Below are 115,343 nucleotides of genomic sequence, written 5' to 3' on the forward strand. Positions count from 1 at the left end.
ATTAAAGGACGAACCAAAGTGAATCATATGGCAGATAAAAAGATGAAATCAATATTACAAATGTGTGCTTTAGTTGCCGTAAAACATGATCCGCAACTCAAAGAATATTATGAAAGAAAAAAAGGTGAAGGTAAGAACGCAATGCTGGTTTTAAACAATGTAAAATGTAAAATTATTGGTCGTGTTTTTTCTGTAATTAACAGACAAACTCCCTATATAAATACACATAAATTTGCCTGTTAAATTTTAAATATTTTCTTGTTTTTTACCATAGAATGCGCTAACGATTGTGGTATATCGGTGCGATCGGTTAACTTATAAAATAAAAAACATAATTATAAAATTGATTTCATTTTTTCAAAATCTCTTTTTAACTCAATGTATCGCATTTCGTCAACTATAATTGATTGTTTAAAAACAAGCATCAAATTAGATCCATTCCCTAGTATATATGAAATCCCAATAAATTCTGAATCCAATTCAATGTTATAATTATCATATAATATTTTTTTAAAGTTTATTTTCACTAATTGATCTTGCCTATTTTTATAATTATTGATCAGGTAATCATCCATTAAGATACTATACAAGCCTTCTACTTTTTCAATTCGAATATCTTCATTTTGGAACAATATTTCTACACTCTCAGAATTCTGTATTAACTTCATTAAATAAAATGAAGACTTGAAAATAAAAGTAAAAATAGAGCCCAATAATTCTTTTTGAATATAGTAATCAAATAATATTGTTGGTTCATAAGCATTGTGCAACTCTTTCCACGACTTAAAGGATTGAGGAAAATATCTTGCAAAAATTAAATTCATTTTTTCGTTTCCAACAATATGTCCCTCAATTTTTTTTTGATCGAATACAAGAAATTTTATCTTAAGATCATTTAATTTATTAAGCAAAGCTTGAGATGCAATTGTTGAGTAAAAACCAATAAAGCCATCACATCCAAAAGATTTTATCCTATCAGTAATGTCTATTTCTACATTATTAGACACAGAAGACCCTGAATTAGCATAGTGCTTACAACTCACTAACCATTTAATTTCTTCATATGGTCCCTCCAAACCGTTTAACGTTTCAGAAACAATTAAATCTTTACCGCCATCCGGGCCTCTACCTGGATCTTCAACTATTGTATACCCCAAAATCTCAAGAAAATCTCTTGCGAAAAGCTCAAAAGTATCTGACAAACCACCATCTTTATTATCGATCGGAATTTCTGTAAAATTAATAGGCATGTAAATAGAACGTTTATATTTTAGGTTGCCCAAATATAATCAATTTTTCTTACGATTTTTTTAAAAATAAACAACTGAAAACCGAGCTCGCGTAAGAGATAGCAGCGGAAATCCTTTGTATTTTTCTTTAAAAACACAAAGATTGTAGTGCATAGCCCGACCCAAAGTGACCAGGAGGAACGACGAAGCAACTTTGGCTAAAATGAATGGTGTTCCAGTGAGAGTGTTATACAGTTTACCAATAACGATACAATCTGGCAAGTCTTAATAAAAATAAAATCCGCTTCTTAGTGTAAAGAAGCGGATTTGTTCATTTAAAGTTTCGCAGCTACCCTAGCAAGGGCTCGGGTTTATAATTTGTAGACATTTGCTGTACTATTTGTATTGTTTGCTCATTATTGTGGGCACAGTTTACAAAACTGCGCTAACGATTGTGGTATATCGGTGCGATCGGGCTTAAATTGCTTATTTAATTTTTTCCATTTTTTTACAGAATTGGAATTCCTATCCAATGCATAATGAGCATTATTACAACAGTTATTCCAAAACTACACAAAGTAAGAATACGCCAATAAACAGATCTTCCGTTCCCAAATCTCCAAATTCGTTCACCAGCTTCTTCTCTATTTGATTTCAAAGTTAATTTCGACAATATATATGTTGAAACAATAAAAATAAAAATAGCAATTAACCAAAATTTTATCATAAGTTATATTTTTTTAAATATCATTAAATTCTCTCGTATTTCTTAAAATTACCGCCAAATGCTTTGTAAACTTTCTGACCAAAAATATTTCTACAAAATTGGATTTACCTGCGTAATTTCGGCACAACTAGCCAGTAAAATTGATATCCGCACTACAACATAGCGTGTATACACCCAAAATAAGGTAAATAGGCGCAACTACTTGTCTCTTTTTATATTTTCAAATATATTATAATTTTCTTATAATTTAGCAGAAAAAACGTCTTAAATATCGCGGGTTGCGTGAGGGATAGCAGTGGAAATCCTTTGTGTTTTTTCTTTAAAAACACAAAGATTGCAACGCATAGCCCGACCCAAAGTGGCTAGGAGGAACGACAAAGCCAACTGCAGGGTCACGCCCAAAAAATAAGTAATCAAAAGATGAAGTTCATAAAAAAATCCGCAACTCTAGACTTTTGTCACAAGAAGCGGATTGATCAAACTAAAAATCTAAAAAAAACTACTAACTAAACTCTTTATCCGGATTGTATCCTAAATACGACATGGATTGCTCTTTGAAAACTACGCCGTACTCTTCTAATTCTTTTAAAATGGGCTCATACACTTCCTTACGAATGGGCAATTGTACGCCCGGAGTCGTAATTTTACCATTTAGGATTAACAAAGTCGCCATGGCAACGGGTAAACCCACTGTTTTTGCCATCGCAGTATAGGTTTGATCGTCGCCAATGCACACCATTTTGGAATCTATTTGTTCTTTTTTGCCCTGTATTTCGTATCCAAATTTGTGGTACATGACAATCATATCTTTATCATCTTGCTGAAGCGTCCAACTATCAGTCAATATTTTCTCTAGAATTTGAGCGGGTGTAGCGTTTTTCAAACCCACAATTTTATCACGATTGAACAAATCGAGTTCCAATAATTTGTCCCACATGATATCATCTTGGTCAATTTTCAGAATCAAACGCGTCTTGATTTCCACTGAATCTGTGGGATGATACGGCAAAAACGAATTCACAAATTCTCTGTAACTCATGTTCACTGAATCCTCCATAACGTAACTGTCATCCGTCATTCCTAATTGCACAAACATATTCCATGCTTTAGAGAAACCCACTCTTCGGATCGTTCCTCTGTACAACGTGAGCACATTATCTAAACCATACACACTGCGGTATTTCAAGGAATCTCTATTCGAATACGCTTCAAAACGACCGTATCCTTCTACTTGTAAAAACTCGGTTCTGCGAAACAAATTACAGTACGGAATGTATTTATAAGTTCCTTCCTGAATAAATTTGGCAGCGCCACCTTGCCCTGCCAGAACCACATTCCGAGGTGCCCAAGTAAATTTATAATTCCAAAGATTCGTATCGGATTCGGGAGCGACAAGTCCACCACAAAAAGATTCAAAAAGAAGCATTTCTCCGCCTTTTTCCTTTATTTCATCAATCACTTTCATCGCGCTCATGTGATCAATTCCAGGATCCAGTCCGATTTCATTCATGAAAATCAGATTGTTTTCCTTTGCGGCAGCATCTAATTCTTGCATCGCATCACTCACGTAAGAGGCGGTAACCAGATGTTTTTTATAAATAATACAATCTTTGGCCACCTGAATATGCAAATGAGCCGGCAACATCGAAATGACAATATCAGCGATTTGTATGGCTTTCTTTCTTTGATCTTCATCAAAAATATTCAACGCAATTGCCGTAGCATTGGAGTGATTATTTGTCTTTTTTTGGGCCAAAGCCAAAGACAAATCACCAATAACAAGATGCAAATTCTCTTTCTCAGATTTATCTAAAAGATACTGAATCAATGAGGATGCTGATCTTCCTGCTCCAATGATTAAAATTGTTCTCATTTTTATATATTTATAACACAAACATACAAAAATGTTGTATTTATAACAAACCGACGTCGTTTATTTTGAAATAAATTGAAAAACACTTTTCAAATATTCCGCCTTACTGCATAAAACTATCGCCATAAATCCTTTTAAATTCATTCGAGATGAAATACTTTTGCAACAAAGACATTTAAAATGAACAAAAAGATACTTTCGACAGCCATTATTCTTGGAATGATTGCTATAATTTTAGGCGCTTTTGGCGCACATGCACTAAAAAAAGTACTCTCTGTAGAGCAACTAGTTACATTTGAAACTGGAGTGCGCTATCAAATATATCATGCACTATTTTTATTGTTTTTAGGACTCATGAATGATATTACTCAACGAATCAAAAAAACAATCTACTTTTTGGTCCTTTCAGGTGTAATTTTATTCTCAGGTTCCATCTACTTATTGGCGACAAACGACCTGACATCTTTTGATTTTAAGACAATTGGATTTGTAACACCGATCGGTGGACTCCTATTAATACTGGCTTGGGGCGTTTTATTAGTCTCTGTCATAAATAATAAATCACAAAATCAGAAGAATTAAAGGCTAACTGAAATATAATTTCTACTTTTGCAGTCTATAAAAAGTAACTACACAATAATAAATTTATGGACAATAACACGCTTTTCTCGCAATCGATTTCGTTAAAAGAATTAGGAATTGAAAATACCAAAATTCATTACCAGTTATCCCCTGAAGAATTACACGAAATAACTTTAAAAACAGGTCAAGGAATTGAGACTTCTACTGGAGCGTTAGCTGTCAATACAGGAGAATATACTGGACGATCGCCTCAAGACCGTTATATCGTAAAAGACAGTATTAGTGAAAATCAAGTTTGGTGGGGAAAAGTAAACATCCCTTTTGAACCAGCAGCATTTGATGCTTTATACAATAAGGTTACCGCTTATTTATCAGACAAAGAAATTTATGTTAGAGATTCGTACGTGTGCTCTGATCCAAATTATAGATTAAATGTTCGTGTTATTACAGAAACTCCTTGGGCAAATTTATTTTGTTACAATATGTTTTTGAGACCCGAAATGGAAGAATTAGCCAATTTCAACGCGGAATGGACTCTTTTGTGTGTACCAAGTTTTATGGCAGATCCAGCAGTAGACGGAACACGCCAAAGCAACTTCGCCATTCTTGACTTTACAAAAAAAGTAGTTTTAATAGGCGGAACTGGATATACTGGAGAAATGAAAAAAGGGATTTTCTCTGCTTTGAATTTCATTTTGCCGGTGTTCAAAAATACTTTGCCAATGCACTGTAGTGCCAATGTTGGGAAAGACGGTGATACAGCTATTTTCTTTGGATTATCAGGAACTGGAAAAACAACTTTATCAGCTGATCCTGACCGAAAATTAATTGGTGACGATGAACATGGTTGGACCAATGAAAATACAGTTTTCAACTTTGAAGGCGGTTGCTATGCAAAAGTGATCAATCTTTCCGAAGAAAACGAACCAGATATTTTTAGAGCCATTAAAAAAGGAGCAATCCTTGAAAATGTAATTATCAATGAGGACACTAATGAAGTGGATTTTGAAGATATTTCCATCACTCAAAACACCCGCGTAAGTTATCCTATTTTCCATATTGACAACATACAGCCCGGTTCTATTGGAAAAAATCCAAAAAATATATTTTTCTTAACGGCCGATTCATTCGGAATATTACCTCCAATTTCTAAACTTACTCCTGGACAAGCTGCATACCATTTTATTTCTGGATACACTGCAAAAGTGGCGGGTACCGAAGCTGGAATTACAGAACCTCAACCTAATTTTTCTGCTTGTTTTGGCGCACCATTTATGCCATTACACCCAACAAAATACGCTGAAATGTTGAGTAAAAAAATGAAAGACGCCAATGTAAAAGTTTGGTTAATCAACACAGGTTGGACAGGCGGACCTTACGGAATAGGTAGCCGAATGAAATTAAAATACACCCGTGCTATGATTACCGCTGCCTTAAACGGAGAATTGGATGATGTGGCGTATGAAAACCACCAAGTTTTTGGAATTGCAAAACCACAAACTTGTCCAAACGTTCCAAGCGAAATATTGAATCCTAGAAATACATGGGAAGACCCTGAACTATACGATCAAAAATCGGTAGAATTAGCTCAAAAATTCATAGCAAACTTTGCCAAATTTGAAGAATTTGCCAATGCCGAAATTATGGCTGGTGCTCCTTCAGCTTAAGTTAATTATAATTCAAAAGCAGTAGAGCCGTTCGTAAAGAGCGGCTCTATTTTTTTGGACTAAAATTAGTAAACAAAAACAAATCAACTATTTATACCAAGATTCGGTTTTTGGCGTTAATTTTGTAGTCAATCAAAAAATCATCAATCATGTTAAAACAATTTTTCATCCTTTGTTCCGGAGCCGACAGAGACTTACTTGAAGGCTGTTCCGAAGGCGAACAAACCAAATATGTAGGTATTGGCGCCACTGTCTTCTTTACTGCAGTAATGGCTTTTCTTGCCAGTTCGTATGCACTATTCACCGTTTTTGACAACATTTATCCTGCAATCGCTTTTGGTATCGTTTGGAGTTTACTTATTTTTAATTTGGATCGTTTTATTGTTTCCACTATTCGAAAGAGAGACAAAATAGGAAGTGAATTTCTACAGGCAACTCCCCGAATCATTTTGGCGGTAATTATTGCGATCGTAATTTCGAAACCATTGGAAATTAAAATCTTCGAAAAAGAAATCAATACCGTTTTATTGAAGGAGAAAAATGCAATGGCTTTAGCCAATAAAAAAGAAGTGGCGAATTATTTCAAATCGGATTTGGACAAAAATAAAGCAGCAATCGACAAATTAAAATTGGAAATCTCAAGCAAAGAGAAAGAAGTAAATACGCTTTATGAAACCTACATCACCGAAGCCGAAGGAACCGCAGGTACCAAAAAATTAGGAAAAGGCCCTGTTTTTAAAGAAAAAATTGCCAAACATGATTTGGCAAAACAAGAACTGGACACCTTACAAAAAACCAACTTGGCTAAAATTGCTGAAATGGAGAAAAATACGAAAACGTTACAAACTGATTTAGATAAGAAAATTACCGAAACACAGCCCATAATTGATGGATTTGACGGTTTAATGGCACGAATCAATGCCTTGGATAAATTACCGTGGTTGCCTTCGTTTTTCATAATGTTACTGTTTTTGGCTATTGAAACTTCTCCTATTATAGCTAAATTGCTATCTCCAAAAGGAGAATACGATTATAAACTGGAAGATCTGGAAACAGCATTAAAGGCAACAATTGAACAAGACAAATACCAACGTACTTTATTGGTAAAAACTAGTGCAACCATGCACGATAAAATCTACGGAGCTATTGTAGACGACAAACAGTTGTATGATTTACAACGAAAAAACGCTACCGATTTATTAGAATTACAATCTAATAATTTTGTAGAAAAGCAGAAAAGGACATTCTAACACAGATAAAGTTTAAATTAATTTTATCATTTTTAAGTTGACTTTATCAAACACTAAAATCTAGAAACAATCAGATATAGCTAACGCTAAAAAGCTCCCCTGTAAAAGGATAAAATTTATATTTTTACTTGATTTAAGTAAACTGATCGGTGTAAAACCATGAAATAATTTGAATGCTGCCGAAAAATGGGACACATCTTTATAACCGCATTTATAAGCCACTTCACCTACATTTGAAACTTTATTTTTTAATAAATTTATAGCATATTCCATTCTTAACTTTGTTACATACCCTTTGATTGTTGTTTCAAAACACGTTTTAAACCCTTTTTTGAGCTTAAATTCATTAAGCGCTACAGCTCTTGAAAGTTCAGGAATTGAAGGTGCATGCGTAAAATTAGTCTCTAAGATTATTTTGGCTTTTAACAACTTAAGATAATCCGCTTCGTTTACACTTTCTTTTTCTTGATTTAAATTTATTAAAGTATCAAATTGTAAAATCAAAAGTTCTTTTATTTTTGCTTCTAAATACATTTTTTTGATAAAACCTTCATATTTACAAGTTCTAATTTCATAAATAACCCATTGTATATTTTTATTAAAAGGGAGGTATTTTGGAGTTAAATAACTGGATTTTTTTTGTGTAATAGCGTTAGAAAATTTCTTGTGAAGTTCCCATTCATTATGAATTAATAAACGATAATAATTCAACGATAAGATAATTGAAAAACAATCTACCTCTTCATTAGCTGGAACTTTTAAAGTACCCTTAAAATTATCCGAATATAAAATATTATGTGTGTTTTTTATTTTATCCAAATCTGTATCTAATTGATCTACATCTATTTCTACATTGTTACAATATATAAAATTCATCATAACACATTCCCCATGTATTTGTAGTTGTAGCACTTGCTGGGTTGCAAAACGCATTTTTGAATCTAGAATCACTATTCCATCGCCAATCAAATTAGTAATGGTTAGTTGTTCTATACACCCGTTTTGAATGGTAATTTTATCTTCAACAAAATTACTTTTTTGATTATAGGAATTCCTAACTTCTGCATGTAGCAAAAGCGCTTCTTTCCCCACAATATTCAATTTAACTTCCATAGTAATAATCCGTTTTTGCAAAATAATAATCCGTTTTTCCCTAACTGGTTTGTGGGTTTAAAAACTAAATTTGCAGCAAAGTTATTTATAATAAGTCTAATTAAGAATAATTTTCATTAAAAATTTGTAAAAAAATGACCAAATATCAACTTGTCTTTCTCCTGTGCTTAGTACTACAATACTCTGTTTTAAGTCAAGAAAAGAAAACTGAGATAAAAAAAACACAAGAACACGAAATATTAAATAATGTAGTAGTAAAAGGAAAATCACAAAAGAAAAAAGTAGAAACAAGTGGTTTTGCAGTAAACATTATTCAAACTAAGGAAGCATCGTTAACAAACTTAACAACTAATGAATTGCTTGACAGATCAGTTGGTGTACGTGTCAGACAAAATGGAGGATTAGGTTCAAATGTAGAATATAATCTTAATGGAATGTCGGGTAGTACTATTGGGATATTTATTGATGGTATAGAAGTTTCTACTTATGGATCGTCCTTTAACTTGAATAACATACCGCCATCTATGATAGAACGTATAGAGGTTTACAAAGGTGTTTTGCCTTCTCATTTAACAGGCGATTATGTAGGTGGCGCCATCAATGTGGTCTTAAAGAAAGATGTCTCTCAAAATACTGCAAATGCGGCTATATCCTATGGATCTTTTAACACCTTTCAAGCTGACTTAAGCGCTACTTACAGGGATAAAAAATCGGGATTGTCTTTTAGAGGATCTGGTTTTTATACCTACACGGACAATAGTTTTGAAACTTGGGGCAGATCTACTACTTACGTGAATGAACTTCAACAAATCATTAGACCCTATCGTGCAAAAAGATTCAACAATACTTACAAAGGGGTTGGAGGGCGTTTTGAAGTTGGCTATACGGATACCAAATGGGCTGACCAATTTTTCATTGGATATAATGGATCCAGCAATTATACTGAAATTCCTCACGGAATAACAATGGCTGTTCCTTACGTAGGCCGATTTAATGAAACCGAATCTCATGCGCTTCTTTTGAATTACAATAAAAAAGATTTTCTAATTAAAGATTTGTCATTAACCGTAAATGCAGTTCGAAGTGAACGCAGCACCTACTTACAAGATACCGTTGGCTTCGCTTACAATTGGGATGGAACCATTCGAGAAATTATCGAATTTGGTGAAAGAGTACCATTACAAACAAACGGTGGACAACAAGGCCAAAAAACAATAACCAATACAGACAGAAAAATCACCAACGCACGCTCCAACTTAGGCTATATGATTGCTAGCGGACATCGGTTTTCCTTAAATCATAAATACGAAGCAACAGATAGAAAAGATGAGGATTTATTGAATCCATCCTCAGGGGATTTAGCCACTAAAAGTCTTGTGTCCAAACATATTATTTCTATGAACTATGAAGCCGAAACATTCAACAGGAAATTAAAAACGAATTTTTTAGGTAAATACACAACAAATCGTACCAATCAAACTAAATCAGAGATTGAAATAACAGACGGTACGAACACAATTGTAAAAAATAAGAGTACTACATCTAATTATAATTTTGGTTATGGTGCCACTATGTCGTATGCCGTAATGAAAAACCTTTTTATCATTGGCTCAACCGAAAACTCTTATATAATGCCTACTGAATCTCAATTATTTGGTGCTGCCGAAATTAATATTTTACCAAACCTTCTGTTAGAACCTGAAAAAAACATCAATTACAATTTAGGATTTCGCTATGAGGTAGTCGACTTTGGTTCGCACAAAGTGTCCTTTTATGCCAATGCTTTTTGGCGAAATGGTTTCGAAAAAATCACTCAACAAGCCGTTGATGTGTCAGAAATCCAAGAGGAATCCGACGCAGACATTCAAACGACAAGATATGTAAACCTAGGAAAAACACAAGCTCGTGGATTTGAAGCCGAAGTTACTTATATCTATAAGAATAGGCTGAATGCTTCCTTTAACATCTCTCAATTCAACAATGTCTTTAAACAAGAAATTGACACAAATGGTACGCAACATTCATTTTTTGGACAACAAGTACCTAATGAACCTTTCTTCACTATGAATGCTAATTTCCAGTACCGCTTTAATGATGTGTTTCAAAAAAAATCCATCCTAAATACCTACTATAATACAGGATATGTAGGCAAATATTACACTGTCTGGGGACAGCCAGAATGGTCTGTGACTCCCAGTCAATTTACTCACGACCTCGGCATAAGTTATCGTTTTCCTTCTGGAAAATTAGTGGCTAGTATGGATGTAAAAAACCTTACCAATGCAGAATTATACGACAATTTTAGAATCCAAAAGCCTGGCAGAGGCCTCTATTTCAAATTGAATTACACTTTTAATAAATTTTTATAATCAAATTAAATCAATATCATGAAAAAAAAAATGTTTAGAATAGCAGTACTTAGTACATTCATTACAGCCTTAACATTAGGAAGTTGTAGTAATGACGACAACAATGACACAGCAACGAATCCACCTACATCAGAAGCTATCCGTTGGATAACATTAACAGGATCTTTTCCTGATGCTACTGGAACTGCAGGAAATGGCGGTACTCGCGCTTTTGCAATTACACCCGAAAATGCTGCTAACCCCAATTATGAAGTGGATCTTTTTAAATTAAATGGTGCAGTTTACGTGGAAGGTTTTGCATTAAAATCCAGTCGTACTGCTCGAGTACAAGCCTCTGAAGACGGGAAATTTTTATACAACATTCAGTACACTGGCACAGAAGGTGGTGTATTCAACAAATACAGTGTTACTGAAGCTGGAAAATATGAAGAAGTAGGTTTTGAATTGAATACTGCTACGATCTTAGGAACTTCACCTCGTTGGGTCAAAGCAGCAGAAGGTATTGGAGTTGGAGTTGCTTTTGGTGACGCTTTAGACCCCTACACAGGTAGCGCACCTAATTATACATACCGCCATCCGAAGGGACAAATAAAAATTGCCAACATCGACTTAAATAATACTGCTATTACAAATACTGGAGTGATAAATGTAGCTCTTGGTAGTGAATTAGAGTCACAAGGATACCACGTTTGGAGAGCAGATGTTCCTGTTTTAAACCAAGCCAAAACGAAACTCTACATAGGTTTAGGTGTTAGAAGACATAATGTAAACGGAACAGTTACAACAAATGCAACAACAGGAGCTATTACTGGTTGGCAAACCACTACCGAAAGAAATATAGGCACACTTACCTATGTGGTAGATTACCCAAGTTTAAGAAATCCAAAAATCATATCTTCTGAAAAAAGTAAAATAGACAATCTAGGATACCGAACATTAACACAATATGTGGGTACGGATGGTAACCTTTATCAAGCTACAGCAACATCAGGACCGGATATTTTACGCATCAGCAAAACAACTGATGAATACGATCAGACGTATCATTTTGACTTAAACACAGCTTTAGGTATAACTGGCGCAAGTATCAAATCTTGGAGATACGTTAAAGATGGAGTTGGAGTTGTATTGTACACTACAACAAGTGCAGCAGGTGGTTACTTGGCTCTAATAAATCTAAATGACAAAACAGCTACTAAATTAACAACTGAAATTGAAACAGATGCGGCATTGTCTACAACATTAGGTCAATTCCAAAACATTGGTGTGGTTGGTGATAATGTTTATGTGCCACTAACACCAGCTGGAAAAGACGGTACTATTTATATTGTAAACTACAAAACTAAAGCAATTACAAAAGGAGCTAGATTAAAAGCAGCTTCAGGTAGTTTTTATTTGGGATCTTATTAAGTCCTGATTGTGCAAAAATAAACCCCGAAAATTCGGGGTTTTATGTTTTAAAAAACGAACTTAAGCAATAAGAATAAAACAATGTCACATTTTTTTTACCACATAAGTCATAAAAGTTTAAGTTTCACTCGTGTTGAGCTTATATAACTTAAGTAACAATAAGGTCATTTAAGGTTTAATACTTACATGACTTATATGTTAAAAATTATTCCACTCATTTTATAGTGCGACATTAAATATTTCCAACTAATTAGATTACATAAAACTCAGAATCTCTTTCTTGAAAGCATCGTATTCGCCTTGTAAAATCAATCCGTTGTCCAATAATTTTTTATAATTCTGCAATTTTTCAAAAAGTTCATCTTGTGATAAATCACTTAAAGATTTGTCTTTTGGATTTGTTGAAATCTCTTGAAATTCTTGATTTTCAGCAATGAAATTGGGTTGTGAAACTGGCATTATTTGAGCAAAATCGATAACTTCTTCGGTTTCCATTTCTTCAATAATCTCCACTTCTTCTTCTATCGAAATCACAGGAACTTCATCAATAATTGTCGCATTTAATGCGGAACCACTTTTCAATATATCCAATTGTTCTTTAGCATACGTAAAAATCTTTCGCGCTTGAATTTTAGGAATATAATCAATGTAAACCTCCATATTCGTTCGAGTTGTAAATGAAAACTCAGAACCCAAAATATTTTCTTTCACAAAAGTACCTTCAATCTCGTCCCAAGTGTAATCAATAAAATTCATCGAAAGTCCCAGATTTTTAGGCTGACAGATGATAATTCTTTTATTCGTCATCACAATACTATCTGGCAAAACAGTAATCGCTGGTTTCTTTTGAACAGCGATATACCCTATTTCTTCATTCTTCATCAATAAATCACTCAATTTTGAAGCGATTTTTTCAATGGCTTTTGGATCTTGTTCTTCGTTTAAAAACTTTTTAAATTGTTCTTTCATAGGTTATGCTGCATTTATTTCAGTACGTATTTATAATTTTATTCTGAATTTCTTCGCAAAAGTAATGCCTAATTTTCTAATTCCTGAATTTCACTTTGCAATTTCTTTGTTAAACTTTTGAAAACCAATCCGTAGGAATGATCGATCAATTCTTTGACCAACACATCCGAAACTGATTCATTTACAGCCATTGTATTCCAATGGGTTTTGCTCATGTGAAAACCAGGTTGAATGTCATCATATTCAGCACGCAATTCCTCAGCACGCTCTGGGTCACATTTTAAATTAACGGATGACTGTCCTTTTTCCCATTGACTTAAAGACGACAAGGCAAACATTTTACCACCCACTTTAAAAACTAAAGTATCTTCATCAAAAGGAAAATGTTCCGTCACTCCTTTTTTAGACAAGCAATATTCGTAGTACGTTTCTAAGTTCATCTTATGAAATTAACTTAATTCATCATTTAAAACAGCATACAAAACCGGTTTACTCGGACTCGCATCATTCTCAAAAGATGTAATTTGTAAATTCAACAAATAAGTACCATCTTTCACTTCGTCAGGTACATAAATCATCTCAGTAATCGTGCAATCCAATCGCGCATCAGCATTCAGATTATTGACATCTTTGACATTCCAAAAGGCTTTGTGTGCCAACAATTTTCCTTCATCTTTTTCTTTATCAACACTTGGCAAATCAATCAGTAAATGTTTAATCCCACTTTCGCAAATGAACAACGCAGCCTCTTCCGAAAGATAAGGCGGATTCGTATTTGAATATTTTAAAGACTTTTTTATTTTAAAATTAGGAAGTGTTCTAATGATTAGGGCTTCTTTTGGAACACCTAACTTCAATGTCACATCGAGCGCATTCAAGATATTGTCCAATGTAATCACCAAGTCTTCACCTTGCAGTTCCGGCACAACCGAAATCAATTCAGCCAGAAAGAAAAACTGTTTCAACGACTGATTAATGCTATAAAATTCGCGTGTAATATGCCCCAAACATTCAGTGTGAGTTCCATGTCCGTGTGGATTGAAGAAAATATTATTAAAGTTTGTCGAGGATTTCCCTTCTGAAACTTTACCTATCCAATCTCCAAAAACTACGGGTTCAATTACTGGTTTCTCGATATACCAAGCAATAGGATTTTCATCTGTATTCGTCAATGGAATCGAAATATCAATGGGTTTTGATAAGTCGACTTCGAAATTGTTGATTTTTGCTTTCATAGTTTTTTTTACCGCAAAGGGCGCAAAGGTTTACGCAAGGCTCGCAAAGTCGTGATTAAAGATTATTTACAATTCTTTTTATTCCATCTTTTATCAAAACAACATTAAAATTTATAAGCAAACCTAACTTACAATCAGTCAATTTCAGATATGTTAATAACTGAGCAAAATGAATGTCGTTTAAAGCATCCACCGATTTTATTTCTAAAATCAATTTATCCTCAACAATAATGTCAATTCGGTAACCAATATCTAATTTGACCTCTTCATAAACCAAAGGCAGGGACTTTTGTTTTACAACATTCAAACCCAATTTCTTCAGTTCATAATACAGACATTCTTCATAGGCGCTCTCTAATAATCCTGGCCCAAGTCCCTTATGAACTCTCAAAGCACAATCAAATACAATTCTAGATAATTCATTTTCAGTCATACTAATATATCTTTGTGAACTTTGCGTAAACCTTTGCGAACCTTGCGGTTGAATAATTATTCCAAATTTAAGTAAAATAAGTCTGATGCTATTCCATCGGTCAAAAACTTTCCTTTTGCTGTTGGTTTTAAAATCTTCTCGATACTATTCTGCCTAAAAGCAGAATCACTCGAAGTGACGATTTCAAGTAAATCATCATCAAGGAATTTTTGAGATTGTTTATGGAGATAATTCAAATATTCACTTCCAAATTCGGTTTCAATTCTATCCAAAGAAACGCCCCAAATCGTTCGCAAACCCGTCATAATATATTCATTATACCGATCGGTAATCGAAAGAATTTCAGTTTCAATTGGCAATTTATTTTCTTGAATAGATTTTAAATACAGCGTATTATTCGACACATTCCAACTCCTCGAAATACCATCATAACTGTGCGCCGAAGGACCAATTCCAATGTATTTTTTTCCTAACCAATACGCCGAATTGTTCTTAGAAAAATAGTTTTCCTTACCAAAATTTGATAACTCATAGTGAATAAAATCATTCGCTTCAAGCATTTCGACCAAAATAGCGAAATGTTCTTGCGCGACTTCGTCTTTAGGCGCTGCAATTTTCCCTGTCTGAATGAGTTTATTCAAAGCCGTTTTAGGCTCTACCGTCAAGGCATAACTCGAAATATGTGGGATACCAAAGCTCAAGGCTGTTTCAATATTTTGTTTCCATTTCTCATTGGTCATTCCGGGAATTCCGTAAATTAAATCAAGGGAAATATTGTCAAAATACTGAGTTGCTTCTTCCAAACATTTTTTGGCTTCCGCCGAATTATGAGCGCGATTCATCATCTTCAGGTCGTCTTCAAAAAACGATTGAATCCCGATGGAAAGTCGATTGATTCCGATAGAACGATACGCTTCAAAAATTGTTCTCGACTGCCCTAGAACTGACAAAGTAGTCAAATCATCAGGATTGGCTTCAAGTGTGATTTCGGGATTTGGAGCCACAGTATAATTTTCATAAACCGTATCAATCAGAAATTTCAAATCAGAAATCTGCAAAACAGAGGGCGTTCCTCCTCCAAAATAAATGGTTTCAATTTGGGTGGCACTTCGAGCGGAGTCGAGAAGCAAAAACTCGTTTTTACGCATTTGAATTTCTTTGGCAATAGCCAAAACCATTTCTTCTTTCTTCTTCATCGAAGTCGAAAAATGGAAATCGCAGTAATGACACGCCTGCGTACAAAAAGGGATATGAATGTAGATTCCGCTCATTTATTAGTTTTCAGTCGCAGTGGCAGTTTCCAGTTACTGAGACTGAAAACTGCGACTGCAAACTATTTTTTAATTCTATTTTCATTATTTTTCACAAAAGCATCCCAACCGGTATAACTTTTCTCACCAACCACTTTTCCAGAATTGAAAAAATGACAAACTGCAGCGGCCAATCCGTCCGTACTATCGAGGTTTTTAGGCAACTCTTTAAGACCTAAAAGCTGTTGAAGCATTTTAGCAACTTGTTCTTTGCTGGCGTTTCCGTTTCCGGTAATCGCCATTTTTATTTTCTTAGGTTCATATTCTGTAATCGGGATATCTCTTGAAAGCCCCGCCGCCATGGCCACTCCTTGTGCACGTCCCAACTTTAACATCGATTGTACGTTTTTACCAAAGAAAGGTGCTTCGATTGCAATCTCATCTGGATTGTGTGTATCGATTAACTCAATGGTGCGTTCAAAAATGATTTTCAGTTTTTGATAATGGTTATCGTATTTGGACAATTGCAATTCATTCAATTGCAAAAACTCCATTTTTTTATTGACAATTTTTATCAATCCAAAACCCATAATTGTGGTTCCAGGGTCAATTCCTAATATGATGCGTTCGTTTGACAAAAGATTTGTTTAAAGTTTAAGGTTTAAAAGTTTTATTTGTTATTTTACAGATTCCTATTTATTAACACTAACAATTCCCCCTTCGGGGGCTAGGGGGCTCATGATTATAATTCCACACAAAACTAAGCAATTCCTTGTACTTCTTATCAAACTTTTGATTGTCGGCGGTGCGTTTTATTTTATTTACAATCAATTGGCCAATAACGACAAACTGGATTGGCAGAAATTCATTGTTTTATTTCAAAAAAATCAATCCGTTGGCGGAATCGCGTTTATTTTGTTATTGAGTGTTTTGAATCGGTTTTTTGAAATATTGAAATGGCAAAATTTGGTCGAATTTATCCATAAAATCTCTTTGGGAGAAGCAACTAAACAAGTTCTAGGAGCATTAACCGCTGGACTTTTTACACCGAATGGAGTTGGAGAATATGCTGGAAAAGCCTTGTTTTTTGATAAATCAAATGCTAAAAAAGTGATTTTCCTGAACCTGATTTGCAACGGAATCCAAATGGTATTGACCGTTATTTTTGGAATTTTCGGGTTGTTGTATTTCAATGCGCAGTACAATGTAATTACTACAAAAACGGTAGCGCTGCTTTTTGGAATCCTAATACTCCTTTTCATTGTTTTATTTTCGGTCAAAAAAATCACAATAAAAGGGTATTCCATCGCGAAATTGATTCATAAAATTAATGAAGTCTCAAAACGAATTCATCAAAAAAATATTTTTTTAGGTATTTGCCGGTATTTAGTTTTTTCGCATCAATACTACTTTTTGTTTTTAGCTTTTGATGTTGACTTGCCTTATTTAACTCTTATGGCAGCGATTACAAGCGTATATTTTTTAGCATCCTCCTTACCTACTTTTCAATTTTTGGACTTTGCCGTAAAAGGAAGTGTTGCGGTTTATTTCTTTGGAATTTTAGGTGTAAACGAATGGATTGTAATTTTCATTTCGACTTTGATGTGGTTTTTGAATGTGGTTTTACCGGTGATAATTGGCACTTATTATGTATTGAATTTTAAAATCGGCTCCCCAACCCTCTCCAAAGGAGAGGGAGACGAAACTTTATAAAATAATTATGATTACAGTTGTTCTATACATCATAATCCTCTTTTATTGCTTGGCGATAATTGTCCTGATTTATGGCTTCACCAAAGTGAACACAATTCCATATACTGGGGTAAAGCCAAAAACAAAATTCTCAATTATCGTTCCTTTCCGAAATGAAGCCGAAAACCTGCCCGTTTTATTAGCCAGTTTATCGGAGTTGAATTATCCGATGGAATTGTTTGAAGTGATTTTAGTCGATGACGATTCTGAGAAAAAGTTCAAATTTCAAAGTTTAAAGTTTAGAATTTCGGTTATAAATAACATTCGGATTTCAAATTCGCCCAAGAAAGATGCGATTGTAACCGCGATGCAAATGGTAAATACGAATTGGATTATCACCACCGATGCCGATTGCACTTTCAATGCAAACTGGTTATTGATATTAGACAATTACATTCAGCTTCATGATGTTGCGATGATTGCCGGCGCAGTAACGTATGATTGTGACAATTCATTTCTACATCATTTTCAGCAATTGGATTTGGCGAGTTTACAAGGTGCAACCATTGGGAGTTTTGGAATAAACAAAGGATTTATGTGTAATGGTGCCAACTTTGCGTATACTAAATCCTTTTTTCAAGAGCTTAACGGTTTCGAGGGAAATGACAAAATTGCCAGTGGCGATGATGTTTTCCTGTTGCAAAAAGCGATTGCAAAATCTCCTGAAGATGTTCACTATCTAAAATCTGAAAATAATATAGTCATCACAAAACCATTGAATGATTGGAAATCGTTATTTCATCAACGCGTCCGTTGGGCATCTAAAACAAGTTCGTATCAAGGTACTTTCGGGAAAGGATTGGGGCTGTTCGTTTTTACAGGAAATCTGAGTTGGCTTTTGATTCTTGGCTGTTGCTTCTTGGGCTTAACTGCTTTTCAAAACTTCTTTATACTATATGTTTTAAAATTTTCTGTTGACACCATTTTAATTTACAAAACGAATCAATTTTTAACCAAGACCAAAATACAGTATTTGATTTTAAGCAGTTTGTTGTATCCTTTTTTTAGTGTGAGCGTGGCTTTGTATTCGTTGTTTGGAAAATACGAATGGAAAGGGAGAAGATTTTAGATTGCACTAAAACCCTATCCCAGATGGAAACGGCATCCTTTTTCTTTTTTCTTTAAAAAGAAAAAGATACAGTGAACAGCTGGAAATAGCTCCAAAAAAATCTACTCTACTTTTAGAATAACCGGAAGTATAAATTGAGTTTTTACTGGAATTCCGCGTTTGATGGCTGGATTTATTTTTGGGAAATCGACCAAACGGGCTTTTAAAATACTATCAATTTTTATCGTGTCATAGGCGACCGAATCTTTGGGGAATTGCGGCTCGAATTGCATCGTTGCGTTTGGAAAAACAGTGACCTTTACTTCAATCGTATCCAGTTCAGGGTAGAGAACCGACAGCGTATCAACACTTAACTTTTCTTGAATCAACTGCGTTAAAACCTCAAAAAAACACTGCTGGCGTTGCTTTTTATCTTCAATTTTTTCACAATCTACTACTGATGGGTATTCATCGACTTCTTTCCAGTTGATGGATTTCAGTTCCTTTTGTAACAATTCCTTTTCCGAAGGTATTTGCTTGTCAATGTATTGACAGGAATTAAAAAATATAAATACTAAAAAGAGGTAATATTGCTTCAAGGTTTTGTTTTTGGATTGAACTAATATGCTATAAAAATACAATTATTTTTTTTGAGATGCTTTCGAAAACAAATAATCTTCATAGTTCTCCGCAAACCATTTCTTTTTGTTTTCGGCCGCAATTTGTTTTTGATCTGGATACAAAGCTGCCAATCGATCTGAAAAAGCAGCAATTTGAATCGTGTAGGTATAGAATTCCTGCTTTGTCAAAACTAAATTTGGGTTTGATTTTTTATCAAAAAACTCAAAAAAAAGTGCATCAAACTCTTTCAAGGAAAAATTCAATACTTTTACTCTGTTTTCATTGTAAATAGTCTCTTTCAAAAACTTATCATTTTCGCCTACTGTTTTCTCTTGCCCGTTTGCCGACCAAAAAGAAAGAGTAAAAAAGAGCAGTACTGAAAATAGTTGTATTAATTTCATCTTATTTGTTAGCTAAATACGTTTTGCTTTTGTGTTTTCAAAATTACTAAAAATAAATTTATGGATATCCTACTTTTAATTCTTGGCTTTGCATGCATTATTACAGGTTTAATTGGCAGTTTTTTACCGGTTTTACCCGGGCCAAGTGTGAGCTGGATTGGGTTAGCACTACTATATTTTACGAAGGCAGTTCCAGCTAATTATTGGATTTTAGGAATCGCGCTATTAATTACAGTTGTAATTTCTGTTTTAGATTACGTGATTCCGGCTAAAGGAACCAAGAGATTTGGTGGAAGTTCGTACGGAATTTGGGGAACAAACATAGGCTTGGTGATAGGGATTATTGCTCCTGTACCATTTGGCTTCCTCATAGGACCGTTTCTTGGTGCGCTAATAGGTGAACTTATATATGATTTCAAAGATCACAACCGCGCTTTGAAAGCAGCTGCAGGTTCATTTGTAGGTTTTCTAGCTTCCAGTTTTATGAAATTTATAGTTTGCATGATGTATTTGGGATTGTTTATGTGGATTGTTTGGGACTATAAATCTGAACTGTTTTAACAGCTTATAAAAAGGGAGGTGTCACTATTTATAAGGAGACAAAAGTTTCCTTACCTACTTTGTTTTTAGTCCATTTGTGATAAAAGCAAATTGAAGATTACTATTTTAATCGTGCAAAATATTATTTATCAGAAAATACAGGGGAAATTATCAATTATGATAGAATGATTTCCTTTTTTTGGAAGCAAGATTGAATTTAATGCTAATTTAGATGAATATTAAATTGGCTTTAACAACTAAAATAACGAAGATAATATTTGAACTTTGACCACAGCAACTTGCTATCCTTTGCTTTTTTTAAATTTGAACAATTAAAAAAGAAGATGTAATTTATCTGTAAAATGATACTTATAGCAAATTAAGATACAATTGGTTTTATCCAAAAATTTAAATTATCGTGCGATACGATTTTTAATTTTCAAAAAAATCAATTAAATTTATATAAATACGGAAAAACTATGCATCAACTTCACAATTGCCCCATTTGCAACTCACGGGCTATTAATTCATTTATTCAAACAACAGCTCAGATGCATTCAAGCAACGAGTTATTTAATTTTGATCAGTGTGCCAAATGTCAACTGGTTTTCTTAAACCCAAGAGTTGAATTAGACGAATTAAAAAACTACTACACTTCGCATTACCTGCCTTACAGGGGTTCTGAAGCGTGGGGGAAATTTGAAAAATTAGTTGAAGGAAGCCAGCAAAAGTTAGATTTAAAACGAGTGCAGCGGGTAAGAGATGCTCATTTCATATCATCAGAGTCGTTAATTTTGGATGTTGGTTGTGGTAAACCATCTTTTTTGAAAGCGTGTCAGCAAAAGTTACATTGCCAAACAATGGGGATTGACTTTAGCGACGAAGGATGGAAAGAGCAAGAGGCCAGCTTTGAAGGATTAGATTTGCGAGTAGCAGAAATTAAAGAGTTACCAAGTAATTTGCACCCCGATGTTATCACGATGTGGCATTATCTGGAGCACGACTACACTCCATTAGAAAATCTTACCTATTTAAAATCTATTGCGAAACCATCTACAACACTTGTTATTGAAATTCCCAATTTCGATTCTGCCAGTAGAAAAAAATACAACAAAAATTGGGCTGGTTGGCACACACCGCGTCATATTTCATTATTTTCTCCGAACAACATAGAAATGTTACTTAATAAAAGTGGATGGAAAGTCACCAAACTGTTAACTCATGGCACCATGGATCCTTACCTGCTCTATTGGATGAGTGAAATGGAAAAAAAGGGAATACAGTGGGATAAAAATATGGAAGACGAATTTTGGAATTTCATGGTTGGAATGGTACAATTCATGCCCAAAAAATGGATGGAAAAAAAATCATCTCTCGGCATTATGACCGTAATTGCAACCCCAAATTAACGAATTTTATAAACTTAAAAGATCTTTCCCTTCCCAAGTTCCAGATGATTTATAGGGTTGAAACCTAGAAAAAAGTTCTTCTGAATACCATTCATATTGGCGTGTTTTCTTAATAGCTTCTTGATGTTGCTTGCTTTTATAGGCAAATTGTTTTACCGAGTCAAAATCCTTCCACAAACTGAAAGTTGCCATTTGAATAATGGGAACCTCGCCTACACCTTTAGTGTAGATCAAGCCTTCATTTCCGTCTAAACCCTCTTCAGAAGTGGGAACGTATTTCCAAAACTTTATAAGCCAGTTCCATTTTATAGTTGCTCGAGTAATAATTGCAATTGGTAAATTTTGTTCTAGTTCCGCCCCTTTTTCAAAAGGATTTTTGCCAACCCAAGTCCCAACTGCTGAAATATTTTTCATGTAAAGTGTATATAGTTCCGCTGTATGTTCCTTATACTGTTTCATCAAATCAGAAGATGTAAAAAAGGTTTGGGCTGCTTCTTCTGATTCCCAAACTTGTAGTAAACAATATACAGACCAATCAGGCAAAGGGTTGAAACCTCTTCCTTTTCCACTGCCCATCAATCTGTAGAAAGTCAAACCATTTACTTTTTTTAAATCTTTATTAGCGAATTGCATCATACCAAAGCCCCAAGCTTTATCGCTAAACGAAGCATATCTAAAAAAGGTAATTGTACTAATTTGTTTGCTCATGATCAAATAATTTCTAATTAATTATAGTTAAAAGTTAGGAATATAGGTTGCAAATACTTTTTTTTCGACACTTGATTTAAGTGATTGAAAAATACAATGCGACAAAAAAGACAAATTGTGCAAGTAGAATAACAGCGCTAATTTTAGGATTTATTGTAGGACGAAATAAGTAAATCAACCCGTGAATAAAACTACTGGTTGCAAACCACATCACGTAGTTTTGAAATGGAACTACACTATTCTCCCAACTCCAAAAACCCAATTTCATAGCAACCGGTTCAATGAAAAAATCCAAGGCAGTCATTATCATAGAAGGAAAAATGACAAGTAAAAACGGCTTTTTAGTAAAATACTGAACAACCCCATAAGAACTTAATGACAAAAACAGCCAATTGACACCAATCACTAAAGGGGTTTCAAAAACTTTAATTCCAAATAAATCACCATACGAATAGCTACCAAATAACACGCCTGTTGCTACTCCAACTGCCTCAACTGTAAATCCTATCAAAAAAATTAGCACCGATAGGATTAAAAACTTTTTACTAAAATCATTATTAACTTTGTAAAAAACAAATAGTGTTAGTAGTAAGTTAAGAGGTGTGAGCGGCAAAAAGAAATTTTTATATTCTTGCAGCGCTATTCCGAGTGTTCCAAAAAAATAGAACAAGAGCAAAATTCCAATCCAACGATTTTCTATTGATATGGTTTTTATCATTTTACGAGTTTATCAATAATTTTTGCGGACAATAAGGCCAAAGGAATTCCACCACCTGGATGTACACTACCACCACAAAAAAACAGATTCTTGTACTGCGAAGAAAAATTCTTGTGGCGAAAGAAAGCGGCAAACCTATTGTTGCTAGATGTCCCGTATAGCGATCCTTTATACGAATGTGTTTTATCTTGTATGAGTTGTGGAGTTAATTGTTGTTCAAATTGGATCAAATCCTCTATACTTTCACCCAAATTTCTTGAAATTTTGGTTAAAATATTTTTTCTAGCTTCGGCAATTAAACCATCCCAATCTTGACCGTAAACGGACGGGACATTAATCATTACAAACCAGTTTTCTTTTCCTTTGGGAGCATCTCCTTCATTTTTTTTACTAGTAATATTGATATAAATAGTGGGATCTTCGTAGATCGTTTTTGTTTCAAAAATATGATCAAATTCGGCTTTATAATCTTCTGTAAACATAATGTTATGCACATCCAATTGCGGAAATTCTTTATTAACTCCCCAATAAAAAATAAGAGCAGAACTCGATCGTTCTTGTTTATCCACCTCTTTTAATTTTTTTGCAGAAGGAATTAATTTTTCATAAACGGTATGAATATCAGCATTACATACGACTAGATCAGCAGCGTAAATACAAGAAGCTGTAGTAACACTTTTTGCCAAATTATTTTCAGTTCCAATCGCAATAACTTCTTGATTAAAATGAAAAGTAACACCAATTTCTTTGGCTAATTTTACTAAACTATTGGTAATCTCATGCATTCCGCCACGAGGTAAGTAAGCACCAAGACCAAACTCTAGATGCGGAATTATATTCAATATTCCTGGGGCTTTATATGGATTTGATCCATTATAGGTGGCATATCTGTTAAACAACCGAATCGTTTTTGAATCGGAAAAGGTATTTTCATTGACCTGATTCATTGTATTAAAAATATTCAAAAACGGCATTTTTAAGATAGCCACTAAAGTCGAAAAAGAAAGAAATGAATTTATTTTATGAAGTGATTTGTTTAGAAATTGATCTTTAGTAGCGCCATAAATAAAGGCACTTTTATTTAGATGCTTTTTCACTTTTTCAGCAGAATCAGTTGTTTTACGTTCCATTTCTGCTGCAAAAGCATCGATATCTGAACTTGCTATGATCTGTGTTCCATCCTCATAAAAATAATTACATAAAACATCAAGTTGATCATAATTGAAATAATCCGAAGATTTTTTTCCCGAAAGATCAAAAAGCTCCGTAACTAAATTAGGCATTGTAAAAAGCGAAGGTCCAGCATCAAACCTAAAACCATTCCCACTAATTTGGGTTAGTTTTCCACCAGGATAAGAGTTTTTTTCAAGAACTTGAACAGCGTAACCCTTGTTTTGCAACCGAATTGCTGCGGCTAGTCCCGAAATTCCAGAACCAACAATGATTGCCTGCTTCATAAAGGTTTTGCTATTAAAAAAATGTCTATGTAAAAGATAGTTATTACGATTCGTTTTCGTGACTAAAAACTGCGGTTCTGTTGAAAATATTTATAGTTTAAAAGAAAAGCTAAGAAACATTTGTTAAGCACTATTTTATAAACATCTCGTTTTAAACATTTACTTTTTTAAGCTCTTGTTTTAAAAATTTCCAGGGAACAATCAACATTCCAAAACATTCACCTTCCTCTTTTCCTCTATGTTTATGATGCACTTTGTGCGCTCTACGAATCGCTTTTAAATAAACATTTTCAGTGTTTCTAAACCATTTAAATCTTTGATGAATAAAGACTTCGTGAACTAAAAAATAAGCTAATCCATACGCTAATATACCAAAACCAATATACATCACTGTCCAATAACTGTACATTGAACCTAACATAATGCACAACCAAGATGGAATGGCATAAATTAGGAAAAAAGCATCGTTTTTTTCAAAAAAGACTTCCTTGTTGGGGGTATGATGATCAAAATGTAAATTCCATAAAAAACCATGCATTACATATTTATGCGTAAGCCAAGCCATAAATTCCATTCCCCAAAAAGTTAAAAAAATAATTATAAAACCCATACCTATTAATTTTAAAATCAAACAAAGATTACATGCATTTTTTAGATTCAACAATCGATAAAACAGGATATGCTGTTATGATTATCGTTTTTTATAAGAAAGCTGTGAGTATTAAAATGGATTGTAAAGGTAAGAATTTAAAAAGATAATTTTAGCTAATCTAAGCTAGTATATTTGGATCAATCCTTAAAGTTTTAAGGAAATATTAAAATGTTGATTTTAAATTTTAGATTAATATACAAATGCGAAAGTATTGTTCTTGAACCGTTTCGTTATCATCCTTGATTATTAAAGTTCTTAAAAACAAAAAAGCCTTTCGGTTACGAAAGACTTTTTTAATTACTAGCGGTCTGGACGGGACTCGAACCCGCGACCCCATGCGTGACAGGCATGTATTCTAACCAACTGAACTACCAAACCAGTATTTTTTTAATCCGTAAGGCTCTAATGCTGTATCCCAAACCTATCTCGTCCTAAAAATCGAGATAACAGACATGCATTCTAACCAACATCACTCATTTTAAATCAAAAAAGCTATCCACCAGGGTGGAAAGCTTTTCATTGGTCTAACTACTAAACCCGCTACGAGTTACAAATTCGTAGCAAACAACACAACTAACGTTAAAAACCTTATGGGGCAAAAAAGCCTTTCTGTTACGAAAGGCTTTCCCCAATATTGCGGTCTGGACGGGACTCGAACCCGCGACCCCATGCGTGACAGGCATGTATTCTAACCAACTGAACTACCAAACCTCTGCGTTATTGCGGTGGCAAAGATACAATAGATTTCCGTTTACGCAAGCGTTTTTTGAAAAAATAATTGATAAAATCTTGCCTTATTATCCAAAGTTTTGTTTTTCAACCAAGTATGCTATTAATATTTTTTCAAAACTTTCATCTACACTCACTGGAATGTACTTTATTCGGTTTTGCGAACAGGTCAAAGCGAGTTTCTTAAAGTAACTTGTTGCCTGTTTTTTGTATTCTTCCTTCACATTATCGGCAAAAATAGCAACCTCCTCTCCTGTTTCAACGTCAATAAACTTCCTTGGCGCATTATCAAAGTCAAAATTTAGCTCTGTTTCGTTATCCACAACATGAAATAAAACTACTTTATGCTTATTATGTTTCAAATGTTGCAAGGCGTTAAAAAGAGCTTCATCCGATCCTTCAGGACCAGATTGAAACATGTCCGTAAATAAAACAATCATCGAACGTCGGTGAATTTTTTCGGCTATTTGATGTAAGTAAGTAACCGTATCCGTATTTTTCTTAGGTGTAGGTTGCTTTAAAAGCCCTTCCAGTGTATTCAAAATCATTCTATGATGGCGATCACTGCCTTTTTCGGGCGCATAGTACTCGTATGTATCGGAAAACACACTTATTCCCACAGCATCACGCTGCTTCTTCAATAAATTCATTAAAACTGCCGAAGCTAGGACCGAAAACCCAATCTTATTCTCAAAAAAGTTCTGATTGTCTTTTAATTTAGGATAATGCATTGATGACGAATTATCAATAATAAGATGACACCGCAAATTAGTCTCTTCCTCAAAACGTTTGGTAAACAGGCGATCGGTTTTGGCAAACAGCTTCCAATCAATATGCTTCGTACTTTCGCCAGCATTATAGACTTTATGCTCAGCAAATTCAGCCGAAAAGCCATGAAACGGACTTTTGTGCATTCCTGAAATAAAACCTTCCACGACTTGATTAGCCAACAACTCCAGATGCTGGAAACTGGAAATTTTTTCTATTTGTGATTCTATCTTCATATCTCAAATGTATTAAAAGATTGAACGATTTAAAAATTTAAAGATTGAAAAAAAATAAAGCACAAGCCCTGATTCGCTCAAAATCTCTAGATCTCATTATTAGCGAAGTAACCGATTTATTTAATAAAGTATCATAAACATAGGAATTTAAACCCAAAAAAAAAGGCTTGACTTTCGCCAAACCTTTTCTTTTGAATCCAGTGAAGATTCTATATAAATCATAATCTACCGATTACAACAAAGCGTCTAAACTATCCGCGTAAGTTTGCTTTGGAGCAACTCCTACTTGCTTTCCTACTACTTCTCCGTTATGAAAAACCAATACGGTAGGAATATTTCTAACTCCGTATTTAGCAGCAAATTCTTGATTTGCATCAACATCAACTTTACCTACAACAACTTTACCTTCGTATTCGTTGCTCAATTCATCAATGATTGGACCTACCATTCTACAAGGTCCGCACCATGCTGCCCAAAAATCCACCATTACCGGTTTGTCTGATTTCAAAACTACTTCCTCAAAAGTAGCATCTGTTATTGCTAATGCCATAATTTTTTATTTAAAGTTTATCGTCCGAATATTTTATAGTTCCGAACCAGAATACAAATTTAGAAATTAAAAACAAATCAAACACTATTCCCAAATTAGTTTTGACTATAAACACATTGTTAATTCCTATCTTTATTTACTGCAAATTCCATTCTTCAGCATTAGAAGCCATTTCCCGCTATGCGCTGTATCTTTTACATAACTACCTATAATCAATGTTAGTAAACACGATCTAAATGATTTTTAAAAAAAACAGCTGGAAATCCACAGACTAAATTAAGTTATTAAAAAAATATTTTTATTACAAAATTGATGAATATTCCATTTCTAAATCAATAAAATTAAAATCAGTGAATCTGTGGCAGAAAAAATGAATCATCTATTTTCCGGACACTTCATTTTTAAACAAGAAAAGGGATGTTTTTTCAAACATCCCTTTTCTTGTTTAAAAGCTGTATTACAAGCTGTATTTCAATCCTAAAGTCAATCCAAGACCACTGATTCCAACATACGAACTTAATTCATCCATTGGTTTGGTTGAATCCAATCCATTTGGATTTGTCGCAGCATTATTTGAATTTACATCCAAACGATCTACATAATTAGTATGAATCTCGGCTTGAGTTCTGCCCGCTAAAGTATTCTGACCGTTGGCAGTAAATTCAGTTGTTTCTTTCGATTTTCCATGTACAGTAAAATTACGGTATTCAACTTCTCCAAAAACAGAAATATTTTGCCCTAATTTATAAGAGGTCCCTAATGCCGCCATGAAACCAACAGTTGGATTTGGCTTTACCTTATCCACGCTGTGAACTGCTAAAGTAGCTGGACTAGCAACTCCTGAAGGCACAACCGCATCTGTAGTGATTTCTAAATCCCCATGAATTGGCACAAGAACTCCAACTTTCGTGTAAGGTTCAAAACCGTTTTGTTCCCCTAAGAATAAAACTAAAGCAGGCGCTAAATCAAAAGCACTAATTTGCCCCACGGATTTAAAATTATAAATGGGACGACCACCTGAAACAAAAATTTGATCGGTAGTAGTTTGAGCCATAGTTTTATCAGCACTAGAATAATAATTGATTCCCATTTCTACACCCAAACGTGTATTGAATCTATAACCAACTGTTGCTCCTGTTCTAAAACCTTCACCAAACGAGCCTGTAACACTTTCTTCAGAAATTAATCTTCCACCTACATACACTTTATCTAATGCTGCATTACCTCCAACCGTAGGAAACTCGGTAGCTGCAGTTTGCACAAAATAAGACCCGCCTAATTTAAAATACCAACTTTCTTTCTTTTCCGTTTGCCCTACCATTGTCATGGAGCAAATCGCAAATCCTAATAAAAATAACTGCTTTTTCATAATTTCGTTTATTATCATTTATGTAAAAATAAACCATTTACAGTGAAAATTTAATAACAAACAGAACCAATTATATGTTAAAAATGATTAAAGCATAACAATCAGTTGGTTACAGAAGTGTAAAATATTAATACAGAATACTATCTCAATTCCGAATCAGCATCATTTCATCCACAGTCAAATAGAGGCTTTTCTACATTCCGTTTACAATCCATCAATCTTTAATTCAACTTAAAATTAATTTGCATTTTTTCCAGCTCAACTAACAATTCATTAGAAATCTTGATTTTCAGTTTCCTACTCGGCATGGTCAATTTAGTCAAAACCTTTATCTCTTCGACTTCTTCTACTTTTGCTACAGCATTTGTTTCTGGAATTTCGAGAGCTTCCATTTCAGAATCTTCATTTTCGTCAACAAAAGCTATCTCTTCATTTTCTATTTCAACAGGAGCAACGACCACGAGTCGCTTCGTTTTCTTTAATTCCATAATTTCAAATGACACCGTATTATCGCCTTTATTTTCTTGAAAAAGGTGGCTTAATTTATGTATAAAATCATTTTCTATATCTGAAATATTCAGAAGCAAGATTAATTTCTTAGCGAAAACACTCAACACATCCTGCAATTGTTTAGCATCAGTAAACTGCATTCTTGGTTCTGACTTTTTTCCTGTATCTCTATTTACCCATCCGTCTTTAATCAGGATTTTAAAGTAAACAAAATTATTAGGCAGCAAGTAGCGATGAAAATTCAAGTATTCTTCATTGAATATTTTAAATTCAAAACTTTCATCAAAACCTTCTAGGTTAAAAATAGCCCATTCCTTACCGTTTTTGGCTATACGCCTTTGCACATTAGAAACGATACCGCCAAAAGCAAGCGTTTTACCCACATATGCCTCCATATTTTTAAGTGCTTCCAATTTCGAATTGCAGAAATATTTCATTTCAAATTTAAAATCATCTAACGGATGTCCCGAAATATAAATTCCTACCACTTCTTTTTCTCTAGCGAGTTTTTCCATCGTGCTCCAATCCTCGCAAGGAGGCACAATAGGCTCGGCAATTTGCACTTCGCTAGTGTCCCCAAATAAACTTACTTGCGCCGAATTCTCATTTTCCTGAAATTTCGAACCATACCGAATTGCTTTTTCATAAAAGGTAATTCCATCACCATCATCATGAAAATATTGCGCTCTTGTTGTGTTTCCAAACGAATCAAATCCTCCCGCCAAAGCCAAATTTTCAATTGCTTTTTTGTTAGCGGCACGCAAATCAATTCGCTTTGCTAAATCAAAAATCGATTTGTATTTTCCATCTTTTCTGTTCTCCACAATTGTTGCTACAGCACCAGAACCTACCCCTTTTATGGCTCCCATTCCAAAACGTACCGCATAATCATCATTTACAGTAAACTTATAAAATGACTCATTCACATCTGGACCTAAAACTTGCAATCCCATGCGCTTGCATTCTTCCATAAAGAATGAAACCTGCTTGATATCACTCATATTATTAGACAATACCGCAGCCATATATTCTGCTGGATAATTGGCTTTCAAATAAGCGGTTTGGTATGCAATCCAAGCATAACAAGTAGAGTGTGATTTATTAAAAGCATATTCCGCAAAGGCTTCCCAGTCTTTCCATATTTTCTCCAATTTATCTTCGGCATGACCTTTGGCAGCAGCCTGACTGATAAATTTGGGTTTCATTTTGTCCAAAACATCCTTCTGCTTTTTTCCCATCGCTTTACGCAAAACGTCGGCATCACCTTTAGAGAAATCCGCTAATTTTTGAGACAAAAGCATTACTTGTTCTTGGTAAACGGTAATTCCGTAGGTATCTTTTAACAGTTCTTCGCAGGCATCCAAGTCATAAATAATTTCCTCTTCACCATTTTTTCGCTTGACGAAACTCGGAATATAAGCAATTGGTCCCGGACGATACAACGCATTCATGGCGATTAAATCGGGAAAAACCGTCGGTTTCAATTCCTTCATGTATTTTTGCATTCCTGGACTCTCGTACTGGAAAATCCCTACCGTTTCACCACGCTGAAAAAGTTCATACGTCTTTAAATCGTCAATTGGGAATTCATCTGGATTCAGGTCAATTCCGCTGCGGTATTTGACTAATTTAACAGTATCTTTTATCAAAGTTAGGGTTTTCAAACCCAAGAAATCCATCTTTAACAAACCAGCGCTTTCCACGACCGAGTTGTCAAATTGGGTAACATATAAATCAGAATCTTTGGCGGTAGCCACAGGAACAAAATCAGTAATATCGCTTGGCGTAATAATTACTCCGCAAGCATGAATCCCTGTATTTCTTAAGTTTCCTTCTAAAACTTTGGCTTGCTGAATGGTTTCTCCACCCAAATCATCTTCATTGGCAAGGCCAATTAATTCTTTTATTTTATCGTATTCCTCCGGACGAACCGCTTTCTTAATAATGTCTTCTTTCTCATTTAAAAAACGGGCTAAATTCCATTTAGAAGGCATCATTCCCGGAATCAATTTCGCAATTTTATCGGCTTCAAATAACGGCAAATCCAAAACACGAGCGGTATCACGAATCGCTGATTTTGTTGCCATTTTACCATAGGTGATAATTTGCGCCACTTGTTTCGAGCCGTATTTTCGGATCACATAATCCATTACGCTGCTTCGGCCTTCATCATCAAAATCGATATCAATATCGGGTAGTGACACACGATCCGGATTCAGGAAACGCTCAAAAAGCAGGTTGTACATCAATGGGTCGATGTTGGTAATTTTCAAACAATAGGCCACAACTGAACCTGCCGCAGAACCCCTTCCCGGTCCTACCGATACGCCCATACTTCTCGCTTCGGCAATTAAATCCTGTACAATCAAGAAATAACCCGGATAACCAGAATTGGAAATCGTCAACAATTCAAAATCCAAACGTTCTTGAATTTCTTCAGTAATTACGGGATAGCGGCGATTGGCTCCTTCAAAAGTAAGGTGTCTCAAATACGCATTTTCTCCTCGTACTCCGCCATCAACTGCATCTTCGGGATTATTAAATTCGACCGGAATCTCAAATTTAGGAAGCAATACTTCTCGAGCCAAATCGTAAATTTCAATCTTATCCACAATCTCCGAAATATTCGAAATCGCTTCCGGCAAATTGGCGAAAAGCTTTTTCATTTCGTCTCCCGACTTGAAATAGTATTCTTGATTCGGCAATCCGTAACGATAGCCACGACCCCGACCTATTGGAGTGGTCTGCTTTTCGCCATCACGCACACAAAGTAAAATATCGTGTGCATTCGAATTTTCCTTATCTATATAAAAAGTATTATTTGTTGCAATAATTTTCACATCGTGTTTTCTTGCCAATGAAATCAAAGACGCATTCACCCGATTCTCATCTTCTTGATTGTGACGCATCACTTCGATGTAGAAATCTTCCTTGAACTCGTTTTTCCACCAGATTAAGGCTTCTTCAGCTTGGTTTTCACCAATATTTAAAATCTTATTTGGGATTTCACCATAAAGATTTCCAGACAAAACAATAATATCTTCTTTGAATTCCTGAATGACTTTTCGGTCGATTCTGGGCACATAATAAAATCCTTCGGTATAGGCGATGGAAGACATTTTAGCCAAATTATGATAGCCTTTTTTGGTCTTCGCCAAAAGCACTATTTGGTATCCATTATCCTTAACCGACTTGTTTTTATGGTCTTCGCAAACAAAAAATTCACAGCCTACAATGGGTTTCATCGGAACTTCGGTAGGTTCCTCTCCATTTTCTATGGCTACTTTATTTTTGGCTTCAGCCGCCTTATTATGGTATAAAATATCACGGACAAAATGGAAAGCACCCATCAAATTCGCATGATCCGTCATGGCAACCGCAGGCATTTTTTGCTGTGCAGCCGCTTTTACCAATGCCGCAATACTGATGGTGGATTGCAACACTGAGAACTGCGTATGATTGTGCAAATGCACAAAAGGCGCATCAATAAGTACCTTTTTATTCTCAGAAAGTTCTGCTCTGGAAACTGCCGGCGCTTGTTTTTCTCCAAACTGCTGACGAATTTTATCCGAAGCTTCCTTAAGATTAATATGTTTTAAACCAATGAGTTTGATCTCACTTGGATTCTTACTTTGAAAGTCTTGAAAATAAGTGGCTGGAACATCGAGCTCCTCTTTGGTAAAAACATCACGACGAATTAATTCCAAGAAACAACGCGTAGTTGCCTCGACATCGGCAGTGGCATTGTGCGCTTCGCCGAAAGGTTTATTAAAAAGATACGAGTGTAATTCCGTTAAGGTTGGTAATTTAAATTTCCCTCCTCGACCACCAGGCAACTTCAATAAGGAAGCGGTAACTTCAGTACAGGTATCCAAAATAGGCATGGAACTCATTTGGCTCTCAACGCCCATTCTGTAAAATTCGCACCCCATAATATTGATATCAAAACCTAGATTTTGACCCACAATAAATTTGGCTTTGCCTAAAGCTACATTGAATTTCTCTAAAACTTCGGCTAGCGAAATTCCCTCGGCTTCCGCCAATTCTGTAGAAATACCGTGAATTCGTTCCGCGTCATAGGGAATATTAAAACCTTCGGGCTTGACCAAATAGTCTTGGTGCTCGATGAGTTTTCCCATATCATCGTGCAACTGCCAAGCGATTTGAATACATCTCGGCCAATTGTCCGTGTCAGAAATGGGTGCGCCCCAGCGCTTTGGTAATCCTGTAGTTTCAGTATCGAATATTAAGTACATAATCCCCTCCCCAGCCCTCCCCAAAGGGAAGGGTGCCAAAATCGAATGATTTCGACTGCGTATTTAACTGGATTTAAACACTTTAAAATTAGTAAAAGTCTCAAAAAATGAATTTCAAATTTAGTTTTTTTTGATTAGAATAGAAGTTAAGTTATCAACAAAAAATAAATTTATTTTCGAGTACTATTCTCCTATTAAAACTACAATTCCTTCCAACAAATCAGCTGGACTATCCCTTGCTAAAAAGATAAAAAGACTATGTTTTAATTTTTTGGATGTCGTAGTATTTCGTCAAAAAAAAATACTGAAATACGACTAAAAAGTAGGTGATTTACAAATGAAATAACATTAAAAAAAACTTCAATAAAAGTAAAATAACGAATTTAAAGTTGAAAAAATATCAATTTAAACTCTATTTAATGATATATTCTTAAAAATTATTCATCTTAAAAGGTAATTACTAACTATTCGATAAACATCAAAAACTACAATAAATTGATTTTATATTGTATACAAATAAAAATTATAGGTAAAAAAACAAGCCCAAAAGATAAAAATCAGCAAAGAAATACGCTATTATGGTTTTGGGTATCGTATATAATGGAATATTAAAAAATAAAGACTTGATTCTTTTTTTAGTTTTGTTTTCATTGTTATCTTCTTAGTCAACTTGGCTATAAAAAAATACATTAAAACATAATAAAATGAGTACTACATTATTTGACAAAGTATGGGATTCGCACGTGGTGCGTAAAATTGAAGATGGGCCAGACGTGTTTTTTATTGACCGTCATTTCATCCATGAAGTTACTAGTCCTGTAGCTTTTTTAGGCTTAAAAGAAAGAGGGATTTCAGTATTATATCCAGAGCGTACTTTTGCTACAGCAGATCACAACACACCCACTATAAACCAACATTTACCGGTTCAAGATGCATTATCTGCCAATCAATTAAAAGCATTGGAAGACAACGCAGCAGAATATGGTATTTCGCATTGGGGATTAGGTCACAAAAAAAATGGTATTGTTCACGTAGTAGGTCCTGAAAACGGAATTACTTTACCGGGCGCCACAATTGTTTGTGGAGATTCCCATACGTCTACACATGGTGCTTTTGGCGCTATTGCTTTTGGTATTGGAACTTCAGAGGTGGAAATGGTCATGGCTACACAATGCATCATGCAACCGAAACCAAAGAAAATGCGTATCAACGTAAATGGTGAATTGAGTAAAGGTGTGGGTCCAAAAGACGTTGCATTGTATATTATTTCGCAATTAACGACTTCTGGAGGTACAGGATATTTTGCAGAATATGCTGGAGACGTTTTTGAAAACATGTCTATGGAAGGTCGTATGACCGTTTGTAATTTGAGTATCGAAATGGGAGCTCGTGGTGGTATGATTGCGCCGGACCAAAAAACATTTGATTTCTTAGAAGGAAGATTATACGCTCCAAAAGGCGAAGCGTGGACAAAAGCAGTTGCATATTGGAAAACGTTAAAAACCGATGCAGATGCTGTTTTTGATGCAGAATTAAATATTGACGCTGCAGATATTGAACCTATGATCACCTATGGAACCAATCCTGGAATGGGAATTGGTATCTCAAAAAACATTCCAAACGCCAACCAAGTTGAAGGTGGCGAGGAAACCTACAAAAAGTCTTTGGCTTACATGGGCTTTGAAGAAAACGACGTAATGATTGGCAAACCAATTGATTTTGTTTTCTTGGGAAGTTGTACCAATGGTAGAATTGAAGATTTCAGAGCTTTTACCGAAATTGTAAAAGGGAGACAAAAAGCAGATAATGTTACGGCTTGGTTAGTTCCTGGATCTCACGTGGTAGAAGCTCAGATTAAAGAAGAAGGACTTTTAGACATTCTTACTGAAGCTGGTTTTGTATTGCGTCAGCCAGGATGTTCCGCTTGTTTAGCGATGAATGATGACAAAGTGCCTGCAGGAAAATATGCAGTTAGTACTTCCAACAGAAACTTCGAAGGTCGTCAAGGTCCCGGTTCAAGAACGTTATTAGCAAGTCCAATTATGGCCGCTGCTGCTGCAGTTACCGGAAAACTTACGGATCCTAGAGATTTATTTTAAAAGATTTCAGATTGAAGATTAACGATTGCTGATTTCAGATTTCGTCAATCCAATTAAACTTTCTTTTAAAAAATTCAATTTATATTTTATAAATAAAAAGTAACGTTTGAGGTTTTACTTTTCAGCATTGAAAATCTAAAATCAGCAATCGTTAATCAAAAATCAAAAATCAAATGGCATACGATAAATTTAATATCCTTACCAGTAGTGCAGTGCCACTACCGATAGAAAATGTAGATACCGATCAAATTATCCCAGCGCGTTTCTTGAAAGCTACCAAACGGGAAGCTTTTGGAGACAACCTTTTCAGAGACTGGAGATACAATGGAGATGATACCCCAAAAGCAGATTTCGTATTGAATGACGCGACTTACAGTGGAAAAATATTAGTGGGTGGTAAAAACTTTGGTTCCGGTTCTTCAAGAGAACACGCAGCTTGGGCGGTTTACGATTATGGATTCCGTGCAGTAGTTTCCAGTTTCTTTGCAGACATCTTCAAAGGAAACTGTTTAAACATTGGTGTTTTACCAGTACAAGTGAGTCCGGAATTTGCCGATATTATTTTCAAAGCTATTGAATCTGATCCAAAAACAGAATTAGAAATCAATCTTCCAGAACAAACTATCACTTTATTAGCAACTGGTCAAAAAGAATCTTTTGATATTTCAGGTTATAAAAAAGATAATATGGTCAACGGTTTTGATGATATTGATTATTTGCAAAACATCAAAGAGGAAATTGTAACGTTTGCTGAGAAGCAACTTATCTAACTTATTTTCTATAGTTTAAGGTTTGAATTTTAAGTGCTGTGTTTCACTGTTCTTCTCTTCAAACACCCGTATTTAAGCATTTTATATGACATTTGAAGCAAGCACCATAGATGATATTGATTCCATTTTTCATTTTTATGATTTGGCGGTCGAATATCAAAAAACCAAGTTCAACAAACATTGGCAAGGTTTTGAAAGAAATTTGGTAAAAAAAGAAATCGCAGAAGAACGGCAATGGAAAATAATTATTGACAATGAAATCGCGTGTGTTTTTGCAATCACATTTGATGACAAAAGCATTTGGAAAGAAAAAAATAGTGACAAAGCAATTTACTTTCACAGAATTGTGACCCATCCAAAATTTCGAGGACAAAATTTTGTAATAAAAATTACGGAATGGGCAAAACCTTTTGCCCAAGAAAAAGGACTCAATTATTTGAGACTGGATACTTGGGGAGACAATGTAGAATTAATTGAGTATTATCAAAAATGTGGGTTTGACTTTTTAGGAATCATAACACCAGATTATAACGGATTACCCAAACATTACGACGGAATAACCCTTAGTTTGTTTGAAATAAAATGCTCCCAACCCCCAAAGGGTGAATTAGTATGGAAAAAATAGTAGCCTAACCAATACAATGGAAAAAAGAAAGATTGAAATAATGGATACGACACTCCGTGATGGTGAACAAACCTCTGGAGTATCATTTTCTGCTGCAGAAAAACTAACCATTGCGCAATTATTGCTGGAAGAATTAAATATTGATAGAATCGAAATTGCCTCTGCACGCGTCAGTGAAGGAGAATTTCAAGGTGTAAAAGGCATTATGACTTGGGCTGAGGAGAAAGACTATTCTAACCGAATAGAAGTGTTAACCTTTGTTGATGGCGGGCTCTCCATAGATTGGATGAAAAAAACCGGAGCTAAAGTCCAGAATTTACTAACCAAAGGATCTCTCAACCATTTAACGCATCAGTTAAAAAAAACACCTGAACAGCATTTTACCGAAATTGCTCAGACAATAGCTTTGGCTCATGAAAATAATATCGAGACCAATGTTTATTTAGAAGATTGGAGTAACGGAATGCGCAATTCACCTGAATATGTATTTCAATATTTAGATTTTTTGACCAAACAACCAATCAAAAGAGTCTTACTACCAGATACGTTAGGCGTTTTAATCCCTTCTGAAACTTTTGAATTTATTTCGAAAATTATAGCACGATACCCAAATACACATTTTGATTTTCATGCCCACAACGACTACGACTTGAGCGTTGCAAATGTAATGGAAGCGGTAAAAGCAGGAATCCAAGGACTTCACGTAACCGTAAACGGAATGGGAGAACGCGCGGGAAATGCACCACTTGAAAGTACTGTTGCTGTAATAAATGACTTTTTCCCACAAATAGAAATCGGCGTAAAAGAATCTTCCTTATATTCTGTGAGCAAATTGGTAGAGACTTTTACCGGATATAGAATTCCGGCTAACAAGCCTATTGTTGGTGACAATGTGTTTACACAAACAGCTGGTATTCATGCTGACGGAGACAACAAAAACAACTTGTATTTTAATGATTTACTTCCAGAACGTTTTGGAAGGAAAAGAAAATATGCTCTTGGAAAAACATCTGGAAAAGCCAATATTGAGAAAAACCTGCAAGAATTAGGGTTGAAATTAAATCCAGAAGATTTAAAACTAGTTACGCAACGCATCATTGAATTAGGGGATAAAAAAGAAACGGTTACCAAAGAAGATCTACCCTACATCATATCGGATGTTTTGGACAGCCAGACTTATGAAGAAAAAATAATAGTAGCATCCTACATTTTATCCCATGCCAAAGGAATGCGCCCATCCACTACGCTATCTTTAAAAATAGACGGAGAAATTATTGAGGAACACGCGCAAGGTGACGGACAATTTGATGCCTTTATGAATGCATTAGCAAAAATTTACAAAAGCAAAAATTTAGAATTACCTAAATTGATTGATTATGCAGTCCGAATTCCGCCGGGAAGTAGTTCTGACGCATTGTGTGAAACCATCATTACTTGGACCAGTAATGAAAAAGAATTCAAAACAAGAGGATTAGATTCAGATCAAACAGTCGCCGCAATTATAGCAACGCAAAAAATGTTGAATGTAATATCTGAATAAAGGCACAAAGGCTCAGAGTGACAAAGGTTCAAATTTTTTTCTTTATTGCTTTGACTCTGAACCTTTTAATCTTTGAATCTCTGAACCTTTGAACCTTTGAACCTTAAAATAAAAAACACTTAAAAAATGAAATTAAAAATAGCCCTTTTAGCCGGAGACGGAATTGGACCAGAAGTAATCAATGAAGCTGTAAAAGTTTCGGATGCAATTGCAAAAAAATTCAACCATGAAATCACTTGGACACCAGCACTTACAGGTGCTTGTGCCATAGATGCCGTAGGAGTTCCTTATCCTGACGAGACACATGAAATTTGTATGGCTTCTGATGCTGTTTTATTCGGAGCTGTTGGTCATCCTAAATATGACAATGACCCAAGTGCGCCTGTAAGACCAGAACAAGGTTTATTATTGATGCGTAAAAAATTAGGTTTGTTTGCTAATGTTCGTCCAACCTTTACATTCCCTTCTTTGATTGATAATTCTCCACTAAAAAGAGAACGTATTGAAGGAACTGATTTAGTTTTCTTAAGAGAACTTACTGGAGGAATTTATTTTGGAGAAAAAGGGAGAAAAGATGATGGCGAAACAGCCTTTGACACCTGCACTTATACCAGATCTGAAGTTCAACGATTAGCCAAAAAAGGTTTTGAACTAGCGATGACTCGTACCAAAAAGTTGTGCTGCGTTGATAAAGCAAACGTATTGGAAACTTCCCGTTTATGGAGAGAAACAGTACAAGCCATGGAAAAGGATTATCCTGAAGTAACCGTGAGTTATGAATTTGTTGATGCTGTTGCGATGCGTTTGGTACAATGGCCAAACTCTTATGATGTCTTGATTACTGAAAACCTATTTGGAGACATTTTAACTGATGAAGCTTCCGTGATATCAGGTTCTATGGGATTGATGCCATCAGCATCTGTAGGAGAACATACTTCATTGTACGAACCTATTCACGGATCGTATCCACAAGCAACAGGATTGAATATTGCGAATCCGTTAGCGACTGTTTTATCTGCAGCGATGATGTTTGAAGATGCGTTTGGTTTAAAAGAAGAAGCAGAAGCTATTAGAGCAGTGGTGAATAAATCCTTAGAACAAGGTATTGTAACCGAGGATTTAGTGACAAAGGAAAGCAAAGCATATAAAACCAGCGAAGTTGGCGACTGGCTGGTGGCGAATTTGTAAATTATAAAAAATTATATTGTTTAAAAATTGAGTAATAGCTAAATATTACAACCTGAAGAACAACACACTTTTTAGCTTTTACTCAACTTTAAGAAAAATAATAAACAACAAAAAAGGTGTCAATTTTCATTGACACCTTTTTTTATAGCTAGAAAAAAATATTAATATCCTCCTCTGTTTCCACCACCACGGTTATCTCCACCACGGCTGTTTCCACCACCATAACCACCGCGGGAATCTCCACCACGACTGTTATTGTTAAAACTTCTTCTTTCACCTTCTGGTTTAGGCTCAGATTTGTTTACTACAATTGCACGTCCTTGAACAGTAGCTCCATTCAATTCGTCAATAGCTTTTTGAGCTTCCTCATCATTTGGCATCTCAACAAAACCAAAACCTTTACTTCTTCCAGTAAATTTATCAGTAATAATTTTAACTGAATCAACTGCTCCATAAGCCTCGAAAGACTCTCTTAAATCTGCTTCCTCAATACTGAATGGAAGGCTTCCAACAAAAATATTCATATGTACTTATTTAAATAATACAACAAATGTACTGCATTTTTTTTCTAATCTACTATATATTAGCTTATTTATGATTTTATTTTGAGTCCTCAACTAAAATGATTCTAATAAAAGAGCTAATCCTTATAATACATTACTCTAATTACTTAGAGTTTACGGAACTTGAAGACTTATTGGAATCTTATAAAAAACGCCCTGTTGAAAGTTCAAAACATCTCCAACTAAAGGATTCCCATCTGTGTTTTCTGCGTTAAATTTAAATGTTCCCGAAACTGTATTAGCCTCATCATCATATTCCGTGATAACGATTTCACCGTTACCAATGCCAATTCCTGTAGTAAATGAAACTTCACCTGCACCAGTATTCAATACATAAACAGCGGTTTTAGAATTGCTGGTACCTAATGGATATCTTTGAATAGTTGTAGAAGTGGTCCTTAAGGTTAAAATCTCATTTCCCGTGTATCCTTCTACAATCAAAGAACCATCAGCACCCAAGAAAGCTTTAGCATCTACTGCTCTCCAAAACACATTATCTTTCATACCTTGAAAAGAAGGATTATTAAAACTCACGTTTTCTTCACAAGAAAATATAGCAAAAACCACGACCAGAAATACCAAATATTTTTTCATAAAAACTGTTTTGAACTAACAAAAATAACGCAATAAAGCTTAAAAACTAGAATTTCATTAAAGAAAATCCGATCAAATTTGACATAAACCTTTACTATTCATTAAAATACACATCGAATTAGCATTTATCGATAAAAGATGTATCTTTGCACCCTTAATTAATCGAGGTCGAGTACCTCAAAATTTAATCATAAGATTATGTCAGTAAAAATTAGATTACAAAGACACGGTAAAAAAGGAAAACCTTTTTACTGGGTTGTAGCTGCAGATGCACGCTCAAAAAGAGACGGTAAATACCTAGAAAAAATTGGTACTTACAATCCAAACACAAACCCAGCAACTATCGACTTAAACCTTGATAGCGCAGTAAAATGGTTGCACAATGGTGCTCAACCAACTGATACTGCAAAAGCAATTCTTTCTTACAAAGGAGCTTTATTGAAACATCACCTTGACGGTGGTATTCGTAAAGGAGCTTTAACTCAAGAACAAGCTGATGCAAAATTAGCGACTTGGTTAGAAGCAAAAACAGGAACAGTTGATGCTAAAAAAGATGGTTTAACTAAGGCACAAGCTGATGTTAAAGCTAAGGCTTTCAAGGCAGAACAAGATGTAAACGCAAAACGTTTAGCTGCAGCTGCTCAAGCAGAAGCTGACGCTATCGCTGCTGCAACACCAGCTGTTGAAGAAGTTGCTGAAGCTGAGGAAGCTCCTGCTGCAGAAGAGAATAACGAAACAACTGAAGCATAATTTTAGAAGGCGAAGATGCGTAAAGAAGATTGTTTCTACTTAGGTAAAATCGCTAAAAAATTTAGTTTCAAAGGGGAAGTTCTTGCCTATTTAGACACGGACGAACCGGAGTTATACGAAAACTTGGAATCAGTGTTTGTTGAATGCAACAAACACTTGGTTCCTTTTTTTATTGAAAGCAGTTCTCTGCACAAAAACGATTTTCTTAGAATTCGTTTTGAAGATATGAATACCGAAGAAGAAGCCGATGCCATTGTTGGTAACGACTTATATCTTCCGTTAAAAATGTTGCCAAAACTCACCGGCAATAAATTCTATTTTCACGAAGTTATTGGTTTTGAAGTTGAAGACAAACGCCTTGGTGTTGTTGGAAAAATCGAATCGATAAATGACACAACTGCTCAACCTTTATTTGAAGTTTTAAACGGTGAAGTAGAAATTCTTATTCCTATGATTGATCATTTCTTGGTTAAAATAGACCGTGAAAACAAAAAAGTCATCATGGATTTACCAGAAGGATTGATTGAAATGTATCTATAATTTATATTTTTGAACCATTAAGAAATTAAGGTTCATTAAGTTTTTCTCTCAAATTCCTTTATGGTTTAATCTTTAAAATCTTCGTTTTGTCTAAATTCCAATTCAAACAATTTACTGTCGAACAAGATCGTTGTGCCATGAAAATTGGAACCGACGGCGTTTTACTTGGTGCTTGGACGCCAATTGAAAACAATCCATTAAGTATTTTAGATATTGGAGCCGGAACTGGAATAATCGCATTGATGTTAGCACAAAGAACTAATGCACAGCAAATTGACGCACTGGAAATTGACGAAGATGCGTATGAACAATCCGTAGATAATTTTGAAAACTCCCCTTGGAGTGATCGCTTATTTTGCTTTCATGCTGGCCTGGACGAATTTATAGAAGAACCAGAAGACGAGTACGATGTAATTGTTTCCAATCCTCCTTTTTATACCGATGATTTTAAATCTGCAACTGAACAACGCGATTTAGCTCGTTTTGCTGACGCGATGCCTTTTGAAGATTTAATTGAAGCTGCTGACTTGTTACTTTCAGAAAACGGAATCTTCTCAGTTATTATTCCTTTCAAAGAGGAACAAAAGTTTTTGGCGCGTGCCAAAGAATTTGAATTATACCCCTTAAAAATCACTCGCGTAAAAGGTACTCCAACTAGCGAAATCAAACGTAGCTTACTCGCATTTATCCGAAAAGAAACTATTGATTTTCCAATTGACGAATTGATTATTGAAACTGCCAGACATATTTACACCCCAGAATATATAGCATTGACTACCGATTTTTATTTGAAGATGTAAGTAATCAGTCATACCAAAATTAGAGGAGAACAGTATTAAAATTATTCTACTATAATATCTCTAATCTTCTCTAATGAACCAGAATCCCCACTTCCAACAAAAATAATCTTTCCGTTTTTATCAAGTAACATAATTGTTGGATAGGCAATTACATTCATTTCAGCTAATAAAGTAGTAGTGCTATTTAATTTCACAAAAGCCTGTTGCCAATTAATATTGTGTTTAACAATAAACGCCTTCACCTTATCAGTATCATCATCTACCGCAACACCAAGAACCCCAAGTTTTTCTTTGTTTAGATTATAAAATCTTGAAATTTGTGGGCTAAATTTAAGACATGGACCACACCAAGTTCCCCAAAACTCTAGTAACAAAAAGCTCTTATCTTTAAGAGCATCCTTTAAAAAAAAAGTGCTATTATTCAAATCTTTAAAAGAATAATTCAGTGGTACTGTGTCTCCAATTAAAAAACGCTTTGAAGGTCCTTTAATACTTGGATTTAATGTTAACAAATCCATTTTCAACTGTCTATTTATCGTATAATTGCTATTATTGATAGTTATGGTATCAGTGAAGTGAAATTTATACTGATTATTAGAAACAAAATCCTCTGAAAAACTATAATTCTTATCTTTAACATAGAAAGAACTATTGCTATAAAAATCAGGAAAATAAAACTCATAACCATCAAGTTCTCCCACCCATGCATCAGTAAATTTTATAAAGGACAAATAGGGTATATCTGCTTTAGGTATCTTTTGAGAAATTGCATTTTCACTATCAGGAACTAAAACAAACCTTCTTTCAAAATAATTAATTTTATTATCTTGAAAATATTCAAACTTATAAACAGAGGGTAATTGATCCGTAGTAACAGCTTTATGCCCTAGGCTATATTCGTACACAATTTCGTCACTAAAATCATTGTTATTGTTTGTATCTGCAATCAGTATTTGCTTATTTTTCTTAAAACCAACAAGCACGATCAGCTCCTGATTTATTTTTCTTTGCGACAGTGAAAGTGTATCTATTTTTAATCGTTGGAAATAGGCAAGTGCTCTCGATTTCTCAAGTTTATTATCTCTATATTTATCGTACGCATATTGCACGTAATCCATTGCTACGAAATGAAATTTTAAGGAATCAAGTTTAGGAACCCCTATGAAATTATCAGTATAGGATAAGGGTCTTAAATCCGACTGATATTCATTCAAGTTAAAAGTATCTAGATTGCTGGTTAACTTTAATTTTATTTGTTTTGTTTGACTTGCGGCAAGATTTAAGAAAAAACAAAATAACACTAGGGTAATTCTCGGAAGGCTTGTCATCATGTTTAAAAAGTAACTTTTTAGTTAAAAAAATTTTGATCTTAAATCCCCACAAGGTAGAGATAAACAGCAAAATTTGCACTATTCAATTACTTGAAAAATCTATATTTGAAAAACATTAAGCTGAAAACATTAAGGCCGAACGAATCGTGGAAAAACTGTGATTACAGAAAGTACGATTTTCTAAATGACGAATTGATTATTGAAACTTCAAGACATATCTACACCTTAGAATATATTGAATTGACTACCGATTTTTATTTGAAGATGTAAAAAAATTCTTTTAAACAAAAGCTAAATATCCTCAGTTTCCCATTTAATTTAATCTTTCGTTGTACTTTAGAGCTAAATTGTATGAGTAAACAAATCAAATATGGAAAAATATAACAATTGTTAATGCTTTTGTTATATTTCTTTATGTAAATTTGTACTCTATAAAATTCATAAAACCATGAAACCAGACTTATTTCAATCTCCAGATTACTATAACTTAGACGATTTACTAACAGAAGAGCACAAACTAGTTCGTGATTCTGCCCGTGCGTGGGTCAAGAAAGATGTGTCACCTATTATAGAAGATTATGCACAACGTGCTGAATTTCCTAAACAAATCATCAAAGGTTTGGGTGAAATTGGTGGTTTTGGACCCTACATTCCCGTAGAATATGGTGGTGCAGGTTTAGACCAAATCTCCTACGGATTGATCATGCAAGAAATTGAGCGTGGTGATTCAGGTGTTCGTTCTACATCATCTGTGCAATCTTCTTTGGTTATGTATCCTATTTGGAAATACGGAAATGAAGAGCAACGCATGAAATATTTACCTAAGCTAGCTACTGGAGAATATATGGGATGCTTTGGTTTAACCGAACCTAATTACGGCTCTGATCCTGGAAGTATGATTACCAACTTTAAAGACATGGGCGACCATTATTTATTGAATGGTGCCAAAATGTGGATTTCAAATGCTCCATTTGCTGATATTGCTATTGTTTGGGCAAAAAATGAAGAAGGTAGAATTCACGGTTTAATCGTAGAACGCGGCATGGAAGGTTTTACAACTCCCGAAACGCACAACAAATGGTCGCTTCGTGCGTCCTCAACTGGAGAATTGATATTCGACAATGTTAAAGTACCTAAAGAGAATCTATTACCTAATAAATCTGGTCTAGGAGCGCCACTTGGGTGTTTAGACTCGGCACGTTACGGAATTGCTTGGGGCGCTATTGGAGCTGCTATGGATTGTTACGATACTGCTTTGCGTTACGCCAAAGAAAGAATTCAATTTGACAAACCTATTGCAGGAACACAATTACAACAAAAGAAGTTAGCCGAAATGATTACCGAAATCACTAAAGCACAATTATTGACTTGGAGATTGGGTGTTTTAAGAAACGAAGGTAGAGCCACTACCGCTCAAATCTCGATGGCAAAAAGAAATAATGTAGACATGGCCATCAACATTGCTCGTGAAGCAAGACAGATATTAGGAGGAATGGGAATTACCGGAGAATATTCTATAATGCGACACATGATGAATTTAGAATCAGTAATTACCTACGAAGGAACCCACGACATACACTTACTAATTACGGGTATGGATATCACAGGAATTCCAGCTTTTAAATAGTAGTAAACGACTATTAAAGTATTTATAAAATTGATAGTAAAAGCTTCTTGGAAACGAGAAGCTTTTTTATATTTACACAAAAATACCACTTATGAATATTGCAACAATTAACAATAGTATTCAGTCCCAAAAAGAACTATTGCTACAACATTCTTTATACAAAAAAGTAAAAACCGTTGAAGATCTCCAGTGTTTTCTTGAAAATCATGTTTATGCCGTTTGGGACTTTATGTCTTTGTTAAAGGCATTACAATCTAAATTAACCTGTACAACAACACCTTGGTTTGCTACACCCAATCCACAGACTAGGTACCTAATAAACGAAATTGTAGTGGCGGAAGAATCTGATCTGACAATTGATGGGCGCCGATCTAGTCATTATGAAATGTATATTGAAGCAATGCAAGTTTGTGGAGCGAGTACCGCTGGAATCGAACAATTCCTTCAAGAAGTAGATTCGCTTAAAAACATATTTGTTGCTATAAAAACAAGTACTTTACATCCTAATATCAAAGCTTTTTTAGATTTTACTTTCAGAGTGATTGAAGAGGGAAAATCGCATGAAATAGCAGCTGCATTTACTTTTGGAAGAGAAGATTTGATCCCAAGTATGTTCACCGAAATCCTGAAAAACTTTCAAGCCAATTTTCCAGATACCGACCTGAGTAAACTCATTTATTATTTTGAAAGACACATCGAATTGGATGCTGACGAACATGGACCAATGGCCATGAAAATGATCACAGAACTTTGTGGAACTGATGCACAAAAATGGTCCGATGTAGAAGAAGTTTCAAAATTAGCTTTAGAAAAACGTATTGGTTTGTGGGATGCAATCGAGGAAACCATTGAGATGAAAGTAGAATTAGCATAAAATTTATTCTTCTCAATCAAATAACATATTGCCTGAAAATAAATTATCTGGTTTTAGAATAATCAAAAACAATTACTCAAAATAAGTACCGATGAAAAAAATAGCTTTATTAGCTATTTTTTTTATCTTTATTTTTTAAATTAAGTAAATGTCATCCCAAGAACGATTAACCAGAGCTTACAAAGAAGCACAAAGAATTCCTTTTGACGATCAATCAAAATTTATCCTCTTTAGCGACTGCCACAGAAGTGACAACAGTTTTGCTGATGATTTTGCGAGCAATCGGAATGTGTATTTTCATGCGATGAATCAGTATTTTAACGACGGTTTTACTTATTGTGAGTTGGGTGACGGAGACGAATTATGGGAGAACATTTTCTTTAAAACCATCTTTGAAGCACACAAAAACGTCTATCTTTTACTGAAGAAATTCCATGATTCCAATAGATATTATAAAATTTGGGGAAACCATGAAATGACTTTTCGTGACAAAGATCATGCAGAAAAAACACTGACTACCTATACAAACACTCAAAACGATAAAACTGAACCTTTGTTTACTGGCATAAAATGCCATGAAGCTATTGTTTTAGTGCATCAGGAAAGTCAGCAGGAATTATTTTTAACGCATGGTCATCAAGCTGATTTTATGAATTACATCGGTTGGAAAATCAACCGGTTCATGGTGCGTGTCTTATGGAAGCCTCTACAAATTTGGGGAATATCAGATCCTACTAGCCCTGCTAAAAATTATGTAGAACGTATAAAAATTGAACTGCGGATCAAAAAATGGATTGAAAGTAACAATCGTAAAATTACTATTGTAGGCCATACGCACCGTCCTAGTTTTTCATATCCAAATGAAAAAACAACCCCGTATTTTAATGATGGTAGCTGCGTACATCCAAGAAGCATTACCGGAATCGAAATTGTAAACGGTACAATCACATTGATAAAATGGTTTATAGACACAAAGGAGAACGGAATTCTACGGGTAGTTAGAGAGGTGCTGGAAGGTCCAACCAATTTAAAAGACTATAAATAAAAAGCGAGAATCTCTTCTCGCTTTGTTTAATTCTCTGGAGCCAATTCCAACTCTAAACCTTCGAGGCTTTCGGTAATTGGAATTTGACAACCCAAACGACTATTTGATTTGACATAAAATGCCTCTGACAACATGGCCTCTTCATCATCACCCATTTCTGGCAACGCCACATCGTTTAAAACATAACATTGACAAGAAGCACACATCGCCATCCCACCACAAGTACCTTCTACAGGAAGCTCATATGCTTTGCATAATTCCATAATATTCATGGCCATATCCGTGGGAGCTTGTAATTCATGTATTACTCCTTCTCGGTCTTTAATCTTTATTAATACATCCATTTTTTAAAATTTGGAATTGGTTTGTTAATCAATTTATAGCTTACTGGTAGTCGCGCGAGATTGGTACATAATAGCCAGAAAAACCTTTGTCAATCAGTTGTTTTTAAAACACAAAAAAGATTATCATCCTTGTAACAGTAAAAAATACCCTCTTAAATAGGCTAGCGCCTTTGGATAGGTGTTTTTTTATTGTTAAAAAGGGACATTCGTAATGAATTTACATAATATTTACAACAGTTTCAATTTGGGGAGCAAACTTTTTGATAGTCGTTTCCACACCAGCTCTCAGTGTCATCTGGTTTACGCTGCAACTGGTGCAGGCTCCTTCAAGACGCACTTTTACGTGTTTCCCGTCCTCGATTGAAATCAGTGTGATATCACCTCCATCTGAATTCAAAAAGGGTCTGATTTCTTCTAATGCCTTTTGAACTTCTATTGTTAATTCTTCTGTTGTCATTTTCTTTATTTAAAGATTGAGAGATTAGAAAATCGAAAGATTAAAAAATCATTTTCAAGGAATTCTAATTTCTATTTTTTTACTGCTGAGCAACCCGCCATTGTTGTAATTTTAACAGCCTCTGTAGCTGGTAAATTTTCATTTCTGCTGATGACTTCGCGCACTACATTTCTGGTAATTTCTTCAAAAACGGTTTCAATTATCGAACCTGCTTGCATTGCTGCAGGTCGGCCGTAATCCCCTGCTTCTCGAACGGATTGTACAATAGGTACTTCGCCTAAAAACGGAACTTCTAAATCATCAGCTAGATTTCTAGCTCCTTCTTTTCCAAAGATGTAGTATTTATTTTCAGGCAGTTCTTCTGGTGTGAAATAGGCCATATTCTCTATAATCCCTAAAACTGGAACATTTATCGCTTCTGACATAAACATGGAAACTCCTTTTTTGGCATCAGCTAAAGCAACCGCTTGTGGCGTACTTACGATTACAACACCCGTAATAGGCAATGATTGTACGATCGAAAGGTGAATGTCTCCTGTTCCCGGTGGCAAATCGACTAGCATGAAGTCTAATTCTCCCCAATCAGCATCAAATATCATTTGGTTCAACGCTTTAGAAGCCATAGGTCCTCTCCAGATTACTGCTTGACTTGGCGCTGTAAAAAATCCAATAGAAAGAATTTTTACTTCGTAACTTTCAACAGGTTTCATTTTTGATTTCCCATCAACTGTTACAGAGATTGGCTTTTCACTTTCTACATCGAACATGATAGGCATCGAAGGGCCATAAATATCAGCATCAAGGATTCCAACTGAGAATCCCATTTTTGCTAAAGACACCGCTAGATTAGCAGTAACAGTAGATTTCCCTACTCCTCCTTTACCAGAAGCTACCCCTATAATGTTTTTTATGCCAGGAATTTGCTTTCCTTTAATTTCTGGTTTGTCTGGAACCTCCACTTTACTATTGATTTTTATTTTTGCAGCAGCAGATACTAATTCAAGAATTGCTTTTTTAATATCCTCTTCCGCCCGTTTCTTGATATGCATGGCTGGTGTATGCAAAACTAAATCAACCACAACCTCATCGCCAAAAGTAATAACATTTGCTATTGCTCCACTCTCTACCATGTTTTTTCCTTCTCCAGCTATAGTAATCGTTTCTAAAGCTTTAAGAATATCTTTTCTATCTAATTTCATTTTTAGTTAACTGTTTTCTATTGGCAATGTAACGCCAGAATATTATCTTTATTTAAACTGATTTCAGATTACAAAGATAGCGGATTAAGTTCTTAAAATAAAGGAATTGGATTGGATTTATTGATAGGGCGATAAGCCCTAATTTGACAAGACACAAACCCGACTAGCAATGAATTGCTGACGGGTCTAATTAGTACTTTTCTTAAAACATTATTCGTATTTTAAATATTTTAGAACATCAACTTTTGTTGCTTGATAGGCTTTAGACAAAACAACTATTAAAGTGAGTAACATTAAAGCCAGAAATCCAATTATAAAGGGATAGATAGAAATATCTATTCGATAAGCAAAATTCTCAAGCCATTTATTTAGCAAATAATAAACAGGAAACAACGCTATCAAAAACCCGATAATGCAATACAAAATGTATTGCTTAGACAGCTCTCTGAGTAACATATTCGTATCTGCGCCTAATGCTTTCCTAATCGCAATTTCTTTCATACGCCTTTGTATGGAGTAAGAAGCCAAAGCAAACAAGCCAAAAAGAGCAATACCAATAACAACTACATTTAGCACTGAAAAGATGTTTTTTTGTTTAACATAACTTTCATACGTTCTGGCATATTCTTTATCTACAAAATCATATTTAAACGGGTATTCTTTATCAACTGTTCTCCAAAATCTCTCGATATTCACAATAGTATTTTCCATATTATCAGAATCCAATTTTATGAAAATTTTGTCTATATTTCCAGCTATATCTACCGTTTTTAAATGGTAAAAAACAATTGGCGGTACTTTTTCTTCAGGACTTAAAAGATTAAAATCTTTAATAATACCAATAATTTTCAAATTTTTATTTCTTACTAAAATTTCTTTACCAATTGGATTTTTAATATTCATTAATTTTAGAGCAGTTTCGTTTATCATCACTGAATTAATCGTATCCGAAGCTAGTTTTCTATCAAAAATTCTACCTTTTGCTATTTTTATATTTAACATCTCAAACAGCCCAAAGTCTAAAGCTATGCTCTTTACTTTAAAGAGTTCTTCATTATATAAAACAGGTGTTATTGAATTGTCTGAACCATCAAACGACATAAGACCAGTTGAAGCTTGTCTAACTCCTTTAATTTTGCTTAATTCTTGTTTTATAGTGGTGTATTTATTGTAAATATGTTGTCCAACATTTTCTACTTCATAATCTGACGATGGAAAATGTAATGGTACAGAAATCACTTGGTCCCCTTTAAAACCAAGATCTTTATTGCTTAAGTATTGAACTTGTTGATATACAATGTAAGAACCAATAATAAAAAAAGTAGCAACTGCAAATTGAAAAATAAGCATTCCATTACGCAATCCTATACCGTTTTTGCTTCTTCCAAAATTTCCTTTTAATACTTTTAAAGTTTCAAAATTGGATACATAAATCGCTGGAAATATTCCTGCAACCAAAACTGTAATTATAAAAATCAGAATTAATTGCAGGTAAAATTGATTTCCTAGAAGTACAAGATTTTTGTCTAAAAAGTTGTTGTAATGAGGCATAGTTAGTTCTACAATTACTAATGCTAGTAAAATCGAAAACAAGCTTATTAAAATAGTTTCAAAAATAAATTGCCTTATAATGTTGCCTTTAGAAGCACCTACAATTTTACGGACTCCAACTTCTTTCGCTCGATTTATTGCATTGGCTGTTGCCAAATTGATATAATTAACAATGGATAAAATGAGAATCAAAATGGATAAACTCATCATGATTAACAAAAACTGATAATTACCTCTACCTTCAGGATAGCCATCCGCTACAGAATGCAATCTTGCTTTTGAAAGAGGTTCCATAAAAACTGTAAAATGACCGATTTTCTTAGCCATTTCCTCAGGAGTAAAGCCCGCCTCCTTCGCAACTCTTATTATAAAATCATAATTATATAGCTTTTCTAGGCTCTTTCTCAAATTTTCTATTTTTAATGGATCCTTGACTTTTATTAATAATTTAAAAGCAAAAGGAGCTGTCATATATGTCGCCGTCAATCCCTTCATTCTATTGACTACGGCATTTGGTGCGATTGATGAATTTCCAGGAATTTCATAAACGGCTCGCACAACAAACGTTTGGTCTAAGCATTTTACTTGTTTCCCGATTGGATTTTCATCTCCAAAAACTCTTTTGGCTATATCATCAGAAATAGCAATGCTGGAATCATCTTTTAAAGCTGAAATAGCATCTCCCTTGATAATTTTGAAAGGGAAAAAAGAAAAGAAATTATGCTCTACATTAATGATTTTATCTATAAACTCCTTCTTTCCATTATAAATAATTTTATCCTTTTGATACCAACTGTCAGCATACATAATGCTTTCTACATTAGTGTCTTTATCTAAAACAGGTTTTAGAAATAAAGAACAATCTGACGAAGCAGGCGAATCACTTAATTTAACCAAAACCTGAAAAACAGTGTCTTTTTCAGGATTCCATTCATTGTAACCATGCTCGTCATTCCAATATAATAATGCAAAAATTAACCCCGCAATACCAATACTCAATCCCAAAACATTGAGAAACGAAAACAGTTTGTTTTGCTTGAGGTGGTAAATAAATATTTTTATCCAGTTGTGTGCCATAATTTTTAATTCGTTGATTTTGATTGCTTCGCCAGTTCGCCACTTTGGCTCGTGTGATGATTGAAATCGTAGCTTATTGAAAGAGTGTGCTGCAAAGCAACTCAAAAATGAATTCGCTGATTAATAGTATTATTAGTATCATGATTACTCTATTTTAAAAACATCTACATTTCTTTGATTCATTTTTTCAGAGAAAACAACGCCATCTTTCATCAGAATGGTTCTTTGAGAAAAGGACGCATCATAATCAGAATGGGTGACCATCAAGATAGTGGCACCTTTAGCATGTAAGTCAGTTAGCAATTCCATAACTTCATTTCCGTTTTTACTATCCAAATTTCCAGTAGGCTCATCAGCCAAAATAATTTTAGGATCATTTATCAAAGCTCTGGCCACAGCCACACGTTGTTGTTGCCCACCAGAAAGTTGTTGGGGATAATGCTTCAATCGATGCGCAATGTTTAACTTTTCGGCAATTGCTTCTACTTTTAGTTTTCTTTCCGAAGCCTTTACGTTATTGTAAATTAACGGCAATTCGATATTATCATAAACCGAAAGCTCGTCAATCAGGTTAAAATTCTGAAAAATAAATCCAATATTTTCCTTACGAACATTAGAACGTCCTTTTTCTTTTAGTCCTATCATTTCTTGGTTCAACAAGGTGTAACTCCCCTCTGAAGCACTATCCAGTAATCCTATGATATTGAGTAATGTCGATTTTCCGCAACCCGAAGGCCCCATAATCGAAAGAAAATCTCCCTCATTGATTTGCAAATTAATCCCGCTTAAAGCCGAAGTTTCTAACTCTTCTGTTCTGAAGATCTTGGTTAGGTTTTGAATTGTTATCATCCTTTTATAATTTTTTATGTTTTTGATTTAAGAACGCAGTACAGCTGCATTCCGTTTTTATTGTATATTCAGTTCTTCGACTTCTTTATAGTCGGCATAAGACGACGTTATTACTTTTTCTCCTTGTTTTAATCCTTCTAACACTTCATAATAAGAAGGGTTTTCTCTGCCTAATTTTATATTTCTTCTCACTCCTTTGCTTCCGTTGACAACAAACAGCCACTTTCCAGCGGTTTCTTGATTGAAACTTCCTTTTGGAATGACCAAAATTTTATTCTTTTCAGATAAAATAAGCTTCACGCCAAAACTTAATCCGTCTTGTAACGCTAACTCTTCTTTAGAATCAAAAAGCAATTCCACTTGAAAACGACCACTTTTAACCTCTGGAATCACTTTTACCACAGACACGATTACTGTTTTTCCCTTATATTCAATTTGTCCTTTCAAACCCACACGTATTTTCTCTAAATAAAACTCATCCACCTGCGCGCTTAACTTGTAGCCTTCCCGAGAATCAATTCTACCAATACTTTCTCCAGCTTGAAATGTTTTTCCTAAAATAGGTTCAAATGAAGTTAATCTTCCTGAAACTGGTGCCGTAATCAAGAAGTTTTTTTTATTACTCCTTAGAATATCCAAACTCATCTCCATCGTTTGGATCGAACGATTAATCTGCGAAATTTGCACTTGATTGGTTTGTTTCTCCTTTTGAATACTCGTACGAATATTGCTTTTACGTTCTTCTTGAAAACGCAGACTTTCCTTTATTACATTCCAATCATTTCTTGAGATAATGTCTTTTTCAAATAATTTGGCATTCATATCATACACCCTCTTGGCATCATTGTAATCGTGTTCTATTAAAGCAAGATCTTTCGTTAAGTTCAATTCTTGATTTCTAATATTTAGTTTTCCGGTATTTAAATTATTGATTTGCTCAATGATTGCGGTTTCCTGCGTCAAGTAATTCAATTCTGTATTCGGATTATACATGCGAACCAGCGGTTGTCCTTGCGTCACCATTGCTCCGTTTTCTACAAAAATTTCTTTGACTGAACCACCTTCGATGATATTGACCAACACCAAATTCAATGGCTCCACTTTGGCCTGAAAAACAATAAAATCTTCAAAAAATTCCTGGCTTACTTCTTTTACTAATAGTTCATCCACTTTTACATTTAAACTTCGTTTTTTAGATACCGAAGCATAAACTACTGCTCCTGCAACTAAAAAACTCACAAATCCTATTGTTAAGTACCTAAATTTTCTATTTTTACGGGGAATAACCTTGTCCATTTTTATAATAATTTACTGATTATCAACATACAAAAGCATGCCAAAGGATTTATAATCCGTAAAACAATGGTTATCAATACGGTTGCAAAAAATCTAGAAATCGAACTGTTCGAAAACGGACAGTCCCCTGTTCATAAGTGAACAAAAACAAATACTGATGCGAAAAAAACAAGCCAAAATACTTATTGTTGATGACCAAGAAGAGATCCTTTTTTCGGCAAAAATGATCTTGAAGAAGCATTTTGAAGAAATTTTCACAACAAATGATCCAAAAAAAATAATTACTATCCTTGGCGAAAACCAAATTGATGTTGTTTTACTAGACATGAACTACCGCATTGGATTTGAAGATGGACGAGAAGGCATTCACTCGCTAAAAGAAATAAAAACACTGTCGCCAAAAACAGTTGGACTATTAATGACCGCTTTTGGCAAAATAGAAACCGCAGTAGAAGGCATGAAAATAGGTGCTTTTGATTATATTTTAAAACCTTGGGATAATGAAAAATTACTCTCCACTATAGACAAAGCCGTTGTGGAAAGTCGAAAACTCAGCCGAACATCAAACTCAGAACCCGCTCCTAAAAAGCACTTCATTGGCAGTTCCCAAAAAATAAAACAGGCGTATTCCATTGCTGAAAAAGTAGCAAAAACAGATGCAAACGTCCTTATTTTAGGAGAAAACGGAACAGGTAAATTTGTCTTTGCTGAACATATACATCAGCATTCTAATCGAAAAGACAAACCATTCGTTCATATTGATTTGGGTTCGTTAAGCGAAAACTTGTTTGAAAGCGAACTTTTTGGTTATGCCAAAGGTGCTTTTACCGACGCCAAAACCGATACCCCAGGACGATTTGAAATTGCCGATAATGGAACTATTTTTCTTGACGAAATAGGCAATATCCCTTTGCATTTGCAATCAAAACTACTGCATGTTTTACAAACAAAGAAAGTCACACGGCTAGGCGAAAGCAAACCGCGAACATTAAATGTAAGAATCATAGCAGCAACTAACAGCGATATTAAAGCCGAAGTCGCAAACAAAACATTTCGAGAAGACTTGTTGTATCGTATTAATACCATGGAAATAAACCTACCGCCTTTGCGAGAGCGAAAAGACGATATTGTGCCCATGGCGCACTTCCTTCTAAAGCAGATAGGAGAGAAATACGGTCAAAACGATGTCCTTTTTGACACTAACGTGGCCGAATATATGGAACGTTATCCTTGGAAAGGAAACATTAGAGAATTAGAAAATAAGATTGAAAGAGCCTTGATCATGTCAGATGACAATACAATTTCGGTAACTGATTTAGACTTACTTAACTTTGAATACATAACAACAACGGAGGAACATCCCTTATCCGAAATAGAGAAAAACGCCATCGAAAAATCCCTTTTTAAAAACAACGGAAACATCAGTAAAACTGCTGAAGAATTGGGTTTATCTAGAGGTTCGTTGTACCGTAGACTTGAAAAATACGATCTTAAAATTAACGACTAATGAATAGCTGGAAATTTTACAATGCCCTTTTTGCAAGAGTTCTTATAGTCATTATTGCACTCGCATTTTCACTTTATCTATTTGGAAACGGTTATTTGTATAGTGGTATTTTAATTATGCTATTTTCTTTTTTGATCTGTGCCGAAATGTATTCGTACATCAAAAACAAATTGATTTTTTACGACAAAACCATACTTTCGATACTAAATAACGACTTTTCTGCTCGTTTTCCTGCTGCATACAAAGAAGGAGATTATAAAAATTTATGTCTGCTGTATGATACTTTGAAAGAGAAACAACACGACGGCAGCTCAAAAGAATTAATCTATCGCTCGATAATAAACAATATCGACACGGCTGTTTTAATTTTAGAAAAAGAAAATAACGACTGGACCATTTTCTTGATGAACGATTGTTTTTCTACCCTTTTCAGTGTCCCAAAAGTGACTAATTGGGAATATCTTAAGAATTACCTGCCGTCGCTTTGCGAAGAAATTGAAAACACCGGTTTTAAAGAATTAAAGACGTCCATTAACATCAAAATAGAGCAACAAGAAGCGCAGACGTTTATGTTGCAAACTTCGTTAACAAAATCGTTCAACAAAGACTACTTCATCGTGCTATTAGACAGCATCCAGCGTGTTATTGAGAAAAAAGAAAAAGAAGCTTGGATTAATTTGATGAAAATCATCTCTCACGAATTAATGAATTCCTTGACACCTATTCGATCGCTTTCGCAAAATTTACTACAAATCGTAGATCAAGACCATTTAGAATCGGAAGATTTTGAAGACATCAAAAGCAGCATTTCAACCATTATCAACAGAAGTGATCATTTGCAGTTTTTTGTCGAGAACTATCGGAAGCTCGCTGCGCTTCCTACGCCAAACAAAAAACCAACTCCAATTCATTTATTGTTTGAAGATTGTCTTAAAATGATGTCTCCTATTTTCGAATCGGAAAATATAAAAATCATTAACGAAATCGAAAAAAATAAGATAATTGACCTTGATAAAAACCAAATAGAACAAGTAATTATCAATTTGATTACCAACAGTGTTTTTGCATTAAAAGAAAAAGAGGAAAAGAGTATACACTTGACTACGGCAACACAAAATAATCGTTTTTACATCATCATATCTGATAATGGAGGAGGAATTGAAAGCGAAATTACAGACAAAATATTCCTCCCTTTTTTCACTACTAGAAAAAATGGCGCTGGTATTGGACTTACGCTTTCGAAGAATATCATAGAAGCCCACGGCGGTTATTTGAGTCACAAAACTGATTCTGACCTGTCAGGAGGTAAAACGCATTTCACCATCTGTTTTATTCAAGGAAATAGTTAAATCGGGCAGGTGTTGATGCCCGAATTTAAAGCACTTACGCTTAATATTTTAGTATAGAACAGCCAATTTTTACTGGCTAATTAATAAATATCTCTGTTTTATAAACTTGTTAATCAATTGAATTCAGATTCTTATTCAGTCATTGGCGGCTGCCAAAAATGCTTTTCGAAATCTACAATCTGATTTTCAACCACAACTATCCCTTCATTTTCTAATAATTGTTGCATGAGATTCGTCCCGTCAAAATGCAATTTCCCTGTCAGCAACCCATTTCTGTTGACCACCCGATGCGCCGGAACATCCTCCAGATTATGGGAAGCATTCATTGCCCAACCCACCATTCGAGCAGAACGAGCGGTTCCTAAAGCCTTCGCAATTGCACCATAAGAAGTTACTTTTCCGTAGGGAATTTGTCTAACTATGAAATATACTCTCTCGAAAAAATTGTCGTTTGCCATGCTTCCAAAAGAATAATAAGGGTACCTAATTTAATTATTAATTTACGGAAATTACTTTAGATAATACCTTATGATATTAATCAAGGTGATTAACGATATTAATCCTGTGATGCTTCCAATAATGGTATTCATATTACGCATCAAATAATCTGTTTTATCTTGTATTTTTTGAAAGAAGGCAACGTAGAAATAGAATACCAAAAAAGAACCCAATACGACTCCTGCAACAAAAATCAAAACGTGCGTGGTATCAAAGGAAAAGAGATTGTACGACGCTAACGTGACACTTACAAACACGTAATAAGGAATAGGGAAAAAATTCAGTGCTGAGAGCAGCATTCCGAGAAAAAAACGGGTGGAGGTACTCTTTTTTTTAATTTTACCTTTTTTCTTTTTTGGCTTTTTAGCGATCAACAAAAAATAGATTGTTAATGCTGAAAAAATCCCAAAACCTACTTCCCGCAATAAAACAATTACATCTGGTCGTTCCTTAATAAACTGAGCGAAAAATATAGCTAGTGCAGCTTGAAAGAAAATTACAATTACGGCTCCTAAAACAAACCAAAAAGCACTTCTTTTTCCTTCTTTAAGATTGACTTTAGCTGCTGTCATATTAATCAATCCCGGAGGTGTAATCCCTACGAAGGCAGTAACAAAACCCAAAAACAAGGAAGTAATTAAATTCATAGGCAAAGTGCAATATCAAAAAAATCTATTTCAAATATAAAACTATTCTTTAATTTTAAATCGAATATAGGTAATTGCTTTGTTAATTTCTAAATATTGTTTTTCATAGAACGTCTGAAAAGCAGTTACTTCCTCCGGACTTCCCTCATTTACATACACATTATGATTGGCATACAAAACCTCGTGTCCTTCCCCGTGCAACAACCCTAAAGTATAACCATGCATAAACTCACTATCGGTTTTTAAGTTTACCACACCGTCTTTCTTGAGTACTTTTTTATACAATTGCAAAAACTCTGAATTCGTCATTCGGTGTTTTGTTCGTTTGTATTTGATCTGTGGATCTGGAAAAGTTATCCAAATTTCATCCACTTCATTTTCTGCAAAAATATGATTGATTAATTCAATTTGAGTTCTGATAAACGCTACATTATACATTCCGGTTTCCACCGCTGTTTTAGCTCCACGCCAAAACCGAGCGCCTTTGATATCGATTCCAACAAAATTCTTATTCGGATATCTTTCAGCAAGCCCAACAGAATACTCCCCTTTCCCACAGCCTAATTCCAGTACTAATGGATTTTCATTTTTGAAGAATTCTGAATTCCATTTCCCTTTCAAAGGAAATAAATCGCCCACCACTTCTTCTCTTGTTGGTTGAAAAACATTATTGAATGTCTCGTTTTCTTTGAACCGCTTTAATTTATTTTTGCTTCCCACTTTTTTAGAATATTTCGGCAAAATTAAGGAAATATATAAGACCGAATGCCTAAGCGGTAAAAAAATGAAAAAACGTTTTCAAAATCGCTATTTCTAAGCTCATTTTTTTTGAAGTTCTTCGCAAAATAACATCTAAGAAATAACTTTTGTACTATTTACATTCTTAACATTGTTGTTAATGCGTTTTTTACCAACAAATTATTACTGTACCTTTATATAAATAATTATGCCATGAAAAACGTTGTTTTATACATTGCACTTCTATTATTTAGCATTTCAGTTGCTTCTACTTACCGTACTAATTCTAAAACGGTTGCTAATACTTCTTTTGCACATTCAAAACTAAAATACGATCCAGGAAGTTATTCCCTGAAGATTGACAGCACGGTCATTTCCAGATTTTTCAAAACATATCCAAATGTAAAAAAATACAAATCAGATGTTATTGCTTTGTACAAAAAAAGAAATTACAAGTCCATTTGGTTTGACAACCAAGGCATTATTGAGTTTGCCAATTTATTATATTCCAAAGTAAATCAGCTAGAGGACGATGGATTACAGTCCCGGTTTACTTATAAAGAAAAAGCCGACCTGATTTTCAATACAAACAGACAAAACAATCTCACGGTTACTGAAACAGAATTATTACTATCCGCAATGTATATTTTTTATGCAAAGAAAGTGTATAAGGGAATAGAAATTGAAAAGATTAGAGAAATTGGATGGTTTATACCCACAAAAAACCTTTCTTATGCAAGCCTGCTTCAATCTTTGCTAGCTGATCCTCAATTATTAGATAAAAATGAGCAACAGCTGTTTAATCAATATTACAAACTGCGAACTGTTTTAAAAAAATACCGACAAATAGAACAAAATGGCGAATGGAATTTAATAGTTAGAGATTCTTTAATGAGAGAATACAAGCTTGGCGACAACTCAGAAACCATTGGTCAAATCAGAAAAAGACTCGCCGTAACCGGAGATTTACAACACGATTCTAAAAGCACCTTGTACGATGCCGAATTAATGACTGGAATTTTGAACTTCAAGAAAAGAAATGGTTATAAAATAGATCCTATCATTACTTCGAGTCACATTGAGCGCATGAATATTCCCATTGAAAATTATATTAAAACCATTATGGTCAATATGGAACGCTGTCGTTGGATTGCTCCAGAGTTGACAAAAGCAGAAGAATACATCATCATAAATATTCCTTCTTTTAAACTTATTTATAAAAGAAATGGCAAAACCGAACTAGAGTCGAATGTATTTGTAGGCGGAACCATGAATGAAACCTTAGTTTTTAGCAGTTCTATTAGCCATCTTATCTTTAGTCCCTATTGGAATATCCCAACAAGTATTGTTCAAAGTGAAATAAAAACAGCTATCGATCGGGACAAAAACTATTTAGCTGATAATGATATGGAATGGAATAAAGGCAGAGTACGACAGAAACCTGGTCCAAAAAATCCCTTAGGGAAAGTCAAATTCATTTTTCCAAGCGCGTCCGATATTTACTTACACGATTCGCCCGCTAAAAGTTTATTTGAATCTGAATACAGAGCTTACAGTCACGGATGCATTAACGTGAATAAAGCACAAGAATTAGCACATTTAATTTTAAAAAACAATCCTGATTGGCCCGCAGAACGCATCCAGAAAGCAATGGATAGCGGAAAAGAAACTACCTGTATTCTGAAAAATAAAATTCCTGTTCACATTGGATATTTTACCACATGGGTCAATGATTCCGGTGAAATTAGCTTTTATAACGACATTTATTTAAGGGATGATCGTCTGGCTGAAATTCTGTTTTCTGATGATTCCCAATAAAAAAACTGCAGTTTAAAAATCAATTTACTTTACTTTAACAGTGAAGTATACTTCTTCTATTTTTAATTTAAAACACTAACAATCAAATAAATACACTAATTATATATTTTTTAATTATATTTGATATTCTAAAAAACTACCCTATGAAACCATACCCTAAGAAAACCCAACTAGCATTGGCATCTTCCATTTTATTGCTAGCTGCTTTTACCACATTTGAAAAAACAGACAAAACAATTTCCGGAATTAATAAAGACAACATGGACACATCCGTTCGTCCAGGAGATAATTTTGATGCTTATGTAAACGGTACTTGGCTGAAAAAAACTAAAATACCGGATGATAAAGCCTCTTATGGTGTTGGCTACATGGTTCATGAAAAAGCGCAAGAAGACGTGAAAGCCATTATCGAAGCTTCCTCTCAAGGTAATTTTGCAACAGGTTCTGATGAGCAAAAAATTGGAGACTTTTATGATGCCTTCATGGATACAAAAATGAGAGATCAAAAAGGAATTACACCGTTACTCCCTGAATATAAAAAAATTGATGCTATTGCAAATTATACTGATTTAGCGGCTTATTTTGGCTATGCAAATACCTCTGGCAGTACTATTCCTTTTTCCGTATCGGTGATGGAGGACTTAAAAGATCCAACCCAGTACATGCTTATTTCCTGGCAAGGCGGTTTAGGATTACCCGATAGAGAATATTATGCGCTTGAGGATGCCAAATCTAAGGAGATTCAAAAAAAATATGTAACCCATATTGAGAAGATGCTAGAACTTGGCGAGGTACCAAATGGCCCAGAACTCGCTAAAAAAATCATGGCGTTAGAAACGGTTTTAGCCGCTCAGCACATGAAAAAAGAACAAACACGAGACATCATAAAACTGTACAATAAATATGCAATTGCAGATTTAAAGCAACTCATGCCTGATTTTAATTGGGACAGTATGCTAAAAAACGCAGGGATTACGAACCAAAAAAGCATTGTCATTGCACAAATTGATTACCTAAAAGCGCTAAACGGAATCATAAAAACAACTCCTTTAACCACGTGGAAAGCGTATCTAAAATGGAATGTTATTCACGGAGCCGCAAAATCTTTAAATACGGCTTTAGACGATGAAAATTTTAATTTTTACGGCAAAACACTCTACGGAATCCAGGCACAACAACCAATGTGGCGAAGAGGCGTTGATAGAGTAAACAATAGCCTTGGTGAAATAGTTGGGAAGGTTTATGTGAAAAAACACTTTTCACCTGAGGCCAAAGAGCAAGTAACATTGTTAGTAAAGAATCTGCTTAAAGCGTACGGTGAAAGCATCGAAAATCTGGACTGGATGAGTCCCGAAACTAAAAAGCAAGCGTTAGACAAACTCTCTAAATTCAATCCTAAAATTGGTTATCCCGACCAATGGAGAGATTACACTGCCTTAAAAGTTCTTCCGAGAGATTTGTATGGCAACCAACAAAAAGCCACAACTTTTGAATACAACAGACAAATTAATAAATTAGGAAAACCAGTAGACAGAACCGAATGGGGAATGACTCCACAAACTGTAAATGCCTATTACAATCCACCGCTTAATGAAATTGTATTTCCCGCAGCCATATTGCAGCCTCCTTTCTTTGATTTAAAAATAGAAAATGCAGCAAATTATGGTGGTATTGGAGCGGTAATTGGTCACGAAATAGGACATGGATTTGATGACCAAGGAAGTACCTTTGATGGTGACGGAGTGTTGAGAAATTGGTGGACGCCGGGTGATTTAACAGCTTTCAAACAAAAAACAAGTGCATTAGTAGCACAATACAATGATTTCAAAGTATTTCCAGATCTGAATGTTAATGGAGAATTTACTCAAGGCGAAAACATAGGTGATTTAGGCGGATTATCCATCGCTATAAAAGCATACAAAATGAGTTTAGAAGGAAAAGCATCGCCGGTTCTAGACGGCTTCACAGGAGAACAACGTGTTTTGTTAGGCTGGGCACAATGCTGGTTGAACAAATCTCGTGAGGAAGCGTTACGAAATCAAATAGCAACCGATCCGCATTCCCCGGCAAAATTTAGAATTAATGGTGTGGTACGAAATATTCCAGAATTTTATACTGCGTTCAATATAAAACCAACAGATTCCTTGTATTTAGCTCCGGAAAAAAGAGTCAAAATATGGTAATTTTCATTTTAATGAACCTCTGCTAAAACAGAGGTTTTTTAATGCAAAAAAATACGAACCTAAAGCATTACTTTCGAAAATACTACTGTTTAGATTTCAATGATTTTATCATGGCATCTTCCAGAGAAGATTTAACTTTGATAACCGCATTGGAATTTTCATTAGGAATCGTCATCGATAAAACATAGTGTTGTATTTTCCACTGGTTATCAATTTTTATCAAAACACCAGAACCACGGCAAATCTTCATTTGCGTATCTAGCAATTCATCAAACCAAGCAGTTTTGCCAGTTTTATCAAAGAAAACATGGCGCTCTAAAACCGTAAAACTCCACGCTTTCCCTTTGTCGAAATGTGGTTTCGCGTAGGCTTGAAATGCGGTCTTATTCCAATTTTCTGTCGCATCAGTACCTATAAAAACGGCATCATCTGTCATTAAGCTGAAATAGTCGCTATAGTTAGCTTCCGATGCCGCTTTATGCCAAGCATCGAGTATGGCATTTATGTTTGCTGTCGAAAGTGCTTGAGAGTCCATGCTACTTTTGCAGCCGGATAAAGTGAAAACAATCAAAACTACCAGTATTTTTTTCATATCATTAAAGTTTTTCATGGTCTTTATTCCATCTGATTTTTATTTTTCCATCGACATCAACAGCTAATAAATGGAGTACAATTCCTTTCGTACGCTTTTCTGCTTTTTCCACTTCATCTGTGATTTGTTCATCGTTTTTTGGATTCCTCAACGGAATAGTCATCGCTAAATTAGTTCCTCGCCCAAAAGAATAAATACCATTTACATCTAGATTCAACACATTAGAACTTATCTTCAAATCATTTACATCGACTAGACCGCCATTAATTTTAAAATTTCCGGATAAATCACTAAAAACGATATGGTTCACGTTTCTAAAAGGAAAAGCGAACTTACCTATATTTGTAATGGGCTTAAAATCAGTCAATGCTCCTTGATCAACTTTAAATTTAGCCCTGCCAGCTATTGAATTTGTTTTCAATTCTCCTCCAGAAAGAAGCGTACCTTGCACCGAGGTGGAGGCGGAGAGGAGCCCTTTTATATTGTTGGGTTGAAAGGATTGAATTCCAAAATTATTCAACGAAGTCAGAAATCGGGAAATGTCAACACGATTGATTTTTGTATTAGACTTTAGTAGAAAATTATCCCCTTCAGGAACTAATTCCCCATCAAAAGCAATGCTTCCACCAGAACTTTGCACCCAACCATTCTTCACGATTAACTGATTATTGACTAATAAAACAGTTGCTTTAGCATTAGTCGCTTCCAGTTTACTATACACCATATTATCTGCTTTCAAATTCAGCACCACTTGGCATTTATCAATTACAACATACAATTCAGATGAAAAATCATCTTTTGTATTTTTCTTTTTTGATGCTTTTTGACCTGAACTAGTGATAATACCTACAAATTGTTTTATATCTAAAAAAGGAGCATAAATATCCCAATTGACAATCATTTTTTCAGGGTTTTCATAATACAACGTCAGAAAATTGTCAATCTTACCCTCCATAAAAACCTTATTCTTACGGTCTTTAAAATTAATTTTTTTTATCAAAAGTGCTTCTTCTGTAAAATCCAGCTCAATGTCTGTTTTCACAAAAGTTAAATTTCTTGGACCGTAATTTACAGTTGCATTTTTAACGTCTACATTCCCTGTAAACAATGGTTTTTGTATTTTTAAATCTAAGATATCAAATTTAAATTCCAGATTCACTTTGGCTTGACCATCAGAAAAATGAATAAAATCTTTATTCACAATCTCATTCAATCGGGACATATTAAAATCTGATTTAAAACTTCCTGCCGCAGTTGTTTTTTCAAAATTAGAGATAATTCCGATGGGAATAGCAAAAGGAATTGTTTTATATTTCCCTGAAAAATCTGTTAAAGTGATTGTGGAGTTAATGTCATTATAGCCTGCTCCTTTTTTATATTGGTTGGTGAACGTCGCGTCAAAAGTACAGTCGGTAATAATCCCGTCCGGTATCTTGAGTTCATTATTTTTAATTTTTGTGGTTACCACAATTTCCGGATCACCCGTAGCATTCATATCGCCAATAATCGTGCAACCTACATCAATAGGGTTTTTTAAATCAAACTGATCTATTTTTTCCCTGATATTAGCGCTCAATAAAGCAGAAGCATCGCGCCACAAAATCGTAGTTTTTATGGCAATATCAAAAGGAGACTTGTTTTGATCCAAACTAAAATGGGCGTTGATATCAAAAAACTCGGAACCAATTCCAAAATTAGTGGTGGCTACACTAATCTGGTTTTTAGCGTTGGAAAAACCAACTTTCAAAACCCCTTCTACCATTCTGTTTTGAATAAAGCTTCCTCTTTTAGTATTAAAAGCCATACTTTTGGCTAGTGTTTTCAGATACAAATTCGTTTGCCAATTCTCGTTCTCATGATCTATTTGGCTTCGTAGTGCTACTATATTAAAATCAAATAATTTATGTCCCATTTGATTTTCGGAAATGAAATGGACTTGGTCTAAAACTATTTCTTTTACTTTAGAATCGGTGGAGCTTTTTGATTTTTTACTTTTTGGCTTAGGCCTAAAAATGTTCGTGTTTACAATTCCGTTTTTTCCTTTGAACAAATACAAAGTGGCCTGCTGGATTTCTATTTTATCAATGTTGATCTCATTTGAGAGCAATTTTAAAACATCAACACGCACTTCAATTTGCTCCGCTTTGAGCAATGTTCGTTTGTGTAAAGACCACAAACTGTCCTTTAATTCTACTTGGCTTAGCGCTAAGGTCATATTGGGGAAACCCTTTAAGAATTTGTATTTAATATCTCCAATATCGATTGTTCCCGTAATGTTTTCATTAATTTTCGCATTGATCTTTGTGACAATTTCTGCTTTATTATTCTTGAAATAAACTGACAAAACCGCCGAAGCTATGACCAAAAAAGCCACAATCCCCAGAAATAAAAAACCAATTGTTTTGATTATTTTTCGAAAATTTATAGTTTTAAAGTAAGACTTTTTGCGCTGCAAAAATTGATTCATAAGTATTCCTTTACTATTTTATATAAAGGTAGCTAAAAACATTCGGTTACCATATTAAACAAACAAAAACTAGTTTTTCCAGCCACTGAAATTCCTTCTAAAAGCAACACCTCTAAAACTTGTAAAGTGATTCTGAGATCATAGTAACGCATCCTCTAAATCCTTTGAAGTAAAACTTAGAAAATTTCTTTAAATTGTTTCATAATTTTTGGATTTAGAGGTTCCTGTTCGATTCAAAACTCAGCTTTAAAAATAAAACAAAATTTACAACTTATTAATTAACAAGTTTTTATAAAACAATTTCAATTAATTATGACATTTCAAAATTGAGTTTTTGATCTAAACCGCATTAATCTGGGAAACAAACGGCGGTAAAACATATTGAGTTTTGACGTATTTTTGTCTTGCTTTAGACAGAAAAATTTAAGATTTAAAGTTCGAATTATGAGAAAGTTACATTACCAATTATCACTGGTTGTTTTTACACTGCTTCTTACCCTTATTTCTTGTAAAAAGAAAGACACTCCCGGTACAGCGAATCCTGAAACAAGTTTAAATACAATAGAAGTTGCGTTTGACAGCACCCAAATTAAAACCTTCTTTGGAAAATATCCAAAACTACAACCGTATCAAGTAGAGGTTGAAAAATTGTACCGAAAACATCAGTTTCACTACATCTGGTTTGACAAGGATGGTCTAAATGAATTTGCCGGTTTGCTTTACAATAAAGTAAATAGCATGAATTTAGAAGGAATTGAAACCGCCATTCCATATAAAGAAAAATTAGACAACATCTACGATAATCCAGATGACAATCAAAAGGCTAGTATTGAAACGGAGTTACTGAGCTCTTCCTTGTACTTTTTTTATGCAGATAAAGTATACGACGGTATCGACATCCAGAAAACAAAAGATTTAGGATGGTTTTTACCTCGAAAAAGACAATCTTACGTAAATTATCTAGATTCATTGTTAATCAATCCTACGCTAATTCACAAAGAAGAAAAAGGTGTTTTGAAGCAATATTTCCTTTTAAAAGATGTTTTACAGGAATACCGCAAAATAGAAAAAAAAGGCGGATGGAAAGCTATTGCTCTTGATCCAAATATTAAATCCTATAAACCTGGAGATAGCGCTGCGGCTATTGCACAAATCAGAACCCGTTTGTTTATCACCGATGATATTTCACGAGATTCTAAAAGTGCCGTGTATGATACTGAATTAGCCACAGGAATTTTGAAATTTAAAAAGAGAAGTGGTAATACCCTCAACAAAACGATTCTGCCGGAACATGTTAAATACATGAACGTGCCAGTTGCGGAACGCATAAAAACCATCATGGTTAATATGGAACGTTGTCGATGGATATCCAATGATATTACTAAATCTAAAGAATTGATTGTGGTCAACATTCCTGCCTATGAACTGACTTTTTTTAGGGATGGTGAACCAGAGTTACACTCTAAGGTTGTAGTAGGAAAAGCAATGCACAAAACGGTAATTTTTAGTGCACCAATGAAATATATTGTGTTCCGACCGTATTGGAATGTACCAACAAGCATTCTGAAGAAAGAAATTCTTCCTGCCATTGAGAAAAATCCAAATTATTTGGAAGAACACAACATGGAATGGAAAGACAACAATGTAAGACAAAGACCTGGGCCTGAAAATTCATTGGGATTAGTGAAGTTTCTATTTCCCAATTCGAATGCGATTTATTTGCATGACACCCCATCCAAAAGTTTATTTGGAAAAGAAGACCGTGCTTTCAGCCATGGGTGTATTCGAGTAGCCAAGCCAAAAGAACTTGCCGCAGTAATTATGAAAGATGACAAAAAATGGAATCCTGCTAAAATAGAAACCGCAATGAACGGCGGAGAAGAGTTTTGGTACACGCTAAAAAACAAAATTCCGGTGTATATAGGTTATTTTACTGCTTGGGTAGATGAGGAAGGCGTGATTCATTTTTATGAAGATGTCTACAAAAGGGATGAATCTTTAGCAACATTATTGTTTGACAAATGATAGTCAGATTTGCTCAACAATCCTAATCAAAAAAAAATGACACTGACTTATTTAAAAGTCAGTGTCATTTTTTTTATTTATTTACCCAAAGGCGATTCTTTAATACGTTTTCTTTTTTTCGAAAGTTGTTTCCAACACTTTTTTAATTTTATCCAAGGCTCCGTGAAATGCTTTCTCAGTAGTATCGGCATAATTTGTAACGGCCAAGGGCTGCATATTAATTGGTCTGGCTTCGATAAGACATCGTTTGTCGTTGACTCCGGACTTATCACTATTTTCGTCTCCAAGATGCACTTCTAAACGGGTGATTTTATCTTCAAAACGCGCCAAAGTGGTTCCTAATTCATCTGAAATATACGCTTTCAATCGTGCGTTCCCTTCTACGTTATTGTCTGTGTTGATTTGTACTGTCATGTTTTTATATATTTAATGATTGTCTTTCAAATTTAACGAACGAAGTTCCAAAAAACGACTGCATTAATAAAACATTATGAAAATTAAGGACAAAAGAAGTAGATTTTAGTATGGTTTAAAAGTAGTGGATTTGCTTTATTCCCTTTTTCAGGCAATCAATTATGATCGAGGAAAATAGGCCAAGTGGAACAAGAGCCTCTCCTTTGTTTGCAACTTATCTAATCGGTTTTTTTTAGAAGTAGCGCAAAAAAAAACACCAATCTTTCGGCTGGTGTTTTTGAAAATTAGTCTTGTTATTGGATTGGAAACCCTAGTCCTGATAGAAGTGAAAATCCTTTTTCTAGACGCTTTCGGGGTTTTGAACCCTGAAAGCGTTGAAAAAGATTGTAACGGATAGCAGGAAAAAGCTCCTCCCTTCTCCAGAAATTGCGGGATGCGCTCAGGGTAAAATCCTTACCTACAATTACCTTTATTCCAATTCTGGTAATAACACGACTCCCATATTGAATAAGGTAAAGGCCTGAATATCGACATTTTCCTGAATGGTTGCTGCTACAGATTTTCCTGCGCCATGTCCTGCATTGATATCAATACGGATTAGGGTTGGGTTGGTTCCAGTTTGTTTTTCTTGTAATTCGGCTGCAAATTTAAAACTGTGTGCCGGCACTACTCTATCATCGTGATCGCCTGTTGTGACCATTGTAGCGGGATATTGTATTCCTTTTTGAATGTTGTGTACGGGAGAATAGCCTTTGATATAGGTAAACATTTCCTTGCTGTCTTGTGCTGTTCCGTAGTCATACGCCCAACCTGCTCCTGCGGTAAAGGTATGGTAGCGCAACATGTCCATCACGCCTACTGCCGGTAAAGCAACTCGCATCAAATCCGGACGTTGCGTCATCGTAGCACCCACTAACAATCCTCCGTTTGATCCCCCACGAATGGCAAGATAGGATGGCGACGTGTATTTTTGAGCGATCAAATATTCAGCTGCTGCGATGAAATCATCGAATACGTTTTGTTTTTGCATTTTAGTTCCCGCATCATGCCATTTTTTCCCGTATTCGCCACCGCCACGTAAATTTGGAACGGCATAAACGCCTCCATTTTCCATCCAAACGGCATTAGCAATACTGAAACTTGGTGTCAAACTCACGTTGAAACCTCCGTAACCGTAAAGCATCGTTGGATTTGTTCCGTCGAGTTTCAATCCTTTTTTATGGGTGATAATCATTGGGATTTTGGTTCCGTCTTTAGAAGTATAAAACACTTGTTTGGACTCGTATAAATCGCTATTGAAATCTACTTTTGGTTTTTGATATACTGCAGAAATTCCCGTTGCTGGCTCAAATGAAAAGGTAGAACCTGGAGTGATGTAATTCGTGAAAGAATAATACAAGGTTTTCTCTTTTTTCTTTCCGCCAAAACCACCGGCAGTTCCCACGCCTGGCAATTGGATTTCGCGAACCAGTTTCCCAGAATAATCGTATTGTTTCACCACTGAAACGGCATCTTTCATATAATTCGCAAAGAAATATCCGCCACCTGTTGATGGAGACAAAACGTTCTCTGTTTCTGCGATGAAATCTTTCCAATTTTCTGGTTTTGGATTGTTGACATCAACAGTAACGATGCGTTTGTTGGGCGCATTCCAATCGGTTTCTATGAATAATTTTGTGCCTTCGTTTTCGATAATGTTGTTATCACTTTTGAAATTATCCACAATCGTCACAATAGGACTGTTGGGCTTTGTCAAATCTTTGATATACAATTCGTTCCCATAGGTAGAATTTGCTGCTGTGATCACTAAAAAACGATCGTCTTCAGTCACGCCACCGCCTACATAACGTCGTTTTTGATCGGCACCAAAAATAATTTGATCTACTTTTTGTGCGGTTCCTAACTTGTGAAAATACAATTTGTGTTGATCTGTTTTTGCTGATAACTCGCTTCCTTTCGGTTTATCATAACTGGAATAATAGAATCCTTCATTTCCTTTCCAAGAAACGCCACTGAATTTTACATCAACGATGGTGTCTTCGATAATTTTTTGAGTAATGGCATCCATGATGATGACTTTTCTCCAGTCACTTCCGCCTTCTGAAAGTGAATAGGCCACTTTAGAACCATCTTTAGAGAAATTTAATCCACCAAGTGATGTAGTTCCATCTTTAGAAAAGGTGTTGGGATCTAAGAATACGGTTTCGGTCCCTTTAGCATCTTTTCGGTACAAAACGGATTGGTTTTGCAAACCGTTATTTTTATAGTAATACGTAAAATCTCCTTCTTTGAAAGGCGCTCCTATTTTTTCGTAATTCCACAATTTTTCCATTCTTGCTTTTAGCAAATCCCGAAATGGAATCTGAGCCAAATAATCATAGGTCACTTCATTTTGTGCTTTTACCCATGCTCCGGTTTCAGCAGATTTGTCGTCTTCGAGCCAGCGGTACGGATCTGGAAGTTTGGTATCAAAATACACATCAACCGTTTCCCCTTTAGTGGTTACGGGATAAGTTACCTGTTTTGGTTTTTGGTTTTGTGCAAAAGTCGCCATTGCAGAAGATACAGCCATTATTAAAAAAGTTTTTTTCATTAGATTCTGTTTTAGGTTATTACAAAAATAAGGAATTAGTTAGTTTAGTAGCAGTGGGGAAGTCTTAAATAAAACCAAAAAAAACGCTACTCTTTCGAATAGCGTTTTTTAAAATGGTTGACATCAGAACGAAGTACTTATTTGACCTGAACTGGATAAGTGATTTGTGCATCTGTTGCACCGCCAGCATTTGTAATATCTCCTGTTGCAACTCCAGCAGCACTTTTAGCTGGTTCGTGTCTCAAAACCACTACTATATTTCCTGTTGCTGCCACTGTTCCTGTTTTCAAAGTAAAAGTCAATCCAATCGGTTTTCCGTTGCCATCAACATCAGTATACGTGAAAGCTCCTATTGCTGCTGGTGCTTGAAAGAACAACTGATGCTCGTCCCCTTCTTCTTGTATTTCATCCGTGATATTATCTACCGGCGTAACTGACTCATTCAAGAACGTTACTGCTCCAGTATACGTTGTATTAACTAGCAAATCCCCAGAAACAGTAACTACCGGAGCATTAGGTCCGTCTCCGTCCAGATCTCTAGAAGTCAAGGTAATGATTTGATTTCCTGCAGTCAAAGTAGTTGTAACTGTTGTTATTAATTCCTCCTCATTTACTGCAATAGGATCATCATTGTTACAAGATGAAAATGTTACTAATGCTATTAATGTTACTGCTAGAATTTTTGAATTTTTCATTTTTTTGTGTTTACTTTTTAATAATTGAATTTTAATTGAATTTGAAAGTTTCTACCCATTTCGTCAGCAAAAAAACGTTGCCTGTTGAGGTAGTCCCTGTAATTAGTGTTTAAAATATTTTGAACAGAAAATGCGACCGTTGCATTAGTTTTACCGAAAGTCTTGAATTTCATTTCTGAATAAAAATGCAACAATTGATAGGCCGGTGGCGGTGTACTGATATCTACCAGAACGGGCACCAATTCATTATCCACGACAATGTTTGTAGTGAAATTATTGTCAGGAAACTGATTTTGACGCAATACGATCTCGCTTTTCACTTCGAGTTTCAAATCATGCCAGTCACTCTTTGAAAACTGAATTTTATTGCTCAGATTTAACGGTGGAATATCTATTAACGATTCCTTATTGGTAATGTCTTTTCCATTGACATATGCCAAAGCAAAATCATGCTGCCATTGCTTACTTATTTTCCAATGGGTTTGTACATCAACTCCGGCTAGTCTGGCATTGGTTTGTTGGTATTCCCAAACAGGAAAAGCACCACGAATGGTTGTCTCAAAACCAACAGGACGCAAAAACATGAAATTACGGATGCTATTGATAAAAGGATTTACCTCAACCGAAAAAGCAGTCCATTTCTTCTGCAATGTTGTTGATAATTTGACTGCTTGTTCTTTGTCCAAAGCTAAATCGCCTAACTCGATAATCCCCGTGGAATGATGCAAACCATCACTAAAAAACTCCGATGGATTTGGGTTTCTTGTCGCAAGGCTAATATTAGAATACCAATTCAGACTTGCATCAAATTCCTTGTGAAACCCGGCACTGGCTGAAATATTATGAAATGTAAAACTTGGCTTTGTCAACCATTGATTGCCTTGTTCTCCCACTATGAAATCAGCAAATTCAGTTGCGTAGCCTCTTTCCTCCCATCTGGATTTTAAGTAAAACTTAGCTGCATCCACTCGCGAAAAGTCATAACGCACTCCTGCATCCACAGAAAAACTATCAGACAAATCATAACTGGCTATTCCATACGTTCCAAATTCGACGCGGTCAAAATTAGGAATCAAAGGTTTTATTCCCGTAGCCGGATTTGCAAAATTATTTTGTATCGAAGTATTGAATCCCGATTTTAAAGTCCAATCATGCACCGTTTTTTTATAATCTACATTGACCGCATGCGTGGTTAATTCCAGATCTAAAGCAGCTATAGCATCAAAATCTCCTCTGCGTACATCGAACTCCAATCTTTTGTTAAACTGAAAAGAATACTGCACTGCCAAAGAAGCCGTTTCATCAAAAAAGTAATTGTAATTCAGTTTTGCTAAATGATGTTGTACTCTCTGTTTTGGATTTCTAATGGCATAGGTAAAGTCATTGACAACTGAAGGAATTTTATTGGTAATGGAATTGTACAAATCGTTTACATTCCCAGTATGAGACGCACTCAAAATACCAATCGTAGTATTGTACAAACTGTAATAACCGGAAATATCATATTTTTTTCCAGTAAATTTTACATCTCCAGAAAAATTAGCTTCCCGATTTCCTGAATTGGACAATACATAATCCGGCGCTTCTCTGTCGCCTGAATACTTGAATGTTCCCAAAGCGTTCCAACTCCATCCTTTGTCGTTGCCTTTATGCAAACTTGTACTAACGGAACCGCCTCTCCCATTAGACGCCAAATTCAGAATGGTTTTACCAAATAGCGTATCCTTTTTTACCAAAACCGGTTCTATAATCACTAAACCTCCTACGGCATCACCACCATACTGCAACCCAGAAGCACCTTTGATTACGGTTATTTTTCCAGCAGCGTTTACATCAAAATTAGGAGCGTGTTCCGTTCCCCATTCTTGATCTTGCAAACGCACATTGTTATTGATGACCGGAACCCGACTTCCAAACAAACCATTGATAACCGGCTTCACTATAGAACTTCCTGTTTTCAAAGTTGAAACACCTGCTACTTCTTTGAGAATATCTCCAAGGGTCTGGTTGCTGAATTTTTCAATTGTTTCCGTTTTGATCTTTTGTTCCAACAGGGATTTGTTCAGCGTATTGGCTTTTTGCCTTATGACTACTTCCTGAAGTTGGTCCACATTTTCTTTTAAAGTAAAGTTCAAAACTTGGTCCCCCGATAAATTCACCAATGTATCAACCGATTTATAACCAACATAGGAAACGAATACTTTGCTATTTCCAACAGGCAGTTTTTTGATGACATAATTCCCCGAAGCATCTGAGGATACCGTCTTTTTACCAATGTGTACGTGACTTCCAGAAAGAGGCATTCCTCCCTGAGTAGTGATTTTTCCACTAACAGTATTTTGCGCAAAACTAATGGTGCAAAACAAACAGAAGCAGAAAACAATATAGATTTTTGTTTGCATTTTCTTTGTTCAAAATATATAAACATGTGAATCATTTCCAAGACTTGAAAATGATAGAATACTATGAAATATGATTTAAACTAATGGAGGAGCTCGAAGCGCAAAAAGGCTTCCTTTAAAGAATTGTGTGATTTCACAAGATTTGAAATCAACATTTTTTGAATATAAGGCTATTGCGTTTAATTCAAAAGCTGGAAAAACTAAAAAAGCAAAACTACTTACTTTATAGGCACAAATACCACAAAAATCAAAGTTATGATGTTGATGGGTTATTTCTGTACTAGAATTTTTCTCGTGAACACACTGAATTTCAGAAAGTTGCTTTGCTATATGTTCGTATTTATGCACCGATTGAAACAGCATCGAAAGCAATACTGTAATCGTTAGCACTAAACTAAATATAGAAAATTTCTTTTTCATCTTTGGCAAATATAGCGATACTGAAATAAAAATCCATTTGTTTTTACAAAATATACATTTCGTAAAAACAAATGGACTTCAAAATTCAAACCAAAAATCAAATTACAACACTCTTTTTGAGCCTGAGAAATTTGTTTTATTTGGTATGTAAAAAATTACACCAATTTAGCTGCAATCAAATATTCAGCGATTTGAATTGTGTTTGTAGCCGCTCCTTTTCTCAAGTTATCCGCAACAATCCACATGTTCAAGGTGTTTTCTTGGCTTTCGTCACGACGAATTCTACCTACAAAAACAGCATCTTTTCCTTGTGCATACATTGGCATTGGGTACGTATAAGTATCGTTGTTGTCCTGAACCACTACACCATCGGTATAGTGCAAAATATTCCGTACCTCATCTACGTCAAAATCATTCGAAAATTCCACGTTTACCGCTTCACTGTGTCCACCTACAATAGGTACACGAACTGCAGTGGCTGTAACAGCAATGGTATTGTCGCTTAAGATTTTTTTAGTTTCACGAACCAGTTTCATCTCTTCTTTAGTGTATCCATTTTCTTCAAAAGAATCACATTGTGGAATCGCATTTCTGTGAATTGGATATTTATATGCCATTTCACCTTGAACGCCTGCATATTCATTTTCCAATTGCTGTACTGCTTTCACACCTGTTCCAGTGATGGATTGGTACGTAGAAACAATGACACGTTTGATGTTGTATTTTTTGTGCAAAGGAGCCAAAACCAATACCATTTGTATCGTAGAACAGTTTGGATTTGCAATAATTTTATCCTCTTTTGTTAATTCGCTAGCATTGATTTCCGGCACAATTAATTTTTTAGTCGGATCCATTCTCCAAGCTGATGAGTTATCAATAACAGTTGTTCCAGCTGCTGCAAACTTTGGAGCCCACTCCAATGACGTATCGCCACCTGCAGAGAACAAAGCAATATCTGCTTTCATATCTACTGCCGTTTGCATGCCCACTACTTTATATTTTTTACCCTTATATTCAATTTCTTTGCCTACTGATCGCTCAGAAGCAACCGGAATTAATTCTGTTACAGGGAAATTTCTTTCTGCTAAAACTTTCAACATTACTTCGCCAACCATTCCGGTAGCGCCTACAACTGCTATTCTCATCTTATATTTGTATTATTGAATATTAAATTTGAAGTACAAAAGTAACTAATATTGAAACCAAAACAAGCGGCTTCACAAAAAATAACAAAATGTTAAATTTATAACATTTGATAAGTAAACTCCAGTTTATCCAATAGAAATATGAAAATTAGCAGAACAATTGTTTCAAGGAATTGTTTCTTTTTAAATGGCAAAGGGTGTAAAATAATATTTTATATATTTTTTAAACCATCAAGAAATTAAGCAAATTAAGTTTTAAAGTGCTTCTTAATGTATCTTAATTAATGGTAAAAACCCGCTAGTGTTTAGATAAAATTTTAAAGAAAAACCGCCTCAATTAAGAAGCGGTTTAGTCCTGAACGCATTCAGGATAAATTAGAATATATAATGTAGCGGAAATTACTTTTTTAACAAATCTCTAATCTGAGTCAATAATTCTTCCTGCGTTGGTCCAGCCGGAGCAGCTACAACAACCACTTCTTTTTTCTTCGCTTTTTCAGCCGCTCTTAAAATCACAAAAATAAAGAAAGCAATAATCACGAAATTAATGATCGCTTGCACTAAGTTGCCATAAGTAATAACAGCAGCTTCGGCCGTTTTGGCAGCAGCTAAATCAGGATAAGAGTTTCCATCCAGCGTGATAAATTTTTGAGTAAAATCTATGCCTCCCGTTATTAAACCTACAATAGGCATGATAACATCATCGACGGCAGAACCTACAATTTTGCCAAATGCTCCACCAATAACCACTGCGGTGGCTAAACTTAACACATCACCTCGCATTAAAGAGGCCCTAAAATCACTGAAAAATCCCATAATTCTCATTTTTTGATTATTCCTATTTTCGTTACTTAATAGCTAAAATAGGCAAAAAATTAACATTTGTATCTTTTACGCTAAAAAAAAATTAACGGAAGAATACTCGTTTTACACGCTGCGATATACTAGTAAGGATTTCATACGAAATGGTATTTAATTTTTGAGCCATATATCCCACAGTTGGACTTTGTCCAAAAACAATTACCGCATCGCCCTCTTTACATTCTATACCAGTTACATCTACCATTAGCATGTCCATACAAATACTCCCTAATATACTCGCTTTCTCCTTTTTGATGGTTACAAATCCTACTCCATTTCCCCAACCTCTAGAAATTCCATCGGCATATCCAATAGGAATAGTAGCAATTTTTGTTGGTTTTTCAGCCATAAACTTCCTTCCATAACCCACACTTTCTCCCGCAGCAATGGTTCTTATTTGTGAAATCACCGATTTCAATGTGCCAACATCCTCCAGTTGTTTCTGTTCTTCGGGATCGTTTGAAATTCCGTAAAGACCAATTCCCAACCGAACCATGTCGTACTGTGATTCCTGAAAATTACTGATACCCGACGTATTCAAAATGTGTCGTAAAGGTTTGATGTGCAATTCAGACATCAACCTAGTAGATAATTTTTCAAATAAAGCAATTTGTGAATGTGCAAAATCCATGTGTTCGAGATCATCACTGGTCGCCAAATGGGATAAAATACTTTTAATTTGAACTGTATTATTCCCTTTGAGCGTTGTTATAAGTTCTTCTATCGTATTTTCTTCAAAACCCAAGCGATGCATTCCGGTATCAAATTTAATATGAATTGGAAACTGTTCTAAGTTTTTTTGTTTCGCTATTTTCAAAAAAGCATGCAATCCTTTCAAGCAGTAAATCTCCGGCTCTAACTGATGTTGAATTATGGCTGCGAAACTGGTATTCTCTGGATTAAGAACCATGATAGGCACTTGTACACCTCCGTTTTTAAGCGAAATTCCTTCGTCGGCAAAAGCCACTCCTAGATAATCTACTTTGTGATGCTCTAGTAATTTGGCAATCTCCAATCCGCCGTTTCCATATCCAAAAGCCTTCACCATTACCATAATTTTGACCTTTGGCTTGAGCTTGGATTTAAAAAAGTTTAAGTTATAACTGATCGCATTGAGGTTAATTTCCAGCACTGTTTCATGGGTTTTCTCTTCCAGTAAATAGACGATTTCCTCAAACTGGAAAGATCGCGCTCCTTTTATCAAAATAGTTTCGTTACTGAAGTCTAAATTTTCAAAGTCAGCGATAAATGCAGCAGTGTTTTTATAAGTGATACAGTTTGTAAATTTATCTTTGAACTCTGCAATTGTTTCTCCAATGCCAATAACGCGATCGATTTTATTCGACACAATCAACTGTGAAACCTTGGTATATAATTCGTCCTTAGACAAGCCACTTTGAAAAATATCAGATAAAATAATTGTTTTCTTTTCATACTGCTTCTGACTTTCAAGAAAATCCAATGCAATCTTTAGTGATTGAAAATCGGAGCTGTAACTGTCATCGATAATACTACAATTATTGATTCCGTTTTTGACTTTTAGGCGCATTTCAACTGGATACAATAGCTGCATTCGGTTTTGAATGGTATTAATATCGTATTTAAAATACAATAAAACCATCAGACACGAGCTAGCATTTTCTATAGATGCCTCGTCTTGAAAGGGTATTTTTAGATCAAAATTTTCAGCGCCGTATTGCACGTTCAAAATAGTATTGTCAGAGCCTCCTTTTTTAACAATAAAAACATCTGCCTCCTTGCTGACAAAACTCCAGGTAAATGCCTTAGTTTTTGGAAAAACAAAAGGATTTACCCTTTTATCGATTTGGTAAATAATGACCTTCGAATTTTCGAAAAGTGACATTTTCTCCTTTATTTTCTCTTCGACATTTAAAAAACCTTGATCATGTGCTGAACCTATATTGGTAAGAACTCCAACGGTAGGTTTGATAATTTCCTCTAATTTGGCCATTTCTGAACTAGTTGAAATACCTGCTTCGAAAATTCCTAAATTGTGTTTCTCATTGATAGCAATAACAGACAAGGGAACACCAATTTGAGAATTATAACTTTTTGGACTCCGAATAACATTATAATCAGGACTTAATAAAAAATTTAGCCATTCCTTTACTATTGTTTTTCCGTTACTTCCTGTGAGTCCAATAATGGGGAAATCGAAAAAATCGCGGTAGTTTGCTGCAAATTGCTGCAAGGCTACTAAGGTATCTTCGACAATATAAAAATTAGCTTTGGTCTCGCAATCGCGTGGGATGTGCGTCACAACAAAATTGCGAACACCAGTCACAATTAGATCCTTGATATAAAGGTGTGCATCAGTATTAGCTCCTATTAAGGCAAAAAATAAGGTTTGAGGACCATTTTGCAAAGACCGACTGTCAATAGAAACTGCGTCTAAGGCCCTGTTTTCTTGGTTTCCTAGGAATGTTGCAGGAATTTTTTGGATGCTATTTAAGATTTTATGGCTCATGAAATTAGAAGAGATTGAGGTAAATTTCTGTTCTGGAAAGCAAGCTATTTACCGTTTATGCGTTTATAAAACTTCCTCAAAAATACCACTTCTTTTCAAAACGAAGGGTTAGATATACTTTAAATGTAAGCCATCTCGTTTATTTATGAAAAAGAAACAGTCGCAATAGCTCTACTAATTTTAGCAGATTACTTATATTTGTTTTAGATAAAAATGAGCCCTTTTGAAAAAAATTCTCCCATCGTTTTCCTATATTTTCCATCCGATATTTATACCGACAATGGCAACATTGTTCTATCTTTTTTATAATGATGCTGATTTTGTGACTCCTGAAAAAATATTTGTTTTTTTCCAAGTGGTCATCGTCACAGTATTCATTCCCATCCTAGCATTTTTACTATTGCGAGCAACAGGAAACATAGATTCTGTAATGATTTCAAAAATATCACAACGCAAAATCCCATTAGTCATTCATTGTTTTTTGATTATTTTACTGGTTCGCAAAAGCATCACTATTGAACGTTATATTGAATTGCATTTTTTTTTATTAGGAGGACTTTTAAGCACGTTGTTAGCCTTGATTCTATTATTTGCTAATATTAAGGCGAGCCTTCACATGATTGCAATTAGTTCCTTGACCCTTTTTATAATTGGCCTAAGCCTGCACCTTCGTATTCAGAGTATATTCACGATTACAATCTTAATTCTCCTCAACGGTTTCATCGCTTCTTCCCGGTTAGAAATGAAAGCACATACTTATAAAGAACTGATTATAGGTTTTTGTCTGGGTGCTATCCCACAACTACTTTTGTTGACTCTATGGTTATAAAATGTAGAAAATAATTCCGAAATTCAATGACTTCATGTTAATGGATTCGCCATTTACCTTAGCCGATTCAAACAACGGATTCAAACCATAATACAAATAAAGATTTATCGTGTTATATCCCGATGAAACATACGCTCCATACTGAAATTTATTAAAATCTTTATTTCCAGTAACTTCAACTTTTCCCGCATTACTATCAAAAATAGACTTGTCATACAACAAATAACTGAACTTAATCCCGGTGTAAATTCTCCAAAATTTATGACTTTCATAAGTCGAGGTTCGCCACCTGAATTCAATAGGAACATCAATAGAAAGCATGGAAAACTTATTTTTTTTATACTTTGTATCCTCATCAACAATAGTATAAAAAGGGGTTTCAGCTGTTGAAGAAATTGCTAAATTCTGATTGTGATTCGTATAAGTAAACCCAATACCGGAGGCAACAGCTACGTTTCTTTTCTTATTGATAGGCATGTCTCTTAAAAAACCTCCTGAAAATCCTGAAGAAAATTTACTTTGCGACAACCCTTCTGGTTTATCGATCAATGTATTGTATGTGATAGCAAAATAAAACTGATCTTCGCGGTACAAGGAATCGACTTTCAAGACAAGTGTATCTTGAGTTATTGTGTTTTCTTGGGAAAAAACAGGAGCAACTAAAAGCAGCAGAAAACAACTAAGAAAAATTCGCATATTTTGATTGATTTAAATTGCTACATGATTGTTTCAAACACGTTCCGAGTCTAATTCTCATTATAACACTACAAATATAGGATTTTGAAAGATTCGCTCTAGTACTAATTTCAAAATTGCTTCAATACAAACTTTTATTCGAAAGAACACTTCATTGCAGTTGCCTAAAAACTCTTTTACTACCAATTAAACAAGCATAGGCTTTTATTCATCTACACTTCAATGCAATCCATCGAATAACTTTAAATATGCCGAAGGTCATTAGTACTTTTACAGCATATTAATCCTCTAAAAATAAATTTTATGAAAAAAGTTAACCTACTTTTCGTAACTCTTGCCGCTGTGTTTATTAACAGTGTAAATGCGCAAGACAACAATGATTTGAACTTCGCTTCACACACATTGAATGTAAATGTACCCGAAGTTGCCCTCTTAGACATTTACGATAGTAACACTGGCTCAGAAGCTGGAGTAATAGTGTTCAACATGGCTAATGCCACTCAAGTAGGCACCAATGCTGAGGCTGGATTATATGGCTTTGCGGCATTAAGCTACACGAATTTGTACTTGAATTATACAAGTGTGGTTGCTACTGCTGCTAATGCAGACGGGTACGATTTAACACGTCAAATTAATGTTCAATTAGAAGCAGGAAGTACTTTCCCAGCTAGTTTAGATTTAAGAATTATGCCAGTGGCTCCATCCGTAATTGCTAATGGAGGCACCACAGATTCTGCAGGAACAGTTACCGCCGCAGGAGTAGCTCTTGGTGCTACAAATGCGATTGGTGTTGATGCCTTACTAGTGACCAGTATCGAGAGTGTCTACACAGGCGATTTAGCTAGAGGTGTTAGATTGACTTATACACTAGAACAAAATGGAAATTTCTCGCTATATCGTGCAGGTGATTATCAAGCCACAGTAAAATACACACTTACAAACATTTAATCTCTTTTTGCCCCAAGCAACAAAAAGGTTCTTTACAGCAATTGTAAAGGACCTTTTTTTTATAGAATCAACTATAACAAATCACACCTCAATTAAAACACATACTTAGAGCAGTGGTGTTTTTGCAGCAGCACTTTACTACTCCATAAGTACAGTTTTCGATGTAAAAACTTAAAAGTACAAAGTCTTCCATCTGACGACAGTAAATGGTTATCAGTCGAAAACTCTGTAAAAAGGCAGTAGTAACTTCCTAACTTTGATAAAGAACGTTTGCCCCAGTACTACTATATCTCAAAATAATCTCAAAATGAAAAACATTACTTTAACAACAGCAATGCTGCTTTTCATCAACATCACCTACTCTAGTGTTATCGTCGTGAATGGATTAACGCACATTTACACTGGTGCATCAGGCAGTCAAATTCAGGGCGAGATTATTTTACTAAACAATTCAGATGAAGAACAAACTTTAAACTTCAGCCTAAACGATGCTATTTTTTCATGTACAGAAAATCGTGTTTTTTCAAATTCAGTAACGCACGAAAACTCATCTCTAAAATGGTTTGACGGAAGTTTAATGAATAAAATATTGCTTCCTAAGGAAAGATACACCTACAAATTCATGATCAATATCCCAAAAGACATGACGTTAAGAGGCACCTATTGGACTATGTTGATGATTGATATTGACAAACCTATTAAAAAAGAAAAACTAGCTAAAAATATAGGTTTAAATACAAAAGTAAGATATGCAATAGGTTTATTAACACATGTAAATGCATTTGCTGATGTCAATTTAGATTTTAATAGAATTGATGTGGATAAAGCCGAGCCAAATAGAAACTTAAAGATCAAAATCGAGAATCAAAATTCCTTTCTTGAAGGCGTAAAGCTCTCTCTTGAAGTATATGACTCCACTGGCGAAAAGGTATTAGAATCCACTACATTGAGAAATATGGTCTTCCCTGGTTTTTGTAAAGATTATGTTATTGATATCTCAACTTTGCCTAAAGGAAGTTATGAATGTTTATTAGTAGCTGATACTCGAGGGAAATTTGTGGGTACAAATATCAGCTTGACCATTGATTGAATCTTTTCTCATTCCAAGGTAACCAATTTCTGTTATTATGAAAACTGCAGCAAAATTCTTATATACTCTGATTCCCCTTTACATAGGGTGCGGAATGGGAATTCAATCCGATGAATTGGATGCAGTAGCTACAAAAAGTGATACTATAGCCTCTACTAATATCCCAGAATCTGCTCAACCAGCAGCAGCAACAGCTAAAACATATATCAAAAGTGAAATAAAAACTGTTGCTAATAGCAACAGTGAATCGAAAGCAAAAGCTTTAACTGAAAATTCTTCAACATTAATAAAAATTAAAAGCCCTGAAGACAAGCTCAGCGATATAACGACACCAAAAGTTCATTCCAAAAAAAACGAAGTTAAAACCTTTACTCAAAAAGAGATAGAAATGATGGCAAATACCTTAGCAGCCTTCAAAAATGAAAATAGAAAAACGGAAACTAATACTTCAACAACATCTGTAATAAAATCTGTAACCAAAAAAAAAATACTCGAAAAAAATTTAAAATTAGCTGAAGTCAATCAAGCAAAGGTGATTGCTGCTCTTACCGAAACAGTACAGAAACAAAGTAATGAAAGTAAGATCTTTACTCAAAAAGAAGTCGAAGCAATGACACTTGCTTTGACAGTCACTAACAAACCTGAATCAAAACTAGTTACCAAAACAAGACAAGCATCTGCAAAATCTGTAGCAGCAACAGTTAAAACTACTGCCATAAATGATGTGAAAATAGCGGAAAGTAAAATCTCTGAAACTAAACCAGCAGCCCAAAACGGAGTGAAAGCTTTTACTAAAAATGAAATAGAGGCAATTGCAGCAGCTTTGACGAGTTCGAAAAATACAATTACTAAACCTACTGTGAAATCCAAAAACAACAGACCAGACGAAACTGGTATTGAGCAAATAAAAATTAGAATTTTAAACCTTCAGGAAAACTATAAAACAAACAAAAGTTACACTTTAATTGTAGAAATTGAAAATGAAGAAAATAAAACTACTAATTTAAAAATTGATCCTGAGCTGCCCCCAAAATGGACTATCATCTCTATTACTGAGCTAGGTATTTTAGAGCCTTTTCAAAAGAAAATGATCTTGGTAAGTTTTATTATACCTTCAGAAAACCCAGCAGTAGAAACCGTAGCAAGTTTTCATGTGAAAAATGCTGCTGGAAATAAAATAGCATCAAAAGAAGTAGCTTTTTCAATTGATAAAAATCTTGATTTAGAAATTTACAATGTGTATACAACCAGCAAATTACAAGCAGGTGAAATTATAACGGCCAAGTATGAAATAAAAAACAAAGGAAATGTTGAACAGGAATTGATATTGTCATCGAAAAACACTGTCAAGGGCGAAAAAACAATAAAATTAGGGCCTAATTCAAGTATAACAATCGAACTAAGCCAGGCAACTGATCCAAAGTATTATGATTTTATCACCATAGGAACCTTCTTAAATGTGACGAGTAGTACATCTGGAAAAACTTACAAGGCCTATGGCAGTACTTCCGTTTTCCCATCAAAACTAAAGCAAACAGATGCTTTTTTTAGATATCCTTTACGATTTAGTATTAACTACAATAGCAATACATTTCAAGATAAAAACTATTCCGCTATATCAGGCGAATTAATTGGTGACGGCTTTTTAGATTTAAAGAAAAAGAATTACCTTAATTTCATCATTAGAGCACCACAACAGCAAAACTTGCAAAACTTTGGAATTACAGATCAATATAGTTTAATTTACAACTATAACAATAGTACCATCGTATACCTTGGCGATCATGGTCATTATATTAACCGATTGGGTTTTGACAGTAGATTTGGAATGGGTTTTAGAGTAGATCAAAATATTAAAAAATGGACACTAACTGCCTTTTATTCTAAACCAAGGTTGTACACATTTAATTCTGAAGCACTATTTGGATTTAAATCTGTTTATCGTTTTAAAAAATCTATGTTGTTGGGTATTGCTGTAGAGAGTTCAAAGGGATCTATTATAGGAGCTAGCAAAAATATAGAAGCAAATTTAGATGAAAAGGGGCAAATTGCAACATCAAATTTTGAGCTTCGGAGCAAAAACACGTTTGTCAATGCAGAGTCGTCGCTTAGTGTTACTAACAAATTTACAGATCATGCTCATTTTTTAAATCTAGTTCAAAAAGTTCAAAACTTGACCTATGCAGGCAGCTTTACTTTTTCCGGAAAAAATTACTTTGGAATAATTAGAAACAGTGTGGAATATTCAAACAGCTTGTTTTACAAAATCAATAAATTCGATTTTCTTGTTGGTCAAACTTTATCTCAGGTAAACAAGCGCTTAAATCCATTATTTTTTGCTGCTGAGCCTTATTTTGAAAACTATTATGCACGAATAGGATACCGTTTTAGCCCTAGAAGTTCGATTAATCTACTAATAGACAAGCGTGTACGAGAAGATCAATTAGAACCAAAAAGTTATTTTTATAAAGAATCAGGGATAGATTATCGATATGTATACGGAGGTCGTCTGTTTTCTTTTGGACTATCAGGAAGAATTGCAGAAACACAAAATCTTTTAAGCGAAGATTTACAGGATAGAATTACGTATTCTCACAATTTAGATGCGACATATCGATTTTCAAATCATCTAACGGTAAGAGGTGGCGTAAATCATAATTATAGTAACAGGTATGGAATATCAAATTTTAACGAAAACTACTTCACTTACAATATGGGCTTAGATTATAATTTTAATCGAAACTTTCGTATTAATTCGACATTTAACAGCGGTTTTAGCCCAGAGGACAATTACTTAAGACGTGATTTTATTAATGCGATGATGATGCTAACCATAGCAAAAAATCATTTGTTTGAGTTACGTGTAAATTACTTTGAAAATCCAGGTTCGACCAATAGAAAAGAACTTCTTGCTTTTGGCACGTATACCTACACTTTTGGCGCACCACTAAAAAGGGTTTTAGAACAAGGGGGAGTAAGTGGCTTGATCCAAGTTGATGACAAAAGTATTGCTGTAAAAGGAATCAAAATCATTGCAGTTGGAAAAAGCATTGTTACTAATGAAAAAGGGATATTTGAGTTTAACAATTTACCGTTAGGTAACAATTACATTTTAATGGATGAATCCACGCTCCCTTTTGGAGTGATTCCAATTGCAAGAACTCCATTTCAAGTATTAGTTGAAAAAGATAAAAAAGTGGAATTAAATATCTTGCTTGTTCGAGCTGGAACAATCATTGGAACTTTTGGTTTTCCTTCGCTGACAAAACCAATAACGATCAATCTAGAAGGGTATATAAAAATTGAAAATGAACATTTCAACTATACTGTTGAGTCTAACGCAAAAGGGTTTTTTAAATTTCAGAATATTGTTCCAGGAACATACAAACTCACCTTAATTCGATACAAAGGAGATCAGTTTTTCGAACTAGACAAAGAGATCCAAATTACTGTTGGAGCGGGTGAAAAAAATGTAATTGATGTACCAGTAAAAGGGAAAGAACGTAAGGTTCAATTTAAAAACAAAAACTTTAAAATAGGAGGGTAAACATGAAAAATACACACTATATCCTAGCTACACTCTTCACATTTTGCTTCCTAATTTGCGGAGGCCAACCAATACTAAATGTTACCATTAGTAGTAATTTCATTTTTGGAGGAGGTCAAGGCTCTAATTTTGCTACTTTAAGCCTACAACCCATAGCTATTATTGACGCAGAGCCTGACCCAAGTAATACCATAAACTTCGGTATTAGTTCTAATACTCTTGAAGCAGGTTTACCAGCAACTGGACCTGGCGGAATTTTAACCAACGAAAGCATTTGGTTAAATTTCACCTACAGAGCAGTGAATTTTACCAATGCTAAAATCTATGTTAATACTAATCAAATGGTGCCCGCTGGAATGGTACTACAAATTCAAGTACTCTCTACTGCTAATATTGGTGGTGTTTTTACTTCTAATCCTGTTTTAAGTCCAATTACGTTGAGCACAAATCAGCAAGTATTAGTCAATAATTTTTCTAGTGGTTATACTGGAAATGGCTTAGGAACAGGATATCAACTTAAATACACTATTGAGAATCACAGTGGACAATCATTGCCTCTAGGATTTGAAATTATTTATGAAATTAAATAGAAATAAGATGAGAAAATTATGTATCATAACAGTATCCTTCTTACTGTCATTCAGCTGCTCACAAGCCCAAATTTTAGCTGGAACTCTGAATGTAACAGGCATGCCTAGCTTCACTCAATCTGTTAATGCAGTTGTAGTAGAGGCTGGCCTTGACGATACTACAGTAGGATTCGAAAGTAATTTTGACGCTACAAAAATTGGATTCGTTCTCAACCCCATATTATTACTCCCGTCTTCACTTGTTTGTGAGCAAAATGTGTATCGCTATTCCGTTTTCATTAATTCTGTTAATACACCGGCAAATGTAACTCTTGAGGCAAAAACAACTGTAAACAGTGGGCTACGTTTCCCAACAGTTAGCATTTATGATACTTTATTAATTCAACCATTAGGGCCAAGGAATTTAACTCCTACAAATGGAGGGAACTACACTACAGTCCCCAACAACGCAACTCAGGCTATAAAAATAATGGAATTTATAGGCTGTAGACAAGATATACCGATCCAGTTTAGAATTAAACCCAGCGCACTATGTCCCGCAGGAAATTATAATTTTGAAATAAACTATACTGTTACAGCAAGTTTGACCTTGTAAATAAAAGAAACAAGTGCTACAAATGAAATATTTAATACTTACTCGTTAAAGCAGCTCTAACTTACAATTAGGTCAAAAAAAGGGGCTTCACAAAGAAATGATACTTGTCATTGCAATCCTATTCTTTATTGTTTTATGCCCTTAGCCAAACTAAAAAGTTTGACACGTTCAATGCGGGAGTACCTGCGGTGATCCCAAGAGGGGGAGTCTCGCACACAAATGATGCTCGGCATTGCATGCCTGACCTTTTTTTGTTTTACAGCTTAGCCAAACTAAAAAGTTTGACACGCTGTAAAACAAAAAATGCTCCCCTTGCAGGAAGCATTATTTTTTCGCAGAGAGGATGGGATTCGAACCCACGATGCAGTTACCCACATACTAGCTTTCCAGGCTAGCTCCTTCAGCCACTCGGACACCTCTCTATTTTGGTTTGCAAATAACACGAAAAAATCTGACTTAGAAAAGTAAAATCTGAATATTATATCATTTCACCGCGCAAAGAGGTCTCATAGACCGTTTTGAAATCCTTTGCAGGAATATTTTGCCCCAATAAATACATCAATTTTGTAATTCCAGCCTCTGTCGTGATGTCTTTTCCAGAGATTACTCCTATTTCTTTCATGCCAGTACTGGTCTCGTATTGTCCCATATTGACACTTCCGCCGGAACATTGTGTCACATTCACGATGTGTAAACCGCTAGCGATGGCTTTTTTTAGTAAATTAAGAAACCAGTCTTCGGTTGGGGCATTGCCTGCGCCGTAGGTTTCTAATACAATCCCTTTCAGATTTGGAATATTCAAAATCGCCTCCAGCACAGCTTCACTAATCCCAGGAAACATTTTTATAATGGCTACATTCGTATCTAAATTTTTGTGGACTATAATTTCGTTCTTATTGCTTTTAGCTAAAAAAAGATCCGCACTCCATTTTAAATGCACGCCTGACTCTACTAATTGTGGATAATTAGGTGAAGTAAATGCTTTAAAATGTTCTGCGTTAATTTTTGTAGTTCTGTTGCCTCGGTATAATTTATATTCAAAATAAAGGCAAACTTCACTAATCACTGGTCCGTTTTCATTTCGCAATGATGCGATTTGAATAGCCGTGATTAAATTTTCTTTTGCATCGGTGCGCAGATCGCCAATTGGTAATTGAGAACCCGTGAAAATTACTGGTTTTGCTAAATTTTCGAGCATAAAACTCAATGCTGATGCACTGTAAGACATGGTGTCAGAACCATGAAGCACCACGAAACCATCAAATACCTTATAGTTATCAGCGATTACGGTGGCTATATTTGCCCATTCCTTGGGATTCATGTTTGAGGAATCAATAGGAATTGCAAATGAAATGGTTTCAATCTCACAATCCAACTGTTTCAGCTCGGGTATCCGTTGCAATAATTTACTAAAATTAAAAGCTTTGAGCGCTCCGGTCTCAAAATCCTTGCTCATCCCAATGGTTCCACCGGTGTAAATCAATAGTATTTTAGCCTTATACAACATCGTGGTATTTTAACTTATTCACCACTGGATTGGCATACATTGCCAGAAAACCATCCAAAGCTACTGGATTATCATGGTCAATACGCATTTCAAGTCGGCGTTCGAATAATGATTTTTCATTTTCGGTATATAAATGTGCGTAGCGGTTCGTTTTATATACAATATCATAAGCAATAAAATTAGTAGGCCACAACTCATAATTACCTAGTATAGCATCATCAATAACTTGTGCCACGGCAACTATCTGCTTGTTTGTGCTGTCATTTTCAACTTTAATCCTGTCTATTTCAGCATCCAGAACTTTTCCTACATGAATGTGAATTCGTTTCTTTTGCCCTAAAGCTCCACTAAGAATCGTCATAAAGTCTTCATTTTTTTCCTTGATGTACACTTCATTATTGGCTTCAGCCATCAACTGCGGCATTTTCAAGGCATCAGTAGGATCGTATTCATAAGAAATAGAAACGGGTACAATTTTTATTTTTCTGAAATAATCCATCAAATTCTTTTCATCTGAGCCCATTCCTAACATTTTCAATATACCAGGATTGGTTTCGTCATTGCCATCTTTCGTTCTTCCTTCGCGTTGCGCAATCCAAACGGATCGATTTTCGTGAAGCAATAGCTCGCCAATATATTCTGACAGTAGCTTTGAACTTTGCAACATTTCCCTTGGCGTTAAGCCGCGTTGCACTAGAAAGTTCCGATTTAGTTTCGCTAACGTATTCAAAAATGATTTTTTGACTAAATTATCTCCTATCGCTGAAGCAGTCATCACTAAACCATGCTCAAACAATGCCGTATTCAGTAATGTGGTATCCAATAGAATATCGCGATGATTCGAAATAAACAAATAAGAAGTATTTGGTCGTAAGTTTTCAAAACCAGACGTCGTTAAACCGTCAGAACTTTTTTCCAATACTCTTTGCACGGATTGGTAAATAAAATTACACTGAAAATCCCGAATTGAATGTGTTTTTCGAAGTTGCTCCTTCCAAACTTCGTCTGCAACGCCGGGAAAAGTAAAATTCATCAATGCTTTCATCATTGGATGATTAATAACATTCTGAAGTGCTTCGTTTATTTCGGAATTGTAAAATGGCCGAATAGCGTCAAATTTCTGCATTGGGTTTTTCAATTTTTGTGATAGCAAATGAACAAAAAAAATATCAAAATAAAGTGAATTCTATTTTAAATCCCAAAAATAGCTTTAGAATTCTCTGTGGTTATGGTAGCAATTTCGTTTTCTGACAGATTATAAATCTGGGCAAGCTTGGCCACCACATTAACAATATAACTACTTTCATTTCTTTTTCCTCTATACGGAATAGGCGCTAAATAAGGGGAGTCTGTCTCCAGAACAATATGCTGTAAATCAATTTGCTTCAAGAACTGGTCGATTTTTCCATTTTTAAAAGTTACTACACCGCCAATTCCTAATTTCATGTTATACGAAATCGCTTGTAAAGCTTGCTCGTATGTTCCTGTGAAACAATGAAAAATACCAAACAGTTCCGGTGCTTTTTCTTCCTCTAAAATTTCAAAAATTTCATCAAAAGCTTCTCGACAATGAATGACAATGGGTAATTTATAGTGTTTTGCTAATTGTATTTGTTTCTTGAAGGCAATTTGTTGCTGCGGCAAATGGGTTTTATCCCAATACAAATCAATTCCGATTTCGCCTACCGCATAGAATTTTCGTTTAGAAAGTTCGTCCTCAACATGTTTTAATTCCTCCAGATAATTATCCTTTACATACGTTGGGTGTAATCCCATCATCAAGAAAACATTGTTAGGGTGGTTTTCCTCCAATTCATACATTGATGCTGTACAACTAGAATCAATTGCGGGAATAAAAAAACGTGAAACACCAGCATCAATAGCGCGTTGTATCATTTCGTTTCGATCCTGATCAAATTCCTCTGAATATAAATGGGTATGGGTATCTGTAATTGTTGTATTTGTTTCCAAGTGTAAGGTTTAAGGGTACAAAATTACAAGAATAAAAGTTGTCTAAAAAATGGTTTTAAGAAAGATTATTATAGAAAATCAGATTCCTACCATTACTTTATCAACTCCATGTATATTTGCAATAAAGAAAAATAGTACTGAAATAAATGCAGCATACATGAAGAACCTCCATGACATTCTTAAAAAGGAAAATTACAAAAAAGTAAAATTTAAGATTACAAAAACACAGCATCTTTTGATAAGAGCAAAAATTAATGGTGTGTTAGGAAATTTTATTCTGGATACCGGAGCTTCAAATAGTTGTGTAGGATTTGAAAGTGTCGATTTGTTTTTATTAGAAGCTAAAAAATCTAAAACGAAAGCTTCGGGAGCAGGCGCAACTGGGATGACAACCCAACTTGCTCTAAAAAATAAATTGCAACTTGGTTCTTGGAAGGACACTAACTTTGAACTTGTAATTTTTGATTTGTCTCACGTAAATGAGGCGTTGATACAACATAAATCAAAACCAGTTCATGGCATTATAGGAGCCGACATTTTGATGAAAGGCAAAGCGATTGTAGATTATTACAACCACTATTTGTACTTGTTGAAATTCTAAAAAAAAGAGCGTATCAAAATCCGACACGCTCTAATTCTACTACAAAGGGCAAAAAACTTATTTTTTAATTATTTTAGTGGTAATTACTTTTCCATCAACATTCGTTTTAACAATATAAACTCCTTTTGAAAGTTCACTAGTTTGAATGGTTGTGGAATTGCTTTTAGGATTTTCAACCAACACTTCTTGTCCTAATATAGTGTAAACCGCTACTTTTTCAATAGTGCTGTTAGCATCTATTGTCAATGTGCTATTAACTGGATTTGGATACATTTTCACATTCGAAGTTTCAAAATCAGCAATTCCTAAAGTTCCCTTATAGAAATAAAAGTTATCCAAATAAACTGTAGTTCCTGCTGGCGTAGATGACAAACTCATTTGAAATACGTTACCAAAGTTTATCCCCGGAAAGTTAGAAGCGTTCAAAATTAGATCAAAACTATTCCAACCTGCCGCAATTGTTAACGTCACTCCAGATTCTACTGGACCAGGATTTATAAGATTAATTTTGACTGAAGTTGCACTTGAAGACCATAAATCAACATGCATTGTAGCCATGTCAGAGAGGTCAAAAACCTCTGCCCCTGGCAAAGTAATTCCCTGATAGTTAAAATTAGTTAATTTTCTAGTGTTATTAGTTGCAATTAGCTCATCAGTAACATCTGTGGACTGACCCCAACATTTACACCAGTCTCCTGCTTTGTACACCGCATAGGCATCGCTATAAATTGACTTTACATCTGCTGCTGTTCTAGCAGGAGGTGTTGGTGCGGCAACTGTTGGAGCTGTTGGAGCAACAACTACCGTGGATTTGTAAAAATAAAAATTATCCAAATAAACTGTAGTTCCTGCTGGCGTAGATGACATACTCATTTGAAATACATTATTAAAGTTGATCCCCGGAAAGTTAGAAGCGTTCAAAATTAGATCAAAACTATTCCAACCTGCTGCAATTGTTAACGTGACTCCAGATTCTACTGGACCAGGATTTATAAGATTAATTTTGACTGAAGTTGCACTTGAAGACCATAAATCAACATGCATTGTAGTCATGTCAGAGAGGTCAAAAACCTCTGCCCCTGGCAAAGTAATTCCCTGATAGTTAAAATTAGTTAATTTTCTAGTGTTATTAGTTGCAATTAGCTCATCAGTAACATCTGTGGACTGACCCCAACATTTACACCAGTCGCCTGCTTTGTACACCGCATAGGCATCGCTATAAATTGACTTTACATCTGCTGCTGTTCTAGCAGGAGGTGTTGGTGCGGCAACTGTTGGAGCTGTTGGAGCAACAACTACAGTGGATTTGTAAAAATAAAAATTATCCAAATAAACTGTAGTTCCTGCTGGCGTAGATGACAAACTCATTTGAAATACATTATTAAAGTTGATCCCCGGAAAATTAGAAGCGTTCAAAATTAGATCAAAACTATTCCAACCTGCTGCAATTGTTAACGTGACTCCAGATTCTACTGGACCAGGATTTATAAGATTAATTTTGACTGAAGTTGCATTTGAAGACCATAAATCAACATGCATTGTAGTCATGTCAGAGAGGTCAAAAACCTCTGCCCCTGGCAAAGTAATTCCCTGATAGTTAAAATTAGTTAATTTTTTAGTGTTATTAGTTGCAATTAGCTCATCAGTAACATCTGTGGACTGACCCCAACATTTACACCAGTCGCCTGCTTTGTACACCGCATAGGCATCGCTATAAAGTGACTTTACATCTGCTGCAGTTCTAGCAGGAGGGGTTGGTGCGGCAACTGTTGGCGCTGTAGCTGCCGTTTTTGCAGAAAAAGTAACATTATCAAAATAACTGGTCGTTTCAGCAGTTCTCGCATTGAAATCTAAAAACAAGATTATTTGGTCAATATTTATGGTTTCAAACAACCCAATTTTTCCAGAAAAATCAAAAGTTAATTCCTCCCACTCATTAATTTTAGTGTTAGCCACTTTGATTTCAGGTTGAGCACCGCCATCTGCTATTGCAAATTTGATGGCCACATCGCTTATAACAGTTTTGTAAACCATTATTTTAATAGTACTATTGGAAGCACTTAAAGTAAAAGTTCCAATACCATTTGCTCCAGAAGCGTGGGCTGTTTCAAATCCGGCGTATGGTGCCGCACCTGAAGCCGTAGTTCCAGCTATAAATTTTCCTACCGTTGCTGAACTATTAATTCCGCCTGGGAATGGATTAGCAACTTTAGAATATCCAGCTCCACTTCCATTTTCAAAAGACGCAAAGGTCCAGGTAGAACCGAACTCTCCGTTCTCAAAGGTTATTGGTGCGTTTTGTGAAAACCCTATTGAAAAAAACAATAGGAAAATGAATAAAGTAATTTTTTTCATAATTTTGAGTTTATAGTTATTCTCAAATTTAAGAATGTATTGCTTTAACCCTTAAATTAATACCTATCAAAAAACTATACAAAAGCAGAAAGAAAAACCATTTCAAAAAACAGGTACAAACACTAGAACATCTGGAACTTAAGCCTGTTTTATAAGCAATTTAGAGAGAGTTTCACTGCTCTTGATTTTAGTAATGTTGTGGTAATGTTATGGTGAATTTTCAACGTATAGTCTAAATTTTTAAATAAAATATAAATTATTATCTAATAAAAAACCATAATCATAAAAAATAACAAAAATAAATACACATTCATAAATTAAAAATTACAACCAAAAAAAATCCCGCCTTGTTATCGAACAAAGCGGGATTAAATAATTATGTGTTTAATAAGTAATACTACAACTCCAATGCTTTTTTAGGATTGTTCTCTAACAGTAATTCCATTGGATTTTCTAAAGCTTCTTTTACAGCGACTAAGAAACCTACGGACTCACGACCGTCGATAATTCTGTGGTCATAAGACAGCGCTACATACATCATTGGGTGAATTTCCACTTTACCGTTTACGGCAATTGGACGCTCAATAATGTTGTGCATTCCCAAAATCCCTGATTGAGGAGGATTGATGATTGGCGTAGACAACATACTTCCAAAAACACCACCATTAGTAATTGTGAAGGTTCCACCAGTCATATCATCTACAGTGATTTGTCCATCACGTGCTTTTAATGCTAATCTTTTAATATCTGCTTCCACTCCACGGAAGGTCAAGTTCTCCGCATTACGAACTACAGGAACCATTAAACCTTTAGGTCCGGAAACCGCAATTGAAATATCACAAAAATCGAATGCAATTTTGTGATCACCATCCATCATAGAGTTTACATCTGGAAATAATTTTAAGGCTCTGGTTACTGCTTTCGTAAAGAAAGACATGTATCCTAAACCTATTCCACCATGTTTAGCCTTGAACGCATCTTTATATTCGTTACGAATCAAATTGATTGGCGTCATGTTTACTTCGTTAAAAGTAGTCAACATCGCTGTTTCGTTTTTAGCGGCAACTAATCTCTCCGCTACTTTACGACGCAGCATAGATAATTTAGTACGCTCCGTCCCACGAGAACCACCTGTAGGCGTTCCCATTGAAGGCACTGCATTTACAGCATCATCTTTAGTGATTCTTCCGTCTTTTCCAGTTCCTGAAAGGGAAGCTGGTGCTATGTTTTTTTCTTCTAATATTTTTCTTGCTGCTGGAGAAGGCGTTCCCGCAGCATAAGTCGCTGCTGGAGCTGCCGCTACCGGAGCCGCTTTTGGTGCTTCTGCTTTTGGCGATTCTGCTTTTGGTGCTTCTGTTTTTGGTGCTTCCGCAACGGCTGCGTCATCTGCGGGTTTGGCTCCGTCCGTATCAATATGGCAAACAACTGCTCCTACTGCTACAGCATCGCCTTCTTCTGCTTTCAAAGTAATGATTCCGCTGGCTTCTGCAGGCAATTCTAATGTTGCTTTATCAGAATCAACCTCAGCAATAGCTTGGTCTTTCTCTACATAATCTCCATCTTTTACCAACCAAGTTGCAATTTCAACTTCTTTTATAGATTCCCCTGGTGATGGGACTTTCATTTCTAAAATCATGTTCTATTATTTTAAATTATGAATTTTAATTTTTACTTCAATTACTTCTGATTTTCTTAAAAGCAATTAAATTATTTTCCTGTTTCTAAATTCGAAACATAATTAGCATTTACTTTCATAGTAGGATAAACTTCTCCTTCTGCCTTTCGTTTATTATATTTCTCTATCGATCGCTTTACTAAATCCTCTTGATCTTTTTTAGCTTCAGCCAAATCATCTTCACTTATTATATATTCTTTAGCTCCTGAAATAGCTTGTAGTATCCCCTCTTTTTTTCTTTCATACTTTTTGATATTCTTATAATTATTAGAATCATTATCAAAAGGCATTAATTTCACACCTGCTTTAAAGGCTCCCATTTGAGGTTCCGAATCAATTATATACACTTTATCCGCTTCTAATTCTGCTTCCAAAAAGTCTGTGTTTTCAGCTTTAGACCAAAACAAATGTGTACCAGGTTCACACTCGTATACCAAGTATTTACCATGATTAAATTTGCCTAGATATTTTTCACCATCAAAATATTTAAAATTGATTAAAAAACCTGTCGCTGATACTCTCGTAAAATACACCAAAGACTTTCCTTGGTTGGGTTTTATTAATTCTTGAGAAAAAGAAGTACTAAAAACTAAACTAAAAAAAAACAAAGCAAAAAATTTCTTCATAATTACAAAAATTGAGTTTATCTATATAAATTTTTATCAAAGACCATGCGCAAAGCATCTGCCTGACGGCGTTTTGCTCTTGTATAACTTCCTGAAGCAGGAGCTGCGTATGCTTTCAACGATGCTAATCTCCATTTTACTAAATCGAAATTCATCAACATGAAACTATAGGCTCCCATATTTTTAGGCTCTTCTTGTGCCCAAACATAATCGTCAGCATTTGGATATTTAGCAATAATATCTTTTAATTGCTCCACAGGCAATGGAAATAATTGTTCGATTCTGACTACCGCTACATCATTTCTACCCAGATTTTCTCTTTCAGCAGTAATATCATAATAAAATTTTCCGGTACAGAAAACTAGTGTTTTTACCCCCTCTTTATTCACCGTAATGTCATCAAAAGTTTCTTGAAAAGTGCCTGACGCAAACTCTTCAACTGTAGAAACTACTCTTGGATCACGCAACAAACTCTTTGGTGTAAATACAATAAGTGGTTTACGGAAAGTTGTTTTCATTTGTCTTCTTAGCAAGTGAAAGAAGTTGGCTGGTGTCGTACAATCCGCAACATACATATTATGTCTAGCACAAAGTTGTAAAAAACGCTCCATTCTACCAGAAGAATGCTCTGCTCCTTGTCCTTCATATCCATGAGGCAACAACAAAACAATTCCGTTCTGGTTGTTCCATTTATCTTCTCCACAAGAGATGTATTGGTCAATCATGATTTGGGCTCCATTACCAAAATCTCCAAACTGAGCTTCCCAAATGGTAAGGGTATTAGGATTGGCCAAGGCATAACCGTAATCAAATCCTAAAACACCATATTCAGATAAAAGTGAATTGAATATATTAAATTTACCCGTTGCACCTTCTAGACTACTAATCAATGTCACTTCCTCTTCTGAATCTTCTACTTTAACAACCGCATGACGGTGAGAAAAGGTACCACGCTCCACATCTTGTCCGGAAATACGAACATCATATCCCTCTTTCAAAAGGGAACCGTAGGCTAAATGTTCGGCCATAGCCCAATCCAACTTGTTCGTTTCGAAAAACATTGTTTTTCTATCATTGATCAGTTTTTGAATTTTACTGATGAATTTTTTATCCGCAGGTAGGTTACAAATAGCATTTGCTACCTCCGTAAGACCTGCTATAGGAAAGGTGGTATCTACTTTTTTTAACATTTCAACATCAGAAACTTGCTCGAAACCTTTCCATTCATTTTTCATGAATGGCGTAATTATAGTTAAATCCTTCTTGCGAGATTCTTCTAAATTCACCTCTAATTTTGATTTATATTCTTGCTCTAATCCTTTTACAAAAGTGTTATCAATTACTCCGTCTGCAAGTAATTTTTCCATGTAAATATCTCTTGGATTTTTATGTTTAGCAATGATTTTATACAATACGGGTTGTGTAAAACGAGGTTCATCCCCTTCGTTGTGCCCGTATTTTCTATACCCTAATAAATCAATAAACACATCGCGACCAAATTCCATTCTGAAATCCAGTGCAAATGACATGGCGTGCACTACTGCTTCAGCGTCATCTGCATTTACGTGAAGTACTGGAGAAAGTGTTACTTTAGCAATATCCGTACAGTAGGTAGATGAACGTGCATCAAGGTAATTTGTGGTAAATCCTACTTGATTATTAATTACAATATGAATGGTACCGCCGGTTTTATAACCGTCTAGTTGCGCCATTTGTACAATTTCATAAAGAATTCCCTGACCTGCAATTGCGGCATCCCCATGAACGGCGATTGGTAATACTTTAGAGAAATCATTTGGGAAATATTTGTCTTGTTTAGCTCTTGTGATTCCTTCAATTACAGCACCTACTGTTTCAAGGTGAGAAGGATTGGGAGCCAAATTAATATTTATTTTTTTACCTGAAGCGGTCACTTTATCAGCCGTTAGCCCTAAGTGGTACTTTACATCCCCATCAAAATATTCTTGATCGTAATCTTTACCGTCAAACTCACCAAAAATATCTTGGGTTGACTTGCCAAAAATATTGGCCAAAACATTCAAACGACCACGGTGTGCCATTCCCATTACAAATTGTTCCACCCCTTTATCGGCTGCTTTTTCTAGTAAAGCGTCTAAAGCGGGAATAATTGACTCTCCACCTTCAAGAGAAAAACGTTTTTGACCCACATATTTTGTGTGTAAAAAGGTTTCAAAAGAAACAGCTTGGTTCAATTTATTCAGGATAGATTTTTTTTCATCTGAAGAAAAATTAGGTTGATTGTCATTGACTCCTAATTTTTTCTGAATCCATTCGACAATTTCTGGCTTACGGATGTACATGTACTCCACCCCAATATGCTGACAATATATAGTTTCAAGGTGCGCTATAATTTCCTGAAGGGTGCACGGTTGTCTGTTAATGGCCTTTGCTGCATCGAATACAGTGCTCAAATCCGCGGAGGAAAGTCCAAAATTAGTGATTTCAAGTGTTGGCGATGTAGTACGTCTTTCTCGAACCGGATTCGTTTTAGTAAACAAATGGCCGCGGGAACGATATCCATCAATCAATTTCAATACATTGAACTCTTTTTGAAGTTTATCAGAGACCAAACTTACATCCGTATTATTAGAGGCAAAATTTGCAATTTGTTCCACTGGGTTTTCCTCATTGTAAGTTGTCATCCCAAAGTCGAAACCTTGAAAAAAACTTCTCCAACTTGGCTCTACGCTATCTGGATTCTCTAAATATTGATCGTATAATTGTGCGAAAAATTCTGTGTGTGCTGCGTTTAAAAATGAAAACCTATCCATAATGTTTAGTGAATATACCTTTTTTGTTAAAATAGTTTCGCAAAAGTACGATAATACAATAAATTTCTAATTTATTTTAAGATACTTTTACATTGAATATTGTTAAAAAACTAGAAACTTATGACAAAGAATTGCTTTTTGAATTATTCCAAATCATTTTTGGTGATAATCACTGTGTTTTTTTCAAGTTGTCTCTTTGCACAACAAAATGACGTGCCAGTACAATTAGAAAATCAGTTCTGGAGAAATGTACAATTTGGAGGCGGTATTGGCTTAGGTTTTGGCTCAGGCTATACGGATATTTCAGTGGCGCCAAGTGTGATTTATAATTTCAATGAATATGTCGCTTTAGGGGTTGGACTACAATATAAATATTTAAAACAAAAGGATTTTTACGCTTCTCATTTATATGGAGGGAGTGCAATAGGTTTTTTTAATCCCCTACCTGAAATCCAACTTTCGGCTGAACTAGAACAATTAAGAGTCAATGTGAATTTAGATGGATCCAACAGTAATTCAGAAAATTACTGGAATACAGCCTTATTTATAGGGGCTGGTTATCGATCTGGAAATGCTACAATTGGCGTCCGCTACAATGTTTTGACAGATAAAAACAATATTTACGGCAGCGCATTTATGCCATTTATCCGATTCTACTTTTAAATACATCCCATGAAAAAAATCATTCTTTTACTATCAATTTTTGTTATAAATTTTTGTTTTGCCCAAAAGTCTATATTACAATCTGGCCCTATGGTTGGCTATTGCGAAATGAAAGAAGCTGTTATTTGGCTTCAAACCACTAAAAATGCCACTATCAAAGTAGACTATTCTACAACTGACAATCCGTCTAAAGTCTTCCATTCTGAGAATTATACCAGTTCAAAAGAGATTGGATATACCTATCATATTATTTTAGACCAATTACAACCAGGCAAAAAATACAATTACACTGTTTTCATAGACAACAAAAAAATAATCTTGCCTTACGAAACTTCTTTTTCATCAAAAAAATTATGGGAATGGCGCGAAGACGCTCCTGATTTTACAGTTGCATTTGGTAGCTGTATGTATATTAACGAACCCGAAGTCGACAGACCGGGAAAACCTTATGGTAGCGGCTACACCATTTTTGAAAGTATCCGTAAAAAAAATCCAGATATCATGATTTGGGGTGGTGACAACACCTATTTAAGGGAATCGGATTGGGACAGTAAAACGGGGATTTATCACAGAAACACTCACTCTAGATCGATTAAGGAAATTCAGCCTTTACTAGCAAAAACTCAAAATTTTGCTATTTGGGACGATCATGATTATGGACCAGACAACAGTGACCGCAGTTTTTATAACAAACAAATTACTCAAAAAGCTTTTAAAGATTTTTGGGCGAATAAATACTACGGAATGAACCCAAATCAAAACGAAGGTGTTTTCTCGACTTTTACTTGGGGAGACGCACAGTTTTTTCTAATTGATGGACGGTTTTTCAGATCACCGGAAGCACGAATTACAGGAGCTAAAACGATGTTAGGTACCACCCAGTTTGAATGGTTGATTGACGCATTGAGCGCATCGGAGGCGAGTTTTAAAATAGTGGTTATTGGAGGCCAAATTTTAAACACCGTACTCGATAGCGAAAACTACAGCCATTTTCCAGAAGAAAAAGAGAAACTACTCCAAGAAATTACAGCCAATAAGATTAAAGGTATTTTCTTTTTAAGTGGGGATAGGCATTTTGCTGAAATGTCAATGCTGCCTAGAAATAATAGTTATCCTATTTATGACTGGACTGTTTCTCCATTAACATCCGGTGTTGCCTCTCAAAAGGTTTTAAAGGAAGATAATAAATACAAAGTTCCAGGAAGCGCCTTTGTACAGCATAATTTTGGCACCATCTCCTTTTTGGGCACCCAAGAAAACCGACAAATGAAACTCACTTTATTTGATGCAAACGGAAGTGAATTGTGGAACAAAACAATCTTAAAAAAGGAGTTGCAATAACTAATACTTATTTCTAAACCATACTTTTTGCCATTCTCTTTTCAAAATCAAAAAGGCAACTTGCTCCGCGAGAATTACTAAATCTGAACCGTCGAGTTTTTTTATTTCTTCTTCGGATACATCTATTATGTAAAGCAAGTTGAGATATTCGGCAAACTTGTATTGTATTAGTCGGTAAATTTTTTCATGCAATTGCAGTTTCAATTCATCTGGAGTACTGCTCAAGGCAAGATCAATTGCTTCATTAGCCAAATTGAAATCCTTGTTTATCTGTTCAATTAATTTCAAGTATAAATTTTCACCAGCTGCTTCGGTAAGTAATAAATCGGTATTTTTTGGAACTATAAACATTTGATTTTTGATTTTTGATTAACGAATTCAGATTTTTGATTTTAATAAACTGCTCTACACGTTTGATTTATTTGAATTATACTGATTTTTGAAATAAACCATTATTTATCCGAAGTAAAACTTCTACAATCAAAAATCGTTAATCTGCAATCAAAAATCTATACTTTCCTTCCCATTAAATTTTCTCCAAAAGCTTTTAGCATTTCCTTTTTATCGGTGCTGATATTCATTTGATCTAAAGTTTGAAAAGCCTTAAATGTAAAATCTTGTATCGCGTCCTGAGTGGCTTTTGAAGCACCAGAACTATTGAAAAGCGCTTTCACACGTTCAATTTTATCCGTGCTGTCTTCAGGTTGAATCGAAAATAATGTTTTCAATTCCTGCGCTTCCATTTCATTTGAAAACGCAACCGCTTTCAGGTACAAATACGTTTTCTTGTTTTCAATAATATCACCACCTACTTGCTTTCCAAAGGTTTCTGGATTACCAAAAGCGTCTAAGAAATCATCCTGCAATTGAAAAGCCAAACCTAAATTGAGACCGAAATCATAGATTAAATTAGCGTTTTCTGCAGAAGTTTCCGCAATAATCGCCCCCATTTTCATGGCTGCTGCCACTAAAACTGCGGTCTTATATTGAATCATTTTCAAATATTCCGCAATAGTTACATCAGTACGCTCTTCAAAATCAACATCCCATTGTTGCCCTTCGCAAACTTCGAGTGCCGTTTTGCTAAATAATTTTGCTAAATCCCTAAATATAAGAGGTTCGTATTGTTCGAAATATTGGTACGCTAAAATTAACATGGCATCCCCGGATAAGATTCCAGTGTTCAAATTCCATTTTTCATGCACGGTTTCCTGTCCTCTACGCAAAGGCGCATCATCCATAATATCATCATGTACCAACGAAAAATTATGAAAAACTTCAACCGCCAGAGCAGCAGGAAGTGCTTTTTTATAATCAGCGTCAAAAACCTCAGCACTCATCAAAGTCAGTACCGGACGCATTCTTTTTCCACCAAGATCTAAAATATAATGTATAGGCTCATATAGATTTCTAGGCTCTTTGGTTTCATATTGTGCGTGTAAATATTCCGACAGAAACTCTTGATACTGATAAATGGTATGCATAAGACAAATTTTTCGGCTAATTTACAGTATTCAATTTGCATTACAAACTCCGTTTTACGATCAAATGTTAAATAAATCAAAATACACAGGAAACTATTTTGGTATTCAAAGTTTCCATTATACATTTGCACTCGAATTTTACCATTCAAATCCTACGATACTTTTTTCAAATGATTGTGAGATCAATTCAATTTTTAATACACCCGACGAATTATGAAAACTAAATGGACCATTGACTCCAACCAATCTGATGTTCTGATTAAAATGAGGCATTCAATACTGGCTTATCTTGCCGGTTCCATAAATACATTCAACGGATACATTGACGTTAAAGACAACGAAATTGAAGATGCTGCTATCGAATTTTCATTGGATGTAAAAAGCAAGGATGCAAAACTGGAACAAATAGACACACATTTAAAAATGAATGACCTTTTTGATGTCAATCAATATCCTATCATTAGTTTTAAATCGACCTCATTCGAAAAAGTAAACAAGAACATCAATTTCTTGAAGGGGAATTTGACCATCAAGAACATCACTAAAATGGTGGAACTAGATGCAGAATTCATTGGGATAAATAATTATAATGGCGATCAAAAAGCAGCATTTGAAATAACTGGTAAAATCAACCGTAAGGATTTTGGACTAACCTTTAACTCCTTCAATCAAAACAGCGGCTTGGCTTTAGGACAAGACATCAAACTAATTGCTAATCTAGAATTTACGGCTTAGCGTAGCTATTTTAAATAAACGTTAAATAACTCTAAAAAAAAGGAAACTATTTTAGTGTTCAAAGTTTCCTTCTTATATTTGCACTCGATATAAATCTGAATTTACAATAGAACTTAATTAAAACGTACTGAAACTATTTCAGCATAAAAAGATGAAAGAAAAAATTATAAATAAAGCGAAAGATATGTTTTTGAGACTGGGTTTCAAAAGCATAACAATGGATGATATTGCCGGTGAAATGTGTATTTCTAAAAAAACAATCTATAAGTATTTTGCCAATAAAGAATTATTGATCCACGAGAGCACACAAGTACTTCACAAGGAAGTTCACGAAATTATAACCGAAATTATTTCTCGAGGTTATAACGCAATTGAGGAAAACTTCCAGATTAGAAAAATGTTTGCTGACATGTTCAAATCTACTGACACCTCTCCTATTTATCAGCTAAAAAAGCATTATCCGGAAGTATACGAAAAGGCTTTAGAGTATCAAGTTCAAGAATGTGAAAGCTGTTTCAAACAAAACATTGAAAAAGGAATTGCTCAAGGCTTGTATAGAAAAGACATCAATATCGACGTCTATGTTAAACTTTATTATGCTTTGATTTTTACCATTAATGAAAATACCCGTTCCGAAAGAGAAGCTGCAGCCTTAGAAATGGAAGCATTAGAATACCACACCCGAGCAATGGCGACAGAAAAGGGAATTGCCGAATTAGAAAAAAACTTACTTAACCCAATTACATAACAATGAAAAAAACAATTCTTTTAATAATATTGTCATTTGCTCTGGGCGCGAATGCACAAGAAGTAAAATCACTTACGCTTAAAGAAGCCATCAACTATGCTTTAGAGAATAAAGCCGATGCCAAAAAAGCAAAACTCAAAGTAGAGAACAGCGAATATCAAATTCAAGAAGTACGTTCTAGAGCGTTGCCTCAAATCTCGGCAAATGGTAATTTGACGTACAATCCTGTAATACAAACAACCGTAATTGATGGAGCAGGATTTGGACAGCCAGGAACGACTATTCAAGCTGCTTTTGGCCAACCTTGGATTTCTACAGCTGGAGTTTCTTTGACTCAAGCAATTTTCGACCAAACGGTTTTCACCGGTTTAAAAGCGGCAAAATCGACCAGAGAATTTTACCAAATCAACGAACAATTAACAGAGGAACAAGTAATTGAGCGCGTAGCCAATAACTATTATCAGGTTTACGTACAAAGACAAAAACTAACGGTTATTGACAGTACTTTTAAAACTACCAATAAAGTTAAAGACATTATCAAAGGGCAATTTGACAACGGATTAGCTAAAAAAATAGACCTAGATCGAATTCTAGTGAAAATTTCAAACATCAGCACGCAGCGCCAGCAAGTATTAAATGCAGTTCAAATTCAAGAAAACGCATTGAAATTTTATATGGGAATGCCTATAGAAACTCAAATCGAGATTCCACAAACTGCATTTGAAGTAGGTCCACAAGCATTGTCTGAAGTTCCAAATACTTCGAACAGATCAGAATTTTTACTATTGAAAAAGCAAGAACAACTTTTGACCTATCAAAAAAAGGCAATCGAAGCAGGTTATTACCCTACTTTATCATTGAGCGCTGGATACAATTACATTGGTCAAGGTCCTAAAATGCCTATTGGCGGAAAACCAGCTGACGGCGTATATTGGTCTGATTTCTCTTCCATTGGTTTGAATTTGAAAGTGCCCATTTTTACTGGATTTGGTACTCGTGCCAAAGTAAGACAAGCTGATATTGATTTGCGCTCGATAAAAGAAGACTTGGTTGACACCAAATTATCGCTTGACCTGGCTTTCGCCAATGCTAAAACGCAAATTGATAATAGCTTAACCACTATTACCAGTCAAAAAGAAAATGCACAACTAGCTAAAGAAGTTTTAGACAATACCAGAAATAATTATGTTCAAGGTCTTGCTTCTTTAACGGACTTATTGGATGCTGAAAACTCTTTGACAGAAGCACAAAACAACTACACATCGGCCATATTAGACTACAAACTGGCAGAAATACAATTAATCAAATCAAAAGGCGAATTAAAAACACTTATAAATAATTAACAAAATGAAAAAAAGCATACTTACCATAGTACTAATTGTTGCCACTTTAGGAATTATTGCCTACGTTTTAACCAATAATAAAAAAGAAAATGAAGCAAAAACTGCTGTAGTAGCAGAGAAAAATGCTAGTATTTCAGTAAAAGTAGCAACGGTAAAAACAGAAGAAGTTTCCCTTGATTTTGTGGCCAATGGAAATTTTGCACCGCTACAAGAATTAAGCTTTTCAGCAGAAAAACCAGGAAGAGTAGTTCGTGTTTTAGTTGATGAAGGCGATAGAGTACGTATTGGTCAAACGCTAGCCATTGTAAGAAGCGAACAAATTACAGCTGACTTGCAAACTGCTCAGGCCTCCTATCAAAATGCTTTAACAGATTACAGTCGTTTTGAAAATGCTTTCAAAACGGGCGGTGTGACAAAACAACAATTAGATCAGGCTAAATTGAGTTTGGTAACTTCAAAATCAAGATTACAGCAAGCAAAAATAAATATCGGGGATACCAATATCAAAGCGACCATCAACGGAATTGTAAATAAAAAATACGTAGAACCCGGATCTGTTCTTGGGGCTGGAACTCCATTATTTGACATCGTAAATGTTTCCAAATTGAAACTAAAAGTAAATGTCAATGAAAATCAAGTAGCAGGTTTAAAATTAGGCAATTCAATTAGTGTTACCGCTAGTGTGTATCCAGATGCTCAATTCTCTGGAAAAATTACCTTCATCGCCCCAAAATCAGATGCAAGTTTGAACTTTCCTGTAGAGATTGAAATTACTAATACTGCATCCAATGACCTAAAAGCTGGAATGTATGGAACGGCTGCTTTTACTGCTAGTAAACAAAAACAATCGTTAATGGTTGTTCCTAGAAATGCTTTTGTGGGAAGTGTAAGCAGCAACGAAATCTTTGTAATCGAAAACGGAACTGCTAAACTGAAAACAGTTACAGCCGGAAGAATTCTTGGTGATAAAGTAGAAGTTTTGAACGGACTTTCAGAGGGTGAAACTGTAATTGTTACGGGTCAAATCAATCTTCAGGACGGATCTAAAGTAGATGTTATTAAATAAAGTAATTAGTGATTAGTGAACAGTTGTTAGCCAAAAGCTTTTTACTATTCACTTATCACTTATCACTTATCACTCTTTTAAAATAAAAAAATGAAATTAGCAGAAATATCCATAAAACGTCCTTCATTAGTCATCGTATTGTTTACGATACTAACTTTAGGAGGATTGTTCAGTTACAGCCAATTAGGCTATGAATTGATTCCAAAATTTGAAACTAACGTAATTTCAATCGCTACGATATATCCTGGTGCATCACCTAGCGAAGTGGAGAACACCGTTACTAAAAAAATTGAAGACGCGATTTCTTCTTTAGAAAACATCAAGAAGATCGACTCTAAGTCCTTTGAGAGTCTATCCTCGGTGTCTATAACATTGACATCTAATGCTGATGTTAATATTTCGATGAATGATGCACAGCGTAAAATAAACGCTATCATAAACGACTTACCCGATGATGCGGAAGCGCCTTCATTAAACAAGTTTTCTTTGAGCGATTTACCAATTATGACCATTGGTGCCAACGGAAAAATGGACGAAGTTGAATTTTATGACTTAGTTGATAAAAAATTAGCTCCAGTACTATCTCGTGTGCAAGGAGTCGCACAAGTAAACATTACTGGCGGACAAGAAAGAGAAATTCAAGTCAATCTTGATGCGGTAAAAATGCAAGCCTACGGACTTTCGGTACCGCAAGTGCAACAAAATATTTTATCCTCTAACTTGGATTTTCCTACTGGAAATATTCAAACCCGGGAACAAAAAATATTAATCCGTTTAGCCGGAAAATATAAGAATGTTGAAGAGTTAAGAAACTTAATTGTTTCTTCTAAAAACGGAATCCAAGTTCGTTTAGGCGAAATCGCTGATGTTCAAGACACACAAAAAATCACGGAGAAAGTAGCTCGTGTCAATCAGAAAAGTGCTATTATTTTGCAAATCATCAAACAGTCCGATGCGAATGCAGTGGCTGTAAGTGAAGAGTTGGTGAAAACGATTGCTAAACTAGAAGCAGAGTACAAAACGACTGAATTAAAATTAGAAATTGCAAAAGACAGTACTGTATTTACACTTGAAGCGGCTGATGCTGTAGTGCATGATTTGCTTATTGCAGTACTTTTAGTTGCTTTAGTAATGTTGTTTTTTTTGCACAGCATCAGAAACTCGTTGATAGTAATGGTTTCTATTCCGGCTTCCTTAATTGCTACTTTCATCGGAATTTATTTAATGGGCTATACCTTGAACTTAATGAGTTTATTAGGACTTTCGCTGGTGGTGGGTATTCTTGTGGATGATGCCATTGTGGTTCTGGAGAATATATACAGACACATGGAAATGGGCAAAAACAAAGTTCGTGCTGCCTATGATGGTACAGCCGAAATTGGTGGAACTGTAGTATCGATTACGCTGGTAATTGTGGTTGTGTTTTTACCAATTGCATTGAGTTCTGGACTGGTTTCTAATATTATTACGCAATTTTGTGTAACGGTAATTATTTCTACTTTACTATCATTAGTGGCTTCGTTTACGATCATTCCTTGGTTATCCTCCCGATACGGAAAATTAGAACACATTGAAGGTAAAAACCTTTTTGGAAGAATCATCCTTGGGTTTGAAAGTTATTTAACGCGTTTCATCAACTGGATTTCTGGATTATTGACGTGGAGTTTGGATCATTACAAAACAACACTAGCTATTGTTTTGGTTATCTTTTTCAGCTCAATTGCATTGGTTCCTGCAGGATTTATTGGAGGTGAGTTCTTTGCAGCATCGGATAGTGGTGAGTTTTTAGTTCAAATCGAAATGCCGAAAGATGCTTCGCTAGAACAAACTAACTTCATGACACAAAAAGCTGAAGCTTTTTTAAAGAATGAAGCTTTTGTCGAAAGCCAGTTTACTATTGTGGGTCAAACCAGTGGTGGTCTTGGGGCTTCGCAAGCAACTGCATACAAATCAGAAATTAACGTAAAAATGGTCCAATTAGACCAACGTGACGAACCTGCAAATGTTTATGCTGCAAAAACCAAACGTAAATTAGAAAAACTATTAGTGGGAGCCAAAGTTAAAACCGTTCCCGTAGGTATTTTAGGAACGGCTGAAGATGCTACTTTAGGACTTATTGTAACAGGTCCAGATGTCGCGAGTGCAATGAAATTTGCCATTGCTGCCGAAAAAGAATTACGCACGATTCCAGGAGCAACAGAGATTGAATTATCTGTAGAAGATGGAAATCCTGAAGTAAGTGTAAAAGTAGACCGCGATAAAATGGCTGCACTTGGTTTGAGCTTACAAACAGTAGGTATCACGATGCAAACGGCATTTAGCGGAAACACTGACGGACGTTTTAGAGCTGGTGAATACGAATACGACATCAACATTAAGTACAATGCCTTCGATAGAAAAAGTATTGCTGATGTAAGCAACTTGATTTTTATCAATGATATGGGTCAACAGATCAAGTTAAATCAATTTGCAACCGTAACGGAAGGTTCTGGTCCAAGCCAATTGGAACGAAGAGATAAAACAGCATCGGTGACCGTAAAAGGACAAAACGTGGGAGTTGCTTCTGGAACAATTGTGGCACAATGGCAAGAAAAAATAGACCAACTGAAAAAACCTACCGGTGTAAACTACATTTTTGGTGGTGATCAGGAAAACCAGTCAGAAGGTTTTGGAACCTTAGGAATTGCTTTATTGGCTGCTATTATCTTGGTTTACCTTGTAATGGTTTCCTTATACGACAGTTTTGTGCATCCATTCGTAGTATTATTTGCTATTCCACTTTCGTTTATTGGAGCATTACTGGCATTAGCATTAACGAATAATACCTTGAACATTTTTACGATTCTTGGAGTTATCATGCTTATTGGTCTGGTATGTAAGAATGCGATTATGCTTGTGGATTACACCAACCAACGTAGAGCTGCTGGTGAAACGATTAGAACCGCATTAATTCAAGCGAATCATGCGCGTCTTCGTCCAATTTTAATGACAACAATTGCAATGGTTTTTGGTATGTTCCCAATTGCATTAGCAGCTGGAGCTGGAGCCGAATGGAAAAATGGTTTGGCATGGGTAATTATTGGTGGATTAATAAGTTCATTATTCCTAACCTTGATTGTCGTTCCAGTAATTTACGAAATCATGGAAAAACTAATTGCTAAATTCTCTAAAGGAGAAAAAGTAGATTATGAAGCCGAAATGGTTGCTGATTATGAACATAGAGAATTAAGTGAAGATGGTTTTACACCAAAGCACTAAAATTCTAAAATAATAAATACTGAGAAAGCCTGTTCATTGATTTGAACAGGCTTTTTTTATGGCAAAATCCAAACAAGAATTTTATTTTAACACATCCTACAATTGCTTTTAAACCTTCTTAATCACATAGGTCACAATTCCCCAAATGATCAACTGGTTTTCTTCGGTGACTTTTATGGGTGGATAATTGGGATTTTCAGGCATCAGATACAAACAGTCTTTCTCGACTTGCATTCGTTTCACCGTGAACTCTCCATCAATGAAACAAATCGCAATTTTGTTATTTTGCGGTTCCAAACTGCGATCCACAACAAGAACATCTTTGTCATTGATTCCGGCATCAATCATCGAATTTCCTTTGACTTTAATATAAAAAGTAGCCAACGGATTTTCACTCAATTGCTTGTTCAAATCGATACTCATTTCCATAAAATCCGCTGCCGGCGATGGAAATCCAGCCGAAACACCTTCATTGATGAAAGGAATTCGCAATTCACTTTCAAAATCAGGCAGAAAAAAAGTCAATTTTTGTTCTTTGTTTATAGACATTTGATCTCGAGTATATCTTTAAAATTAGTTGTGTATTTTGGCGACAAATGCTTCTGATTCATGTTCCAAGTCAAACTTAAATTTTGGGTAGCCAACTTTACTTTTTTATCTCCAATTTTTTTATTCAGGCCGTCCATTACTTTCATCAGCATCAAATGTTTTGGATTTTCCTCATCAAACAACTGCAACTGTTTTTTGTTTTCATCTATCAATTCCGTTACGATCACGCCCGCTTTTTTGAATTTTAAATGCTCATTTCCTTGGTGCAGTTTTTTCAACATATCGATGGCTGCATTGCTGATTGTCAACGTAGAATTTGAGGCAAACGGCAAAGTTACTGCCATGTTAAAATAATATTTTGAGGTTTGCACCGTATGTTTATCCACCACAAGCATTACAATAATGGTATGGCAGCAGGAATTTTGTTTGCGCAATTTCTCTGCACAAACGGCTGCAAAAGTTGCTACACGTTCTCGCAATAAATCAAAATCAGCAATTTGCTTTGGAAAACTTCTGGTCGTAGCAATACTTTTCTTTTGCTCAACAATGGGTTCTAGATCTAAGACTGATTTTCCTTCGAGTTCGTATTTTAAACGCATACCTATCACACCCATTTCTTTTTTGATCCAAGCTTCGTGTTGCGGTGCAGTAAAATCTAAAGCAGTCACAATATTTTTAGCTTTCATCTTTTTATTCATGCGGTACCCAATGCCCCAAACGTCTTCGATCTTTGTCCATTTCAAAGCTTTGATTCGTTTTTCTTCGCTATCAATAACATAAACACCTTTCGTTCTGTCTTGGAATTTCTTAGCAATTTTGTTAGCTACTTTTGACAATGCTTTGGTATCGGCAAAACCAATACACACAGGAATTCCGACCCATTTTTGGACACGAGTTTTCATTTGGATTCCATACTCATGATAATCGGAAATCATCAAGCCATCAAAATTCAGGAAAGCTTCGTCAATGCTGTAAATTTCTAGATTGGGTGTAAACTGACCTAAAATTGCCATTACTCGATTGCTCAAATCACCATACAACGCATAATTTGAAGAAAATAATTGTACATTTTTCTCTTTTACCAATTCCTTGATCTGGAATGCTGGTGCGCCCATAGGAATTCCAACCGCTTTCGCTTCATTACTTCTAGAAATGACACAGCCGTCGTTGTTTGATAAAATTGCAACAGGTTTCCCGTTGAATTTCGGTTGAAAAACACGTTCGCAGGAAGCGTAAAAATTGTTACAATCGACTAATGCATACATGCTACAAAATTACTCAATATCAGTTGAAGCGAGTTCGTAACATAAGTTAATTTTAAGCACTGTTGATAAGTAGTTTTCATATTATACCGTCTTTCCAAAGCAGTAGATTCACTTTTACCCGAATTATTTCATCTTAAAAACCGCAAGAAAGAGTATGAAATGAGCCATCATTTCTATTAAATAAATCTTAATATATCGTATTTAATAAAATTATTTTAAGACACAAAGCATTGATTATAATGTATTTAAAACTAAAAACACAACATTCGCTCTCAAAACACAAGACCACGATTCAAAATTTTGGCATACTACTTGAATATCTTAAATCAAATAACACAAAAAGCGAAAGCCGAAAAGCTTAAGAGTAGGCAAAATTCAAAATAACTGTATCATGAAAAAAATTACCTTTTTAGTTGCTAGTATCTTCGTATTGGGAGGTAGTATAGTAAACGCAGCAGAGAAAATCGATTTCTCTGTAGAAAGAAGATCTCCAGTAGATTTTAGAAACGCCGACCCAATTGTGTTCACAGAAAGAGGAATTGAGTTCTTCGTGTTCCCTGACGGACAATTAGATTTTAATACACGCCCAACAACAGGACGAGATATGTATTACAAATCAGCCCGAAAAAATAGTGTCAATAAAACATTTGGCGCTCCTGGAAATGTTCGAAATGGGAATTATGGCGTAAAAGTGGAACACGACAATAGGGGCCGAGTAAGACAAGTTGGGAATGTGTTCATTAATTATGATGTGAATGACAGGGTAAAAAGAATTGGTTCTGTTTACATGACCTACAATCGTTTTGCATTAGAAAGAGTAGGCGGATTAGAAATTATTTACAACCGTCGTGGTCAAATTGTTGATACTTTTGGTTCCGTAAAAGGAGGTAAAGCCTATCAATATGGTCAAAACAGTTTTGGCAACAATGATTTTGGTAACAACCAAAACTCAAATGAACAGGACTACTACTATTACAGATCAAATGGCACAAAAGCTAAAATTGAAAAAACTAAAGTAGTTGATAACGCTGTCATTGTATTAAATAGAAGATAATTATTTGGTTTGAATGGTTTGGTTTGAAAATTCCCGTTGGTATTCGTATCAGCGGGTTTTTTGTATAAAAGTACTCTTCAATAGTACCATGTACTTTATTTTAACACCAATCGTAACTCCTGACGGTATTGCGAAGCGCTTTTGCCCGTAAATTCTTTGAACGATTTATTAAAATAACTAAAATTGTTGAAACCGCTTTCATAACAAATCTCCGTAATACTGATGGGTTTCTCCGCCAGCAATTTCGAGGCATGAACCAAGCGATAATCATTGACGAATTTAGTAAAAGTTTTATTCGTAATCTTTTTGAAATACCTACAAAAAGAAGGTTCTGTCATACTCACTAATTCTGAAACTTCTTCCAGCGTAATATGTTCCTGAAAATTATCTTTTACGTAATTAAAAACTGCATTGATTCGGTCATTGTCTTGCATTTGCATTTCCATCGAAAATCCATCTGCATTCAAAACAGTCACTTCTTTAGATAATTCAAGTTCATTTAGAATACTTAACATGGTCAACAAGCGATCAAATTGCGTCTGTTGTTCCATCGATTCTATTTTCTTTCCTATATTCTTTTTGGTTTCACCATGAAAAGCAATTCCCGCTTTAGCTTGACTAAAAAGATTCCGAATATTCGTCATTTCCGAAATATCAAAAAATCCATTGCCCAAGAAATCTGGTTTCATTTGGATTACCGTTTCGTTTTTATTGCCGGTTTCTTCATTGGTAAACCCACAATGCGGTAAATTACTTCCTATCAAAATCAAATCACCATCGGTATAATACGAAATGTGACTTCCAATCTGCCGTTTTCCGGAACCACCATTCACATAAACCAATTCAATTTCAGGATGGTAATGCCACAAGTGCGCTTTGCTATTGGCGTTTTCAACATATTTCGAAAAGTAAAAAGAACTCCCAAACGATGGCGCAATAATTTCAAAAGCTGGCGGTATAATTTTCATACGAATCCGTATTTAGAATTAGCACAAATTTACCAAAAACAGACACTCAATTAACTTTTTTAACCTTAATCGATTTCGTAAAAGGTAAAATAGCACACTAATTAGAAAATTCAGCACTACTCATACGCAGTAAGTTGCATTAATTTAGCACCAGATAAGTATCATTATAAATCTAAAAATTTACAATTATGAAAAAGATTTTAAAATTTAGTTTAGTGTTAGCTGCAGTAGTGTTGACTGCCGTACAAGCACATGCAGGAAACGCAGATTTTTCACTGGATTTAATAAAAGAAGAAGGAAAAACGGTGAGTTTTAGTTTGAAAGAGACAAAGAAAATTGATTTGTCCATTTACGACACCAATGACGGATTAATCTATCAAGAAAAAATTACATCCGAAGATAATATCAGCAGAACATACGATTTGACTGCTTTGCCAGACGGAATCTACTTCCTGAAAGCAGAGAGTGATCTTAAAATTTCAAAGTATAAAATTGAAGTTGTAGGTAACAAAGCTAAATTATCAGCTGATGCTATTTCTGAAGTGTACAAACCCGTTTTGGTGAACAAAAACGGAATGATTACCGTAAACATTTTAAACTTAGAAAAAGCTCCTGTTACTGTTGCACTTTACGACTCAGAGGAAAATGAAGTCTACAAAGAAACGTTGACAGCTGATCTCTATGTGGGTAAAACATTTGATTTAACTAGCGCACCAAGTTCAAAATATACGTTTGAAATTACCTATAATGGAAAAACGCATATTGAAACAGTGGCTATTAAATAGTCTTAAATAAATTGTTGTAGTAAAGAGGCTTTCTTTGGATTGCCTCTTTTTTGTTTTAAATAATTTAAAAACCCTAAAGATTTCCCATAATAGAATCCATAACCCAACTCGTGTGGCTTGCTGATAAACCTTTAGAAGGATGTTTACTGTTTCCTAAAAGGTCTTCTCGCATTTGCTGCACATGATACAACTGAATATTTTCAGGATGGTCAATGAGTAATTCCGTTTTTCCATGTTCATTAGTAAGCACTAAATAATCATTTTCAAATACAGAAAAGGTTATTTTCCCTTTGCTTCCATAAATGTCTACTTTATCTTCCCGTTCGTAGCAACCAAAGTTCCAGCTGCCTGAACCGGTAATTCCAGACTCATGCAACCAACTAGCGACAGCAGCATCTTTAGCGGAATAAAATCCCTGTTGATTGAGACTTAATCCGGAAACCTCCTTTATATTTCCTAACAGATGCGTG

Annotated in this window: 97 protein-coding genes, 3 tRNA genes and 1 pseudogene (1 of these 101 running past the window's edge); 43 read left to right on the top strand and 58 right to left on the bottom strand. The window is 35.0% G+C overall.

Annotated elements, in window-relative coordinates; translation table 11 throughout:
* Window positions 1-243: pseudogene (locus E0F91_RS04455) on the top strand (IS110 family transposase); the annotation flags it as partial.
* Between the two features lie 92 nt (window positions 244-335).
* On the opposite strand, the gene E0F91_RS04460 reads toward E0F91_RS04455, so the two are convergent.
* Together E0F91_RS04460 and E0F91_RS04470 are read right to left on the bottom strand one after the other, a co-directional pair.
* Window positions 336-1,283 (bottom strand): restriction endonuclease, encoded by a 948-nt coding sequence (locus E0F91_RS04460; RefSeq protein ID WP_132065150.1) that lies wholly within the window; start codon window positions 1,281-1,283, stop codon window positions 336-338.
* A gap of 1,175 nt (window positions 1,284-2,458) precedes the next feature.
* Window positions 2,459-3,829, bottom strand: a complete 1,371-nt coding sequence (locus E0F91_RS04470) for a saccharopine dehydrogenase family protein (RefSeq protein ID WP_132065152.1) — start codon at window positions 3,827-3,829, stop codon at window positions 2,459-2,461.
* Window positions 3,830-4,009: 180 nt separating this feature from the next.
* Here E0F91_RS04470 and E0F91_RS04475 point away from each other — a divergent pair, with 180 nt between their 5' ends.
* The 3 genes from E0F91_RS04475 (at window position 4,010) to E0F91_RS04485 (ending at window position 7,328) form a co-directional block, all read left to right on the top strand.
* On the top strand, window positions 4,010-4,411 hold the full coding sequence (locus E0F91_RS04475) for a DUF423 domain-containing protein (protein ID WP_132065153.1): 402 nt from the start codon (window positions 4,010-4,012) through the stop codon (window positions 4,409-4,411).
* Between the two features lie 65 nt (window positions 4,412-4,476).
* A complete protein-coding gene (pckA, locus tag E0F91_RS04480; RefSeq protein ID WP_132065154.1) occupies window positions 4,477-6,078 on the top strand; it encodes a phosphoenolpyruvate carboxykinase (ATP) in 1,602 nt (533 codons plus the stop codon).
* Between the two features lie 149 nt (window positions 6,079-6,227).
* Complete coding sequence (locus E0F91_RS04485; RefSeq protein ID WP_132065155.1) at window positions 6,228-7,328, top strand: DUF4407 domain-containing protein; 1,101 nt, start codon at window positions 6,228-6,230, stop codon at window positions 7,326-7,328.
* Window positions 7,329-7,388: 60 nt separating this feature from the next.
* Here E0F91_RS04485 and E0F91_RS04490 read toward each other — a convergent pair whose 3' ends face one another.
* The gene (locus E0F91_RS04490) at window positions 7,389-8,441 is read right to left on the bottom strand and encodes a helix-turn-helix domain-containing protein (protein ID WP_132065156.1); all 1,053 of its coding nucleotides are present in this window, start codon (window positions 8,439-8,441) and stop codon (window positions 7,389-7,391) included.
* Window positions 8,442-8,575: 134 nt separating this feature from the next.
* Here E0F91_RS04490 and E0F91_RS04495 point away from each other — a divergent pair, with 134 nt between their 5' ends.
* Together E0F91_RS04495 and E0F91_RS04500 are read left to right on the top strand one after the other, a co-directional pair.
* Complete coding sequence (locus tag E0F91_RS04495; RefSeq protein ID WP_132065157.1) at window positions 8,576-10,810, top strand: TonB-dependent receptor plug domain-containing protein; 2,235 nt, start codon at window positions 8,576-8,578, stop codon at window positions 10,808-10,810.
* An 18-nt stretch (window positions 10,811-10,828) separates the two neighbouring features.
* On the top strand, window positions 10,829-12,220 hold the full coding sequence (locus E0F91_RS04500; RefSeq protein ID WP_132065158.1) for a hypothetical protein: 1,392 nt from the start codon (window positions 10,829-10,831) through the stop codon (window positions 12,218-12,220).
* A gap of 255 nt (window positions 12,221-12,475) precedes the next feature.
* Here E0F91_RS04500 and E0F91_RS04505 read toward each other — a convergent pair whose 3' ends face one another.
* From E0F91_RS04505 to ruvC, 6 genes are all read right to left on the bottom strand, one after another.
* Window positions 12,476-13,189, bottom strand: a complete 714-nt coding sequence (locus E0F91_RS04505) for a PH domain-containing protein (protein WP_132065159.1) — start codon at window positions 13,187-13,189, stop codon at window positions 12,476-12,478.
* Between the two features lie 68 nt (window positions 13,190-13,257).
* The gene (locus E0F91_RS04510) at window positions 13,258-13,629 is read right to left on the bottom strand and encodes an MmcQ/YjbR family DNA-binding protein (protein ID WP_132065160.1); all 372 of its coding nucleotides are present in this window, start codon (window positions 13,627-13,629) and stop codon (window positions 13,258-13,260) included.
* Between the two features lie 9 nt (window positions 13,630-13,638).
* The gene (locus tag E0F91_RS04515) at window positions 13,639-14,424 is read right to left on the bottom strand and encodes a cyclase family protein (protein ID WP_132065161.1); all 786 of its coding nucleotides are present in this window, start codon (window positions 14,422-14,424) and stop codon (window positions 13,639-13,641) included.
* A 55-nt stretch (window positions 14,425-14,479) separates the two neighbouring features.
* The gene (locus tag E0F91_RS04520; RefSeq protein ID WP_132065162.1) at window positions 14,480-14,857 is read right to left on the bottom strand and encodes a GxxExxY protein; all 378 of its coding nucleotides are present in this window, start codon (window positions 14,855-14,857) and stop codon (window positions 14,480-14,482) included.
* A gap of 56 nt (window positions 14,858-14,913) precedes the next feature.
* Entirely contained in the window at window positions 14,914-16,128 is a 1,215-nt protein-coding gene (gene hemW, locus E0F91_RS04525; RefSeq protein WP_132065163.1) for a radical SAM family heme chaperone HemW, read from the bottom strand.
* A gap of 62 nt (window positions 16,129-16,190) precedes the next feature.
* Entirely contained in the window at window positions 16,191-16,745 is a 555-nt protein-coding gene (gene ruvC / locus E0F91_RS04530; protein WP_132065164.1) for a crossover junction endodeoxyribonuclease RuvC, read from the bottom strand.
* Window positions 16,746-16,845: 100 nt separating this feature from the next.
* On the opposite strand from ruvC, the gene E0F91_RS04535 reads away from it, so the two are divergent.
* Both E0F91_RS04535 and E0F91_RS04540 read left to right on the top strand, forming a co-directional pair.
* Complete coding sequence (locus E0F91_RS04535) at window positions 16,846-17,820, top strand: lysylphosphatidylglycerol synthase domain-containing protein (RefSeq protein ID WP_132065165.1); 975 nt, start codon at window positions 16,846-16,848, stop codon at window positions 17,818-17,820.
* 7 nt (window positions 17,821-17,827) lie between these two features.
* Window positions 17,828-18,928, top strand: a complete 1,101-nt coding sequence (locus E0F91_RS04540; protein ID WP_165930088.1) for a glycosyltransferase family 2 protein — start codon at window positions 17,828-17,830, stop codon at window positions 18,926-18,928.
* A gap of 101 nt (window positions 18,929-19,029) precedes the next feature.
* On the opposite strand, the gene E0F91_RS04545 is transcribed toward E0F91_RS04540, so the two are convergent.
* A complete protein-coding gene (locus E0F91_RS04545; protein ID WP_132065166.1) occupies window positions 19,030-19,506 on the bottom strand; it encodes a hypothetical protein in 477 nt (158 codons plus the stop codon).
* Window positions 19,507-19,548: 42 nt separating this feature from the next.
* Window positions 19,549-19,929 (bottom strand): hypothetical protein, encoded by a 381-nt coding sequence (locus tag E0F91_RS04550; RefSeq protein WP_132065167.1) that lies wholly within the window; start codon window positions 19,927-19,929, stop codon window positions 19,549-19,551.
* A gap of 60 nt (window positions 19,930-19,989) precedes the next feature.
* On the opposite strand from E0F91_RS04550, the gene E0F91_RS04555 reads away from it, so the two are divergent.
* Complete coding sequence (locus tag E0F91_RS04555) at window positions 19,990-20,490, top strand: DUF456 domain-containing protein (RefSeq protein WP_132065168.1); 501 nt, start codon at window positions 19,990-19,992, stop codon at window positions 20,488-20,490.
* Between the two features lie 530 nt (window positions 20,491-21,020).
* Entirely contained in the window at window positions 21,021-21,878 is an 858-nt protein-coding gene (locus tag E0F91_RS04560; RefSeq protein WP_243698840.1) for a class I SAM-dependent methyltransferase, read from the top strand.
* 6 nt (window positions 21,879-21,884) lie between these two features.
* Here E0F91_RS04560 and E0F91_RS04565 read toward each other — a convergent pair whose 3' ends face one another.
* From E0F91_RS04565 to dnaE, 10 genes are all read right to left on the bottom strand, one after another.
* The gene (locus E0F91_RS04565; RefSeq protein ID WP_132065170.1) at window positions 21,885-22,586 is read right to left on the bottom strand and encodes a DUF3291 domain-containing protein; all 702 of its coding nucleotides are present in this window, start codon (window positions 22,584-22,586) and stop codon (window positions 21,885-21,887) included.
* A 76-nt stretch (window positions 22,587-22,662) separates the two neighbouring features.
* Window positions 22,663-23,304: a carotenoid biosynthesis protein gene (locus tag E0F91_RS04570; protein ID WP_132065171.1), complete on the bottom strand. Its 642-nt coding sequence runs from the start codon at window positions 23,302-23,304 to the stop codon at window positions 22,663-22,665.
* On the bottom strand, window positions 23,301-24,761 hold the full coding sequence (gene crtD, locus E0F91_RS04575) for a 1-hydroxycarotenoid 3,4-desaturase CrtD (RefSeq protein WP_132065172.1): 1,461 nt from the start codon (window positions 24,759-24,761) through the stop codon (window positions 23,301-23,303). Before crtD ends, E0F91_RS04570 begins: the two co-directional genes overlap by 4 nt.
* Before the next feature lie 151 nt (window positions 24,762-24,912).
* Window positions 24,913-25,371, bottom strand: a complete 459-nt coding sequence (locus E0F91_RS04580) for a sterol desaturase family protein (protein WP_132065173.1) — start codon at window positions 25,369-25,371, stop codon at window positions 24,913-24,915.
* 346 nt (window positions 25,372-25,717) lie between these two features.
* Window positions 25,718-25,791, bottom strand: a tRNA-Asp gene (locus E0F91_RS04585).
* Window positions 25,792-26,050: 259 nt separating this feature from the next.
* A tRNA-Asp gene (locus E0F91_RS04590) sits at window positions 26,051-26,124 on the bottom strand.
* An 86-nt stretch (window positions 26,125-26,210) separates the two neighbouring features.
* On the bottom strand, window positions 26,211-27,146 hold the full coding sequence (locus E0F91_RS04595) for a DUF58 domain-containing protein (protein ID WP_132065174.1): 936 nt from the start codon (window positions 27,144-27,146) through the stop codon (window positions 26,211-26,213).
* Window positions 27,147-27,378: 232 nt separating this feature from the next.
* Window positions 27,379-27,696 (bottom strand): thioredoxin, encoded by a 318-nt coding sequence (gene trxA / locus E0F91_RS04600; RefSeq protein WP_024980008.1) that lies wholly within the window; start codon window positions 27,694-27,696, stop codon window positions 27,379-27,381.
* A gap of 457 nt (window positions 27,697-28,153) precedes the next feature.
* Window positions 28,154-29,065 (bottom strand): outer membrane beta-barrel protein, encoded by a 912-nt coding sequence (locus E0F91_RS04605; RefSeq protein ID WP_132065175.1) that lies wholly within the window; start codon window positions 29,063-29,065, stop codon window positions 28,154-28,156.
* A gap of 221 nt (window positions 29,066-29,286) precedes the next feature.
* On the bottom strand, window positions 29,287-33,831 hold the full coding sequence (dnaE, locus tag E0F91_RS04610) for a DNA polymerase III subunit alpha (protein ID WP_132065176.1): 4,545 nt from the start codon (window positions 33,829-33,831) through the stop codon (window positions 29,287-29,289).
* A gap of 704 nt (window positions 33,832-34,535) precedes the next feature.
* Between dnaE and leuC the strand changes: the two genes are divergently transcribed.
* From leuC to leuB, 5 genes are all read left to right on the top strand, one after another.
* On the top strand, window positions 34,536-35,930 hold the full coding sequence (gene leuC, locus E0F91_RS04615) for a 3-isopropylmalate dehydratase large subunit (RefSeq protein WP_132065177.1): 1,395 nt from the start codon (window positions 34,536-34,538) through the stop codon (window positions 35,928-35,930).
* 173 nt (window positions 35,931-36,103) lie between these two features.
* The gene (gene leuD, locus E0F91_RS04620; RefSeq protein WP_132065178.1) at window positions 36,104-36,700 is read left to right on the top strand and encodes a 3-isopropylmalate dehydratase small subunit; all 597 of its coding nucleotides are present in this window, start codon (window positions 36,104-36,106) and stop codon (window positions 36,698-36,700) included.
* 85 nt (window positions 36,701-36,785) lie between these two features.
* A complete protein-coding gene (locus E0F91_RS04625; protein ID WP_132065179.1) occupies window positions 36,786-37,325 on the top strand; it encodes a GNAT family N-acetyltransferase in 540 nt (179 codons plus the stop codon).
* Window positions 37,326-37,341: 16 nt separating this feature from the next.
* Window positions 37,342-38,865, top strand: a complete 1,524-nt coding sequence (locus E0F91_RS04630; protein WP_132065180.1) for an alpha-isopropylmalate synthase regulatory domain-containing protein — start codon at window positions 37,342-37,344, stop codon at window positions 38,863-38,865.
* Between the two features lie 126 nt (window positions 38,866-38,991).
* Complete coding sequence (leuB, locus tag E0F91_RS04635; protein ID WP_132065181.1) at window positions 38,992-40,053, top strand: 3-isopropylmalate dehydrogenase; 1,062 nt, start codon at window positions 38,992-38,994, stop codon at window positions 40,051-40,053.
* 161 nt (window positions 40,054-40,214) lie between these two features.
* On the opposite strand, the gene E0F91_RS04640 is transcribed toward leuB, so the two are convergent.
* Both E0F91_RS04640 and E0F91_RS04645 read right to left on the bottom strand, forming a co-directional pair.
* Entirely contained in the window at window positions 40,215-40,577 is a 363-nt protein-coding gene (locus E0F91_RS04640) for an RNA recognition motif domain-containing protein (protein WP_132065182.1), read from the bottom strand.
* Between the two features lie 153 nt (window positions 40,578-40,730).
* The gene (locus E0F91_RS04645; RefSeq protein WP_132065183.1) at window positions 40,731-41,210 is read right to left on the bottom strand and encodes a DUF6252 domain-containing protein; all 480 of its coding nucleotides are present in this window, start codon (window positions 41,208-41,210) and stop codon (window positions 40,731-40,733) included.
* 198 nt (window positions 41,211-41,408) lie between these two features.
* On the opposite strand from E0F91_RS04645, the gene E0F91_RS04650 reads away from it, so the two are divergent.
* The 3 genes from E0F91_RS04650 (at window position 41,409) to E0F91_RS04660 (ending at window position 43,300) form a co-directional block, all read left to right on the top strand.
* Window positions 41,409-41,960: a 30S ribosomal protein S16 gene (locus tag E0F91_RS04650; protein WP_132065184.1), complete on the top strand. Its 552-nt coding sequence runs from the start codon at window positions 41,409-41,411 to the stop codon at window positions 41,958-41,960.
* Between the two features lie 15 nt (window positions 41,961-41,975).
* Window positions 41,976-42,500: a ribosome maturation factor RimM gene (gene rimM, locus E0F91_RS04655; protein WP_132065185.1), complete on the top strand. Its 525-nt coding sequence runs from the start codon at window positions 41,976-41,978 to the stop codon at window positions 42,498-42,500.
* Window positions 42,501-42,637: 137 nt separating this feature from the next.
* A complete protein-coding gene (locus tag E0F91_RS04660; RefSeq protein ID WP_132065329.1) occupies window positions 42,638-43,300 on the top strand; it encodes a tRNA1(Val) (adenine(37)-N6)-methyltransferase in 663 nt (220 codons plus the stop codon).
* A gap of 41 nt (window positions 43,301-43,341) precedes the next feature.
* Here the strand turns inward: E0F91_RS04660 and E0F91_RS04665 are convergent, their stop codons facing one another.
* Window positions 43,342-44,631 carry a TlpA family protein disulfide reductase gene (locus E0F91_RS04665; RefSeq protein ID WP_132065186.1) on the bottom strand — a complete coding sequence of 430 codons (1,290 nt, stop codon included), beginning with the start codon at window positions 44,629-44,631 and terminating at the stop codon, window positions 43,342-43,344.
* A gap of 105 nt (window positions 44,632-44,736) precedes the next feature.
* Here E0F91_RS04665 and E0F91_RS18165 point away from each other — a divergent pair, with 105 nt between their 5' ends.
* The 4 genes from E0F91_RS18165 to E0F91_RS04685 all read left to right on the top strand — a co-directional run bounded on the left by E0F91_RS18165 (window position 44,737) and on the right by E0F91_RS04685 (window position 48,177).
* On the top strand, window positions 44,737-44,901 hold the full coding sequence (locus E0F91_RS18165; protein ID WP_424955333.1) for a hypothetical protein: 165 nt from the start codon (window positions 44,737-44,739) through the stop codon (window positions 44,899-44,901).
* A 178-nt stretch (window positions 44,902-45,079) separates the two neighbouring features.
* On the top strand, window positions 45,080-46,258 hold the full coding sequence (locus E0F91_RS04675) for an acyl-CoA dehydrogenase family protein (protein ID WP_132065187.1): 1,179 nt from the start codon (window positions 45,080-45,082) through the stop codon (window positions 46,256-46,258).
* Window positions 46,259-46,349: 91 nt separating this feature from the next.
* Complete coding sequence (locus E0F91_RS04680; RefSeq protein WP_132065188.1) at window positions 46,350-47,132, top strand: DUF3050 domain-containing protein; 783 nt, start codon at window positions 46,350-46,352, stop codon at window positions 47,130-47,132.
* A gap of 148 nt (window positions 47,133-47,280) precedes the next feature.
* Window positions 47,281-48,177 (top strand): metallophosphoesterase, encoded by an 897-nt coding sequence (locus E0F91_RS04685; RefSeq protein ID WP_132065189.1) that lies wholly within the window; start codon window positions 47,281-47,283, stop codon window positions 48,175-48,177.
* Between the two features lie 26 nt (window positions 48,178-48,203).
* Here E0F91_RS04685 and E0F91_RS04690 read toward each other — a convergent pair whose 3' ends face one another.
* From E0F91_RS04690 to E0F91_RS04715, 6 genes are all read right to left on the bottom strand, one after another.
* Complete coding sequence (locus E0F91_RS04690) at window positions 48,204-48,521, bottom strand: 2Fe-2S iron-sulfur cluster-binding family protein (RefSeq protein WP_132065190.1); 318 nt, start codon at window positions 48,519-48,521, stop codon at window positions 48,204-48,206.
* Between the two features lie 217 nt (window positions 48,522-48,738).
* Window positions 48,739-48,978, bottom strand: a complete 240-nt coding sequence (locus E0F91_RS04695; protein ID WP_073353585.1) for a NifU family protein — start codon at window positions 48,976-48,978, stop codon at window positions 48,739-48,741.
* Window positions 48,979-49,049: 71 nt separating this feature from the next.
* Entirely contained in the window at window positions 49,050-50,177 is a 1,128-nt protein-coding gene (locus E0F91_RS04700; RefSeq protein ID WP_132065191.1) for an Mrp/NBP35 family ATP-binding protein, read from the bottom strand.
* A 210-nt stretch (window positions 50,178-50,387) separates the two neighbouring features.
* Window positions 50,388-52,805, bottom strand: coding sequence for an ABC transporter permease (locus E0F91_RS04705; RefSeq protein WP_132065192.1), 2,418 nt, complete (start codon window positions 52,803-52,805; stop codon window positions 50,388-50,390).
* 144 nt (window positions 52,806-52,949) lie between these two features.
* Complete coding sequence (locus tag E0F91_RS04710; protein ID WP_132065193.1) at window positions 52,950-53,654, bottom strand: ABC transporter ATP-binding protein; 705 nt, start codon at window positions 53,652-53,654, stop codon at window positions 52,950-52,952.
* A 57-nt stretch (window positions 53,655-53,711) separates the two neighbouring features.
* On the bottom strand, window positions 53,712-54,893 hold the full coding sequence (locus tag E0F91_RS04715; RefSeq protein ID WP_341825455.1) for an efflux RND transporter periplasmic adaptor subunit: 1,182 nt from the start codon (window positions 54,891-54,893) through the stop codon (window positions 53,712-53,714).
* A 214-nt stretch (window positions 54,894-55,107) separates the two neighbouring features.
* On the opposite strand from E0F91_RS04715, the gene E0F91_RS04720 reads away from it, so the two are divergent.
* Window positions 55,108-56,457 (top strand): sigma-54-dependent transcriptional regulator, encoded by a 1,350-nt coding sequence (locus E0F91_RS04720; protein WP_132065195.1) that lies wholly within the window; start codon window positions 55,108-55,110, stop codon window positions 56,455-56,457.
* Window positions 56,457-57,806: a sensor histidine kinase gene (locus E0F91_RS04725; protein ID WP_132065196.1), complete on the top strand. Its 1,350-nt coding sequence runs from the start codon at window positions 56,457-56,459 to the stop codon at window positions 57,804-57,806. Before E0F91_RS04720 ends, E0F91_RS04725 begins: the two co-directional genes overlap by 1 nt.
* A gap of 131 nt (window positions 57,807-57,937) precedes the next feature.
* Here E0F91_RS04725 and E0F91_RS04730 read toward each other — a convergent pair whose 3' ends face one another.
* Genes E0F91_RS04730 through trmB form a run of 3 tightly spaced genes read right to left on the bottom strand, consistent with a single transcriptional unit; the run spans window position 57,938 to window position 59,671 of the window.
* The gene (locus E0F91_RS04730; protein ID WP_132065197.1) at window positions 57,938-58,264 is read right to left on the bottom strand and encodes an MGMT family protein; all 327 of its coding nucleotides are present in this window, start codon (window positions 58,262-58,264) and stop codon (window positions 57,938-57,940) included.
* A 51-nt stretch (window positions 58,265-58,315) separates the two neighbouring features.
* Window positions 58,316-58,951, bottom strand: coding sequence for a LysE family transporter (locus tag E0F91_RS04735; protein ID WP_132065198.1), 636 nt, complete (start codon window positions 58,949-58,951; stop codon window positions 58,316-58,318).
* Window positions 58,952-58,993: 42 nt separating this feature from the next.
* Window positions 58,994-59,671 carry a tRNA (guanosine(46)-N7)-methyltransferase TrmB gene (gene trmB / locus E0F91_RS04740; RefSeq protein ID WP_132065199.1) on the bottom strand — a complete coding sequence of 226 codons (678 nt, stop codon included), beginning with the start codon at window positions 59,669-59,671 and terminating at the stop codon, window positions 58,994-58,996.
* 231 nt (window positions 59,672-59,902) lie between these two features.
* On the opposite strand from trmB, the gene E0F91_RS04745 reads away from it, so the two are divergent.
* Together E0F91_RS04745 and E0F91_RS04750 are read left to right on the top strand one after the other, a co-directional pair.
* Window positions 59,903-61,507, top strand: a complete 1,605-nt coding sequence (locus E0F91_RS04745) for a L,D-transpeptidase family protein (protein WP_132065200.1) — start codon at window positions 59,903-59,905, stop codon at window positions 61,505-61,507.
* A 143-nt stretch (window positions 61,508-61,650) separates the two neighbouring features.
* Window positions 61,651-63,690, top strand: a complete 2,040-nt coding sequence (locus E0F91_RS04750) for a M13 family metallopeptidase (RefSeq protein WP_132065201.1) — start codon at window positions 61,651-61,653, stop codon at window positions 63,688-63,690.
* 82 nt (window positions 63,691-63,772) lie between these two features.
* Here the strand turns inward: E0F91_RS04750 and E0F91_RS04755 are convergent, their stop codons facing one another.
* Both E0F91_RS04755 and E0F91_RS04760 read right to left on the bottom strand, forming a co-directional pair.
* Window positions 63,773-64,282, bottom strand: a complete 510-nt coding sequence (locus E0F91_RS04755) for a nuclear transport factor 2 family protein (protein WP_132065202.1) — start codon at window positions 64,280-64,282, stop codon at window positions 63,773-63,775.
* 4 nt (window positions 64,283-64,286) lie between these two features.
* Window positions 64,287-66,749: an AsmA family protein gene (locus E0F91_RS04760; RefSeq protein ID WP_132065203.1), complete on the bottom strand. Its 2,463-nt coding sequence runs from the start codon at window positions 66,747-66,749 to the stop codon at window positions 64,287-64,289.
* Between the two features lie 444 nt (window positions 66,750-67,193).
* Between E0F91_RS04760 and E0F91_RS04765 the strand changes: the two genes are divergently transcribed.
* Window positions 67,194-68,774, top strand: a complete 1,581-nt coding sequence (locus tag E0F91_RS04765) for a L,D-transpeptidase family protein (RefSeq protein ID WP_132065204.1) — start codon at window positions 67,194-67,196, stop codon at window positions 68,772-68,774.
* Window positions 68,775-68,873: 99 nt separating this feature from the next.
* Here E0F91_RS04765 and E0F91_RS04770 read toward each other — a convergent pair whose 3' ends face one another.
* The 8 genes from E0F91_RS04770 to E0F91_RS04805 form a co-directional block, all read right to left on the bottom strand.
* Window positions 68,874-69,188: an HPF/RaiA family ribosome-associated protein gene (locus E0F91_RS04770; RefSeq protein ID WP_132065205.1), complete on the bottom strand. Its 315-nt coding sequence runs from the start codon at window positions 69,186-69,188 to the stop codon at window positions 68,874-68,876.
* Between the two features lie 469 nt (window positions 69,189-69,657).
* On the bottom strand, window positions 69,658-71,760 hold the full coding sequence (locus E0F91_RS04775) for a prolyl oligopeptidase family serine peptidase (RefSeq protein WP_424955335.1): 2,103 nt from the start codon (window positions 71,758-71,760) through the stop codon (window positions 69,658-69,660).
* A 158-nt stretch (window positions 71,761-71,918) separates the two neighbouring features.
* A complete protein-coding gene (locus E0F91_RS04780) occupies window positions 71,919-72,476 on the bottom strand; it encodes a type 1 periplasmic binding fold superfamily protein (RefSeq protein WP_132065207.1) in 558 nt (185 codons plus the stop codon).
* A gap of 17 nt (window positions 72,477-72,493) precedes the next feature.
* Window positions 72,494-74,878, bottom strand: a complete 2,385-nt coding sequence (locus tag E0F91_RS04785; RefSeq protein ID WP_132065208.1) for a TonB-dependent receptor — start codon at window positions 74,876-74,878, stop codon at window positions 72,494-72,496.
* Between the two features lie 75 nt (window positions 74,879-74,953).
* Window positions 74,954-75,298, bottom strand: coding sequence for a hypothetical protein (locus tag E0F91_RS04790; protein ID WP_132065209.1), 345 nt, complete (start codon window positions 75,296-75,298; stop codon window positions 74,954-74,956).
* A 155-nt stretch (window positions 75,299-75,453) separates the two neighbouring features.
* The gene (locus E0F91_RS04795) at window positions 75,454-76,443 is read right to left on the bottom strand and encodes an aspartate-semialdehyde dehydrogenase (RefSeq protein WP_132065210.1); all 990 of its coding nucleotides are present in this window, start codon (window positions 76,441-76,443) and stop codon (window positions 75,454-75,456) included.
* A gap of 399 nt (window positions 76,444-76,842) precedes the next feature.
* The gene (mscL, locus tag E0F91_RS04800) at window positions 76,843-77,259 is read right to left on the bottom strand and encodes a large conductance mechanosensitive channel protein MscL (protein ID WP_132065211.1); all 417 of its coding nucleotides are present in this window, start codon (window positions 77,257-77,259) and stop codon (window positions 76,843-76,845) included.
* A gap of 91 nt (window positions 77,260-77,350) precedes the next feature.
* Entirely contained in the window at window positions 77,351-79,792 is a 2,442-nt protein-coding gene (locus tag E0F91_RS04805) for a bifunctional UDP-N-acetylmuramoyl-tripeptide:D-alanyl-D-alanine ligase/alanine racemase (RefSeq protein WP_132065212.1), read from the bottom strand.
* A 223-nt stretch (window positions 79,793-80,015) separates the two neighbouring features.
* On the opposite strand from E0F91_RS04805, the gene E0F91_RS04810 reads away from it, so the two are divergent.
* Entirely contained in the window at window positions 80,016-80,621 is a 606-nt protein-coding gene (locus E0F91_RS04810; protein WP_132065213.1) for a hypothetical protein, read from the top strand.
* Here the strand turns inward: E0F91_RS04810 and E0F91_RS04815 are convergent.
* Complete coding sequence (locus E0F91_RS04815; RefSeq protein WP_132065214.1) at window positions 80,616-81,317, bottom strand: porin family protein; 702 nt, start codon at window positions 81,315-81,317, stop codon at window positions 80,616-80,618. The genes E0F91_RS04810 and E0F91_RS04815 overlap by 6 nt on opposite strands.
* 303 nt (window positions 81,318-81,620) lie before the next feature.
* Here E0F91_RS04815 and E0F91_RS04820 point away from each other — a divergent pair, with 303 nt between their 5' ends.
* The 5 genes from E0F91_RS04820 to E0F91_RS04840 all read left to right on the top strand — a co-directional run bounded on the left by E0F91_RS04820 (window position 81,621) and on the right by E0F91_RS04840 (window position 88,087).
* Complete coding sequence (locus tag E0F91_RS04820) at window positions 81,621-82,265, top strand: hypothetical protein (protein WP_132065215.1); 645 nt, start codon at window positions 81,621-81,623, stop codon at window positions 82,263-82,265.
* Window positions 82,266-82,572: 307 nt separating this feature from the next.
* A complete protein-coding gene (locus E0F91_RS04825) occupies window positions 82,573-83,355 on the top strand; it encodes a hypothetical protein (RefSeq protein WP_132065216.1) in 783 nt (260 codons plus the stop codon).
* 37 nt (window positions 83,356-83,392) lie between these two features.
* Complete coding sequence (locus E0F91_RS04830) at window positions 83,393-86,902, top strand: carboxypeptidase-like regulatory domain-containing protein (RefSeq protein WP_132065217.1); 3,510 nt, start codon at window positions 83,393-83,395, stop codon at window positions 86,900-86,902.
* A 2-nt stretch (window positions 86,903-86,904) separates the two neighbouring features.
* A complete protein-coding gene (locus tag E0F91_RS04835; protein ID WP_132065218.1) occupies window positions 86,905-87,492 on the top strand; it encodes a hypothetical protein in 588 nt (195 codons plus the stop codon).
* A 7-nt stretch (window positions 87,493-87,499) separates the two neighbouring features.
* Window positions 87,500-88,087, top strand: coding sequence for a hypothetical protein (locus tag E0F91_RS04840; RefSeq protein ID WP_132065219.1), 588 nt, complete (start codon window positions 87,500-87,502; stop codon window positions 88,085-88,087).
* 335 nt (window positions 88,088-88,422) lie between these two features.
* On the opposite strand, the gene E0F91_RS04845 is transcribed toward E0F91_RS04840, so the two are convergent.
* The 4 genes from E0F91_RS04845 to E0F91_RS04860 form a co-directional block, all read right to left on the bottom strand.
* Window positions 88,423-88,509, bottom strand: a tRNA-Ser gene (locus E0F91_RS04845).
* A 56-nt stretch (window positions 88,510-88,565) separates the two neighbouring features.
* Entirely contained in the window at window positions 88,566-89,594 is a 1,029-nt protein-coding gene (locus E0F91_RS04850) for an asparaginase (RefSeq protein ID WP_132065220.1), read from the bottom strand.
* Entirely contained in the window at window positions 89,584-90,720 is a 1,137-nt protein-coding gene (locus tag E0F91_RS04855) for a 1-acyl-sn-glycerol-3-phosphate acyltransferase (RefSeq protein ID WP_132065221.1), read from the bottom strand. The genes E0F91_RS04850 and E0F91_RS04855 overlap by 11 nt, the downstream gene beginning before the upstream one ends.
* A 65-nt stretch (window positions 90,721-90,785) precedes the next feature.
* A complete protein-coding gene (locus tag E0F91_RS04860) occupies window positions 90,786-91,565 on the bottom strand; it encodes a TatD family hydrolase (protein ID WP_132065222.1) in 780 nt (259 codons plus the stop codon).
* A gap of 157 nt (window positions 91,566-91,722) precedes the next feature.
* Between E0F91_RS04860 and E0F91_RS04865 the strand changes: the two genes are divergently transcribed.
* Window positions 91,723-92,166 (top strand): retropepsin-like aspartic protease, encoded by a 444-nt coding sequence (locus E0F91_RS04865; RefSeq protein ID WP_132065330.1) that lies wholly within the window; start codon window positions 91,723-91,725, stop codon window positions 92,164-92,166.
* Between the two features lie 57 nt (window positions 92,167-92,223).
* Here the strand turns inward: E0F91_RS04865 and E0F91_RS04870 are convergent, their stop codons facing one another.
* The 4 genes from E0F91_RS04870 to E0F91_RS04885 all read right to left on the bottom strand — a co-directional run bounded on the left by E0F91_RS04870 (window position 92,224) and on the right by E0F91_RS04885 (window position 99,614).
* A complete protein-coding gene (locus E0F91_RS04870; RefSeq protein WP_132065223.1) occupies window positions 92,224-94,521 on the bottom strand; it encodes a T9SS type A sorting domain-containing protein in 2,298 nt (765 codons plus the stop codon).
* Window positions 94,522-94,918: 397 nt separating this feature from the next.
* A complete protein-coding gene (gene odhB / locus E0F91_RS04875) occupies window positions 94,919-96,157 on the bottom strand; it encodes a 2-oxoglutarate dehydrogenase complex dihydrolipoyllysine-residue succinyltransferase (RefSeq protein ID WP_132065224.1) in 1,239 nt (412 codons plus the stop codon).
* A gap of 71 nt (window positions 96,158-96,228) precedes the next feature.
* Window positions 96,229-96,822 (bottom strand): hypothetical protein, encoded by a 594-nt coding sequence (locus tag E0F91_RS04880; RefSeq protein ID WP_132065225.1) that lies wholly within the window; start codon window positions 96,820-96,822, stop codon window positions 96,229-96,231.
* 17 nt (window positions 96,823-96,839) lie between these two features.
* A complete protein-coding gene (locus E0F91_RS04885; RefSeq protein WP_132065226.1) occupies window positions 96,840-99,614 on the bottom strand; it encodes a 2-oxoglutarate dehydrogenase E1 component in 2,775 nt (924 codons plus the stop codon).
* 120 nt (window positions 99,615-99,734) lie between these two features.
* On the opposite strand from E0F91_RS04885, the gene E0F91_RS04890 reads away from it, so the two are divergent.
* Together E0F91_RS04890 and E0F91_RS04895 are read left to right on the top strand one after the other, a co-directional pair.
* On the top strand, window positions 99,735-100,277 hold the full coding sequence (locus tag E0F91_RS04890) for a hypothetical protein (protein ID WP_132065227.1): 543 nt from the start codon (window positions 99,735-99,737) through the stop codon (window positions 100,275-100,277).
* Between the two features lie 9 nt (window positions 100,278-100,286).
* The gene (locus tag E0F91_RS04895) at window positions 100,287-101,618 is read left to right on the top strand and encodes an alkaline phosphatase D family protein (protein WP_132065228.1); all 1,332 of its coding nucleotides are present in this window, start codon (window positions 100,287-100,289) and stop codon (window positions 101,616-101,618) included.
* Here the strand turns inward: E0F91_RS04895 and E0F91_RS04900 are convergent, their stop codons facing one another.
* On the bottom strand, window positions 101,619-101,969 hold the full coding sequence (locus tag E0F91_RS04900; RefSeq protein ID WP_132065229.1) for a hypothetical protein: 351 nt from the start codon (window positions 101,967-101,969) through the stop codon (window positions 101,619-101,621). It abuts the gene before it with no gap.
* A 158-nt stretch (window positions 101,970-102,127) separates the two neighbouring features.
* A complete protein-coding gene (locus E0F91_RS04905) occupies window positions 102,128-103,102 on the bottom strand; it encodes a polyprenyl synthetase family protein (RefSeq protein ID WP_132065230.1) in 975 nt (324 codons plus the stop codon).
* Between the two features lie 213 nt (window positions 103,103-103,315).
* On the opposite strand from E0F91_RS04905, the gene E0F91_RS04910 reads away from it, so the two are divergent.
* The 5 genes from E0F91_RS04910 to E0F91_RS04930 all read left to right on the top strand — a co-directional run bounded on the left by E0F91_RS04910 (window position 103,316) and on the right by E0F91_RS04930 (window position 110,252).
* Complete coding sequence (locus E0F91_RS04910; protein ID WP_132065231.1) at window positions 103,316-103,837, top strand: YceI family protein; 522 nt, start codon at window positions 103,316-103,318, stop codon at window positions 103,835-103,837.
* Between the two features lie 151 nt (window positions 103,838-103,988).
* Window positions 103,989-104,585 carry a TetR/AcrR family transcriptional regulator gene (locus E0F91_RS04915; protein ID WP_073354816.1) on the top strand — a complete coding sequence of 199 codons (597 nt, stop codon included), beginning with the start codon at window positions 103,989-103,991 and terminating at the stop codon, window positions 104,583-104,585.
* 2 nt (window positions 104,586-104,587) lie between these two features.
* A complete protein-coding gene (locus E0F91_RS04920) occupies window positions 104,588-105,928 on the top strand; it encodes a TolC family protein (RefSeq protein WP_132065232.1) in 1,341 nt (446 codons plus the stop codon).
* Window positions 105,929-105,932: 4 nt separating this feature from the next.
* Complete coding sequence (locus E0F91_RS04925) at window positions 105,933-106,994, top strand: efflux RND transporter periplasmic adaptor subunit (protein ID WP_132065233.1); 1,062 nt, start codon at window positions 105,933-105,935, stop codon at window positions 106,992-106,994.
* A 90-nt stretch (window positions 106,995-107,084) separates the two neighbouring features.
* On the top strand, window positions 107,085-110,252 hold the full coding sequence (locus E0F91_RS04930; protein ID WP_132065234.1) for an efflux RND transporter permease subunit: 3,168 nt from the start codon (window positions 107,085-107,087) through the stop codon (window positions 110,250-110,252).
* Window positions 110,253-110,360: 108 nt separating this feature from the next.
* Here the strand turns inward: E0F91_RS04930 and E0F91_RS04935 are convergent, their stop codons facing one another.
* Complete coding sequence (locus tag E0F91_RS04935) at window positions 110,361-110,801, bottom strand: LexA family protein (protein ID WP_132065235.1); 441 nt, start codon at window positions 110,799-110,801, stop codon at window positions 110,361-110,363.
* Complete coding sequence (locus tag E0F91_RS04940) at window positions 110,792-112,066, bottom strand: Y-family DNA polymerase (protein ID WP_132065236.1); 1,275 nt, start codon at window positions 112,064-112,066, stop codon at window positions 110,792-110,794. The genes E0F91_RS04935 and E0F91_RS04940 overlap by 10 nt, the downstream gene beginning before the upstream one ends.
* A gap of 391 nt (window positions 112,067-112,457) precedes the next feature.
* Here E0F91_RS04940 and E0F91_RS04945 point away from each other — a divergent pair, with 391 nt between their 5' ends.
* Window positions 112,458-113,120 carry a hypothetical protein gene (locus E0F91_RS04945; RefSeq protein WP_132065237.1) on the top strand — a complete coding sequence of 221 codons (663 nt, stop codon included), beginning with the start codon at window positions 112,458-112,460 and terminating at the stop codon, window positions 113,118-113,120.
* Between the two features lie 95 nt (window positions 113,121-113,215).
* Here E0F91_RS04945 and E0F91_RS04950 read toward each other — a convergent pair whose 3' ends face one another.
* Complete coding sequence (locus E0F91_RS04950; protein WP_132065238.1) at window positions 113,216-114,088, bottom strand: AraC family transcriptional regulator; 873 nt, start codon at window positions 114,086-114,088, stop codon at window positions 113,216-113,218.
* A gap of 188 nt (window positions 114,089-114,276) precedes the next feature.
* Here E0F91_RS04950 and E0F91_RS04955 point away from each other — a divergent pair, with 188 nt between their 5' ends.
* Complete coding sequence (locus tag E0F91_RS04955; protein ID WP_132065239.1) at window positions 114,277-114,873, top strand: T9SS type A sorting domain-containing protein; 597 nt, start codon at window positions 114,277-114,279, stop codon at window positions 114,871-114,873.
* Window positions 114,874-114,946: 73 nt separating this feature from the next.
* On the opposite strand, the gene E0F91_RS04960 is transcribed toward E0F91_RS04955, so the two are convergent.
* Window positions 114,947-115,343: the final stretch of a Gfo/Idh/MocA family protein gene (locus E0F91_RS04960; protein WP_132065240.1), read on the bottom strand. It continues 587 nt past the right edge of the window; only the last 397 of its 984 coding nucleotides appear in the window; the start codon falls outside the window, past its right edge; it ends in the stop codon at window positions 114,947-114,949.

The sequence above is a fragment of the Flavobacterium sandaracinum genome (assembly GCF_004349135.1).
GTDB lineage: Bacteria > Bacteroidota > Bacteroidia > Flavobacteriales > Flavobacteriaceae > Flavobacterium > Flavobacterium sandaracinum.

Coding starts and splice junctions, on each gene's coding strand:
- E0F91_RS04760 (WP_132065203.1), bottom strand. CDS start 66,749: ATGAATCAATTTTTGCAGCGCAAAAAGTCTTACTTTAAAACTATAAAT.
- E0F91_RS04775 (WP_424955335.1), bottom strand. CDS start 71,760: ATGGCTGTATCTTCTGCAATGGCGACTTTTGCACAAAACCAAAAACCA.
- E0F91_RS04640 (WP_132065182.1), bottom strand. CDS start 40,577: ATGAATATTTTTGTTGGAAGCCTTCCATTCAGTATTGAGGAAGCAGAT.
- E0F91_RS04955 (WP_132065239.1), top strand. CDS start 114,277: ATGAAAAAGATTTTAAAATTTAGTTTAGTGTTAGCTGCAGTAGTGTTG.
- E0F91_RS04905 (WP_132065230.1), bottom strand. CDS start 103,102: ATGCATACCATTTATCAGTATCAAGAGTTTCTGTCGGAATATTTACAC.
- E0F91_RS04815 (WP_132065214.1), bottom strand. CDS start 81,317: ATGCGAATTTTTCTTAGTTGTTTTCTGCTGCTTTTAGTTGCTCCTGTT.
- E0F91_RS04890 (WP_132065227.1), top strand. CDS start 99,735: ATGACAAAGAATTGCTTTTTGAATTATTCCAAATCATTTTTGGTGATA.
- leuC (WP_132065177.1), top strand. CDS start 34,536: ATGAGTACTACATTATTTGACAAAGTATGGGATTCGCACGTGGTGCGT.
- E0F91_RS04705 (WP_132065192.1), bottom strand. CDS start 52,805: ATGGCACACAACTGGATAAAAATATTTATTTACCACCTCAAGCAAAAC.
- E0F91_RS04565 (WP_132065170.1), bottom strand. CDS start 22,586: ATGAGCAAACAAATTAGTACAATTACCTTTTTTAGATATGCTTCGTTT.
- E0F91_RS04950 (WP_132065238.1), bottom strand. CDS start 114,088: ATGAAAATTATACCGCCAGCTTTTGAAATTATTGCGCCATCGTTTGGG.
- E0F91_RS04900 (WP_132065229.1), bottom strand. CDS start 101,969: ATGTTTATAGTTCCAAAAAATACCGATTTATTACTTACCGAAGCAGCT.
- E0F91_RS04805 (WP_132065212.1), bottom strand. CDS start 79,792: ATGAGCCATAAAATCTTAAATAGCATCCAAAAAATTCCTGCAACATTC.
- E0F91_RS04505 (WP_132065159.1), bottom strand. CDS start 13,189: ATGAAAGAACAATTTAAAAAGTTTTTAAACGAAGAACAAGATCCAAAA.
- E0F91_RS04790 (WP_132065209.1), bottom strand. CDS start 75,298: ATGAAAAAGAAATTTTCTATATTTAGTTTAGTGCTAACGATTACAGTA.
- E0F91_RS04495 (WP_132065157.1), top strand. CDS start 8,576: ATGACCAAATATCAACTTGTCTTTCTCCTGTGCTTAGTACTACAATAC.
- E0F91_RS04555 (WP_132065168.1), top strand. CDS start 19,990: ATGGATATCCTACTTTTAATTCTTGGCTTTGCATGCATTATTACAGGT.
- E0F91_RS04605 (WP_132065175.1), bottom strand. CDS start 29,065: ATGAAAAAGCAGTTATTTTTATTAGGATTTGCGATTTGCTCCATGACA.
- E0F91_RS04910 (WP_132065231.1), top strand. CDS start 103,316: ATGAAAACTAAATGGACCATTGACTCCAACCAATCTGATGTTCTGATT.
- E0F91_RS04540 (WP_165930088.1), top strand. CDS start 17,828: ATGATTACAGTTGTTCTATACATCATAATCCTCTTTTATTGCTTGGCG.
- mscL (WP_132065211.1), bottom strand. CDS start 77,259: ATGGGATTTTTCAGTGATTTTAGGGCCTCTTTAATGCGAGGTGATGTG.
- E0F91_RS04865 (WP_132065330.1), top strand. CDS start 91,723: ATGAAGAACCTCCATGACATTCTTAAAAAGGAAAATTACAAAAAAGTA.
- E0F91_RS04755 (WP_132065202.1), bottom strand. CDS start 64,282: ATGAAAAAAATACTGGTAGTTTTGATTGTTTTCACTTTATCCGGCTGC.
- E0F91_RS04560 (WP_243698840.1), top strand. CDS start 21,021: ATGCATTCAAGCAACGAGTTATTTAATTTTGATCAGTGTGCCAAATGT.
- E0F91_RS04475 (WP_132065153.1), top strand. CDS start 4,010: ATGAACAAAAAGATACTTTCGACAGCCATTATTCTTGGAATGATTGCT.
- E0F91_RS04550 (WP_132065167.1), bottom strand. CDS start 19,929: ATGAAATTAATACAACTATTTTCAGTACTGCTCTTTTTTACTCTTTCT.
- E0F91_RS04485 (WP_132065155.1), top strand. CDS start 6,228: ATGTTAAAACAATTTTTCATCCTTTGTTCCGGAGCCGACAGAGACTTA.
- dnaE (WP_132065176.1), bottom strand. CDS start 33,831: ATGTACTTAATATTCGATACTGAAACTACAGGATTACCAAAGCGCTGG.
- E0F91_RS04625 (WP_132065179.1), top strand. CDS start 36,786: ATGACATTTGAAGCAAGCACCATAGATGATATTGATTCCATTTTTCAT.
- pckA (WP_132065154.1), top strand. CDS start 4,477: ATGGACAATAACACGCTTTTCTCGCAATCGATTTCGTTAAAAGAATTA.
- E0F91_RS04825 (WP_132065216.1), top strand. CDS start 82,573: ATGAAAAACATTACTTTAACAACAGCAATGCTGCTTTTCATCAACATC.
- E0F91_RS04500 (WP_132065158.1), top strand. CDS start 10,829: ATGAAAAAAAAAATGTTTAGAATAGCAGTACTTAGTACATTCATTACA.
- E0F91_RS04470 (WP_132065152.1), bottom strand. CDS start 3,829: ATGAGAACAATTTTAATCATTGGAGCAGGAAGATCAGCATCCTCATTG.
- hemW (WP_132065163.1), bottom strand. CDS start 16,128: ATGAGCGGAATCTACATTCATATCCCTTTTTGTACGCAGGCGTGTCAT.
- E0F91_RS04595 (WP_132065174.1), bottom strand. CDS start 27,146: ATGAAGATAGAATCACAAATAGAAAAAATTTCCAGTTTCCAGCATCTG.
- E0F91_RS04660 (WP_132065329.1), top strand. CDS start 42,638: ATGAAAATTGGAACCGACGGCGTTTTACTTGGTGCTTGGACGCCAATT.
- E0F91_RS04650 (WP_132065184.1), top strand. CDS start 41,409: ATGTCAGTAAAAATTAGATTACAAAGACACGGTAAAAAAGGAAAACCT.
- E0F91_RS04690 (WP_132065190.1), bottom strand. CDS start 48,521: ATGGATGTATTAATAAAGATTAAAGACCGAGAAGGAGTAATACATGAA.
- E0F91_RS04535 (WP_132065165.1), top strand. CDS start 16,846: ATGATTATAATTCCACACAAAACTAAGCAATTCCTTGTACTTCTTATC.
- E0F91_RS04725 (WP_132065196.1), top strand. CDS start 56,457: ATGAATAGCTGGAAATTTTACAATGCCCTTTTTGCAAGAGTTCTTATA.
- E0F91_RS04765 (WP_132065204.1), top strand. CDS start 67,194: ATGAGAAAGTTACATTACCAATTATCACTGGTTGTTTTTACACTGCTT.
- odhB (WP_132065224.1), bottom strand. CDS start 96,157: ATGATTTTAGAAATGAAAGTCCCATCACCAGGGGAATCTATAAAAGAA.
- E0F91_RS04820 (WP_132065215.1), top strand. CDS start 81,621: ATGAAAAAAGTTAACCTACTTTTCGTAACTCTTGCCGCTGTGTTTATT.
- E0F91_RS04945 (WP_132065237.1), top strand. CDS start 112,458: ATGAAAAAAATTACCTTTTTAGTTGCTAGTATCTTCGTATTGGGAGGT.
- leuD (WP_132065178.1), top strand. CDS start 36,104: ATGGCATACGATAAATTTAATATCCTTACCAGTAGTGCAGTGCCACTA.
- E0F91_RS04920 (WP_132065232.1), top strand. CDS start 104,588: ATGAAAAAAACAATTCTTTTAATAATATTGTCATTTGCTCTGGGCGCG.
- crtD (WP_132065172.1), bottom strand. CDS start 24,761: ATGAAGCAGGCAATCATTGTTGGTTCTGGAATTTCGGGACTAGCCGCA.
- E0F91_RS04730 (WP_132065197.1), bottom strand. CDS start 58,264: ATGGCAAACGACAATTTTTTCGAGAGAGTATATTTCATAGTTAGACAA.
- E0F91_RS04935 (WP_132065235.1), bottom strand. CDS start 110,801: ATGTCTATAAACAAAGAACAAAAATTGACTTTTTTTCTGCCTGATTTT.
- E0F91_RS04665 (WP_132065186.1), bottom strand. CDS start 44,631: ATGATGACAAGCCTTCCGAGAATTACCCTAGTGTTATTTTGTTTTTTC.
- E0F91_RS04680 (WP_132065188.1), top strand. CDS start 46,350: ATGAATATTGCAACAATTAACAATAGTATTCAGTCCCAAAAAGAACTA.
- E0F91_RS04830 (WP_132065217.1), top strand. CDS start 83,393: ATGAAAACTGCAGCAAAATTCTTATATACTCTGATTCCCCTTTACATA.
- E0F91_RS04675 (WP_132065187.1), top strand. CDS start 45,080: ATGAAACCAGACTTATTTCAATCTCCAGATTACTATAACTTAGACGAT.
- E0F91_RS04630 (WP_132065180.1), top strand. CDS start 37,342: ATGGAAAAAAGAAAGATTGAAATAATGGATACGACACTCCGTGATGGT.
- E0F91_RS04700 (WP_132065191.1), bottom strand. CDS start 50,177: ATGAAATTAGATAGAAAAGATATTCTTAAAGCTTTAGAAACGATTACT.
- E0F91_RS04490 (WP_132065156.1), bottom strand. CDS start 8,441: ATGGAAGTTAAATTGAATATTGTGGGGAAAGAAGCGCTTTTGCTACAT.
- E0F91_RS04685 (WP_132065189.1), top strand. CDS start 47,281: ATGTCATCCCAAGAACGATTAACCAGAGCTTACAAAGAAGCACAAAGA.
- E0F91_RS04515 (WP_132065161.1), bottom strand. CDS start 14,424: ATGAAAGCAAAAATCAACAATTTCGAAGTCGACTTATCAAAACCCATT.
- E0F91_RS04510 (WP_132065160.1), bottom strand. CDS start 13,629: ATGAACTTAGAAACGTACTACGAATATTGCTTGTCTAAAAAAGGAGTG.
- E0F91_RS04870 (WP_132065223.1), bottom strand. CDS start 94,521: ATGAAAAAAATTACTTTATTCATTTTCCTATTGTTTTTTTCAATAGGG.
- E0F91_RS04795 (WP_132065210.1), bottom strand. CDS start 76,443: ATGAGAATAGCAGTTGTAGGCGCTACCGGAATGGTTGGCGAAGTAATG.
- E0F91_RS04745 (WP_132065200.1), top strand. CDS start 59,903: ATGAAAAACGTTGTTTTATACATTGCACTTCTATTATTTAGCATTTCA.
- E0F91_RS04750 (WP_132065201.1), top strand. CDS start 61,651: ATGAAACCATACCCTAAGAAAACCCAACTAGCATTGGCATCTTCCATT.
- E0F91_RS04785 (WP_132065208.1), bottom strand. CDS start 74,878: ATGCAAACAAAAATCTATATTGTTTTCTGCTTCTGTTTGTTTTGCACC.
- leuB (WP_132065181.1), top strand. CDS start 38,992: ATGAAATTAAAAATAGCCCTTTTAGCCGGAGACGGAATTGGACCAGAA.
- E0F91_RS04645 (WP_132065183.1), bottom strand. CDS start 41,210: ATGAAAAAATATTTGGTATTTCTGGTCGTGGTTTTTGCTATATTTTCT.
- E0F91_RS04580 (WP_132065173.1), bottom strand. CDS start 25,371: ATGGGTTTTATAATTATTTTTTTAACTTTTTGGGGAATGGAATTTATG.
- E0F91_RS04720 (WP_132065195.1), top strand. CDS start 55,108: ATGCGAAAAAAACAAGCCAAAATACTTATTGTTGATGACCAAGAAGAG.
- E0F91_RS04915 (WP_073354816.1), top strand. CDS start 103,989: ATGAAAGAAAAAATTATAAATAAAGCGAAAGATATGTTTTTGAGACTG.
- E0F91_RS04780 (WP_132065207.1), bottom strand. CDS start 72,476: ATGAAAAATTCAAAAATTCTAGCAGTAACATTAATAGCATTAGTAACA.
- E0F91_RS04695 (WP_073353585.1), bottom strand. CDS start 48,978: ATGACAACAGAAGAATTAACAATAGAAGTTCAAAAGGCATTAGAAGAA.
- rimM (WP_132065185.1), top strand. CDS start 41,976: ATGCGTAAAGAAGATTGTTTCTACTTAGGTAAAATCGCTAAAAAATTT.
- E0F91_RS04930 (WP_132065234.1), top strand. CDS start 107,085: ATGAAATTAGCAGAAATATCCATAAAACGTCCTTCATTAGTCATCGTA.
- E0F91_RS04840 (WP_132065219.1), top strand. CDS start 87,500: ATGAGAAAATTATGTATCATAACAGTATCCTTCTTACTGTCATTCAGC.
- E0F91_RS04855 (WP_132065221.1), bottom strand. CDS start 90,720: ATGCAGAAATTTGACGCTATTCGGCCATTTTACAATTCCGAAATAAAC.
- E0F91_RS04835 (WP_132065218.1), top strand. CDS start 86,905: ATGAAAAATACACACTATATCCTAGCTACACTCTTCACATTTTGCTTC.
- E0F91_RS04895 (WP_132065228.1), top strand. CDS start 100,287: ATGAAAAAAATCATTCTTTTACTATCAATTTTTGTTATAAATTTTTGT.
- E0F91_RS04710 (WP_132065193.1), bottom strand. CDS start 53,654: ATGATAACAATTCAAAACCTAACCAAGATCTTCAGAACAGAAGAGTTA.
- trxA (WP_024980008.1), bottom strand. CDS start 27,696: ATGGCATTAGCAATAACAGATGCTACTTTTGAGGAAGTAGTTTTGAAA.
- E0F91_RS04940 (WP_132065236.1), bottom strand. CDS start 112,066: ATGTATGCATTAGTCGATTGTAACAATTTTTACGCTTCCTGCGAACGT.
- E0F91_RS04570 (WP_132065171.1), bottom strand. CDS start 23,304: ATGATAAAAACCATATCAATAGAAAATCGTTGGATTGGAATTTTGCTC.
- E0F91_RS04735 (WP_132065198.1), bottom strand. CDS start 58,951: ATGAATTTAATTACTTCCTTGTTTTTGGGTTTTGTTACTGCCTTCGTA.
- E0F91_RS04925 (WP_132065233.1), top strand. CDS start 105,933: ATGAAAAAAAGCATACTTACCATAGTACTAATTGTTGCCACTTTAGGA.
- E0F91_RS04520 (WP_132065162.1), bottom strand. CDS start 14,857: ATGACTGAAAATGAATTATCTAGAATTGTATTTGATTGTGCTTTGAGA.
- E0F91_RS04885 (WP_132065226.1), bottom strand. CDS start 99,614: ATGGATAGGTTTTCATTTTTAAACGCAGCACACACAGAATTTTTCGCA.
- E0F91_RS04880 (WP_132065225.1), bottom strand. CDS start 96,822: ATGAAGAAATTTTTTGCTTTGTTTTTTTTTAGTTTAGTTTTTAGTACT.
- E0F91_RS04770 (WP_132065205.1), bottom strand. CDS start 69,188: ATGACAGTACAAATCAACACAGACAATAACGTAGAAGGGAACGCACGA.
- E0F91_RS04850 (WP_132065220.1), bottom strand. CDS start 89,594: ATGTTGTATAAGGCTAAAATACTATTGATTTACACCGGTGGAACCATT.